The sequence below is a fragment of the Pedobacter sp. KH_004 genome (assembly GCF_057840755.1).
The window spans coordinates 633,297-748,639 of record NZ_CM174519.1 but is presented as its reverse complement, the minus strand read 5'-3'; the positions used below and the strand labels follow the sequence as shown (position 1 = coordinate 748,639).

The following is a 115,343-nucleotide window of genomic DNA, read 5'->3' as shown; positions in this document are numbered from 1 at the left end:
GTGGGTTACGGGTTAATATTTTGGGCAATTGGCTTCGGCGTACTTCATATTATTTATGGATTGGTGATGTATTTTAAATACGAGAAAGGCCAATAAAATGAAAAATCCAATAGCAGACCTTAATAAAATATTCGATAGCCGAATTCGGCTCGGCGTAATGTCGATGCTGATTGTTAACCATGAAATTAGCTTTAATGATTTGAAACAGATGCTAGAACTTACGGATGGAAACCTCGCCTCGCATCTAAATACCTTAGAACAAGCCCAATTTATTGCGGTACACAAAGGTTTTATAGGGCGTAAAACCAGCACTACTTATTCTATTACCGATTTAGGAAAGCAAGCTTTCAAGGCGCATTTAGATGCGCTTGAAAAAATGATTAACAAACTTTAAACTATTTTTTTTGCACGAACACTTTGAATTTCAAAGCACTTTTAAATCTAACATTCATGAATAGTCAAGCAGAGCCACAGATTGTCAATCAATGCAGACAACTAGCCATCATTTCCGCATCAATCGGAACTACAATTTTTCTTTTCTTTCTTCTTTTCAGGGGAGAAACCCCGATTTTGGGATTAGGGTATCTATTAATCGCGGCGTTAATTAAAGGCATTTTCTTCACAGTCCTTGCGATTTCATGCTATACCCACAAGCAATATTGGCGTAAAATAGTTGCCACGATGATTTTCATGCTGGCTAACATCCCACTGAGTATTTTTTATTGTTTCATGGCACTTAAATTATTTTAAATTATGAAAACGAAATCTAATTACATCCTACTCGCTACCCTTATTGGAGGGATATTATTCAACTTGATGTTTTGGTCAGAAAGATTGGCACTTAACCTACTCATGTACAGTGTATTTGTCTTGAGCATTACCTTTTTCAACAGCGAGGTTGCTAAAACAAAGAAATTTAAAATCTACGCAATGGCGCATTTACTTGCAGCAGTTATGGTGGTGGTTAACAATTCCGATTTATCGCTTGCTACATACTACATCAGTTTCTTATTATTTGTTGGTTTTTCCCATTACCAAAGCATCAGATCAGTTTGGGTAGCACTTATGGCCACAGCACTACAAATTATTGCCATCCCTGCAACCGCATTCAGGCGACTATATGATCTTCAAATCGGGAATTTCAAATTCAGACCATTGCTAAGACCATTAAAATATATCATTCTACCAATTATTATGGTATTTATTTTCATCGGCATCTACAGTGGAGCTAACGCAATTTTTGAAAAATATGCCTCCGAACTTGGAGATAGCATTGCAAAGATACTAACAGATGTATTTGGTTTTATTTTCAGCGACTTAAGCTTCGAGCGCTTCATTCATTTTGGTCTCGGCTTAGCCTTAACCGGTGGGTTACTCATCACCTTTTACGATCGTGTTTTCGAAAAGATTGAATTGAATCTGAATGAAGATCTGCATCGAAAGAAAAGTAGGAGCAGAATTAAAACCCTTTGGAATGAAGTTGCCCAAATATTTATGGGTAGAATGATTTCAAAAAAAATGGCGCTGAAAACCGAATACATTGTCGCGGTGATTTCTTTTGTTGCTTTGAACTTTTTATTACTGATGCTAAATGGAATCGATATTTGGTGGTTATGGCTTAGTAAAGGGAAGCAATTGGCCGAAACGAACTATGCCGCCGAATTACACGATGGCACAAACGCCCTCATCTTCAGTATTATTTTAGCAATGGCCATTATCGTTTACTTTTTTAGAGGGAACTTAAATTTTTATTCAAAAAGCAAAACGTTAAAAATTCTGGCATTTGCGTGGATGATCCAGAATTTTCTATTGATTATTTCTGTTTTCATCAGAGATGCGCATTATATAGAAGTTTATGGCCTTACTTACAAACGTATAGGCGTAATTGTATTTGCCACACTCTGCATAGTGGGCCTGAGCACTGTTTATTTAAAAATAGCCAAGCAAAAAACTTTCTTCTATTTACTAAAGATCAATGGAAATATTTGGTATCTCCTACTATTGGTTTTCACAATGGTGAATTGGGACATTGTTATTGTAAAATACAATTTAGCGAACAGAGAAACCATTGCATTCGATCCGGACTATTTACTTTCCTTATCTGATAAAACGCTTCCAACAATTGATCAGCATAGAAAAAAACTTGATTTAGCCGATGGAAATTTTGGAAGCCTTGCGCCTAAAGGTACAATTCTCATTGGTGCTACAAATGATCAACTTCAATTAAAACTTGATCAACGAATCGGTTTTTTTAAAGAGCGATACAAAAGGGTTAGTTGGCTTTCATTGAATTTGCAGGATTGGAATACAGCAAAATATTTTGGAACAGAAAGATGAAAAGGCATTGCAACATTATAATTATGTTTTTAGCTCTGGCATCATTAGCATGGTTTGCTTTAGCCAACTTTATAGAAAGTACAATTGAAATACATATTCATGAACCACATACAAAATAAACACTATGCAAATTCATTCATCACAATATTGGACTGATTATTTTACTAAAAACGCAGCTATTTCCCGGGTTGATTGGCAATTAAAACCAATGTTGACAGAACTGGAAAGGAGCAACATTTTGAATTCACTACAGGCCTGGCAATTAGGAGAAACTTCGGAAGGTGAACATTTACAACACGCAGCACAGAAATATGCCTCCGAAATTAATGACATCCACTACCCTAATGCTGTTAAATTATTTATTAAAGAAGAACAAAAACACGGGTACAACCTTGGGAAATATCTTGACCTAATTGAAGCGCCCAGAATTAAAAAAGATTGGGGCGATAGCTTATTTAGAAAAATGAGATATTATAACACAAATATGGAGCTGTGGACGATTGCTGTCATAACTGTTGAAAGCGCTGCGCAGATTTTTTATCAGGCATTGAAAGATGCGACAAACTGTACACTATTAAAACAAATTTGTACCGATATTTTAATTGATGAAGCAGCACACATTACTTTTCAAAAGGAAAGATTGTATATCATTTTTAGCAACAAAAATCCAATCTCCAAATTTCTCGCTAACCATGCCTACTCCTGCTTCTTTATATGCACAAGTCTGGTAGTATGGTTTGCGCATCAGAAATTGTTCAAAGCCGGCAAACTGAACTTCAATAAATATTTCTCAAAAATGAAAGTCAAGCTGAAGAAGGTTGCTGGAAAAAACACACTATATGGCTCTAGCTATGAAAATATCAACCATCAACCAAGGCCAAAAATTATTCAAACTGTACAATAGCTTTTATTAAGTAGATAAATGATTTCACTTGCAACATCTATTAAAAATTTATAAATTAATTAACACAAATAACATCATGAAAAATCAAGAAACAGTAAGCCCATTTAAGTTAAGAATCACAATTATTTTGAGCGTGATCGTATTTATTTTATGTATTCCCTTGATTGCAATGCAGTTTACCAACGAAGTAAATTGGACACTATCAGACTTTGTTGCCGCTGGCGTATTGCTATTAAGTACAGGTTTAGCCATCGAACTGGTGATTAGAAATATGAAAACTGGCACCTGCAGAACCATTGCTTTAGTAATAATTTTAATTGCGCTGTTTTTAATTTGGGCAGAAATGGCTGTCGGTATTTTTGGGTCGCCAATAGCTGGAAGTTAATTCCAGCTTGCATAAACCAGAAACTTTTCCATTTAATATAAAGTATTTGAATCCATCAACCTTATGAAAAACCTAACGCTTATCGCAGTCATCACCCTTAATTTATTAATATTATCCTGCTCAAATCAAGAAAAAACAATTTCTACAGAAGTAGATAATCCATCAGGAACCAGCGAAGAACCAAAAGCGTCAAAGGTAAAATATAGCTCTTCGATCATAATCGACGATAAGGATCTAATTATTTATCCATTACAGTTAAATGATGGCCCATCTGATAGCTATAAACGCGATGGAGGAATAAACTATTGTAATTTAGCATTTTATAATGTGATATCGGGCAAAAGTGAATTATTGACACGTGATAAACTGATAATCAATAGTTTTAATGTTGGCAACCCAGATAAAAACCCAAACCAATCCGCTTTACTAGCGAATAATTTTATCTATTACGAGGTTACCAATGCTGATTTTGATGGTGACAAAAAATTAACATCTGCAGACCCCAGAAAGTTATTTTTATCCAGCTTGGAAGGCAAAGCCTTCGTTCAAATTTCTCCGGAAAATTATTCTATACAAAACTGGAAACTCGATGAAAAGCATGATTTAATCTTAATGGAACTGATAAAGGATACAAATGGTGATAAGATTTTTGATGACAAAGATGAGCTGGAGTATTTCGTATACAACCTTGAAAGCAGAGCTCCGGCCAAACCTGTATTCGATAAAGCTTTTAAAAATGAGGTAAAAGAACTCGCTAAAAAGGTCTTATAAAATTTGCAAGCGACCCAATCCAAAAACGCTAGCCGCAGTTGGATAAATCTTATGAATGAGAAAATATTTTGATTTGTTTTTTAGAGTTGACAACTTTTGGAAAGAAAGCTGTATACTCTACAAGTTTAAAAAACTGCAGCATGGGCAAGACTACTTTTCCCGATTAACATAAAACGTTCATTTTCTACAAAAAAACGGAAATATCTATTTGTTTAAAGGGTTTGAAATTGTAGCTTTGGGCAAATTTTGTAGCAAATGAATATTCACGAATACCAGGGTAAACAAATATTAAAAAGTTTCGGTGTTAACGTTCAAGAAGGAATTGTTGCCGACACTCCAGAGCAAGCTGTTGAGGCTGCTAAGCAACTGAAAACGGATTATAACTCTGATTGGGTTGTAATTAAAGCGCAAATTCACGCAGGTGGTCGCGGTAAAGGAGGAGGCGTTAAATTAGCCAAAAACCTTGATGAAGTGAAACAACGTGCAACCGATATTCTTGGTATGCAATTGGTTACCCCTCAAACCGGACCAGAAGGTAAATTAGTGAGTAAGATTTTAGTCGCTCAGGATGTTTATTATCCAGGTGCTTCTGAAACCAAAGAATATTATATTTCAGTATTGTTAGACCGTGCAAAAGGTCGCAATATTATTATGTACAGTACTGAAGGAGGTATGGATATCGAAGAAGTTGCTGAGCATACTCCACACTTAATTTTTAAAGAAGAAATCGACCCTAAAGTTGGTCTACAAGGCTTCCAGGCTCGCAAAGTAGCTTTTAACTTAGGTTTAAGCGGCGCTGCACACAAAGAGATGGTTAAATTTGTAACTGCTTTATATAAAGCGTACGATACTACCGATTCATCGATGTTTGAAATTAACCCAGTGTTAAAAACTTCTGATGATAAAGTGATCGCGGTTGATGCTAAGGTTGATATTGACGAAAATGCATTATACCGTCACCCAGATTATGCAGCAATGCGTGATACGGCTGAAGAAGATCCGATGGAAGTTGAAGCAAGTGCTTCTAACCTAAACTTCGTTAACCTTGATGGTAACGTAGGTTGTATGGTTAACGGTGCTGGTTTGGCAATGGCGACAATGGATATTATTAAATTGGCTGGTGGTGAACCTGCTAACTTCTTAGACGTTGGTGGAACTGCAAATGCACAAACTGTTAAAGCGGCTTTTAACATCATTTTAAAAGACCCTAACGTTAAAGCGATTTTAATCAACATTTTCGGCGGTATTGTTCGTTGCGACCGTGTTGCGCAAGGGGTTATCGATGCTTATCAGGAAATCGGAAATATTCCTGTTCCAATTATCTGCCGTTTACAAGGTACAAACGCAGAAGAAGCTAAGAAATTAATTGATGAATCAGGACTTAAAGTTTACTCGGCAATCGCTTTAAAAGAAGCTGCAGATTTAGTAACTAAAGTTTTGGCTGAACAAGCGTAAAAAAGTTGAAAGTTGAGAGTTAAAAGTTGAAAGACTAAAACTCAAAGCTTGTTGAATAACAAAAAACCTTCCAGTTTGCACGAGGGCACTGAAAAAGTAGACTTAAAATGGTCTATAAAAAGATTAGCGGATGAGTAGGTCATAAGATCTCCATCCGCTTTTTTTTTTGAGTGTTTTTGTATTTTTTACTGATTCCAATTCATCAAGTTCTCTCGACGAATTTCAGCGTTTTATGACCCTTTTTGGCATGTTTTTTTGGTAATAATGGTCCCGCTTTAGAATTTCAGTATTCTTTTTAGATTTACCACGAATATGGCTAATGCGCCTTGCATTTTCATACTTTCAAGGCCATAGGAATTTGCTCTGTCATATCCATGAACATTTTTTAATTCACTATTTTTCGCCTCAATTTTGTATCTGTGTTTTGACTTTTCCCTGAAGTAATCGCTCTGTTGGAATATTTCCTGCTCTTTGTGCTCATCTGGTTTTATTACAACCAAGTACGTTCTGCTTTTGGCTTCTGCTTTGTAACAGCCATCCTTTAGCGGGCATACTTTGCATTTTTCTATATCGAAATAATAGGTCATTGCCTGATTTTTCCTGTCTACCTTTTTGCCCTGCACCCGTTTGTATATAGCCAGGTGCCCTGCAGGACATACAAACATATCAGCGTCTTTATTATAATCGAACTTTTTCCTCTTTCCTGGTGCCATGGGTAATAGCAGGGTTCATCCTGGCAACGATTTTAATCTTATTTCCGTTCAAATCCTTAAGCTTGAGGTTTTTCTTGCCGGCATAAGCTGCGTCACCTATGATGGTATCAACCTCCATTCCGTTTGACTGCGTCTGGTCCAATAATTTTGGCAGTTCAGAACCATCGCCCTTCTCAGCTGAGGTGACAACAGCGGCCGTTATAATACGTTCCTCTGTCATTGCCAAATGAGTTTTGTAACCAAAAAAACTGCTGTCAGCTGTTTTGTGGCCAACCTTGGCATCCATATCTTTGGATATTGCATAGTTCTCCCGGGTATCTTCCACTGTTTCCTTTAAGAGGTTTAGCTTCTCTTTCACAGCAGGAATCTCACTTAATGCTTCATCAGACTCGATAAGTTTTTGTAACTCCTTGCAGTATTCTATTTCTTTAAGGATATCATTTGAATCATTCTTCTCAGGCATCTGACCCTTGAGATCATCATCCATTAGATACACTGCCTTTCGAAGCAGTTTCGAGCGTTGCCTGAGTACTTCAATAGGTGAATATGGATTGGATCTGGAAAGTGAATGCGTCGCATCGACAATGATGGACCTGGATTTAATAATGCCTTTTTCAAGGGCCAGGGAAACGGTTTTACCAATTAGAAGGTTTAAAAGATCCATATCCTTAAGGCGAAGCTTTCGGAACTTGGTCAATGAGCTTGAATTGATCACATCTTCCTCTGGGGACATCTCCAGAAAATATTTGAAGGACATATCATAGCGAGAACGCTCTACCACATCGACATCTGAAACGGTGAATATAGTTTTCAAAAGCAGGTATTTAAACATGCGTACCGGACTCTCAGCATTACGCCCGTTGTCCGGGCAGTATTTATGTAGGAGCTCATCATATATAAAACCAAAATCTATAAGCTCATTAATCTTGCGCAGCAGGTTATCTTTGGGAACAATTAGATCATAAAGCCTGGAAAACTCGCTAAACTGGATTTTTTGTTGTTGAAGAAGCATCTTGAAAGCAGTAATAATACACCTTTAAAATACAAAAAAAAGGAGCAGAAAAACTAGTTTTCTACTCCTTTTTATCCTTTTCAATTAAGGGACTTTTTCAGTGCCCTCGTTTGCACTGAAAGGTTTTTTTTGTTTCCAAAATTGCCGTCATTGCGAAGCACGAAGCAATCTTAATTCACTTAATTATGGCGCTTTAAAATTGCTTCGTGCCTCGCAATCACGCGATAATTATTGATATTATGAACATTTGAAGATCAGGCCTCTGTGCGTATGGTTCCGAAAGCCCCGCTATCCGTTACAATCTTTTAAAAACTCATTGTTATGCTGAGGCACGAAGCATCTGTTTTATCGGTTGCAGATGCTTCGTGCCTCAGCATGACAGCATATTTGAAGCCTGTGACACCAAAAAGTATTTTGACTTCTATAGGGTCTAATAAGTAAAGCATTTTTACCTCGGTTACTTCTCTTGGCGAAACTCCAGAATATCTCCTGGCTGGCAATCCAGAACCTTGCAGATAGCTTCCAGGGTTTCCAACCGAACTGCCTTTGCTTTACCAGTTTTTAATATAGATAAATTAGACATCGTGATCCCAACGCGTTCACTTAATTCGGTAAGCGACATCTTGCGACGAGCAAGCATTACATCTAAATTTATAATAATTGGCATTTGGTTGTCTATATGGTTAAATCGTTTTCCTCTTTCAGCTTTCTTGAGTAAGAAAGTAAATCATATATTATCGCAAGCACCGCAAACAAGGAGAGTAACGTAAAATTGAAAGATAAATTTGTATCAAGAAAATATTTAAAATCATGACCCGACAATTCACTAACATACTGATTTATTAAAAACATAGATAAAAATTTCAAGGCAAAAAATATCATCGCACCAATTGCAACGCTCTGCCAAAGTCTAGTCTCGGTTATCGTTTCAAAAATCTCAGGCTTTTTGTAGTTTAAAGTTAAGATAACTCCGCCCACCATTAGGTAAAATAGTGTTGCTGCTCCCATTCCACCCAATCCATCTTCCGATAAAATTAGGGCTTGCATCAATGTTGGCTTAAATTCATACACACCAATATTACTATTTGTAAACTTGCCAGCGCCAATTATCTTAATCTCTTTTTTAGCATAAGGTTCGGCTAACTTTATGGCTATTGAGCCATCTCTATAATTCCCGACGGCAGTGAATATGCCACTAACAATGCTAATAATCGCAATAAGAATCAGGCTTATACCTGCTTGCCTGGAAATTTTAAAAGTATTAATTTTCATGAAATTAAATTTGAAGGGTTAATTTTTTTGCGGCAAATCAAATTTTAATTAACTACAAAAGCAAAAGCATTGTTGCAAGCTCATATAATTAGTAAAATGTTAAGAGCGTCATATATTTTCAATAATTTACTTATCAAACATAAAAAATCAATTATTACGAAGCAAAATATATTTATCGATTTAAAATAAATAATATATGTAAATCAATGATATTAAGATAGTGTTAGTAATTACTGACAAAAACTTTATTGGAATGATTTTTGTTATAAGTAAAACTATAAAAAAGGTGTGCAAACAGCAACATTTTCAGTATTTTATCCTTTCGGATTGCTATACAATTTCGTAACTTTGCACACTTCAACAATTAAAGAGCACACAAAACGTATAAATGAGACAACTCAAGATAACGCAATCCATTACCAACCGTGAAAGTCAGTCGTTAGATAAGTACCTACACGAAATTGGTAAAGTAGATTTAATAACAGCAGAGGAAGAGGTAATTTTAGCAAGAAAGATTCGTGAAGGCGATCAAGCTGCATTAGAGCGATTAACTAAGACCAATTTACGTTTCGTAGTATCTGTTGCAAAACAATATCAAAATCAAGGTTTAACTTTAGGTGATTTAATTAATGAAGGTAACTTAGGTTTGATTAAAGCGGCAAAACGTTTTGATGAAACTAAAGGTTTCAAGTTTATTTCTTACGCCGTTTGGTGGATCCGTCAATCGATTTTGCAAGCTATTGCAGAGCAAAGCCGTATTGTTCGTTTACCTTTAAACCAAGTTGGTTCATTAAGTAAAATCAGCAAGGCTTTCTCTAAACTAGAGCAAGAATATGAGCGTGAGCCATCGCCAGAAGAATTGGCAGATATTTTAGAAACTACTGTTGATAAAATTTCGGATACTTTAAGTAACTCTGGCCGTCATGTTTCCATGGATGCTCCGTTCGTTCAGGGTGAAGAAAATACATTGTTAGATGTATTGGAAAACCATGAGCCTAATACCGATAGTTCATTAATCAACGAATCCTTATCCGAAGAAATCAAACGTTCTTTATCTACTCTAACAGAAAGAGAAAGAGAAATCATTGTTTTATTCTTTGGTTTAGGTTCAAACCATCCTCTTTCATTAGAGGAGATCGGTGAAAAATTCAACTTAACCCGTGAGCGTGTTCGTCAGATTAAAGATAAGGCGCTACAACGCTTACGTCATACTTCAAGAAGTAAAATCTTAAAATCATACTTGGGATAAGATTAAAACATACCATATTGCTAAAGGGATTGATTAATTTCAATCCCTTTTTTTGTTCATGATAACTAAGTTTATCGTTATCATTTTATATATTTAGTCGTGTCTTTTAGTCTACTCAGAAAATCAACATTAATATATAAACCAATATTTCTCTGGAATATATTAGTGAGTTTATGCACCTCAGTGTTTTTTTATTTAAACGGCTTTGATGAACCCGGCATTTATTCATTTATGCTAATTATAAAAATAATAGGCTGGATATTCTCTGTTGCGATCTATTTCATGTTTTATCAAAATACTGCTTACTTTTTCAAAAACCAAGGGATTAGTTTCAAGAGAATTATGACCAATCTTATTTTCTATGATTTAGCACTTTTGTTAGCAACATTAATGATCTTACTGGTATGGCAGAACTTTTTGTAGATAGTGTTAACCATTGGTTTGCTGATAGGGAGATCTTGAGCAGTGTTTATCTGAATTGTCAAATTGGTGAAGTAGTAGGACTTTTAGGAAGAAACGGTTGCGGTAAATCAACACTCTTAAAAATCATTTTTGGAAGCGTTAAACCTAAGTTCAAATACTTAAGTATTAATGAGAAGATCTACAAAAAGGGGTTTTTATCTGGCCGTGTATCATACCTCCCTCAGGATAACTTTATTCCTAATCAAATTACTCTAGCAGCTGCAATTGATATATTTTGCAAAAACAATCGCGATGAGTTAATCAAAATAAACTTCGTTTTCAAAAACCTAAATACAAAATTCTATCATTTATCAGGAGGAGAAGCTAGATATCTGGAATGCCTTTTAATGATATATAGCGATAAACCATATGTATTACTAGATGAACCATTCTCGCAACTATCTCCATTATTGGTAGAAAATTTAAAAACACATATTAACCATTTAAAAAGCGAAAAAGGTTTTATTATAACTGATCATTATTACAGGTCTATCCTAGACGTTTCTGATCGTATTGTCCTACTTCACAATCATTGCAATTACACCATTCAAAAGGAAGAAGATTTGGTTTTACATGGTTATTTACCAGGATTTAACACATAAAAAAAGATCAGAATTGCTGATCTCGAATATTTATTAGACCTTACAACATCCTAATTAGGAGGAGTTAAATAACTTGCTATTACAACGATCGATGAAACCGAAAAATGAAAATTTATTGCTCTAAATGTGAATCGCTACGAAGCATCACATAAATTAAAACAACAAATGTTTAACTGTAAGTCCGTTATTTATGAGTTGCTTTAAAGAATCAATGCCAATTCTTAAATGGGTTTCGACATACTTCTCCGTTACAGCGCTATCGCTTTCTGCAGTTTTAACACCCTCAGGGATCATTGGCTGATCTGAAACCAATAGCAATGCTCCTGCTGGAATTTTATTTGCGAAGGCAGTAGTAAATACTGTTGCTGTTTCCATATCAACCGCCATCGCCCTTAATGTTTTAAGGTACTTTTTAAATTCTTTGTCGTGCTCCCAAACCCTTCTGTTTGTAGTATAACAAGTTCCGGTCCAGTAATCTCTGCCATGATCACGGATAGTTGTAGAGATTGCTTTCTGCAATGCGAACGCTGGCAATGCCGGCACTTCTGCAGGAAGATAATCGTTTGAGGTTCCTTCTCCCCTAATTGCTGCGATTGGCAAAATTAAATCGCCTAATTGGTTTTTCTTCTTTAATCCACCACACTTACCTAAAAACAAAACTGCTTTTGGTTTTATCGCTGTTAACAAATCCATCATAGTTGCTGCAAGCGGACTACCCATACCGAAGTTGATAATGGTAATTCCATTTGCGGTAACACTTTGCATAGGCTTATCCAAACCCATAATTGGGGCATTGTCGTTCCACTCCGAAAACATGCTCACATACTTACTGAAGTTGGTTAACAAAATGTAATCACCAAATTGATCTAGCGGTCGGCCGGTGTATCTTGGCAACCAATTTTTAACAATTTCATCTTTCGATTTTAAACCAGATTTAACAGGACTTTCAACCTCTTTAACCTTTTTGGCCTTCTCCACTATGGCTTCGTCTTTTTTTACGTCTTTTTCTTCATTCATATTTTAAGGCTTTGAGCAAAGCGCTTGGCGCTTAGCGTTAATAAATATTATATTAAAAAAAATCCCTCCCGATGCTCGGGAAGGATTTGAATTTTTATGCGGCTTGTAACTTCTTAAAGTCGGCCTTTTCAAATTTTTCTATCGCATAATCGAGCGTGATGTGCAACTCCTTGACATCCGTTTGCGTGGGCGTGTCGAACATGGCATCCAACATAATTGCTTCACAAATCGATCTCAAACCACGAGCGCCCAGTTTGTACTCCATTGCCTTGTCGACGACAAAATCCAAAACATCATCTTCAAAAACTAAGTTAACATCTTCGTAAGCAAAAAGCTTAACATATTGCTTAATTAATGAATTTTTAGGCGCTGTTAAAATATTACGTAGCGATTCTTTATCCAAAGGATTTAAATGCGAAAGAACTGGAATACGACCAATTAACTCTGGAATTAAACCAAAAGATTTTAAATCCTGAGGAGTGATATACTTGTAAAGATTTTTAAGATCTAAAACGGTCTCATCTTTCTTCACTTTATAACCAACAGCCTGCGTACGCAAACGATTTGCAATTTTACGTTCGATACCATCAAAAGCACCTCCGCAGATAAACAGAATGTTGTTGGTATTTACCGGAATCATTTTCTGATCGGGGTGTTTTCGTCCGCCCTGAGGTGGAACATTTACAACCGTACCTTCTAAAATTTTCAGTAATGCCTGCTGAACACCTTCGCCTGATACATCACGAGTGATTGAAGGATTATCACTTTTACGGGCAACCTTATCCACTTCATCAATATATACAATGCCACGTTCTGCGGCAGCCACATCATAATCAGCAGCCTGAAGTAAACGTGTCAAAATACTTTCTACATCCTCTCCTACGTAACCTGCTTCCGTTAAAACCGTTGCATCGCAAATACAAAATGGTACATGCAAAATTTTCGCAATGGTTTTAGCCAAAAGGGTTTTACCAGTACCTGTTTCACCTACCAGCATGATGTTCGATTTCTCAATCTCAATCTCGTCTTTATCAACTTTTTGATTTAAACGCTTATAATGGTTGTAAACTGCAACAGAAAGCACTTTCTTAGCATCATCCTGACCAATTACATATTGATCGAGATGCTGCTTTATTTCTAACGGTTTAAGTAAAGAAATGGCAGCCTGGATATTTTTAGTGTTTTTGGTTCCTAATTCCTGTGCAAGCAGTTGATTGGCCTGAGTAACGCACTTATCGCAGATAAATGCATCCATGCCTTCAATTAACATTAAAGTTTCATGCTTGCCAGAATGGCAGAATGAGCAACGGGATTCTTTATTTTGTTTCGCCATCTTTTTTTGAGTTTCTCGATAAAACTTCATCAACCATACCAAATCCTTTTGCCTCATCGGCAGTCATCCAGTAATCGCGATCTGAAGCTTTCTCCACCCAATCATAACTTTGGCCAGAGTGCTGTGAAATAATATCGTATAATTCTTTTTTCAATTTTAACATTTCTCTCAAGTTGATCTCCATATCAGATGCAACACCTTGTGCACCACCTGATGGCTGGTGAATCATTACTCTTGAGTGAGGTAATGCAGCACGCTTACCTTTAGCTCCTGCAACCAATAATACAGCACCCATTGATGCAGCCATACCGGTACAAATTGTAGCCACATCTGGCTGAATGTATTGCATGGTATCATAAATACCTAAACCTGCATATACCGAACCACCTGGTGAATTGATGTAAATCTGAATGTCTCTATCAGCATCTGTTGATTGCAAAAACAATAACTGAGCTTGAATAATATTGGCATTCTGATCGTAGATTGCATCACCTAAAAAGATAATACGATCCATCATCAACCTTGAAAAAACGTCCATTTGAGCTACGTTCAACTGACGTTCTTCAATAATGTAAGGCGTCATGTTCTGTGGGTTCATGTTCGCCTGTGCAATAAATTTATCTACGTGTAAACCGCCAATCCCCTGATGTTTAACGGCAAATTTTCTGAATTCTTGTGAATCTATGTTCATAATATTGTATTGCGTTTAGAGTTTGGCGTTGAGCGTTGATTAACGAATAGCCAAACCGGATTATAATTTTAACAAAAATTTTCTGAAGTTGGTTAATTTCCGTGCCAATTTATCTAATTCTTCTAGATAATAAAGCAGTTCAATGTCAGAAATATATTTTCTCCTTTCCAATACCACCAAAATATTAGCATTTTCAAACGCAGATGTATGCGCAATGTTCAGATAATGAGCAAATTCCTTGTTTGAAATGGAACCAGAACCCTCGGCAATATTATTGGATATGCTAAGAGCAGCCCCACTGAGCTGCTCTGCAAATCTGTATTTTTTATCAACTGACAATCGGTCAGCTATATCAAGTAATTTATCAGTTAGTTCGATAGACAACTGCCAAACTTCGAGCGATTGAAATTTAAATTGAGCCATCGCTAAATATAAACAATCGATCAATCATTTTTGAACGCCTACCGCTATTCGCCTAACGCTAGTCCTTCTTATCCAACTCTACAAATTTATCGTAATCAATTTCTTTTTGATCCAAGGTTACGATAGTTTTAATTTGTTCGAAAGTTTTAGCTGCTTTAACTTCTTCGAAAGTGCGGTTCGCATTTTCTTTGTCTTGTAAAAATTGAACAGCGTATTGCGCCAATTGATCTTCTGGAAGTGGGCTTGGGCTGTACATTCTAAATTGAGCATCTAACTTAGCTTTAGCCGCTGCAACAACATCTTCATATTTAATTTCGATACTGTTATCTTTGATGATTTTGTTTTCGATTAATGTCCATTTAAGGTTTTTCGCGAAATCATCATAACCTTCTGCTAATTCTTCGTCGGTTAATTTTTCGTTTGTAGCTTTTAACCAACGACGTAAGAAATCATCTGGTAAATCAAAAGCATGTTTTTGCAAAAGTGCTTCGTAGATATCGTTTGATAATTTACGTTCAGCATCTTGTGTAAACATACTTTCTACTTCTTCCTGAATTTTTGCTCTGAAGCCAGCTTCATCTGTTACTGTGCCTTCGCCAAATAATTTATCGAAAAACTCCTGATTTAAATCTGATTCTTCTAAACGGTTAACATTTTTTACTGTCAACTGGAAGTTCGATTTCAAATCTGCTGCGTCCTCTTCAGAAATATTTAGAGCTTTAGCAATCGCCGCTTTATCTTCAAATGTTTTTTGAACATCGATTGTTACTACATCATCCTTTTTTAAACCCACTAACGATTTAAGAACTTTTTTATCCGAGATTAAATCTAAACGGATAGTTGCAGTATTGGAGATGCCACCTTCGAAAATAGAACCATCTGCACCTAACTGAACTAATTCAGCATATAAAACGTCGCCTTCTTCAGCAACTTCCGGGTTTGTCATTTTACCATAGCTGCGACGGACGTTTTTGATACGGCTTTCTAATGTCTCCTGATCAGCTTTAACTACATACTGTGTAAATTTATCTTTAGAAGAAACATTAACATCAAACGCTGGCGCTAAACCCAATTCGTAATCGAACTCGAATTCATCGGTATTATCCCATTTAAAATCGCGTTCGTTATCCATTTGAGGCAATGGCTGACCTAAAATTTCTAATTTTTGCTCAGCAATATAGTTTGATAACGTATCATTTAATAAGTTATTGATCTCTTCCACTAAAATGCTTTTGCCATACATTTTTTTAATATGAGCAGCAGGAACCATTCCCTTACGGAAACCAGGTAGTTGTGCTTTTTTAGCCTGATCTTTAATAGCTTTTTCTACTTTCGGACTATAATCAGCAGGTGCGATTTTGATTTTTACAACAGCATTTAAGTTGCCGGTTTTTTCCTGTGTAATATTCATTTTTAGAGATATGAGTATTTAGAAGTGAGATGTGAGACAAGCTTAGTGTTCGCAAATCACCCCCGTTGTTATTAATCAATGTTTTTAAAAACAAAACCGTTCCGATGTTTAAATCGAAACGGCCTTTATCTTGTTGTGCGGAAGAAGGGACTCGAACCCCCACGCCGTGAAGCGCCAGATCCTAAGTCTGGTGCGGCTACCAATTACGCCACTTCCGCAGTTAGGATGTATTAAGGACTGCAAAGATAGAAACTAGATTGAATAATCAAAAGGTATGCACCAGTTTTTATCTATTATTTTTTATTAAAAAAGCTAAGTCGCTAATTCTGAACGACAAAAATTTCAAAATAATAATTAATTATTATCTTCAGCTTTGCTACTTCATCACCACTTCAGAAACTTCTATCAAATCTGGCCCACCCTCTATTGGGTAACCTGCGACTTTGGTACCTCTTAAAACTACTTGTTTATCGGCATAGGTATCGAGATTTAAACTACTGCTTCTAAGCGCATAAGGTTTGCCGCCATAACTAATGGTATGGGTTCCGTACTGATAAGTCGTCATCCCCAATTTGGTTATCCTGCCTTCGATGGAAATCGATTCCCCGGAAGACGCAGATCGCATGATCCCACATCCAGAAACCGCAGCAACAAAAAATGTGAGGTAAATAAATTTTTTCATAGGTGAAGATATTAAGTTTTATAAACAAAGGAACAGTGAAAGACTAATAAAGTTCTTTTTGAAACTCGAAAAAATATTGAACTGCCTTAACTAAACGGCTTCCATACCAACTGAACATTTCCCCATCAACCAACATCACCTTCGCATTTGGAATGGCATTCTGTATTTCTTCAATATGTTTTTCTTTAAAAGGATAGGGTTCTGATGAAAGTAGAATTAGTTCGCAATTAAGAGTTTTCAGTTTCTCCAATGTAATTTGTGGGTATCGATCTTGTTGAACAACATTAATCATTCCGTTGGTGAGCAGCACATCATCAATAAAAGTATTTTTGCCCGCAACCATAAAAGGTTTTCGCCAAATGAGATAGGCTACCTTTTTATCAATTTGGTTTTGAGCTGCTAACGTTTTCAAATCGTTAAAACCAGCTGAAATAAGGTGGTTAAGGTATGCAGCTTCAGGGTCACGGTCTACCAGTGCACCAATCTGCGAGATGGTTTTCATGGCATCATCTAAGGTAAAAATGTCGCTCATCCAAACTGGAAAATACTCCGCTAACTCTTCAATATCGCTTTGCGTGTTTTCTTCTTTATTTCCAATGATGAGATCGGGATTCAAATCTTTAATCAGATCGATATTAAGTTTCTTCGTACCGCCAACCTTCGTACGTCCGGCAAACTTTTCTATCGGATGGATGCAAAACTTGGTTAAGCCGATAATTTCCTGATCTAAACCCAAATCAAAAAGCAATTCTGTTTGTGAGGGAACAATAGAAACAATGCGTTTGGGCGGAAACTCGAGTGTAACCTCCCGTCCCATCTGATCGGTGAACGTTTTTTGCATCAAGCAAAGTTATAGTTTTAGGTTATAAGTTCTAAGTCGGAAGTAAAACTTAAAGCGTATAACCTAAAACTTAAAAACGTAGCACTTACAACTAAACTTGTACATCACCCTTAACAACGCCGTCGGCAATGTGCAAGATCCTATTCCCATATTCAGCATTTTTTTCAGAATGCGTTACCTGGATAATGGTGATCCCATCTTCTTTATTTAATTTTTGGAAAAGCTGCATAATTTCTTCTGCCTGTGCCGATTGCAAATTTCCGGTAGGTTCATCAGCCAGAATGATGCTCGGTTGAGCGGCTAAAGCCCTTGCAATACCAACCAGTTGTTGCTGGCCACCCGAAAGTTGGTTAGGAAATAAATCTTTTTTAGCTACGATATTAAACCGATCTAACAAGTTAGCAATCCTGCTGGCACGTTCAGCGCTTCCCACTTTTTTATAAAGCAGTGGTGCTTCTATGTTTTCGTAAACCGTCATCTCATCAATTAAATGATAAGCCTGAAACACAAAACCAATGTGATTTCGGTAAAGTTCAATCCGTTTACGTTCATTTAAACTGGTTACATTTTCGCCCATAAACTCGTAGGTGCCGTAAGTCGGCTCCTCCAGCATCCCTAAAATATTAAGAAGAGTTGATTTACCGGCACCGGATGGTCCCATTATAGACACAAATTCGCCTTGTTTAATTGTAGTGGTTACATGGCGAAGAATGTAACTTTTAACCCCTTTATTGGCGTAATATTTTTCTATATTTTTAAGTTCTATCATTTTTTTAGTATCGAGTATTTAGTATTAAGATATTGGCTTCACTTTGGTCTTTCCATTTTATTCTTTCCGCTTTTTGCTTTATTCATATTTAAGTGCAGTCACTGGATCCATAGTCGCTGCTCTCTTGGCCTGAATGCTTACCGTTAATATCGCTATTGTGATGGAAACCACTGTTGCCACTATGAAAGGTAAAACAGGCATATCAATCCGATAGGCAAACGCATCTAACCATTTTTTAATGAGAATATATGCAATTGGCCAGCTGATGACATTCGCAATGATCACCAATATTAAAAACGACCTATTTAACAGGTGGATAATTTCGTAGTTAGCAGCGCCTAAAACTTTCCTAACGGCAACTTCTTTTGTTCTTCTTTTCGCAACAAAGGTTGATAATGCAAACAAGCCTAACAAAGACAATGAAACCGAAATCGTGCTAAATAGTACAATCATGTTCATAAACCTGTTGTTCTCCTCTAACACCTTATTCAACGAATCATTCATGGTAACATACGACATTGGATAATTAGGATAAGCAACTTTCCATTCGGCCTCGATTTTACGGATAATCTTGGCGCTATTTTCACTATCAAAACGAACTAACACATTATTCGTCGTGGACATGCCACCCAAGTGGGTAACCTTATAAATAGTTGGCAGAACAGCCTTATCAAAGCCTTCGTTATGATAATCTTTTATGACGCCAACAATCTGGAAAGTGTATTTTTCCTTATTACTTTTCACATCATACAGTTTACCCACAGGGTTTTTATCAATTAATTTAGCAGCGCTTTCATTGATCACCACAGCGTTTACGGTATCTTGTTTGTATTCTTTTGCAAAAATCCGCCCCTGCATTATTTTAACTCCTAGTGCCTGCAAGGCATCCATGCTTACCGTAACTGTATTTAAGGCAATGTTATTATCCTTATAAGTGATTTCTTCGGGAATGTTGAAAGCATTACCCATTACCTGCGTGGTGGTAGCGATGTATTTTACACCTGGAATTTTTCGTAACCTTTCGGCAAATTTTTCTTCATAATTGGTTCTGATATTGATTAAGTTTCCCTTATCGAAACCTAAATCTTTATTGCTTACATATTTTGTTTGCTGATACATTACACCAATGGCAATGATAAAAGTGACCGAGATTACGAATTGAAAAACGACCAAAACGTTCCGGATTGCTGTTCCTTTTAAACCGTTGGCATAGTTGCCCTTTAAAACCGATACCGGATTGTAGTTTGATAAAACCCAAGATGGATAGAAACCAGCAAGCAGCGTTACAATGAAAAACAGCATAACCAGTTCGAAAATCATCAACAATAGTCTTGGGTTCTGCCAAAAACTTAAGGTTACATTGAAGTGTTGGTTAAATGCAGGCAATACTACCTCAACCAGAACAACGCATAGAAACAGTGCTACAACACTTTGCAAAGCAGACTCTAAAAGAAATTGTGTAAGTAGCTGATGTTTATTGGAACCTAAAACTTTTTTAACGCCAACCTCTTTAGCCCGATTAACAGATTGAGCGGTTGCTAAATTTACAAAATTGATTACCGAGACTAAAAGCAAAAAAATAGAGATGCCAACTACAGGTTTTAATTTATCTTTCCAGCTGAGTTGTATGGCGGGATTTGCATGTACCTCCGACAGCTGCAACGCTCTTAATCCAGGCGTTTTCCCATCTTTATAATAGTCATTGTAATTTATTTTTTGCTTAGCAAACGATGCTTTTTTAGCTTTGACATAGACTTGTTGCAGCGTCTTGTTTAAACTTACGCTATCCAAATCAACATACATTTTAGCGTAAACCTGGCAATAGTGCTTGGCGGTAATGTTATCTGGATCTTTATCTTTTTCACCAGTCCTAACGATGGCATTGAAGCCTACAGTTTGCGGTGTTTGTGGCTCTTTTACCACTCCTGTAACTGTTAATTGCTGACCAGGGTCATTTCTCCAGATCACCAGCTTTAGCGTTTTCCCTAAAACCTTGGTGGTGCCGAACAACTTCAGCGCAATACTTTCTTTTAATACAATTGATTTTGGCGATTTAAGGGCGGTTTCGGTATTACCCTGGATAAATTGATGATCGAACACGCTGAAAAAGCTGCTGTCAGCATCCTTAACTTTCTGTATCATTACCGGGTCTGCATGCTCAACTTTTACAGAATAGCCAGCGTTCCAATCCCACTCCTGATCTACTCTTGTAACGGCTATCGCCTGAGGGATATTTTCTTTAACCAAAGCTGCCATCCGACTATCTACAGCATCTTGCCAATGTTCTTTATTATCAGGTGTAAAGAAATCATGTTTCTCACGGATTTGATATACATTTTTTAAATCCGGCGACCAGGAATCGAAACTTTCTTCATGATTGATGTACAGCAACATCAACACAAAAGCTGTTAATCCAAGTGCTAATCCGCCTATATTTATGGCTGCATAAACTTTGTTTTTCCAAAGGTTCCGCCACGCGATTTTTAAGTTAAGTTTGAACATATTTCTAAAGGTTGAAGGATAAAAAGGTTGAAGGCTGGAGGGTTCCTGATGCTTTAACCCTTTACCTTAAAACCTTCCCTCCTTTATTCATATTTAAGTGCATCAATTGTGTTGGCTACCGCGGCTTTTCTGGCTTGAATGCTTACCGTGAGTATTGTAATAATGATGGAAACTATCGTTGCCATAGCGAAGGGAAAAACTGGCATATCTATCCGATAAGCAAAACCGTCTAACCATTTTTTCAAAATGATATAAGAAATTGGCCAGCTGATCAAATTTGCAGTGATAATCAATAATAAAAATGATCGGTTTAAAAGGCTTATAATTTCAATGTTAGATGCACCAAGCACTTTCCTAACTGCAATTTCTCTCGTTCTTCTTTTCGCTACAAAGGTAGATAGTGCAAATAAACCTAATAGAGAAAGTATAATCGAAATCGTACAGAAGAGGACTGTGATTTGCATCTGCTTGCGGGTTGTGTTCATTGCCATTTGAAAAGCATCTTCAACAGTGGTGTAAACCATAGGGAAGTTCGGATATGCTTTTTTCCATTCTGCCTCTATAGATCTGAGTGCTGGTTTATAGTGATCACTATCGAACCTAACCAATAGATTGTTAATTGAAGACATGCCATCCAAGTGAGTTACTCTGTAGACTGTTGGTAGCACAGTCTTATCAAAGCCTTCATTATTATAATCCTTAATCACACCTATGATCTGAAAAATATTTCCACCTTCTTTAAACTGTTTACCCACCAATTCTTTACCTATTAGCTTTGCAGCTGCCTCATTTATCACAGCTGTGTTAATGGTATCTTGTTTAAATTCTCGGGAAAAAATTCTCCCACTTACCAACTTTGCTCCCAATGCCGGCAAAGCATCCATTGTTACTGTAACTCGATTTAAATTATAATTTTTATTTTCAAAAGTAATCTCTGTTCCCGTATTAAAAGTGTTGCCCATTACCTGTGTTGTTGTAGCAACATATTTAACACCGGTAATTTTTTTAATCTGTATTGCAAATTGATTATCCTCATCAAATTCAGAAGAAATGTTAATGAGCTTATCTCTACTAAAACCCAAATCTTTATTTGCTACAAAACTCGTTTGTTGATACATCACACCAACTCCAATAATAAAAGCAATTGCAATAATAAATTGAACTACAACCAGCCCGTTTCGCAATAAAATCCCCTTGAAGCTGTTTTCGTAATTGCCTTTAAGTACCTTAACCGGATTATATTTTGATAAAATCCAGGCAGGATAAAAACCTGCAAGCAACGTTACCAAAACAAATAAACCAACTAATTGTAGGGCAACGGCTGAAAATTCTGCATTGTGCCAAAAGCTGATATTGATATTAAAATGGTTACTAAATGCAGGCAATAAAACTTCCACCAAAATAATACAGATAAAAAAGGCTGCTGAAGTTTGCAGGGCCGCCTCCAGCAAAAACTGAATAACCAATTGCCGTTTGTATGCACCTAATACTTTTTTAACGCCAACTTCTTTTGCCCTTTGCACCGATTGAGCGGTTGCCATGTTAACAAAGTTAATGATAGATACCAAGAGCAAAAATATGGAAAGAATAACAATAGGTTTCACATTATCCACCCAACTTCTATCAAAAGATGGAGTGGCATAAACCCGTTGTAAAGGAATAATTTTTAATCCTGGTGTTTTTTCGTTTTTATAGTAATCGGCATAAGTTATGTTTCTTTGCAAAAATGAAGCCTTTTTATAATCCACATAAACCTTATGCAAAGTTTGGTTTATTTGAGCTGTATCTAATTGCGTATTGGCTACAGTGTAGATTTCGCAATGCCTAAAATTATTGATTTGAATGGGATCTTTTTCGATATTTCCTGTATGTGTGATGGCACTAAAATCTACGCTTGATGGGGTTAAAGGGTCTTCTACTACACCTGTTACAGTCATTAAAGTGCCAGGATCTTGGGGCCAGGTTAATATCTTAATTTCTTTCCCGACAACACGCTCTGTACCAAATATTTTGATGGCAAGGCTTTTTTTAACAACAATAGTATTTGGCTTGTTGATTGCCGTTAATCTATCGCCTTGAATAAACTTATAAGGAAAAACCTTGAAAAACAATGAATCAGTATCTCGGATATGCTTGATCACAAATGGGTCTGAATTCGCCAACTTAATAGAGAAACCATCTCCCCAGTCTTGATCTACTTGGGTTACATATTTAAATTGAGGTATTTTATCACGAACCAAGTCAGCCATTCTAGAGTCGTTAACCTCCATCCAGTGTTGTTTATTGTCTGGTGCTGAATAATCATGATGCTCTCTGAGCTGATAAACATCCTCCAGACCCGGATCCCATTTATCGTAACTTATTTCACGGTTAATGTACAAAAGCATCAACACAAAAGCCGTTAATCCAAGTGCCAATCCGCCTATATTTATGGCTGCATAAACCTTGTTTTTCCAAAGGTTCCGCCACGCGATTTTTAAGTTAAGTTTGAACATATTTCTAAAGGTTGAAGGATAAAAAGGGTGAAGGGTGGAAGGTTCCGTATGCTTTCACCCTTCACCTTAAAACCTTCGCCTTCCCTCCTTTATTCATATTTAAGTGCATCAATTGTGTTGGCTACCGCGGCTTTATAAGAGCGAATGGAAACTGTTATTAAAGTTATAGCCATTGATATAATCATTGCCAAAACAAAGGGCCAAATGCTGATGTCGATTCGATAAGCAAAACCCGAAAGCCATTTTGAAACCAGTAAATAAGCCAACGGCCAGGCCACCAGGTTTGCGATAAAAACCATCAATAAAAATGATCCATTTAACATTTTTACTAATTCAACCGTCGAGGCTCCAAGTACCTTTCTAATGGCTACTTCTTTGGTTCGCTGAGTGGCTACGAAAGAAATTAGGCCGAATAATCCAATGAATGAAATGAATATGATGATGCATGCAAAAACCTTAAATAAGACCCCCATAACCCTTTCCGTCTCATAATACTGACTAATATCATCATCTACAAAAGAGGCTCTGTAAAAATTTTCTGGGAAGGTATTATTCCATATTTTTTCTATCTGAGGCATGATGGATAGTATACGTTTGCTATCCATTTTTACGGCTATATTTTGGTAGTTATCTTTAACTGTAGTAATGATAATTGGCGATATTGGGTCGTGCAGGCTCAAATTATTAAAATCTCTAACCACTCCCACTAAGGTTGCTTCTTTACCAAAAATTTTAATTTTTTTACCTAATGCATCATTAAAATTAACCACATTTAATTTTCTTAAAGTTGTTTCATTAACCACAACTTCTTTTATGGTATCGCTTTTAGAAAATGCTTTACCGGCAACAAATGTTAATCCGAAAGTTTTAAAGTAATTTTCATCAGCAATTTTTGCATTAGCCTGAAAATTGGCTTTTTCTGTACTATTATAGTTAAAATTAGTTTCGTTATTATTGCTGGATGATGGTGGATTTCTACAAAAACTCGTCGTTAATACACCGGGTATTTTGGAAATCCTTTCTTGTAAAATTTGATATTTAATCAAGGTTAAACTATCATTTCGAACATTTACGAGTGCAATTGCCGAAGGGTTAAAACCCAATGGTTTCTCTCTCATATAATTCATTTGTTTTAAAACTACGAGTGTACCAATAATTAACACTACAGTAATAGAAAACTGAACCACAACTAAAACCTTACGTAAGCTTAAGCCTCCGGCATTTGCAGTAATCTTATTTTTAATTGCCAAAGCTGGACTAAAACCAGACATCACCATTGCTGGATAAAACCCTGCTAAAAAACTTACGATAATGACTAGCCCAATCATAAACAAGAAAATGATGGGATGCTGAATCACACTGAAAGAAATATTTTCATGAAATAAATTTCTCATTCCTGGCATAGAAACTTCTGCTAAGACACAGGCTACAATCAAAGCAAATATGCTAATGGTTAATGTTTCGGTAAGAAATTGAAATACCAATTGCTTTCTTAAACTTCCCATTACTTTACGAACGCCTACTTCTTTGCTTCTGCTTACCGCTTGTGCAGTAGCAAGATTAATAAAGTTTATACAAGCCGTAAGCATCAAAAATGCGCCAATGATTCCTAAACCATAAAGCTCTTTTTTTGACATTGTTTTGCTTGAAAAATTTCCTAGGTTTTCATTGTAATGTATATCGCCCAAAGGTTGTGCACCAATTTCTTGTTTAGATATGTTATCTCTTTGGAAATATTTGTCAGAAAACTTTGATAAAGCACCTCGAACTTCATCAATTGATACACCATCCTTTAAAAGAAAATAACATTCATCATTTGAAGAAACATTGCCCCAATTATCGAATCTCTCATTGTTATGATTTCTAAAGGTTTGGTAAGAAACCACAATATTTAGCGGAAAAGAACTGTTTTGTGGCATCTCCTGTAAAATGCCCGTAACCGTAAAATCATCGCGATTTTGGTAATTAATGGTTTTACCTACGGCCTTATTCCAGTCGCCAAAAAGTTTGGTAGCCATGTCTTTCGATAAAACCACGGTATTAGGCTGACTTAATGATTCTACCGGACTTCCTTGTAACCATTCAAAACTCATGATTTGAAAGAATTGAGGCTCTGCATAAAAAACGTCTTCCAAAGTCTTAATTTTCTCCTTCCCGGCATTATCTTTTACTTTGATAATTCCACCATCTTGACAAATAGCTCCAACTTTTTCAATTTGATTTTTGAAATCATTACGAAACGCAGCCGGCGCTGGTTTAGGTACGCCTTGTGATTCTTCAAATCCATCGGCGGAAGTCCAATTAGTAGTTAAACGGTAAATTCGATCCTCGTTTTTAAAGCCCTCATCAAAACTCATTTGATAACGGATAAAAATAAAAATGAGAATACAACTGGCCATCCCAATGGATAAACCAAGAACATTGATGAAAGTATAACCCTTGTTTTTCCAAAGGTTTCGCCAGGCGATTTTTAAGTTGAGTTTGAACATGTTTTTAATTTGCTGGAGAATTTCAGTTTTGAAATGAAGCTTTCTGACCTGATGCTGCTTGTGCCAATTTTATACCACTATAAACAACAGGTTTCAATAAGTTGATTATCAGTAATTTACAATAAATCAGCAATATAAACTGTTCGATTCCGAACAAATGTTTGTTCAAAATCGAACGGACAGGTTATTCATATTTAAGTGCATCGACAGCATTTGCTTTTGCAACCTTTATCGATTGAATACTGACCGTCAAAACGGCAATCAGGAAAGAAACCGCAAAGGCCATTACAAAAGGCAATACCGATATATTGATCCGATACTCGAATGCCGACAACCATTTGTTTATGATGACATACGCTAAAGGGAATGCGATCAGATTGGCAATTGCTACTAACTTGACAAAATCTTTATTGAGTAGAGTAAGTATATGGCTTGTGCTAGCGCCCAATACCTTCCTGATGCTAATTTCCTTTTTACGCTGTTCTGCCATAAACAATGCTAATCCAAGTAAGCCTAAGCAAGAAATAAAAATTGCAAAACCTCCAAACCAATTAGAGAGCGTTCCTAAAAGCTTTTCAGAATTATATTTCTCTTCAAATGAATCACTTACAAATACCCGATCTATAGGATAATCGGGATTTATTGCTTTTACCATTGCATCGATTTTCGATAAAGAGGCACTTATATTTTCAGCTTCATTTAAGCGAATGAGAATTACACCTCCATCATCATGATAAGCTCTGTTGAAAATCATTGGCGCAACTTTTTGATAGGGTGATTCTGCGACAAAATCCTTCATTACACCAATAATGGTACATTTATATTCATCATAATCAATCACAGTTCCTACCGGGTTTTTAAGCGACATGATTTTGGCTGCAGCTTCATTAATTAAAACTTTATTGGAATCGCCAGGGAATTCGGCTTTAAATTCTCTTCCTGCTATCATCTCGGTACCGGTAGTTGCAATAAAATCGTAACCAATTCCACGTTGATTAAATAAAACTTTGTCGTTAGGATTTTTTCCAGGCCAATTGATATCTGAGGTGTTATTGCCCCCTTCATCAATATTCATACTCAACAAAGACACGCTGGTCGCAGCGCGAGATTTCAAAATCTGGGTTTTTAAAAGTTCAACTTTACTTGTTTGCCTTAAGTTACCTAACGCTGCCATTTGAACTAAATTCCCCTGACTATAACCTAATGGTTTATTTTTAATATAAGTTAACTGCTGATAAATTACCACTGTGCAAATAATTAAACATGCTGCAAATACGAATTGGGAAACGACAAGCACTTTTCTAACAGAAATGGCTGAACCCGTTTTTACGCCGAAACCTTTTAGCACCTTAACGGGATCGAAAGATGAGAGATAGAATGCAGGATAGCTGCCTGCAAGCAACCCCGTAACTAGCACCAGACCAACCAAGGTAAGCCAGTATCGCCAATCGTTGTATTGAATTATTAAGTTGATATTTAGGATGGAATTAAAATATGGAAGACTAATTTCTACTAAGATAAACGCAATTATTGTTCCGATGAGGGCCAGTAAAGTGCTTTCTAAAATAAACTGAGCAACAAGTGCTTTTCTGCTAGACCCAATTGCTTTACGGACACCAACTTCTTTTGCTCTTTTCTCGGACCGGGCGGTAGATAAATTCATAAAATTTACACAAGCTATCAGCAGGATACAGATGGCGAGCATGAAAAAAATTCGTAACTGGTCTATTTTTCCTCCCGCAGATTTACCGTTTTCAAACTCATTGTAAAGATGTAATTTGGAAAGGGGATGCAGAAAAAGTTCATTATTATCTAGCTTGCTATCATGAACTTTATATATGTTTTTAAGAGAAGCATTTAATTTCTCAAACAAATCACTATTTTGAAGTTCCACAATGGTTAAACAAAAGTTGCTTCCCCAGCCTTGCTCCTTGATCCATTTTTGTTTTTGTTCATTTAATTTCCAAGGCATCAAATAATCAAATTTGATGCTGGTGTTTTCTGGTAAATCAGCGATAACGGCTTCAACTTTTAGTCCATCCTCATTATCAAGTTTTACAATTTTACCAAGTGGATTTTGGTTTCCAAATAATTTATGCGCTAGTGATTGAGTAAGAATAACGCTATTTATATTATCAAGTGGAGAAAAAGCATTCCCACTTAAAAATTTGTAGTCGAGTATTTTGATAAATTCCGGATCGGCAAATAAACCTTTATTCTTGATTTTTTTATCATCGTAGCTGATTAGTTGCTCAAATGGGTAGGAAGATCTTGCTGCATTAACAACTGCAGGATATTTGGCTTTTAATTCTGGCGCTAACAATCCAGGCGTCCAGGCCCAGGTGTGCACTTTTCCATTGGCCGTCATATTGGTATGCGCTACGTAAGTCGTTTTGTAGTTTTCATACTGTTTATCGAAACTAAACTCGTAAAAAACGTACAGCAATAACAGCATACAGCTCGCCAATCCGATAGCTAATCCACCGATATTAATCAAGCTGAACCGCTTGTTTTTCCAAAGGTTTCGTAATGCGATTTTTAAGTTAAGTTTGAACATAATTGGTTACGGGTTATGTGTTACTTGTTGCGAGCTCAGACTTATAACTGGTAACCCGCAACTGTTAACTCGATTCTATTCGTATTTCAAAGCATCAACCGGATTAGCTTTTGCTGTTTTATATGCTTGAAAGCTCACCGTAATTAAAGCCATTAATAGTGTTGCTATTGCTGCCAAGGGAATAATCCACCAGGAAATCTCGGTATGGAATTCGAAATTCTTGAGCCATCTATTCATCGCCAGGTAACTTATTGGAACCGCAACAATAATGGCGACCACAATCATTTTGATGAATGAAAGAGAAAGCAATTGCATCAGATTAGCAACCGATGCGCCAAGCACTTTGCGTACGCCAAATTCTTTAGTACGTTGCTCGGCACTGTAGGCAACCAAACCGAATAAACCCAGGCAGGATACGAAAATCGCTAGTCCGCCGAACAGGTTGGAAAGAATACCTAAGGTTTTTTCTGACTTATATTTCTCCTGGTATAATGAATTTATAAAAGTAATCTCTGTTGGATAAGCAGGATTGAAAGCCTTCGTAATTCTACTGATGGTTTCGATGTTGCTTTGCAAATTATTGGCGCTATTTAAGCGAATCGTGATGGTGCCTGTTTGCGCAGGATTTAAGAAAACCACCTGTGGATTATTGGATTTGTATGGCGAATCCCAAACGTAATCGTCAAATACTCCGATGATATAAGCATTAGTGCCATAAAGATTTACCCTTTTGCCAATAGGATTTTTATAGCCAAACACTTTTACGGCCGAGGCACTTACCAGTAACGCACCGGTATCTGAGGCGAAGTTTTTAGAAAAATCTCTTCCCTCTAATAATTTAATTCCGTTGGTTTTGGTAAAATCGTAAGAGGTGGCTACCTGGTTAAACATCACCGTATTTTCGGGCTTTGTCATCCCATCCCATTTAATATCCATAAAATTCCGACCGCGGTGAGAAAGGCTAACGGATGATTGATACATCGATGTTACTGCACCAGACTTCAGCATTTCAGTTTTGAACAGTTCAAATTTACCTTTCAACTCACCATCCTGAGGAATTTCTACCAAGGCATTTACATCAAAGCCAACCGGCTTATTTTTGACGTATTGGATTTGGCGATAAATAACCAAAGTGGCAATAATCAATATAATGGCAAAACAAAACTGGCCTACCACCAATACTTGCCTTAAACTTATCGTTAGAAATCCTCTGGCCTTGACTTTCCTTTTTAGCGTTTGGATTGGATTAAAAGAAGATAGGTAGAACGCAGGATAACTGCCGGCAATTAAACCAGTTGCAATTACAATTGTCATTATACCTACCCAACTTGCGGTATTGAAATACGAAATTCCAAGATTTATATTGAGTAACTGATTAAATGCAGGCAGACAAAGTTCTATCAAAGCAATTGAAACTACTACAGCAACCAATGTGAGCACCATTGATTCGGTTAAAAACTGGAGAATTAACGAGGTACGATTCGCCCCAATGGTTTTCTTAATTCCAACTTCTTTAGCTCTTTTCTCTGATTTGGCAGTTGCCATGTTCATAAAATTGATACAGGCAATAAGCAATATCCCAAATGCTAACCCCATGAAAAGCCAGATTTGCTCAATATCTCCTCCAACTGGTTTCCCATTTTCAAATGTACCAAACAAGTGAAGTTTACTGGCTTGGTATAAAAAGTTTGGTTGCGATTGCTCTGTTTGTTCGGCGCTTTTTTTGACCAATTCGTCTACTTTACGATTTACCATATCAATATTGGCATCAGCGTTTAGGGTAACCATCGTTACGAAACTGTAATTTGTCCAGTTTAAATCTTTGGCGCTCTCATCAACGATTTCGTAAAACGACCAGGGCATTAAAAAATCGAACCTGTTCGAACTATTTTCTGGCAAATCTTTAATTACTCCGGTAATTGTTAAGTTTTCTTTGTCTTGAAAACGAACCGATTTATTCAGAACATCATTGGTTCCGAAGAGCGTTTTTGCCGTACTTTCTGTTAAAATTACTGAAAGTGGATTATTTAGCGCAGTTTTAGCATCCCCGTAAATAAACTCATAATCGTACATTTTGAGAATATCGGGCTCAGCAAATTTTGAATCTTTTTTATAACTATTTTGTCCATTTGCTATCAGGCTTTTTTTGCCATAGTCCATCCGTGCAACGTATTTCGCTTCGGGAAGTTTATCCTTCAGCAGCGGACCTAACGCAGTGGTTGAACCATAAAAAGTACCACCAATTTTCCCACCTTCACCCGGAACATTGGTCATCGCTATATAAACATTTTGCCAGTTTTTGGCTTGCTTATCAAAGTTCCATTCGTATGATACATAGAGCAGCAACATTAAACAAGCTGCAAGGCCAATAGCCAAACCGATTACATTAATGAAAGATGAAATTTTATTCTTCCAAAGGTTTCGCAAAGCGATTTTTAAATTTAATCTGAACATATTTGGGTTATGGGTTATGTGTTACCTGTTGCGAGCCCAGACTTATAACTGGTAACCCGCAACTGTTAACTCGATTTTATTCGTATTTCAAAGCATCAACAGGATTAGCCTTTACCGCTTTTTTAGCCTGAATGCTTACGGTAACTACCGTTAACAAAATGGTGATGGCAGCACTTAGCAAAAACGGCAGTATCGGTAAATCAATTCGGTAGGCAAAGGTTTCCAGCCATTTTTTAGTCAGGATATAAGCCACCGGCCAGGAAATTAAATTGGCTAAGAGCACCATGATAAAAAAAGAACTGTTAATCAACTTGAAAATCTGAACATCGCTTGCCCCTAAAATTTTTCGCACAGCGATTTCTTTGATTCTGCCGTTAGTGATGTATTTTGCAAAGGCAAACAAACCTAAAACGGCAATAAAGATGGTGAGCAAAGCCGCTGCAAAAAACACCGATTGCAGTTGCTCTTGCTTTTTAAATAGTTTGCCATAAAGCTCATCTAAAAATTCGTACCTGAAATCTTCACCATCTAGCGGATTAATCTGCGGCCATTGCGCCTTCAAAGCAGCCAGCGCATCGGTCATTTTATTTTCCTCTATCTTCAGAAGGATTTGTGTTTTGTAACTTCCACAGGGGTCCTTAATCGTATATATTGTAGGCTGTACCGTACTTTCGAAACCCTGGGTTTTAAAATCTTTAATTACGCCTACAATTTTATAATCGATATTACAGCCTTTGATGATCTGGCCAACAGGGTTTTTAAGACCATATTTTGCCACTGCGCTTTCGTTAATGATGGCAGAATTGGCAGTATCTGTTACAAAGGCATTTGAGAAAAAGCGGCCTTCTTTTAATTTTATATTCAGGGTTTCAAAATAGTCAAAATCTACGTTTACGAAATCGATGTTCGCCTTGGTCGCTTGATAGGCATAACTATTTATTCCATTCTGGCCGCCAGGGATGAAACTTGCAACCGTAGCAGATTTTACTCCTGGAATCCGCATTAACCTATCTCTTACTGGATTAAAACTGACAGAACCAAACTTGACTGGATTGTTAAAGAGCGTTAAGTTTTTGACATAAACAACCTGATTGGCATTAAATCCAACATCCTGCGTTCGCATGTATTTCAATTGTGAATTGATAGTTAATAAGCCGATAATAAAAATTACAGCAATACTAAATTGGAAGATCAGCAATCCGTTTCGCAACCAAGAGCTTTGTTTGCTGGCAGCAAAATTTCCCTTCAATACTAAAGCTGGTTTAAAGCCAGATAAAACCATAGAAGGATACGTGCCTGCAATCAGTGTGATGATGACTAAAATTAGTGGAAGCTCCCAAATTAATCCATTATCAATTTGCAAAACGGATAGATTAACCTGAAATAGATTATTAAATTGAGGTAACACTAATTCTGCTAAAATTAAAGCCAGTACGGTAGCGATAAAGCACTGGATAAATATTTCGGTAAGAAATTGTATGGTAAGCTGCGAACGGTAGGCACCCATTACTTTTTTAAGGCCAACTTCTTTGGCTCGTTTACTGGCCTGGGCAATACTCAGGTTGGTGAAATTGATACATGCAATCACAAGAATTAAAAATCCGAGTATGGAAAGCGCCATCAAGGTTTTGTAAGGCAGATCGTTTCCCGCTTTAGGGCGCAGGTGTAAGTTTGCCAGTGGATCTAAAAATATAGAGATGGTTTTTAATTCAGCTAACTCCTTTTTGGCATTAACTTTCAATAATTCGTATCGATATAACTCACTTATTTTTCTTTCAAGGTTTGCAACATCAACATGAGGTTTTAACTTCAGATAGATTGAATAGTCATTCATATCATAGTTATCATGCTCACCCAGTTCGGCTGCCAAAGAAACCCCATCAAAGTTAAAGTTAGAATGTTTTTTCCCGTCAATAGTGCCTGCTATAGTTCCCGTTATCCCCGAGTTGCTCGCTCCATAACCAACCATCTCGGGCTTATTATCTTTTTTATCAGGAAAAAGTGTTTTCATGCTTTCTTTACTCAGATAATTGAGTCTTTCTATATCTCCTGATGGTTTGGTCAGACCATTTTCTGGCACAATGTTTAGCATTTTCGCTGCATTATAGTCTACAGCCAGTATATTTTTGGTAAAAAGTGTGTTCTTTCCATTTTTGATAGTCAGTTCAAAAGAGCCTTCCTTTATTAAACCAACCGATTCTACTTCCGGATAAGTTTGTTTAATGGCTTTTGCAAATGGAGCCGCGATGTAATTCGTTTTAAACTCGGGATACGTTACCCCTACCACATAAATATTCTTATAGTTAGGATTTGATTTGTCGAAACTGGTTTCATAAGTAAAATACATGGCCACCAAAATAAACGCAGCCAAAGCAATAGCTAAACCACCAACGTTAATTGCTGTGATAGACTTGTTGCTCCACAGGTTTCGCAATGCGATTTTTAGGTTGAGTTTGAACATAAAGCCCCTCCTAAATCCTCCCCGGAAGGGAGGACTTTTGTTTGTGGTTAAAAAATTTTATTTCTACTAACATTATTTGTTCGGTTCAAACGGTATAAAACTTTGCAACTCCTCCCCTCCGGGGAGGTTGGGAGGGGCTAATTATTCATATTTAAGTGCATCGACAGGGTTAGCTTTTGCTACTTTTACCGATTGGATGCTTACTGTTAAAATGGCTATCAAAACAGACAATCCAATTGCAATCACAAACGGTATTGCTGAAATTGCAATTCTATATTCAAAAGCAGACAGCCACTTGTTAATAATAATGTACGCTAACGGAAAGGCTATTAAGTTCGCTATCGCCACTAGTTTTATAAAGTCTTTATTTAAAAGCGTAAGGATATTTGTAGTGCTGGCGCCCAGCACTTTACGAATGCTGATTTCCTTTTTGCGTTGCTCGGCCATGAAAAGAGCTAATCCTAATAGGCCTAAGCAAGAAATGAAAATAGCAAAACCTCCGAACCAGTTTGAAAGTGTACCTAGTAATTTTTCATCTTGAAATTTAACCTCGAAAGATTCATCTACAAATCTTCGTTTTACCGGATAATCGGGTTCAATTTGCTTAATTAAGCCATCAATGGTTTCTAACGAAGAACTGATATTTTGGTTAGGATTTAAACGAGCAAGGATCACCTGAACATCATCCATATAACTTGGATAAAAAATCATAGGTGCTACTTTTTGATAAGCGCTTTCAACCACAAAATCTTTCACCACACCAACATTTGTTTTTTCTACATCCCAAAATCTGATTTTAGCTCCAATAGGATTTTTTAGATTCATCATTTTAACGGCAGCCTCGTTAAGCATGATGTTGTTGCTATCTCTTTTCGATTCTGTTTCTACTGCTCTTCCGGCAACTAATTCCGTGCCTATGGTTGTAATAAAGTCACTGCCAATTCCTCGGTTATTAAACAAGATAGATTCTCCAGCTGTTTTGCCTTGCCAATGAACATCTGTTGTATTATTACCACTTTCAGTAATGTCTTTACTAAAAAAGGTTACTCCTGTTGCCGCACCAGACTTTAACATTTGGGTTTTAAGCAGTTCCAACTTGCTTCGGTTGCCCATTTTACCTTGAACCGCAATTTGGACAAGGTTTGATTTATCGTAACCTATTGGCTTATTTTTAACGTAGCTTAATTGCTGATAGATAACTGAAGTACAAACGATTAAACAAGCAGCGAATATAAATTGAACAACTACTAAAACTTTTCGGATAGAAACAGAGGAATCAGATTTAATTTTTAATCCTTTCAACACTTTTATCGGCTCAAAAGATGATAAATACAAAGCTGGGTAACTCCCCGCCATGAATCCCGTAAAAATCATTAAACCAAATAATGTACCCCAAAAAGTGAAGCTATTGTAATCGATTTCCAGGCTTGTATTCAACAGATTATTGAAATATGGCAAACTGACCTCTACTAAAATGAAAGCCAAAACACCTGCTAATACCGTTACAAAGACCGACTCTAGCAAGAATTGACCGATCAAAGATTTTCTCGTAGAACCGATAGCTTTACGAATTCCAACTTCTTTCGCTCTCCGCTCAGAACGGGCGGTAGATAAATTCATGAAGTTTACACAAGCAATCAAAAGAATACAAAAAGCCAATAATAAGAAAATTTTAAGTTGCTCAATTTTACCTCCGACCGATTTTCCATTTTGAAAATCATCGTACAAATGCCATTTGATTAGTGGAAATAAGAGTGCCTCGGCAGTGTTACCCTTCTGATTGCGTTTGTAAATGCCTTTCATATCAGCATTTGCATCAGCCAGAAACTTATTATTGTTAAGCTGAACAACGGTCAAACACATGTTGTTTCCCCAGTTAGGTTGACGTGCCCAGGGTTCTCGCTTTAAAAAAAGTGCCCAGGGAGCCAAGCACTCATAGGTGATGCTGCTATTTGCAGGTACGTCTTCAATTACAGCTTCAACCTTCAGCACATCCTGATTTTCAAGCTTAACGGTTTTATTAATCGGATCTTCGTTTCCGAAAAGTTTTTTTGCCAGAGATTCCGTTAACATGATGTTATTAACGTCTTTGAGCGCCCGTTCCGCATTTCCTTTAATAAATTTTAAATCGAAGATTTTTAAAAAATTTGGATCTGCAAAGTTCAGCTTTGCACTGATTTTCTTATCTCCCACCGAAAGTAATTTCGGACTTGGGTAACTGGAATGTGAGGTATATTTCACGCCAGGGATTTTTCCTGCAACCTCATCAGCCATAACATTTGGAGTCCATGCAAAACTAAAAATCTTCCCGTTCGCAGGTGCATTCTGATAGATTACGTAAGTCTTATCTGCATTGGCGTAGTGTTTGTCATAGCTCCACTCATACGCCACATATAAAAGCAAAATCATACAACTGGCTAATCCAATGGCCAATCCACCAACATTTATAACGGTGAATCCTTTATTTTTCCAAAGGTTTCGCAATGCGATTTTTAAGTTTATTTTGAACATTTTTTGAGTTTTACATCGTTAGTTTAAATTATAAGTACAGTACGTAGAACTTACCACGTTTGACTTTTAACCTTTAAGCGCCTTACCCGAATCTTCCCATCCAGGAAGATTCGGCTGGCCTATCATTAAACTAAAACTATTTTTAATTAATGGAGAGATTTGAGTATGAGTTCAGCCTTGTAACTGGTAACCCATAACTTTTAACTCATCTATATCAACTCCTCGTTTCGGCTTTTATTTATCTTTTCAGAAATCACATGGCCATCTTTCAAGTTGATGATTCTGTTTGAAAAACTAGCATCGTGACTCGAGTGCGTTACCATTACGATCGTTGTGCCGGTTTCGTTCAATTCACAAAGCAACTCCATCACTTCATTACCATGAGAACTATCCAGGTTACCTGTAGGCTCATCGGCTAAAACCAACTTCGGTTTGGTTACCAATGCCCTTGCTACCGCAACACGCTGCTGCTGACCACCCGAAAGCTGTTGTGGAAAGTGTCCGCTACGGTTTACGATATTCATTCTTTCGATGATTTCGTTAACCAACTTTTTACGTTCTCCGGCAGCTACTTTATTATAAATGAGTGGTAATTCGATGTTTTCGAAAACCGTTAATTCATCTATTAAATTGAAATTCTGGAAGACGAATCCCATGTTTCTTTTACGAAAATTAGAGCGCTCCCTATCATTTAAAGTCAAAAGTTCGGTATCGATGAACTTATAACTTCCGCTTTCTGGCTTATCCAATAAACCCATTACGTTCAACAGTGTCGATTTTCCGCAGCCAGATGGTCCCATAATCGAAACGAATTCGCCTGCTTTTACGTGAAGATTAATTCCGTTTAAAGCTGTAGTCTCTACTTCTTCAGTTTTATAAACTTTTTCTAAGTTTTCTATTTTTATCATAGCTTGTTAGTATCAAGTATTTAGTATCAAGATGTGAGGCTATTGTAGATTGGTTAAATATCCTATGAGCATCTTATTTTTTTAATCTTACTTATTGATCTCCACTTGATCGTATTGGTTAAACTGATCGTAAGATGAGGTGATCACTTCATCGCCTTTTTGTAAACCATCCAAAATTTCGTAGTATAGATAATTTTTTCTGCCGATTTTTACATTTTTCTTCGTCGCTTTACCATTGTGTACCACAAACACCCACGAACCACCTGTACTTTGAAAAAACTGACCTTGAGCCAATAGTAAAGATTTGCTGTTATCAGACAACGTTAACTTCGTTTGAAGTGATAAACCACGACGCAAACCTTCCGGTGCAGCACCCTTGAAAACCAATTCTACCTGAAACTGCCCGGCTGTAACCTCTGGAATTACTTTACTCACAGTTAAATTATATGTTTTTCCGTTAAATTCGCAGGTAGAAGTCTGCCCCTCCTTTACGCGGTTGATATAATATTCATCAACACCAGCTTGCAATTTATAACCTTGCAAAACATCAATTTTCCCAATCATTTCATTCGAGTTATATGATTTTCCGATAACAGGATCGTAAGATGATAATTTACCTGATACAGGCGCCTTGATCGTCATATTTTCTATATTTTTCCGAATCATTTCCAAACTTTCGTTCATCTGCCCCATCGAGTGGTCAATTTGCGAAAGCTGCATTCTTCTGCTTTGATTTTCTTGCTTTACCGCCTGGCGTACAATCTTAAGTTTTCCCTGATAGTATTCGTAGTCTTGACTAGACTTGTTAAACTCCTGAAGTGTAATCACTTTTTTAGCAAACAACGAACTATCCAAGCGATACTGACGAGCGGCAGTTCTTAAACTATTTTCAACATCCAAAACATCCTGATTTAAAACCCTTTGATTTTGCTCCAAATCTAATCTCGATTTTCTCAATTGATTAATTTGTTCAGTGGCAGCGGTTTGGCTCGAAGTATAACTCAACATGGCATTGGAATTCGAAATCCTCAATAAAGGTGTTCCTTTAACCACAGAAGCACCATTTTCAGTAAAAATTTCGGCAACTGTTCCACCCTCCGATGAACTTACAATTACCGAAGTTAACGGGACGACACTTGCATTTAATAACACTACATCTTCAAAATCACCGTACTCTACTTTGCTAATCGTTAGTTTTTCCGCATCTGCACTGTAGGTTTTCTTTAAAGATAAAGTATAGCCATAAATTACAACTGCTAAGAAAACAAGTGCCCCACCGATAATAATCAGGGTTTTAGTGCTAAATCTTTTCTTTTCAATTTTTTTGTCCATTGTTCGGTTGTACTGTGTGATCTCAGTTACGCCAAGCTTGTGCCAAACGTAATTAAGTAACATAAATAATTAAAAATCAATTACTTAAAGATTAATTAACATTTTAGATTGTTCATTATCGGACAGTTTATGTGCGAGAGCGGACAGTTTAGTTATTTTTGAGGATAGAACCTCACTCCCTTTATCCCCTCTTCTTACAGAGCAGAAAAAACGTAAGGCATATTTGGGTGTCGGTTCAAACAACTTTACTCTAATCCCTCTATTCAAGGAGAGGGACAGTAGCAAAATGTAAATGCTTCTTCCTTTAACAGGGTGAGGTTTTTTGAAATATACAATATAAGTAGGTTATAAAACTATCTAAACCACAATTTCTTGCGCTTGAATGAAAGTGGAAGGATAGAAAAAACAAATGCCATTACCTTTGAAAGGTGTGGTTTTTTATAAATTTAGATCCATGTTAAACGCTACAGTTTTAATCATCGATGATGATGATGACATTCTTTTAAGTGCTCGCTTGTTTCTGAAACAGCAAGTGAAGCAAGTTATTACCTGTAAATCACCGAAAGAAATCAATGTGCTTTTGAGCAAAAACGAGGTTGATATAATTTTGCTCGATATGAATTATCAAAAGGGTGCAAGCGATGGTCGTGAAGGTTTGTACTGGCTGGAACACATCCTGTCGATTGATAAAGATTATGTGGTTATATTAATGACTGCTTTTGGAAACGTTGAGCTTGCAGTTAAAGCGATTAAGAAAGGTGCCACAGATTTCATTCTTAAACCCTGGGAAAACGAAAAACTTTTTGCCACCATTTCCGCAGCATCAAAACTTCGCGAATCAACCAGAAAGGTTAAGAAACTAGAGAAAATCCACACTTCGCTACACAAAGATATGACACGGGGTTTTGAGCATATCGTTGGCGAGGCCGATGGAATTAAACAACTTCAAAACACATTGTTAAAGGTTGCGCCCACAGATGCCAACGTTTTGATTTTAGGCGAAAACGGCACAGGCAAACAGGTTTTTGCGTATGAAATCCATGGCAATTCGCAGCGTAAGAATCAGGTTTTCATGCATGTCGATTTAGGTTCATTAAACGAAAACCTTTTCGAAAGCGAACTATTTGGATATGCTAAAGGCGCTTTTACCGATGCAAAAGAGGATAAACCTGGTCGCTTTGAATTAGCAGATGGCGGAACCATATTTTTAGATGAAATTGGAAATCTCACCTTGCCCCTGCAAGCTAAATTATTAAGCGTTTTACAAAACCGAACCGTAATCCGCCTTGGCGAAAGTAAAGAACGTAAAGTAAATGTTCGTTTAATTACCGCCACCAATATGCCTTTGAATGAAATGGTTTCCAAAAATACTTTCAGACAAGATTTATTGTTCAGAATAAATACAGTAGAACTACTGTTACCACCACTACGAAAACGAGGAAGGGATATATTGCTTTTATCCAATCATTTTATGCAGGTTTTTAGCACAAAATACCATAAAGAAACCCGAAGTTTAAGCCATAAAGCGGAAGATGTTTTATTAAATTATAAATGGCCAGGAAATGTTCGGGAACTGCAGCATGTTTTGGAACGTGCAGTTATTATGAGTGATGGAAATGAAATTTCAGAAGCAGATTTGCAATTAAGTCCGCAGCGGTTTGCACAAAACACATCAATGCCGGATGAAATGGCGCTCGGCGAAATGGAAAGAATGATGGTACAAAAAGCTATTGACAAACACAAAGGGAATATATCAAAAGCAGCGGCAGAACTGGGTTTAACCAGAGCTGCTTTATACAGGAGAATTGAAAAATTCGGGATTTAATTTAAGGGAGCGTGTAGCAGGTGGAAAGGTTTATTTCGCAAACAAACCCTCAACCTCAAAAACCTCAACCTTTAACCTTAAAAGTATGTTCTACAAACGATTTACTTTTCGTCTAATTTCCAGGTTACTCCTCATTAATTTGCTGGGCTATCTCCTATTCTATCTAATCCAGAACACCCAGTTATGGTTTACGATTCTTGGAGTAGGCTTAATTTTATTGGGTTCGATAATTTCGCTGTACTATTACATAAACGAAATCCGTTCGGATATTAAACGTTTCATTTTAGCAGTCAAAACCCGCGACCATACGTTAAATTTCAAGAATAAAACCACAAAAGGCAGTTTCCCTGAGTTATATGAGTCTTTCAGTGAAATTCTGCAGGTGCACAAGCAAATCAGGATGGAACAAGAGGCGATGTTCCAGCTAATTAAAACCATTTTGGAACAAGTTCCGGTTGGGGTAATCGTAGTAAATAATACAAAAACCGCACAAGATAACGAAGAGATTGCCTTTTTCAATCAGGCGGCATCGAGTCTTTTGAGCGTTCCTGCTTACAAGTATTGGCATCGCCTTAAACAACATTTACCAGCTTTCGCCAATGAAATCGATCAGATTTCTTCGGGAGGAAAACGTTTTCTGGAACTAAAAATTCAGGAAAAATTAATCCAGCTATCTACAGAAGTTATTCCGTTAAATCTATACGAAAAAAATTACACCATCATCAGCTTCCAGAACATTAAGGATGAAATCGAACAAAAAGAAACTGAAGCCTGGAATCGATTAATCGGTGTGATTTCTCATGAAATATTAAACTCCATTACCCCGATCAGCTCGTTATCCGACACGATTAACAGCATGGTAACAGACAGAGAGAACTTGGATTTGGAGGAAATGGAAGACTTGAAAACTGCGTTACAAACCATCAAACGACGCTCTACCGGCTTGTTAGACTTTGTAAAAGATTACCGCTTGATTGCCGAATTACCAACACCAAATTTAGAATCGCACACTATAGGGGAAATTCTGAAACACATTAAAGTGTTGATGCAGCCCTTTGCAAAAGTTAAGAATGTGGTGCTTGAGGTGGAGCAAACTTCCTCAAAAATCACTGTTCAACTCGATTTAAAACTGATTGAACAAGTTCTAATTAACCTCATTACCAATGGCATTTATGCCGTTGAAGAAAATGAAAATCCACATGTTTCGATCAGTTATCGACTGGAAAATACGAAACTTTACATCGATGTAACCGATAACGGAAAAGGAATTGTACCGGAGGATTTGGAGAAAATTTTCGTTCCCTTTTATACCACCCGTAAAAATGGCTCGGGCATTGGTTTAACCATTAGCCGTAACATTATGAAAATGCACCGCGGCAGCATCGAAGTAGTTTCCACTCCAAACGAGCAAACAACTTTTTCATTAGTGTTTAATTACGTTTAGGTTTTTTAACCAAAGGATTTCAAAAATTGATGCAGATTAAAAATCAATTTTCCTTAGCTGTATTCGTGCTTTTATCTGTGATTGATATTTTTCCTTAAATCATTTCAATGTTTGTTTTCAAACAAAATTCAAACAAAAGATGTTTAAATGGCTTTTATTTATGTGGATACATCAAATACAAGCATGAAGACAGTTATAATATCGAACAGACTACCCGTTAAAATCATCGAAGAAAATAACGAGTACACCTTTATTCCGAGCGAGGGCGGCCTTGCTACCGGATTGGGAGACGTGTACAAATCAGGCAATTCCATTTGGGTTGGCTGGCCGGGAATCGATGTTCCTGAAGAAAGACAAGAAGAAGTTATTCAAAAATTAGGAGAACTCAATCTTTACCCTGTTTTCCTTACTCAAGAAGAAATCAATTTATATTACGAAGGCTTCTCTAATGAAGTTTTATGGCCGGTTTTCCATTACCTGGTTACTTATGCGCATTACGAGCAAAGTTACTGGGATTGCTACAAATCGGTGAACGACAAGTTTGCAAAGAGTGCCATGAAGGTGCTGAACAGAAGAGATAAAATATGGATTCAAGATTACCAATTACTTTTATTACCCGGAATTTTGAGAGAAAAATTACCCAATTCTACCATCGGATTCTTCCAACATATTCCCTTTCCTTCTTACGAAATATTCAGATTAATTCCCTGGCGTGAAGAATTACTTAACGGATTAATCGGCGCAGATTTAATAGGCTTCCATACTTATGATGATGTGCGCCATTTCATCAGCACTGCTACCCGCCTACTACCGGTAAATTCATCATCAAATGTGCTTAATAGTAACGAAAGGCAAATTGTTATAGAAGCCTTTCCGATGGGAATAGATTTTGAAAAATTTTCATCATTAAGCACGACAGAAGCTGTAAAACAAGAAATAAGAGATTTTAGCAATGGAAAAGAGGATATGAAAATAATCCTTTCCATTGATAGATTGGATTACAGTAAGGGCATACTGGAGCGCTTAAAAGCCCTTGAACTACTCTTGCAAGTACATCCCGAATACATCGGGAAAATTGAGCTATTTATGATTGTGGTTCCATCAAGAGATACGGTTCCTCAATACCATGAACTGCGGGAACAAATAGACCAATTTGTTGGAAATCTAAATGCCCGTTACCGATCAATGGACTGGATCCCAGTAAATTACTTCTACCGATCTTTCCCTATTGAGGTGTTATCGGCCTTATACGCATCAGCAGATATTTGCCTGGTTACGCCCATGCGTGACGGAATGAATTTAGTAAGCAAAGAATACGTGGCCAGTAGAAACGAGGACGATGGTGTACTGATTTTAAGTGAAATGGCTGGGGCATCAAAGGAGTTAACCGACGCACTAGTGGTTAATCCAAATAACCTGGGCGATATTATGGAGGCTATTGTCACGGCCTTAAAAATGCCTCAAGAAGAACAGCAAACCCGTATGAAAGCCATGCGGGCAATTGTAGAAAAATTCAATGTTAAACATTGGGTAAACAATTTTATTTTAAGATTAAACGAAGTGAAAGATTCTCAAAAATCATTGCAAACAAAACACGCAGTAAATTCAGTTAACGAAATCATAGCTGCGAAATATGCTGAAACTAAAAACCGGGTACTGTTCCTTGATTATGATGGTACACTGGTGGATTTTACTGGTAATATTGACGATGCGTCTCCTGATGATGAGCTTTATGATTTAATTGAGAACCTGACTTTGGATCCTGCCAACACAGTTGTCATCATTAGCGGAAGGCGAAATGAAACACTCGAAAAATGGTTCGGACATTTAAAAGTAGATATGATCGCAGAGCATGGGGCTTGGCAAAAAGCACAGGGCGATAAATGGAATTGTTTGCCACTGCTTACTGATCAATGGAAAGGCGAAATTCGGTCGCTTTTGGAGACCTATACCGACAGAACACCTGGATCTTTTATCGAAGAAAAAAGTTATTCATTAGTTTGGCATTATCGGAAAGCCGAAGAAGGATTGGGAGAATTGAGGGCAAATGAAATTGTAAGCCATATGAAAATCTTAGCTGCCGATAAAGGTCTGCAATTGATGCCAGGCAATAAGGTGATTGAATTCAAAAACATTGAAGTAAACAAAGGTAAAGCTGCATTAAATTGGCTTTACAATAAACAACCTGACTTTATTATAGCCCTTGGTGATGACCATACAGATGAGGATATATTCAGGGCCTTACCAAATGATGCGATTACCGTTAAAGTCGGCAATAATTTATCTGAAGCGAAGTATTATCTAAACGATTTCAAAGAAGTAAGACAATTGCTTTGGAGCCTGGTGAAAGAAGAGTTTGTAGAGAGAGATTAATTTAATTAATCCCATCCTTGCTGCATAGGCTGGAATATTAAATTGAATGCTTTAAATTTGCCAATCAGTGGGGGATGAAAAATAGCGAATTAATTTATTCCAAATAAAAATCCCGCAGATTAAATGATAACCGCTCCAAAATCAGCGAAATTCTTCTTATTCTGCGGGAATTTTTAACCGTTACAAAAATATCGGTCGATCTAATTTAATTGCAATGCGATAAGCCGCATTCATTAAACCAACATGGCTATAAGCCTGAGGAAAATTCCCCCACTGACTGCCGGTTTTTGCATCAACATCTTCACTGAACAACAACAAATGATTACAATATTTGATAATGTTTTCAAATTCCTTAATCGCTTCGTCTGTTCTGCCCACACAAGCCAAAGCTTCTACATACCAGAATGCACAGATTAAAAATGTTGTTTTTGGTTTGCCAAAATCATCTTCATGTAGGTAGCGGTAAAATAAACCATCTTCGGTTTTCAGCTCATTTTCTAAACCGATTAAATGATCTTTTGCACGGTCAGAAGCAGGATCTAAATAACCCATCATAATTAGTTGCAATGTACTGGCGTCCAGATGCGGACTACCAACTGCATTTGTGTAAACTTTTCTGCTTGGATCGTAACAAGACTCAATATGTGCGGCAGCTTTATCAATTAATACCTGTGCCCGATTTTCAAAATCAGCATTTCCAATAGTTTTCGCCATCTTTAAAGCTGCTTGTGCTCCGGCCCACTGAAACAAATTACTATAGCAATGGACATTTGCAATATTCCTGAATTCCCAAATACCTGCATCCTTTTCATCGATTGTTCTTTCAATCTTTGATAGCACACTTTCAATCCATTTAACAGAATCGCTGCGTTCTGAAAATACAAAACGATGATCAGTATAAAGCGGTAACATCGAAATTAAAACCTGACCATAAATATCATTTTGAATGTGTTCGTAAGCCTGGTTTCCAATCCGAATGGGCTGTTCTCCTTTATAACCTTCCAAATGATCTAAGGTATGCTCAGTGATCTGCCTTTCGCCGGCAATTCCGTATAATGGCTGGTATCGTTCATCCTCGGCGTGAGAAATATCAGACAAGTAATTAAAATATTTCTCCATTTCTTCAAAATGACCAATATGGTTTAGGGACGTAAGCACATAATGCGAATCTCTCAACCAGCAATACCGGTAATCCCAATTCCGGGTACTACCTGGCGATTCTGGTAAGCTTGTGGTACTCGCCGCTATAATTGCCCCAGTATCTTCGTACTGGTGAATTTTTAGAACTAAAGCCGATCGAATCACTAAAGGTTGGTAAAAACCTGCAATAGATGAATGTTTAATCCAAAGCCTCCAATAAGAAACGGTTTCGCGAAGGAAATTCTCTGCAGTACTTACAATGGGCGCTTCCAGGTTTTCGCCATAAGTCATGATAAGATACTTCGGCTCATTTAGTACGAAAGCTTTTTGATCTAAAATATAAGTTAAGGAAACGTTGGTGCTTAAGCGGATGTTTTCATCGCAACCATGATAATCAACATGGTTACTGCCCCTACTCGCCCGCATTTTATTCTTTCCATAATCGCAAACAGGCTGACATTTGATAGTTACCCTCGGATTACCTTGCAAGGGTTCGATTTTACGAATAAACATCAAAGGTTTGAAATACCTCTCATAAAGATGAAACCGTGGGGCGAAATCGGTAATTCGATATTTGCCGTCTTCAGCTGTAATTTCAGTTCTTAAAACATTGGTATTTTCAATATAATGTTGAGATGAAGTGAATTCACCTTGCGGTAAAATTGAAAATTCGCCTCCTTGGTTTTTATCTAATAAACTTCCAAATACAAATGGACTATCAAATCGAGGCCAGCATAGCCACGATATGTCTGTATTTTTATTTACATGTGCTAAAAAGGCACAATTTCCTATAATTCCAGTTTGATAAAGATGTTGTTCAGCCATACGCTCATTTTGTGTTTATTGATTAACAAGCTTAGGCCGAAAATGTTGGCAGGAATCTGGTTTTTCGAAGAAATCGCTACCTGTATCAGCGATTTGTTTCTTCTGTTCGAAATTTTTGGAGAAAGAACAATCTTTCAAAACGGTTATAAACAAAAAAACCAGTTCTGAAATTCAAAACTGGCTGAGTTAATCAAAATGACTATCATTAAATTACTGTTCCACTAGGCAAAACAGCACCTTTCTTCACTACCACGATTCCATCCTTTACAGCGTATAATTCGAAATCTCCATCTTCTAAATGGGGACCTCCATTAATTTTAACGTCATTGCCGATTCGGCAGTTTTTATCAATGATTGCATTGTTGATATAACACCTGTCGCCAATACCGATCAAAGAGTTTCCTTGTTCAGTTTCAGATTGGATTTCCTCAAGGGTTTGATATCTATCGCTACCCATTACATAAGTATTAGTTACAATGGTATCTCTGCCAATACGGGCCCTGATCCCTAAAACAGCGTGTTCAATTCTACTCGCCTGAACAATGCAACCTTCAGCAATAATGGCTTTTTCTAATGTTGTACCAGAAATCTTTGAAGGAGGCAACATCCTGGCTCTGGTGAAAATAGTATGGCTGCTGTCGAACATATTAAACTGAGGAATTTCATCAGTTAAACCTAAGTTTGCCTCGAAGAAAGAAGATATGTTACCAATATCTGTCCAGTAACCTTCGTATTGGTAGCTCAACACGCGACTTTCGTTTATTGCTCTAGGCAAAATTTCCTTACCAAAATCTTTCTCTTCTTCGTTCTCGTTTAAAATATTGATTAAATAATCACGATTGAAAACATAGATACCCATCGAAGCCAAAAAGTGACGTCCTTCTCCCTGCATTTCCGGACCAGTATCAGATACCCAAGCTTCCAAACCTGTTTTAGGCTTTTCAGTAAAGGAAGTGATCATGTTCTCTTCATCCGCCTTCAGAATACCAAAATCTGTTGCATCTTTTGCTGTTACCGGAATGGTTGCAATAGTAATTTCAGCCTGTGCTTCAATATGCTTCTCAATCATATCTTTGAAATCCATCTGGTACAATTGGTCGCCAGATAATATTAAGATATAATCGAACTCATGAGAGACGATATGGTGCATACATTGACGTACCGCATCAGCTGTTCCTTGGAACCAACCAGCATTTTGTACTGTTTGCTCCGCTGCAAGAATATCAACAAAAGCCGTACTGAAATGGCTAAAGTGATAGGTGTTTTTAATGTGTTTATTTAGGGATGCCGAATTAAACTGGGTCAGCACAAACATACGGTGGATGCCAGAATTAAGGCAATTAGAAATTGGGATGTCTACCAACCGATATTTCCCTGCAATTGGAACTGCAGGTTTTGAGCGTGTTTGTGTGAGTGGCGATAATCTAGAGCCCTGGCCACCGCCAAGGATAACGCCTAAAACTTTGTCAGTCATGTTTAAGCTTATTTAAGTATTTGGTATAATTCTATATAGTTCAGCGCTGCCCTATCCCAAGAATGATCAATTTTCATCATGGTTTTACGTACCGCCTTAAAAGTTTTTTTATCATTATAAAAGCCCACTGCTCTATCAATGGCATGGGTAACATCCCAAACGCTGGTTTGATCGTGGCAAAGACCAAAACCACCATCGCCAATATCTATAACCGTATCCTTCAACCCTCCCACTCTCCTTACTATTGGAACCGTTCCATATCTCAAAGCATACAACTGGTTTAAACCACAAGGCTCAACCCGCGATGGCATCAAAAGAAAATCTGCTCCGGCATACATTTCATGCGATACCTGTTCATTGTACCCAATATAAGCATTGTACTTGCCGCCAAATACATCTTTCAACTGGTTTAACCGCCCTTCAACCCAACTGTCGCCTGAACCTAAAACCAACACATTAATATTTTCGCCGTGTTGTTGCAATGCCGTGTAAAAAATATCAGGTAATAAATCTGCACCTTTTTCATCAACCAATCTTCCGATAAAGGTAAACAAGGGCTTTGATGCATCTAATTGAAAAACATCGCAGAGCGCCTTTTTGTTTGCTGCTTTTCCCGCTTCAACCGTTTTTAACTTGTAACTTTTTGATAGCATCGGGTCAGTTTCCGGATTCCAAACCTCGGTATCAATGCCATTTAAAATACCAACCGATTTCCATCGTTCCTGGCGCAACAAACTTTCCAAGCCTCTGGCATTGTCCATCATTTCATCCAAATAACTTGGCGAAACGGTAGTAACTCTCCAGGCACATTTAATGGCCGATGCTAAGGGGTTTATGGCGCCTTCCCAGCCCAGCAACCCACCTTTCCATAAATCGAAAGCTGGTAAATAGTACAATTTTTCCCAGCCAAATTGCCCTTGGTATTGTGCATTATGTATCGTTAAAACTGTAGATACTTGATTTAGTGAACTATATTTTAAGCAATTCGAAACCATAAAAGGAACCAGTCCGGTATGGTGATCGTGGCAGTGAATGATATCCGGGCGATGTTCCCATTGTGCCATCCAATCTAATGTTGCGATTTGAAAGGCGATAAAACGCTCGGTATCATCATCATAACCATAAACATTTGGTCTATCGGTTAATCCCTGAATATGAATGATATATAGATCAAAACCTAGTTTATTGGTTTTTTCTTTTAAAACGCGATAAGAAAAATGATTATTGCCATAGTTAGACCAGGCATCGTAAGCCACTTCAAATTCGCTTTCCCTTACAAACCTTGTTTCGTATGCGGGAACAACAACCTTGGCAATGTGGCCAATTTTATTTTGGTATTTCGGTAAAGCCCCAACAACATCTGCTAAACCTCCAACTTTAGCAACAGGGTAACACTCGGCACTGATATGTATAATTTCCATTAAATATTTGGTGTAGATAACTTCGTTAAGTTACCAATTGTTTTCTGATTTGAAAATAATTCAATATTAATTTTTGGCGAGAGACTTTAACTCAGATTTAGAAGATTCTCGCAGATTGAAATTAGATAATTCATTAATTGAATGATCATTTTTTGAAAGTGAAAGTTCATCACTTTTGGCTTGGTGCAACCCTGCTTTTCCTTACAATCGCTTTGTTGCTGTCATCCTGAGCCTGTCGAATGCCCAGCAAAAAAGATTTCCATTTCAATCACGCGTGTTCAGCGAAAGACTGTTTCTACCAAACTGCATCAAATTAACTGCTGCGAAAATCAGCGGGAGCTCCTTGAAACGAAAAACCGCTAAGCTTTCGCCAGCGGTTATTAACAACAAAACAAATATATAATTCTATTACCCTTAATATTCTTCAGCAATGATTTCGTAAAAATCTCTAATCGGTTGAAACTGCGGGTGTAATGACACCACATCACCGAAAACCAATAAAGCTGGCGCAGTAATCTTCTTATCTTGAACAACTTCCGCAATGGTATCCACTATGCCCACAGCAATTTTTTCATGTGTAGTAGAGCCATTCTGAATCACAGCCACAGGAAGCAAACCTTTGTTTTCAGTTTGAAAAATGGAAGCAATCTCTTCTACTTTTTCAATTCCGTTCAAAACTACAATCGTAGCCTTTGTTTTAGCTGCAATGTATAAATCTTCAGATATTTCTCCCTTTGAGTTTGTTCCTGTTACCGCCCAAAAGCTCTCACTTAAGTCTTTATAGATCATTGGAATTTTCTGCAGACTTGGCGCACCAGTCGCACTTGAGATACCAGGTATGATTTCAGTAGGAATGCTATATGATTCTGCAGCATCAATTTCCTCATAACCTTTAGCAAAGAAAAACGGATCGCCGCTTTTCAACCGAACCACATGACCATAGTTTAGTGCATAATCGATGATCAGCTTGTTCACTGCATCCTGCGAAAAATCTTCATCGTCGGTTCTTTTACCCACGTATACCTTAGGAATTCCCTCTGGGGCATAACACAGTAAAGCTTCGTTCACATTTGCATCATATAAAACAACATCAGCTGTTTTCAATGCTTTAACACCTTTCAAACTAAATAAATCCGGGTCGCCAGGACCAGCACCTATCAGTGTAATTTTTGGTTCAATGTTCGCTTTTTCTACTTTAATTAAAATCATGTCAGGAATTTTAGCTCGTGATTATTTCTTATTAATTTATCAAATATACAAAGTCTATAGAAATTGTCGTAATTTATTTAAAAATAATTTATATCACTCTATTTCTTCATTGCGAGGCACTAAGCAATCTTATTGCGATGGTTATGATTTAACCTGTAATAGTCTAAGGTTGCTTGGTCCCTCGCATTAAAAACTATTTTTAACTTTGTCATTCTGAGGAGGTAATTTATTTCATAAAAATCAATATAAATGACGTTAAGAACGGTCGTCATTGCGAGGCACGAAGCAATCTCCTTTAATAAAATAATACAACAAATGAGATTGCTTCAATCGATGAAAAATCGATTCCGCAATGACGGAAAGTTAAAACCGTCAATGGTAGTGCGACAAAGAATCTGCAACCCATTAGCATGCTTCATTTATGTTCACCATTAAACTGGAAAAACAATTCCTATAAGTTAAATAGTCATTCCAGTTCAAAGATTTCTCCGCTGCGCTCGAAATGACGGCGGGGATTGAAATTGACATATAAAAGTCTTAGCGGGACGCTAAGACTAGAATAAGCATATTAATAAAAAAACACTATTTACTTTTGCTTGAAATAATAATCGAGATCTGATGAAATACTTATTCGCGGTTTCCCCATAAAAAAGGTCTGTAAAGATTAGTTTGAAAACCCGCTTCTCCGAATTTGTATTTATAATTAAATAAAATTTTTGAACCTTCTATCTTATAAGTTCCGCTACCCCAGGTATCGCTTTTAAAATTACCATTCTCTAATAAAAGTAAATTATCACCTTTGCTTGGTCCCTCTGGAACAGCAAATGGAAATTCATAGGAATAAGAACCTGACACTATGTTTGTTGTGTAATAGTTATCATAACCAACTGATGCAATTACTACCAAAGAAAACATGATTAAAAGTCTTCGGAAGTTCATTTAAATGAAAAATTTACTTACAAGGCACTTCAGCAAAAGTAAACTTACCCGCCTCGTAATTAATAGGTTTGCCCTTAACAAAATAAGACCTACCTAAAGTGGTTTCAATTTGAGCAACCCCCATGATTAATTTCCCATCCTTCTTCAAAAAAGCCAAGGGATTTGTAAACGCTCTTGTAGTATCTGGGCCAGTGTTAAAACGATAATCAACCAACAAGGTATCACCATTAAATTTGCCATCTATTTTCCCATTGTTCTGAGGTTTATCGCCATACTTAATTAACAATGAGCCCGTAACTTTACCCGATGCCATTGTTTTTACAATCATAGCAGCGCTGTCTTTTTCAAACGCCGAAGCATAACATGTTTCATTAATTAGCGAATCTTTCTTTGCGGCTTCAGCTTTTTTATCTGATGAGTTACAAGCGTAAACAAATGGAAATAGAGTAACAACAACGTAAAAAATTTTGTTCTTCATCTTCTGAATTTTAAGGGTTAAACTGATTTATTAAATATAGGAATACGATGAAATGTTTTTGCTATTTCCACAAAAACATTCAACTTTATTTGACCCCAATGTAGTTCGATTTTAACATTTCCTTTATTATTTTATACCTATTGATTTCATTTATTGTAATTCCATAAGCGATCAGATACCTTCCATCAGGCCTAATGATGATATCACTTATTAAAGGATACTTAAGAACAAAAAATTTTGCAAAAAAACCATCACTGTCTCTAAAATTATTATAAAAAGCCTTATAAACACTGTCTGGATGCAGCTTTTTGTCGTAAATATTGAAGTAGCGAATATTTCCGAGCTTTTTCAAAAACTGATCGTGTGCCTTAAGGTGGTGATCATCTTTTGTCATTAACAGATATCCTTTTCTAATTTTATGTTCGATACCTGTATAGTAAGATACGATTAAGAGACTATTAGTGTCAATTTCTGATGTGGAATAAGTTTCAAGAAGTTTTCTTATCTGGCTTACATAGCTTATTGGTAATTTACCCTGCGCATAGCTCAATGATAATCTAACAAATGTTGCTGTATCAGTTTTATCATATCCCCATCCCACTTTATTCTTTAAAACAGATTTATTAAATTCACTGATACTAACGCTTTTTTGATTTTCGTCAATATAATACATCTTTTGTGCACACAACAAAGTTGGTTGAAGTAAACAGAGCCAACCAACTGCAATAAGGATCGTTGAAACTTTCATTCTACATCAAAATATTATGTTCCGGCGTAATAGCGGGCGGCAGGTCGGTTTCGTCAAGCATATCCCGCATATCAATTTCGATTGTTCTGGAGATATTCGTGATCGGAACATCGTTTGCATTACCTTCAAACGGATTAGAAGAGCTTTCTCCTACTACATCTAAAGAATTAAAAACCCAGGTTAGTAAAATGGCAAAAGGAATATTTAACCAAATTGAATAACCTTCAATCAAGGTACCATTACCCAGTTTATTAAAGTCGTTAAGCAAACCATAAGGAACCAAAAACACAAAAAGATTAAGCATATTGGTTGCAATGGACGAGAAATGCCTCGGGTAGGGAAAGTTTTTAATTCTTTCAGCTTTGCCTTGATTATCGTAAAAAATACTGATTGCGTTTTGCAAAGATTGTACTTGAAGATCGGATATATTTCCACTTGCAAATAACCTATTAATGTGGTTTGATTGTAGTGCCATCAATTGTGTCGCCTTATTTTTCTTTGTTAAAACGTAACTTAATTCATCAGCTGAAAGATATTTAGCTAAAACTTCTTCAAGCTTGTCTATTTTTTCTGCTATATGGTAATTTCTGGAGTATTCAACATTGCGGGGATCATCCATATTTTCCCATGCCCGTGGTTCTCTAAGTTGAAAACGCAATGCTGTTAGCCAGGCAAAGTGGCGGTAAAAAATCACTTTAACTTCAGTACTTTTATCTTTTGATGCTAAAAAATCGCGGATCATTACACCGAATGCCCTGCTGATATTAATAATGCCGCCATAAATTTGTCGTGCTTCCCATAATCTCGAAAAACTGGCGTTATTTTTAAAACCAATAATAAATGATACAGCTGTACCCAAAAGCGCAACCGGAACCCACGAAATAGAAAGAAAGGTAAAGTCACAAAAGTGATAAAGAATTGTTGGAATTACAGCAAGAATCGTTAAGCGATACAGATCTCTACGAGTCCATAAAATAAATTCGAAAAAGGTATAACTTTTTTCCGGCATGCATAATTTAGTCCTTAGTTTCTTGTGAATGTTTGTTTGAGGGATAAGCGAAGATAAAAAAATTTAAAAATTTTGATGATGCTCTGAGGATAAACTTCTAAATCGGGATTCGACCAAACGGAAATAAACCCGGTTGAAGTGAAAATCTTTTTTGTAGCAGCAACCTTAAATAAAGCTGTCATGCTGAGGCACGAAGCATCTGCAACCTATGAAGTAGCAGCTTCTCACCTCAGCACGACAAAAGCTTACAAAAAAATTGGAACGAAAAACGGGGCTATCGTTTCCGATGCCCCGCTGAAATTGCTTTCCTCTTATTAAGAGTTTCCATTATGATATTTGGTTATGGTTCTCCATAGTTTTGCCAAAAACATCCCCATTTCCATTGCACTTACTCAACAGCCGCTCTAAACATTAAAGCGCCAACTGTTAAATTCGTTCTGCTATCTACCAAAATAGCGGAACCATTTGCTCGGTTATCATCATATAAATCGAAAGCCAAAGCATCAGCTGTTTTAACGATTACCCGACCGATATCATTTAATTTAAACTCTTCTGCGGAATGTTTTTCTAGCGTGTTGATATCTACCTTATGCAAAATTTCGCTGATTTTACACTTCGTTACTTTGCTGTTATGCTGAATTAAATACGTGATTGATGTATCTAGGGCCCGTCCATCCATCCAGCATAGGTCGGCCTCAATTAATTTCGATTCTTGTGGCAAAGCTGACGCATTCACAATGGTATCTCCACGACTAATATCTACATCATCTTTTAAGTGAATAATAACCGACTGACCGGCGTGTGCCGCATCTGGGGTTTGATCGAAGAATTCAATCTTCTCAACAATAGAACTGGCACCCGAAGGTAAAACTGTAACTTTATCATTTAGATTAAAAGTTCCGCTCAGCACACGCCCGGCGTAACCGCGGTAGTCGTGAAGCGCTTCCGTTTGCGGGCGAATAACCCATTGCACAGGCATACGAGCTAAAGTAGATTTCTCCAGGCTATCGGTATCAACTTTTTCCAAAAAATTCAGCAAACTTTCGCCTTCGTACCAATCCATCCGTTCAGAATTCTGAACGATGTTATCCCCTTTCAGCGCACTAACCGGAATGTAATTCACATCAATTAACTTTAGTTGCTGTGCTAATACTTTGTATTTATCGATGATAGAATTGTAAACATCTTCACTATAATCAACCATATCCATTTTGTTTATACAAACTACAATGTGTTTGATACCCAATAAAGAAACCAGGTAAGAATGGCGGATGGTTTGTTCAACAACGCCATTTCTGGCATCAATTAAAATGATGGCGAGATTAGCTGTTGAAGCACCGGTAACCATGTTTCTGGTGTATTGAATATGGCCAGGCGTATCAGCGATGATAAATTTGCGTTTATCAGTTTGAAAATATTTGTAAGCTACATCAATGGTAATTCCCTGTTCACGTTCTGCCCTTAAACCATCAGTTAAAATGGCTAAATCTATTGTTCCATCGTCGTTTTTACGGTTAGAGCTTTGTAAGGCCTCCAACTGATCAGCTAAAATAGAATCTGTATCGTATAACAAACGGCCGATTAGGGTACTTTTACCATCATCTACACTGCCTGCTGTGAAAAATTTTAATATGTTCATGTTTTTAGTATTAAGATATTAGTATCTAGTATCAAGACGAATTTCAGTATATCAATTCCATACCTAGTATCAAGATATTGGTATCAAGTCTCAAGACAAATCACCTAATGCCATTTCTCCAGTCATAATGGATCGTCAAAAGTTTAGTTTTTAGTTGGCATCCAGTCTTGATACTTGATACTAACTACTAAGTACTCCCTAAAAATACCCTCCTTTTTTCCTATCCTCCATTGCGGCTTCCGAAACTTTATCATCCATACGGGCTCCACGTTCGGAGATTTTTGAAGCACTGATTTCAGTGATAATATCATCGATCAAAATGGCTTCAGACTCGACAGCAGCGGTGCAAGACATATCGCCAACGGTACGGAAACGTACTTGTTTACGAAAAACGATATCTTCGTCATCCATATTTAAAAACGGAGAAGCGGCCATTAACTGCCCGTTTCTGGTGATCACTTCACGCTCATGGGAAAAATAAATGCTTGGCAATTCGATGTTTTCTCTTCGAATGTAGTTCCAAACATCAAGTTCGGTCCAGTTACTGATTGGGAATACACGCACATTTTCCCCCTTGTGGATTTTACCATTGTAAATATTCCATAGTTCAGGGCGTTGGCGTTTTGGGTCCCATTGACCGAACTCATCGCGAACAGAAAAGATACGTTCTTTGGCCCTGGCTTTTTCCTCATCTCTCCGAGCCCCGCCAATGCAGGCATCAAATTCATATTTTGCAATCGTATCTAACAAGGTTACGGTTTGCAAAGCATTTCTGCTGGCATTTTTACCTTTTTGTTCTACTACTTTTCCCTGGTCGATTGATTCCTGAACAGAACCAACAATTAACCTTTCACCAATCCTTTCAATCATCTGATCACGATAGTCGATCGTTTCCTGAAAGTTATGTCCCGTATCAATGTGCACTAAAGGGAAAGGAAATTTTCCAGGGCGAAAAGCCTTTTCTGCCAAGCGAACCAAAGTAATCGAGTCTTTACCGCCGGAAAATAATAATGCCGGTTTCTCAAATTGCCCTGCAACTTCACGTAAGATGTGAATCGCCTCGGCCTCTAGTTCATCTAAGTAATCAAAATTATATGTACTCATTTATAAATGTTTGAATTTTGAATAAGAGAATGAGTGACTGTTATGTTCTACATCCTAATCTCTTTTCAAATGTTATATTCTTTTGTTGTTGTTATAATGTTTGAAAGTTGGAATGTTTTAAAGTTGAATTATATAGTTCCATACATTTCTGTTTCTATAACCTCACCCTATCAATGTTGGGGCTTTGGCTTATTTTGTGCCTTTCCTCTCCTTGAAGAGACGGAACAAAGTCCTTTCGTTAAACCATCACGATTTACCCTCGTCCGTTAACTCCCTCCCCTCAAGGAGAGGGATGTGCTGAAGTGCTTACGAGCAGTTTCTTTCATAGGGTAAGGTTTTTTTGCAATCGTCTTAATCACCCTCAACCTTTTTACCCTCAACCCCCACAGCTTCCGTAGCATGCAAGCCACATTCCTTTTTACTTTGGTCTTCCCACCACCATCTTCCGGCTCTAAAATCTTCACCAGGTTGTACTGCTCTTGTACAAGGGGCACAGCCAATGCTTGGAAAACCTTTATCGTGTAGAGTATTGTAAACGATATTATTTTCTTTAATAAAAGTTTTTACATCTTCCAAAGTCCAGTCGAAAATGGGGTGGAATTTGATCAATTGATTGCCTTCATCCCATTCTAAATCGTGCATATCTTCACGGTTAGCGCTCTGCTCAGCCCTAATCCCGGTCACCCAAATTTCGTTTCCTGTTAACGCTCTTTTCAGTGGTTCAATTTTACGGATATAACAGCATTCTTTTCTATTCTCTACCGATTCGTAAAAACTGTTTGGACCTTTTGTATTTACCATATCCTGCAACAATTCATTTTTAGGATAATAAGCGTGAATGGGTTTGTTATAAACTTCTAAAGTACGGTTCCAAACATAATAGGTTTCTGGAAATAGGCGACCCGTTTCTAGTGTGAACACTTTTATAGGAATATCATTGGCAAAAATTAAATGCGTTATGGCTTGGTCTTCCCAACCAAAACTGGTTGAAAAAATAATTCGATCTGCATATTTATTGGCCAAATACCGCAATTTCTCAATTGTACTTAAGCCTGTAAGTTCCGCCTTTAATTGCTCTACTCCCATCACTAAATTAATTTTAAAATAAACAAGATCACACTACGCAAACTTACTATCATTACGATGATACCAACCGCTACCATGATCGTTTTCGCAGAAATTTTGTTTGAGACTCTTGCCGCTATTGGCGATGCGATTGCGCTGCCAATAATCAATCCTAAAACGGCTTCCCAGTGTTTGCCCCCTAACATCGTAAAAAAAGTTAAAGAACTTAAGGTTGCAATAAAAAATCTGCTGATTTTTACCGTTCCTAATGAAAATAAGGGATGACGGCCACCGGCAATAAGACTTGAAAGCACTATAGAGCCCCATCCGCCACCAAAAGCAGCATCGATAAAACCACCCACAAAACCTAAAAATCCAATCTTTTTTATCTTTTGATCGGCTTTTTTTCTTTTAATATTGAATGCCTTCATCAAAATTATACCGCCTAAAAATAAGGTATAAACGGCAACTACAGGTTTCACATAAGCACTGTAATGCTCTAATGATGATAAAATGTATGCGCCTAAAACTGCACCAATCACCGCGGGAATGATGAGTATTTTGAACAATTTCCAGTTTACATTTCCCATGCGGTAGTGCATCCATCCGGCAATTCCATTACTCATCACCTCAGAAATATGAATGGCCATACTGGCTGATGCCGGCGGTAAACCCATGGCCAAAGAAAATGAAGCCGTGGTGACCCCATAAGACATCCCAATGGCACCATCAATTAAAGCGAATACAAAGCCTGCGCCTAAGAACCAATAAAATAATGGATCAATATTCAGCAGGAAAGTCTGAAATTCTGGTTCGGTATTCCATAGCGTTAACCCGATAGAACCAATTAATAAAATTGCAGCAGTCCAAATCAGCCACTTAATATTGCGCTCTGCAAAGCTTTTTCGTGGATTGATTAAACTCTGTGTAACCTTATTCAGCTTCTTCACTTTCGACGAAAAATCGCCGTTAAGTGTTTGCCGCAAAGCACTCATATTTTGTAAAGTTTCATCCAGCTCTGCCGGAATTCCCTCGTTCAATATTTGCTTTAACCGTTTGGCAATCGTTGGTGATTTGCCGTTTGTAGAAATCGCAATCTTTAAATCGCCTTTCTGAACGATTGAACCCAGATAAAAATCACATAACTCAGGTTTATCAGCTACATTAATAAGCAAGCCTTTCTCGTGTGTTACTATCCTAATTTCTTCGTTTAAAATATTGTTGTTTGTTGCCGCGAAAACGATGTCGATATTTTCCAAATCAGAAACATCAAAGCTTTTTTGTTTCACTTTGATTTGTGGATAATCCGCGATAAGCGCATAAACCTCAGCAGAAACAATTTCGGCTACAATGGTAATTTTAGCCTGGCGACTGTTATTTACAATTGCTGTTAATTTCTCGAGTCCAATATTGCCCGCACCAATTAATAATGTACGTAGCTTATTCAGTTTAATAAAAACTGGAAAAAGCTGATTACCTTTTTCCTCATCAGGAAAAGGCAACGCATTATCAGGTTGGTTAGGCAATACTTGCATATTGTTTTACTAAATTTTTAAATGAAGGATGTAAAGAAACTACCTCACCAAAAATTAAAAGTGCAGGCGCCTTAATATTTTCCTGTTGCACTAAGCTTTCGATGGTTTCTACTCTTCCAACAACTAGTTTTTCATCTTCAGATGATCCGTTTTGAACCACCGCTGCCGGCAAGTGTTGCCTGCCTGCTGCTTTGAAAATTTCTACAATTTTAGCTAGCTTTTTCAAGCCCATTAATACCAAAACTGTCGCATTTGATTCTGCTGCCTGATAGATATCGTTCGAAACCTCTCCAGAGGTAGTTGTTCCTGTAATTACCCAAAAACTTTCGCTCAATCCGCGGTGTGTAACCGGAATTTGCTGCAAACCCGGAACCCCGATCGAACTCGAGATGCCAGGAATAACATCTACAGGAATGCTGTAAGAGGCTGCGTAATCCAATTCCTCGTAACCTCTGCCGAAAACGAAAGGGTCGCCGCCTTTTAGTCGAACTACATGGCCGTAATTTAAGGCGTAATCAATCATCAGTTTATTGATGGTTTCCTGCGGATACGAATGCTCTCCAGAACGTTTCCCCACGTATACTTTAATCGCATCAGCTGGTGCATGTTCTAGTAAGGCTTCATTCGTTAAAGCATCGTATAAAACAACATCTGCAGCCTGCAAAGCTTTAACTCCTTTTAAGGTTAACAAATCCGGATCGCCCGGACCAGCGCCTAAAAGCGTAATTTTTGATTCTTTATGTTGATTATTCATATCGTTTAAATTATTGATTTTTGAATGAGTGATTTAGTGAATGTTTTACAAGCGATTTTGCTACTTGCATACAATCATTCTCTCATTCAATCATTCTCTCATTCCTTACTTTACTGCTACTGCTCTTTTTTCCTTAATCTGGTTTAAAAAAGCATCAGCTTCATTGAAGTATTTCTCGGCAAACGCTGCTGTCGGCTCATTTTTATTGATTTGTAAAACCAAATCTGAAAAGTTGGTCGATAAATTAAATTCACCGGTTTCCACATAGTGATTATCGAACTCTCTGATTACGCCAACCTGCGTGCTACTGTTTACGCCCTTATCTAAAAGCAGCGATTTTGCTGCGCTTACGAAAGTGCTGTAAGTATGATAGATCGCGTCAGCGTAAGCGCCTTTTTCTAAATTTTGCTTTGCCCAAGCAAATTTTTCATCAGCCTCTAAAAGTAGAGTGGCTACTAAATCAATCACTACGCCAGCACATTCGCCAACACCGATGGCAGTTACAAATTGTTCTACGTGGCCCCAATCCACAAATTCTTCTTGCTGAAGATTGGTTAAATCTGCCAATGGTTTTAAAAGTTGATAGAAATGGTCTTTTCCTTTTCTATCATAATATTGGTGGAAGTTTTCGTTCTCTTCGTTATTTGCTTTAAAATCATTCAAAATGAAATGCAAAACGCTGGTCGCTCTTTTCGATGGCACTTTAATCACACGTTCTGCCACACGGCCAATACCATTACCAACTGTTCCACCGCCGAGCATTACCTGTACCGCTGGAACTACTTTCCCCTCGGCTTTTACCGAACTACCGTGGAAACCAATTTCTGCTAAACCATGCTGTCCGCAAGAGTTCATACAGCCGCTGATCTTGATATTGATGTTTTTCTCGTAAATAAATTCAGGAAAATCGGTGTAAATCACGTCTTCCAAAACCTCTGCTAAAGTCATGGAATTAGAGATACCCAAATTACAGGTGTCGGTGCCTGGGCAAGTGGTAATATCCGCCAGACTATCAAAACCAGCTGTTGTGAAACCAATTTTATTTAATGCTGAATATAATGATGGCAAGGCATCTTCGCGAACAAATTTCAGAAGCAAACCCTGATTTTGAGTGATGCGAATTTCATCAGCGACATAAGGCTTAATGGCATCAACAAAAGCACGGGCTTTATCAGTCTTGATATCGCCAACCTGCACTTTCACATAAACAGCATAAAAACCATCTTGCTTTTGACGAACAACATTAGTTGCAGACCAGTGTTTATAATGCGTTTCGTTAAGAATTTCAACCGCCGGATATTCTTGTTCTAATGGTAACGCTGGTTGTTGAACGACATCTCTATCAATTTTAAAAGTTTTTACTTTGTTCGCGATTCGCTCTTCAGCTACAAGACGTAGCACTTCTTCTAAGCCCAACTTCTGAACTAAATATTTTAAACGGGCTTTATTTCTATTTGTGCGTTCCCCGTAACGATCAAAAACACGCAAAACCGATTCTGCAAACGGAATAAGCTGGTCTTCGTGCAAAAACTCATGAATGGGACTAGCTAAAAATGGTTGTGCACCAAGGCCACCAGCAAACAGCACCTTAAAACCAAGTTCGCCATTTTCGTTAATTTTTGGGATAAAACCTAAATCATGAATATAACTAAAAGCCGTATCCTTATCGCTGGAAGAGAAAGAAATTTTAATCTTTCTGCCCATCTCCTGACAAATTGGGTTACGCAAAAAATACTTGAAAACTGCATGCGCATAAGGCGAAACATCAAAGGGTTCGTCTATATCAATGCCAGCATTTGGTGAAGCCGTTACGTTACGAACGGTATTTCCGCAAGCCTCACGAAGCGTAATGTCATCTTGCTCGAGCTTTGCCCAAAGTTCCGGCGTTCTATCCAAACTCACATAATGCAATTGAATATCCTGACGGGTGGTCAAGTGTAAATTGCCACTCCCATATTCATCGGCGATATCCGCAATACGCAACAACTGCTTAAAAGTTACCTTTCCAAACGGGAGTTTAATCCTGATCATTTGTACACCAGGCTGTCTTTGTCCGTAAACACCACGGGCTAAACGTAAACTTCTAAATTTCTCATCGTGAATGGTTCCATCTCGAAAAGCTTTAATCTTGTTCTCTAAATCGATAATGTCCTGCTCGACAATCGGATTTTCGAGTTCTGTTCTGAAACTTTGCATATTGTGTTGTTAGCTTTATTCAAAAAATGCCTCTCTTATAATTGAGAAGCATCAAATATTTTATACCTATAAATTATCCAAATACCTTCCCCTACTGCGTTTTACAACAATAGTGCATCGACATTTTACAAATTTGGATAGATATAAAATTGAAGTTCATCTTCCAAATATATAAAGTATATAGGAATAGTAGTAATTTTTCTTCAAAAAGTTTTTGTTGTGAATAATAGAAGTACAGTTAGCTGCAAATCACGCCGAGAAAAATAAGAGTTGATTGAAGAAAAAATCGTCTACACTGTGAGGTGTTTTAACAATGTGATGATATGAACAGCAAACGTTATAGGATTGCTTCGTTCCTCGCAATGGCGAACAAACAAAATACACAATAAGCAATTACAACCGTGATTTCTTGCCTTGGCAGGAAGACGACGAGCGAAGAAATCTTAGTGATACCTAACTAATAACGACAAAAAATATACGAAACGTAACGGTTTAAATACTATCGATACCCAACTTCAACGTATCTTCCCTACCAATTACATCAGCAATGCTGGTTTCACTGAGCACCTTAAGTGTAGCATCTCTTACATCGATAAATGCACTTCGAATACCACAGGTTTTTTCGTCAACGCATTCATCACATTTGTGGTAAAAATTTAAGCTGGCACAAGGGACCATAGCAATTGGGCCATCAGTAACACGCATTACCTGTACCAAAAGAATTTCTTCAGGCTTTTTATTTAAACTGTAGCCACCACCAGCACCCTTCTTACTGTATAAGAAGCCGGCGTTACGCAAATCTAACAGAATTTGTTCTAAGAACTTTTTAGGAATATGCTCCTCCTCAGCAATCTTTGAGATTTGCATAGGTGGTTTTTCTACATTTTTGCCAAGCGCAACAAGTGCTTTAATGGCGTATTTAGTCTTTTTTGATAGCATATATCCTACAAAGCTAATAAATTAAGTACAATTATGAAATATGCAAATATGAGTTCAGTGAGCATCACTCATTGCCATATATTTAAAAGATGATGTAAATAATTATATCTTTAGAAATTAAATTGCGTTAGTGCTTAAAGTTATCAAAACCTTAGATGTTAGCCAGCATAAAATTAGCACATAATAGAAACTGTTTGCTGTTTTATGTCTTTGTTTATTTTCGATCTCGCTGATCAATATCGCCGCAAACTTTTTCCTTGGTCTGGTTTGGTTTCTTAATTTATATATTTTTTTAGGGTCCTTCGTCCATTTAGCTTTTTTTATTACGCCATAAAAGATCAAGTTAGCGAGGCTGGACGATTTTGGTATTTTATTTACAATATTGCATCTATCGCTCCAGCCTGGTTTTTAAACGAAGGAATAAAGGGCTCTACCCCATTGTTTTTCGTATTCTATTTGAGTATTGCGATGCTATCTCTTTCGTTGCGATATAGATTGATATTTGTTGTCTTCTTTTTTATCATCACTGCACTATGCGTGGTGTTAGAAACTTTTTTCCCTCACCTGCTCATTCCATATCCAAGTGATGATGCCAGGAATATGGATATCATTCTGGCTTTTATAGACATATCTGTCATGATGATTGTGATGCTCACGATCTATAAAAAAGTCGCAGATTATGATCGCTTTCTGATGGTAAAAAGTAAGCTCAGGCTAGAAAACTCACAGAAGGAATTAATTATTGCCAAAGAAAATGCAGAGGCTGCCACAGTTGCCAAATCAAGTTTCCTGGCCAATATGAGCCACAAGATCAGAACTCCGCTAAATGGTATTACCGGAGCTTCAGAACTTTTGAAACTCACCAATCTTAATCACGAACAGAGCGAGTTACTCAACACCTTGCAAGCGAGTAACAGCATCATGATCGATATCGTTAACGACCTGCTTGACATCTCAAAAATTGAAGCTAATAAGATGGATATTCACAATCTGCCATTCGATATTAGAAACTGTATTATAAACGTTGAAAACATCATCCGTCCCTTTTTATTAAAAAAGATTTGGAGTTTAGTATCGAAATCGACTGCAAAGTACCTGAATTATTGATTGCTGATGAAATTAAATATAAGCAAATCGTTATCAACCTATTGAGTAATGCTGCAAAATTTACCGAACATGGCTACGTTAAACTGAGTTTGAAATATGCAGAACAAAATGGCTTAAAACAGCTCATTACTGTAATTAAAGATACCGGAATTGGTATTGACAAGGATGGGATGACTAAGCTCTTTCTTCCATTTTCGCAAATAAATCCCTCTGCAACCCGGCAGTTTGGCGGTGCAGGTTTAGGACTTTTAATCTGTAGGAAACTAGCCGAAATGATGGGTGGAAAAATTTGGGTTAGTAGTGAAATAGGTGCCGGTTCGGCCTTTACCTTTGAAATACCGACAAATTCCTATCAGGAAGTTCCACCAGCCAAACATAAAAAGAGAACAGTCAAAATCACAAACATGGTTCCCATTGCTGGAATGAATATTTTGATAGCTGAGGATAATGTCTTCAACCAGGTTATTACCTCGAAAATGCTCGAAAAATCTGGCTATAAACACATTATCGCAAACGATGGTTTGGAAGCTGTCAAAATGGTAAAAGAAACGCATTTTAATATCATTTTGATGGACATGCAAATGCCAAATATGGATGGAGTTTCTGCATCTAAAGAAATATTAAAATATTATGATGAAAATAATATTGTCCCACCAATAATTATTGGCTGTAGTGCCAATGCCATGCAAGAGGATATTGAAAAATGCTTAGCGGCTGGGATGAAAGATTTCTTAGCAAAACCTTTCACTTTAGATGATCTCCGCATGGTCATGATCAAGTGGACCAAAATTGAAGAACGCATTTAATCAAACAACCGTAAAAATAGTTCCAATTTGAAACTTAAGTAGCTAACTCCACGTTTAAAATCTATTTTTACATCCATACTTCATTTTTTTTATGAAACGAAAGATTAATTTCTTACCCATACTTGCCATAGTTGTTCTATTTTTTGCGCTTAATTCTTATGTGCTTTCAGGTTTTGGCACGCTGAATCAATCTTCCTTACTTGCTCCATTTTTTTGGGTATTCATTATTGGATTAGCAGTTGCCCTGTTTTTCGCGATTACGCAAATGCGGACAAATGGAATGGGTAAATTTTTCCAAATCATTACGCATGCATTTTTAATCGTGTTTACCGCGGAAGTAGTTTTTGCTTTTTTTCTACTCATTGGAGATTTATTTAGGTTGGTTCTTTCGATATCCTCAAACTTTCAACCAGATGGATTTCAGGTGTTGGGGCGAAGCATTTATTGGGTAGATTTTGCCTTTGTGATGTTCTGCCTTACCGTTCTATTGTTCGTTTTTGGGATTACGAGAGGCAAATATGCCTACAGGGTGATCAAACACAGTCTTTATTTCGATGATTTACCGGACAGTTTTGATGGATTCACCATTACGCAAATTTCCGACATTCATGCGGGAAGCTTTACTAAACCAAAGCAAGTACAAAAAGGTATCGACTTGATTAATGCGCAAAAAAGTGACCTGTTTGTTTTCACCGGCGATTTAGTAAATAATGCTGCTTCGGAAATCGCACCCTATATTGGCCATTTTTCGCAAATAAAAGCGCCATTCGGCCAATTTTCCGTGTTGGGCAATCATGATTATGGAGACTATATCAAATGGCCATCAGAAGCGGATAAGATTAAAAATTTACAGCAATTAAAAAGCTATCATGCCGAACTTGGATTTAAACTACTATTAGATGAACATGTAGAGTTAACCAAAAATGGGGAGAAAATTATTCTTGCAGGGATCGAAAACTGGGGGCTTGGATTTGGGGAACGTGGCGATTTAGCTAAGGCTTTAGCTGGCACAAATGTGGACGATTTTAAGGTGTTGCTTTCTCATGATCCATCGCACTGGGACGCACAGGTGAAAAATAATCCATCAAAAATTCAGCTGGCATTGGCTGGCCATACTCACGGGATGCAATTCGGTATTGAAGCGTTTGGCATTAAATGGAGCCCGGTTAAATATCGTTATAAACATTGGGGAGGCATAAAATTTGAAAACGGACGATATTTAAATGTGAACAGGGGCTTTGGCTTTTTAGGTTTTTCGGGCAGAATTGGAATCTGGCCGGAGATCACCGTGATTGAGCTTAAAAAGAGCGCAAATAAGTGAAATCACTTATCATACGCATATATTTAGCCGTTTAATATTATCTTGTTATAAAATTATAAAGCACATGAAGTTATTACTTTTCTTCCTTTTCACGTTTTCAATGTCCGAAACACCAACTATAGAAAAAGACAGAGAAAGATGGAAGCCTTATTACTCCGATATCAAACCTCAAAAAAATGCTGAAAACTGGTTTCTACCGTTTGATGTAAATGATCGTAAAAAGATTAGCAACATCAAGATCATTAGCATTTTCGGCGATCATCGGGATAGTTATTACAAAGGTCATATTCATACTGCTATTGATATTAATCCGGTAAAACCTACAACAAAATTAATTCCGGTTTATGCCATGGCCAATGGCGTAGTTTGTTCCGTTCATTTAGGCGAAAACCAAAAAACGGTGGTGGTTAGACATACTTTGAAAGACGGAAAAACCATGTTTACCAGCTATAAACACTTAAAAGAAGTTTATGTGAGCAACGGGCAACAGGTAGATGAAAAAACCAAATTAGCTCGATTATTTACAAAAGACGAAAGCAAAAAGTATGGTGGCGACTACCATCATCTTCATTTAGAAATACGCAAAAAGTTTGATGATTACGGGTGCGCAAGCTGGCTTACGTTTAATAATACACAACTAAATGATCGCTTTTATAATCCCCAGGTATTTATAAAACAATACGTAAAATAAACAGGCTGAATGCGAGGATAAAGCTGATGATTGATCAATGCTGAAGGATTTGAAATTCTACTAACTCCTAATCATCTCCGGATTATTAAATGGAAAATCGTGAAAAGATTGAAAAATCTGTTCAACACCTTCAATCGAAATGGATCAGCAATACATGGTCACTATATCTTGTAAGTCAAATTAGTAGCAAGTCAAACAAATGCTGCTTTATTTAGTTTACCTTTAGGCGCTGAAAATTATAAAGCAATATATGACCGTTTATCCTTTACCAAACAACGAGCCTGAGAGATTAAATGCTCTAGGATCTTATAATATTTTAGGAAGTGGTCAGGAACAAGATTTCGATGATTTGACAAAGCTGGCAGCCGAAATTTGTCAAACGCCAATTGCTTTGGTTACCATTTTGGATGACAAGACGCAGTGGTTTAAATCAAACTTCGGAACAGAACTCACTCAAACTTCGAGAGAAGTTGCTTTTTGTTCTCATTCTATTGCTGGCAATGGCGATATCATGATCGTTAATAATGCATTGACGGATGCCCGCTTTGCGCAAAATCCTTTGGTTACCGGACATCCGGAAATTATTTTTTATGCTGGCGTACCACTAATTAACCCCGAGGGTTTTGCTTTGGGAACCTTGTGCGTGATCGATCATCAGGAAAAAGGATTAACTGATAGTCAGATTGCTGCACTAAAAATTCTTGCCAAACAGGCGCAGCACCAGTTAGAATTAAGAAGGAAGGTTAAAGAGTTGGAGCTTGCCAACGCCGCTTTAAGTGAAGCGAATCTTTTTATAGAAAAGTTTGCACAGCGGGTAGCTCACGACATTAAGAATCCCTTATCCAGCATTATTTTATCTGCAGAATCTTTAAGGAAGAAATTCGATACACAGGGCGATGAAAAAGCAGTGAGACTAATTCAAATTGCCTTGCGCTCTGCCAGGAATTTGGTGACCTATGTTGATGACATGCTTGATTATTCGAAAGCACCATCAACCTTGTTAGCTAGGCAAGAAGATGTTGATTTTCGTTATCTTTTGGAGAACTTAATTCCGATGTTGAATGTGCCTCAAGATTTCGAGATTACCATGCCTGAAAGAGTAAGCATCAAAACTTCTAAAATTGCGATGGAACAAATTATGCTCAATTTATTAAGCAATGCCATTCGCTATAACGATAAAAATAAGCCACAAATCCAGGTTTCTTGTTGTTTAGAAGATGATCAATATGTATTGTCTGTGAAAGATAATGGCAGAGGAATTTCACCGGAGAACCTGCAAAATATCTTCCGAGAAGGCTTCACGGCCCAAGGTAATGATCGCTTCAACCGAAAAGGCAATGGCTTTGGGCTAGATGCAGTAAGTAGCCTGGTAGCCAAACTGCAGGGCAGCATTAAAGTTGACTCGATACTGGAGCAAGGAACCACCATTTTTATCTCGCTTCCTGCTTAAATTAATCTTTTTCAATATCCTTTTTTACCAAAAGTGATAATGGAAAGTCCTAGCTTTTTTAAGCCCAGACTTTCACCTAATCATATTTAATAGCAGTAACCTATAATTTTTTTGAGCCTAGTGCTTTATCAACTAAAATTCCATTTACCATTTTTAAATTAAATGTTAGTTTACGTTGGGCTATCGATCGACTAAAAAAAATCAAGATGGAAATACACAAAAAAAGCCGCCTCAAAATTTGAGACGGCCTTAACCTGTTGAATTTACTTTGTTGGTTAGTAACCATTGTTACCGAATTCGGCAGCATTAGTAATGGCATCTAAAAAGTATTGTGGAATCGGCCTAACCGTATGTTTTTTCGGATCGAAGTTAGGGGGAATAATAGGGTTGGTTTGCTGAAAGTAAGCAGTTGATAAGTTTCCGGTTCTTTTCAAATCAATCCAACGGGTATGCTCACCTGCCAACTCTCTGCCGCGTTCTTTTAAAATGTAAGCCACATTCATTTCTGCCGGTGTAGCCAGCATTTCGCTTTCACGCCCAGTAACCGCAGCACGTTTACGAATTACATTTACATAGTTAGACGCTTTCAAAACATCGTTATTTGCTAATATAGCGGCCTCTGCAGCAATTAAATAAACTTCACTTAAACGAATAATTGGGAAATCTCCCATCCAATATTGGTTGGTATAAGCAAAATATTTTCCTGAGAATTTTTTCAAGGCCGGAAAAATATTAATCAAGCTTGGTTCATTAGGGTAGGCAGCTGGGAGTTTATAGTTATTGGTTGCTGGATCAAAAAGATCAGAAGGATCCACTACCAAAGCTGGAATCTTCTTTTTAACGTCACTTGCAATCGTCCAATTGGGAGTAAAAACAGCAAGGCCTGCATCGTTGGTCATATTTTTCTCTTCTTCAAAAGTATTCCCCGAAGGAAGAAAATAATCTGGACCACTATAAGCCGCTCTCGTACTCAAAATAGTTTTACCCAAAATCGACTGATCTTTTTGATAACTGGTGATCATTTGCTGTGTAATTACCTTATCTACACTCGCATAAAACTTGTAAGTGAAAGTATTCGCAAATCTGGTATCTGGCGTATTTTCCCTTGGGTCGAAAATATTGGTGAGCAAATATTTGGTTGGTTTATATTGTTTTGAGTTGGAACGACCATACAAAACAGTGGTCTCAATAGTTCCCCATTCGGCACCACGCCCGCCTAAATCTGGCAAGTAATATTGTCGTGTTCTTCCTCTGTTATATCCTTCCGGATTGAGTCCAGATGTAGCATCTATGGCTTCTATAAACAAAAACTCAGTATTGGCTTTATTATTTTTGTTATCAAAAGCTTTTGCGAAGCCAGAGCGATTGGCATCACTGGTATACAATGCACAGTTATATTTTGCAGGGTTATTAATTAGCTCTTCTGCAGTTTCTAACGCCAGCTTTGCATATTGTTCCTTTTCACCCAGGCGGGTACGCTGTAAATAAACTTTGGCAAGCATAGCATAAGCTGCTTTTTTAGATACGCGTCCTCGCAAACTTTGCGTAACGGGCAGGTTTTCTGTAGCAACCTTTAAATCCGAGATAATTAAATCGTAAAAAGCTTTTTCATCAGTTCTTTTAGGTGTCAAATCTATACCACTCAAAGCAGAGGAAGTGGTTGGCATAGCCACCCCACCAAACTGTTCAACAAGATTAAAATAAGCCCATGCCCGCATAAAATGAGCTTCAGCCACCTTGGCATTTAGCTCTGCCGGACTTGAATAACCACTTACTTTAGTACTATAATCAATTGCGGTGTTACATAAGTTAATGGTAGAATATAAGCCTCCCCAAATTGTTCTTAGGGTTCCGGTTTGTGTATTCAAGTTATTGTCGTAGAGTAAAAAACCACTATCGTTTGCCCCATAATTAACCCAGAGATCAGTACCCATTTCGGATGGACCTATAAAATCAACCTTTCCATAGAAATAGTACATGTCTGTGTAGCACGAGTTAACCAGACCTTCATAACCAGGTTTATTTGTGTACGCTGTTTCGAGTGTGGTACCCCCTGGATTATATTCTTCAATATATTTTTTGCAAGATGTACTGGTAAGTGCAATTAACAAAACTGCTCCCAACGAAATTTTATGTAGATTTTTCATTATTGAAAATTTTAAAATTAAAATGAAGCGTTTAAGCCAAAAACAATTTGTTTATACAAAGGAAAACTATCATTTCCTCCCGTTTCGGGATCTATGTTTTTAAGCAAGGCGCTCTTTGCAAAAATCAGAGTGTTATAAGCCGTTCCGTAAACTCTCAATCTGCTCAAACCAACTTTCTTAATAAATTTATCAGGCAAGGCATATCCTAAGGTGATGTTTTTAACCTTGAAGTATGAACCATCTACATAAGATAAAGCTGATTGATAAAGTGTATTGATATTATTGGTTGTACCACCAATGGTTGGTTGAGGATAATCGTTGGTTGGGTTAGTCGGTGTCCAATAGTTATAAAATGCTGGTTGTGTGATGCTGTTATAATAACCCAACAATTGTGCGTCAATCATTTGTCCGTAACGCATTACCATAAATACCGTTAAATCGAAGCCCTTGTAGGCAAACGTATTCTGGAAACCAATATTAAAATCGGGAATGTTTCTTCCAACAATCATTCTATCGTTTGCAGAGTATGGGTGAACACCATTATCCGATACCCCATTAGCATCTAAGCGGGGAACGGTTTGCAGTTTAATATCACCCGGGCGGGCGCCATACTTTGCAGCTTCCGTTTCTTCTCCCAGCTGCCAGATACCAATTTTTTTGTAACCATAAAGAATGCTTTGTGGCAAAGCATCGCCAACAAATAAGCGGTTGGTAATTAAATTACTTACCGAGCCAGAAGTACCTAAATCAATTTTTGTTAACTCTTCCGTGGCCCTGGTAAATGTTAAGGTACTGTTCCATTTAAAGTTTTTGGTATCGATGTTTCTGCTGTTGATCGTTAGTTCGACGCCATCATTTTTAGTTTCACCTATGTTTGCAAAAACATAATACTGCGTTTTTGCATCATAACCACCAGCAGTTGGCGGCATGTTTTGAGCAAACAAAACGCCTTTTGATTTAGTTTTGAACCATTCGCTGCTCACATCCAGGCGGCCGTTAAATAATGTAAAATCTAAACCCAGATTGAAATTATAAGAGCGCTCCCAAGTAAGGTTCGGACTCCCTAATGCCCTATTTAATACATAGATAGGAAGTGCTGATGATCCACCAAGTGATAGGTTATAATCGTTAGTTCTTGCAGCTACCAAAGTGCTGTTTTGATAGGGTTGAATGCTTGGATTTCCCGCTACTCCATAACCTGCTCTTAGCTTTAAATTGCTTAACCAGTCTTTGGTAGATTCCATAAATTTCTCATCGCTAATTCTCCAGGCGACAGAAGCCGAAGGAAATGAAGACCATTTATCAATCAACTGGGAAACACCATCCCAACGATTTGATAACTGCAACAAATATTTTCCTTTGAAATTGTAATTGATCCTTCCGGCAAAGGAAAGGCGATTACTTTGACGGTAGCCGGTACCTCTACCTGTTATGGTAGTTGCCGCACCTAAATTATAGTAGAGATATTCATCAAAATCAAGTCCGTTTCCAGATAGCGTAGAGGTTTCAGTTCTGTTATCGGCCATAGATGTAATGCCTGTGAAGGTGAACTGATGATCCTTATTGATCGCGTAATTATAAGTAACGATATTCTCCCAAAGGTAGCCGTAATTCAGGTTTGTTGCATAACTGGCTTCTTTAACGTTTCTATTTTCTGACGCTAAATTGTAAGAGTTTTCATTTGCAAACGTACCCCTCCGGTCAGAAGAAAGTGTTACCCCAAGATTGGAACGAATGGTTAAATTCTCTGTCGGTTTAAATTCTACATATGGGTTAAGCTGTAAGAAAAGATTTTTGTTATTGTTAACAAAAACGCCTGGTGCATAATTAGCTATCGGACTTACCAATGAAACGTTTGTTAACGGGAATAAGTTTACACTTCCATCGGCGGTGTATGCTGTACCTAAAGGATAAATCCCGAAAGCTTTATTAATTCTGCTATTGGTTTGATCGCCGTTACGAAGATTGGCTGTAACTTGTACGCCGGCTTTGAAAAACTTCGAAAAAGCAACATCAACCCCCGAACGGGCATTTAAAATGGTAGACTGATCGCCTTTGTAAATCCCTTTTTCGCCAATGTAGCCCAATGACAGATAAGCCTGTGTTTTCTCACTTCCACCCCTCACTGAAATGTGGTGATTTTGTTGTGAACCTGTTTGCAGCGTTTCATCAACCCAATTTACCCACTGGCCTTCGTTAATGGCCGTTATCCCTGCGGCAGGAATACCCGCATCTGCAAGATTATTAGGAAACCGCCCATTGCCGGCAAAATATCGATCTCTAACATACTGTACATAGGCGTCGCCGGTTAATGGCTCTGGATATTTTGCAAAACCATTTACACCATAATAACTGTCAATGTCAACCTGAACTTTCCCCGCTTTTGCTTTTTTTGTCGTAATAATGATCACGCCGTTTGCTCCTGCCACACCATAAATAGCGGTAGAGGATGCATCCTTCAACACGTCAATCGTTTCAATATCGTTAGGATTTAAACTATTAATGTTCCCTATAATCCCATCGATAACATAAAGGGGATCAGACGATGCCCCGGGCAAGGCCCCAGCTACCTGTGCAATTGAGCGGTTACCCCTCAATAAAATAGTAGGTGTAGAACCGGCACTTCCACTTGTACGCTGGATATCCAGACCTGCAATCCTTCCCTGCATAGCCTCTACTGCATTGCTAACTGGACTAATCGTAATATCTTCACTTTTAATGCTGGATACTGCACCTGTTAAATCTTTCTTCTTAACTGTACCGTAACCCACTACTACAACATCCTCGAGATTAGCGATATCCTCGCTCATCACGATTTTAACCTCTGTCTTTCCATTTACCGGAAATTCAGTCGACTTAAAGCCTACCAAACTTAAAACCAAGGTTTCATTTCCGGACTCGAGGTTTAGCGTAAACCTTCCGTCTGCATCGGTAGCAACCGCGGCACCGCCTCCCTTAACTTTTACCACTACGCCAGGTAGTGGTCCGCCTTTAGCATCCACAACGGTTCCTCTTACCGGAACCACTTTAGTTAGTTTACTTTTTGAGATGGATACCAATGGTTTTGGCGATGCTACCGCAAAAGACAGAATAGGTAGCGCAACCATTCCTCCTATTACACCGAGAATACCGAGTGTCTTAAACAAAGGATTGTTATGTAAATTTTTGCTCATGGATTTATATTGGTTAGTTGTAAAAAGTTCAATAAAATGTCATAAACGTCAAAAATACGGTTATGAATTTGATCTGGAATATTCGCATCACTTTTTTTACAAATGAGATTGATATTCTCTAATAAATTTTATCTAACCACAAATTTAGAGAGGACTCCTAAATTTTAACTGTACAATACTATCGATGAATTATAAAATATTATCTAATATCTATCAATACTTCAGCAATAGATTTTTGCAAAATTTCCACAGCATTTTCCATCTCTTGTTCATTCAAACTGCCAAATCCCAGGCGGGTAGCAATTAAATTTTTATTTTGATACAACGTTGTTTTAGGCAGAAACAATCCGTTATCCAGGCATTTTTTTTGGAACTTTATTAAACTAAAACTGGGCAGCCATTCTATCCAAACCGCCAAGCCTTGGTTAGGAACCTGAAAATTGATCAATCCTTCCAGTTTAAGATGAAGCAGCTCAACAAAATAATCCCTCCGCTCCTTGTATATTTTTTTATTTTTCTTCGCCAGGCGATGAACTTCTCCTTCTTCAATCCATTCGGTAAGTACCTGTTCTTTTATCACGTCAACACCGGATGCTAATATGCGTTGATGTTTTTCTAATTCAGCGATGAAATCTGGCGGTGCCGACACAAATCCATAACCAAAACCTGCCGGAAGAGACTTTGCAAACGAGCCAATATAAACCACACTTTTATAAGTATCAATGGCGGCTAACGGAAGCACAGTATTGTTATCAAAATGAAATTCGAAATCGTAATCATCTTCAATGATGATAAAACCGTATTCTTTAGCCAGCTCCAATATTTCTATCCTTCGCTTTGCGCTTAAAGAAATTGTTGTAGGATAGAGATTTACGGAGGTGAGGTAAAGTACTCGTATTTGATGTGCTTTGCATATTTCACGAAGATTGATCACATTAATCCCCTCCTCATCTATTGAAACGGAAATAATTTGAGCTCCGCTATCTAAAATACTCATATTGGAAAAGTAATAGCCTGGTGAAGCAACAACAACCTTATCGCCAGCATTTATCAACAATTTCAGTATAAGAAATAGGCTTATTTCATGATTTGTGGTGGTGAGGAGATTTAATGGTGCTATTTTTAATCCTCGGGTTAGGTTTAGGTAATTGCAAAACTGCGCTTTAAAATTCAGATGCGCTTGTGTTTGCAGTTGTTCCCAAACCCCTTTATTTCTGTTTCTCTTTAATTTTGAAACATACAACCGGGCCAGTACATCTGTGTGCACAAGCCTGGCGTCGGGCAAACCATCATTAAATTGAAGGGACAAGTCACTCCCCTCAACTGGATTATCAAGAATATTTGATTTCTTAAATTCAAAATGGACAGGGACCGGTAGCTCATTTTGCAAAGAACGAATCCCATCTTTCTTAACAACCTGCTTCTGACTCGATAGTATAAAGGTGCCCTTACTCGCCGAAATTTTTATAAACCCTTGCGATTCTAAATCATCGAAAGCTTTGATGAGCGTATTTCTATTAACACCCAATATTTTACACAAAATCCTGCTGCCAGGCAATTTCGTTCCCTCCGGAAGAAATCCGAGCTGTATAGCTTTAATAAACTCAAAAACGATTTGTAAATAAATAGCTGTTGCGCTTTTCGAATCGAGCTGAATAAAACTTTTAAAAGGAATTTGAACCGGACTATCCATTTTATTTAAACTGGTATACTTTAGTGGTACGGCAAGATACTACTTTTGGAAAAAAATTAGCCAAGTGAAAAGACTTTATTTTGCGTTACTGCTACTCTTCAGTGCAGAGTTATATGCACAACAAAAACAAGATACTGTAATTAAAATTGATGATGTGGTCATTAATGAGAATGGTTTTAAAACCCCTATCTCAAAACAAAACAGAAATGTTTACGTAATCGATCAAACCATGATTGCTAAATTGCCCGGCCGCAGCATCCAGGAACTGCTACAATATGCTAATGGTGTAGATTTAAGGCAACGCGGACCTTTTGGCGGTCAGGCAGATATTAGTATTGATGGTGGGAGTTTTGAACAAACCGTTGTGTTATTAAACGGAACCAAAATTATTGATAGCCAAACGGCACATAACATGCTTAACCTGCCGATTCCGGTAGAAGCAATTGAAAGAATAGAGATTATTAGAGGCCCTGCCGCCAGAATCTACGGCATAAACAGCCTAACAGGAGCGATTAATATCATCACCAAGAAGCCAACACATTCTGGTATGCTGGCAGATGTACATGCCGGATCAAACTTCGAAAAAAATACGGAAGGCACTGGAAAAACTTTTTATAACAACCGAGTTCAGTTGGGTGGCGTATTGAGCAAAGCGAAGCAACAACATTCGCTCTTTGGCGGTTACGATAAAAGCAATGGCTATCGTTTCAACACGCAATTTGAAAACACGAAATTGCTGTATCAGGGAAATTTCCAGATTGATGCTGCTAATGAAATTATTGCCGCGGCAGGTTATACCGAAAATGAATTTGGCGCAAACGGTTTTTATGCCGCTCCAGGCGATAGAAACTCGACAGAAAAGGTTCAAACTACGTTAGCATCAATCCAATTTAAACATATTTTATCTACCCGATGGACTTTGCTGCCTCGCTTAAGCTACCGGTACAATTTTGATGATTACCGTTATTTTGGCAATGTAAATCCGAATGCTGGAGTAAGTAAACATGCTACCAATTCATTTGCAGCAGAAGTAACCAGCACATACAAAACCAATACCGGCGAACTGGGTTTCGGTGCCGAAGTGAGAAGCGAAAATATCAACTCGTCAAATATTGGAAATCACCGCCGTGAAAATGCAGGCTTTTATACACATTATCGCACCAGTTTCTTCGAAAAACTGGATGTAAATGCCGGTGCCTACGTTAACTACAATTCTTCTTATAAGTGGCAAATTTATCCAGGGATAGATGCGAGTTATGCCATTGGTAACGCACTCAAAATAATTGGCAATCTCGGCACCAGTCAGCGGATTCCTTCTTTTACCGATTTATACCTTAACCAACGACCAGGAAACATTGGCAACCCCGATGTACAACCCGAAAATGCGTTTCAAAGCGAATTGGGATTCAAATTTCTGAAGCGCAATTTCACTTTCAACTCCAGCTTTTTTTATAGGGACATAGATAAATTTATAGATTGGACAAGACTCGTAGCTACCGAACCATTTCAGGCCAATAATGTGGGCACAATGGTTACCAGAGGGATTAACTTCCGCTCTAATTATCATTTAGCTTTACATGACCAGTCGAACTTTAATTTTAATTTGGCCTACTCTTTTTTAGATTCGAAGTTCAAAAACATGGCGCAAGTGCTGGCTTCAAAATACCAATTGTCGGCGCTAAAGCATCAGGTTACCAATACCGTAGATTTCAAGTATCATCACTTTTCTGTGCTTTTGGCAACGCGGTTTAACCAGCGGATAACCGGGCCATCTTATTGGATTAATGATTTCAGATTGAGTCAATCCATTAATAAATTTACCATTTACATGGATGCACAAAATATTTTTGACACCCAGTATTTCGAAATCGGAGCCATTCCCCTTCCATCCCGTTGGGTAAGTTTAGGGGTAAAATTTGTAACGCTGTAAATACGATAAGCATTTAAAAAACTTATTCGTAATTTTGCAGCAATGATTTTTTATAAAACTGATGAACAAGTGGAACTGATGCAAATCAGTGCACTTTTAGTAAGCGAAACCCTTTCCGAAATCGCTAAAATATTACGTCCTGGATTACAGACCATTGAAATTGATAAACTTGCCAATCAATTTATACTTGATCATGGCGCTGTACCTTCATTTTACAACTATAGCGGTTTCCCACATCATATTATTACTTCAGTTAATGATGTAGTGGTGCATGGTTTCCCAGGCACAGAAACCCTAAAAGACGGTGATATTATTTCAGTTGACGTAGGTGTGATCAAAAACGAATACCATGGCGATCATGCTTACACTTTTGTAATTGGTGAAGCAAGTCAGGACATCCTGGATTTGGTAAGAACAACTAAGGAATCGCTCTTTATTGGTATTAACGAAGCCGTGGTAGGTAAACGTTTGGGTGATATCGGTTACGCCATTCAAAATCACAATGAGAAGCAAGGTTATGGTGTAGTGAGAGATTTCGTTGGCCACGGGTTGGGCAAAAGCATGCACGAAGATCCTCAAGTGCCTAATTATGGCAAACGTGGTTCGGGTTTAATGCTTAAAGAAAATTTGGTTATGGCCATTGAGCCGATGATTAATATGGGCAAAAAAGATGTTTACATCGAAAAAGATGGCTGGACCGTGAGAACTAAAGATGGTAAACCTTCCGTTCATTTTGAGCATGATGTCTGCGTGAAGAAAGGCAAAGCTTTAATCCTTTCAGATTATGCGCCAATTGAGGCTGCCGAGAAAGCAAATATTAATTTGAATACAAACTACCAAAGCATTTCAGCTGTTTAAAACGCAGTAAATATTTTAAGTTGTGGTGGTTCCAAGCTGGGAACCACCACAACTTAAAATCGGCTTCTTAATTTTCCCTACTTTCCAAGTTAAAGATCTGATTATCTGCACTCGCCCATTCATTATCTTGGTGCGTAACCATGATTACAGTAATTTTTTGCTCCTCAAATATCAGTTTCAGCCTTTCCATCATCCGGTTTTTGAGAGCAGCATCAAGTGCAGAAAAAGGTTCATCCATCAACAATAATTTAGGCTTGGTAGATAGCGCTCGCAAAATAGCAAGGCGCTGTTGTTGGCCACCTGAAAGTTGTTTTGGATACCGATGTTTAAGTTGATCTAACTCACCCATTTCCAGCAATTTGCTTATATAATCTAAATCCGTTGTGCCATAGCTCAGGTGCTGTTCAACCGTCATGTTCGGGAAAAGTGCATAGTCTTGAAAAACGAAGCCAACCTGGCGCTCCTGCACTTTTTTATTGTATTTCGTTTCACTATCGAACCAAATGGTATTGTCGAACTTAATTGTCCCTTTATCGGGCAAGACAAGCCCGGCAATAATTTTTAACAAGGTTGATTTTCCAGCTCCCGAAGGACCTAAAACCCTGGTGACTGAATTTGATTGGAAAGCAGTTTTCGCATGAAGTGCCAAACTGCCCGAACCACTACCCATTTTTTTTTCAATATCTATGTCTATCATTCGAAGGGGCTTTTAACTGCATTTCTATTGATGATAAAAACGCCTACTACGATGATGAAAGTGATGGCAAATAAAATAAGAGCATAAGCGTTGGCTGATGCATAATCCATGGTTTCCACTGCATCGTAAATCGCTATCGAGGCTACTTTCGTTTGCCCGGGGATGTTTCCACCTATCATTAATACCACCCCAAACTCTCCAAGTGTATGTGCAAAAGTCAATACTACAGCCGTAAAAATAGAAGCTTTAATGTTAGGCAGAAGCACCTTAAAAAAGGTTTGCATTTTAGATTTACCCATGATGTAAGAAGCCTCTGCCATACATTTAGGCAGGTGAGAGAAAGCAGCTTTTATCGGACTGACCATAAAAGGGAGACTATAAATAATGGAAGCAATAATCAAACCTTGGAAGGAAAAGACCAGTTGTAAATCAAAATGCGTTTGTAACCATTCGCCAAAAGCATTACTAGGGCTAAAAGCCAAAAGCAAATAGAAACCAAGCACCGATGGTGGCAATACTAAAGGCATGGTAATCAGCGCTTCGGCAATAAGTTTTAAAATAGTTTGCTTCCGCGATAGCCAATATGCAATAGGAACCCCAATAAAAAGCAGCAAAATGGTGGTAATGGCAGCCAACTTCAAACTTAGCCAAATCGGTTCCAGATCCATTATTTTTTACTGTTAATTTGGGAGATGATAACCATTGTTTTTAATAATTTTTCTGGCCGATGCCGACGAAAGATATTCATAAAATTTTAATGCATTATTTATTCCTGATTTTTTTGCATGCGACAGCAAAATAACCGCTTGTTCAATATTATTATAACTCTTTTGATCGATCCTCGCCCATTTTAGCTTAGCACTAAACCCTTTTTCATACAGAAAGGATTCAGTTGTAAAACCTAAACCCACAATGCCATTTTGAAGGTAGGTGTTCACTTGCGAGATACTTTCTCCAAATACCAGTTTATGTTTTATTTTGTTCTCTAAATTATAAAATTTTAGCGATTGCCGGGCGGCATAACCATATGGTGCAGTTTTTGGGTTGGCAATAGCAATTTTTTTTACCGCATCCATCGATACCAGCTTTTGCCAATCTTTTAGATCGCCTTGCACATTTCCACATATAATGAGACTGCCTAATGCATAAAGTTTTGGTTTTTGAATTCCATAACCTGCTGCAAAAAGTTTAGCGGGAAATTCTGTATCTGCAGAAAGAAAGATATCGTAAGGTGCCCCATTCATAATTTGAGTAGTTAGCTTGCCAGATGCCCCAGAAACCACTTCTGTGTTGATGCCTGTTTGTTTCTTAAAATCCGCCTGTAACTTTTTAATCACCGCTTGGGCATTTGCAGCTACTGCAATGCGAAGGGTTTGAGCATAGATTTGTGCATTAAACAGCAATAATATGCCGATGCAAGCCATCATTTTATTGGCAACTGACTTAATTTTGATCATTTCGCAAACTCAATTTTTATACTCGTAACTTGCTTTATACATCTCGCCGCCCGCTTATCGTGTTCTACAATAATTCGAAATGGACCTTCAGTAGAAAGAAGCGGCTCATTGTCTACAGTATCTGCCAAAATAATCTTTTCATCTGTAAAATCTGCATCCAATTCGGCCAAAGAAAATACGACCTGATAACCATCAATCGCTTCAATAATCACATATTTTGTTAAGTTTTCCCTTCGTAAATCTTTACCGAGTGTGGCCCCACCTTTAGCCAAAACAGTAGAAAGTAGCACGCCAGAATATTCATAATTTGTGCTATCACCATCTTTCCGTGAAACTTTAACCCTGGGCATTTTCGCCAAATCGGCTAAGGTTAGCGTGTAAGGTTTAGTAAGCACGCCACTTATCTTTACCACATCGGTAGTTTGGGCGAAGGTTTGTCCAAAAGAGTAGATCAACAAAAATGAAAGAATTATTTTAGGGATGATATTGGGTTTCATAAATTCAATAGGTATGCTGATAATCTAAGTGGGCAAATATAATTTATAACAATTGGTTTTGGATTTGTTTAATTCAACTTTCGATATTCTTTGGGCGAATGGCCTAAAGGTTGTAAGATTGCTGTTGGTAGAAGAACATAATTTTTACGATTATCAAATGCCAAGGATTACTGATATTCCGCCGATTGAAGTTTACATTATGGAAAATGATGAAGATGCTGGTGATATTGGCGAGCCAGGTTTACCCCCCATTTGCTCCGGCATTAACCGAGGCCATTTTCGATTTAACAGGAAAAAGGATAAGAAAATTACCGTTCGATGTGGCTAGTATTTAATTTTTATGCCAATCTTGCGGTTTGGTTCGAATAAAATCCCTGTATGAAAGAAATTGTTGATATTCTGGCTGCTTACCAAAAAGCCATCGCCGAAAATAAAAAGTCGGCCTTGGCAACGGTTGTAAAAGTAGAAGGTTCATCGTATAGGCGCCCAGGCGCCCGAATGTTGGTAACCGATGATGGATTTTTAACTGGTGCCATTAGTGGTGGTTGTTTAGAAGGCGATGCGCTCAGAAAAGCACTTTCGGCCATTCACCAGCAGGAAAATAAATTGGTCACCTACGATACCACCGACGAAGATGATGCAAAATTCGGTGTTCAGCTGGGCTGCAATGGCATTGTTCATATTCTTTTCGAGCCCATTTTGCCCGAAGACAAAGCAAACCCGATTGAGATGTTAAAAGCAGCAAATAGCCGACGGGAAAACTGCGTTGTTACAACTTTGTTCTCATTAGAGAGCAAAAATCAGCCCGGCTCAATCATGTTATTCAGGGAGAAAGATAGCCTGGAAAAAATAACTGATGCCATTATAGGTTCCATTAAAAATGATGCCTTTGATGTATTAAAGCTGGGGCTATCAAGGTTTGAAAGTTACCCCATTGATGGGCAGGATTTTGATGCTTTTCTGGAATTTATCCCTCCTCCTATTCAGTTAATTATTGCCGGCGCAGGAAACGATGCACAACCGCTTGCTGAGATGGCAAACATTTTGGGTTGGGAAATTACCGTTGTTGATGGCAGGCAAACACACGCTTCGCAACAAAGGTTTCTGAATGTGAAACAGGTTTTAGTAGCCAAGCCAGAAGCCCTTTTACCACAAGTAGAAATAGACGGGCAAACGGCTTTTGTGTTGATGACCCATAATTACAATTACGATACGGCACTTTTAAACTTGCTCTTACAAACGAATGTGCCTTATATTGGAACCTTAGGACCGAAGAAAAAATTGATCAGAATGTTGGAAGAACTGAATCAACCGGCACAGGAAAGTAAAATAAATGGGCCAATTGGCCTGGATATTGGAGCGGAAACTGCTGAAGAAATTGCGATTTCTATTATTGCAGAAATCAAGGCCACCTTTTCAGGCGCATCTGCAGGGATGCTGAAAGACAAGAAAAATCCAATTCACGTTTACGACAACAAAAGCAGTTAATGAGCACCGCAATGATCATTTTGGCCGCAGGAAATTCCAGCAGATTGGGAAAGCCGAAACAGCTTTTAACCTACCAGGGCCAAACTTTAATTGATATTACAATTGCAGCATCGGTAAAAACGAAGTTTCATCCGATCGTGGTCGTATTGGGTGCTTATGCCGAAGAAATAATGCAACGCTCTGCAGTAGCTGATGTTTATTATGCTGTAAATGAGCGCTGGGAAAATGGCATGTCATCGAGCATTTCTTTCGGCTTACAAACCGCGTTAGCTATCGAACCTAAAATTGAAAATGCTATCTTTACAGTAGCAGATCAGGCACATATTAAGGAGGAAATATTCGAACAGTTAAATTCTGTTCATCAATCGACATTAAAAAACATAGTTACTTGTACCTATGCTGAAACAACTGGCACGCCAACATTGTTCAACAAGAAATACTTTGAAAAATTGCTAAATTTAACAGGTGAAACTGGCGCTAAGCAATTACTAAAAACGCATGGCGATGACACCGTTAACATTCCATTTGAGTTGGGAAAGATTGATATTGATACTGAAGCAGATTACAATAATTTAATTAGCAATAAATGATAGCAGATTCGTTTGGAAGGGTGCATGATTATTTGCGAATATCGTTAACCGATAATTGCAATTTCCGCTGCTTTTATTGTATGCCAGAGGAGGATTATGATTTTACTCCAGCATCGCGTTTAATGAAACCTGCTGAGGTACTCGCTTTGGCAGAACTTTTCGTAGCGCAAGGGGTAAAAAAAATCCGTTTAACCGGTGGCGAACCACTCGTTCGTAAAGATGCTGCAGAAATTATAAAAGGCTTAGGCAAACTTCCGGTAGAATTGGTCATGACTACTAACGGAACCCGCATTGCGGAAATGTTGCCTGTTTTAATCGAAGCGGGGATTAAAACCATTAATATCAGTCTCGATACTTTACAGCCTGAAAAGTTTTTCATGATCACCAGGCGTGATGTTTTTCACCAGGTGAGAAGTAATATCGAACTATTATTACAGCATAAAATCGCCGTAAAAATAAATATGGTGGTGATGAAAGGTCTTAATGATGGTGAGATAAATGATTTTATCAAATGGACAAAACACAACCCTATTCAGATCAGATTTATCGAGTTTATGCCTTTTTCAGGTAATAAATGGACAAGCAACAAAATGTTTTCGCTACAGGAAATATTGCATGTTGTAGAAGAAGATTTTACCGTGTTGCCTGTAGAATCTGCGCCTCATGATACGGCCAAACACTTTATGATTCCTGGTCATGAAGGGTCATTCGCCATTATTAGTACCATGACCGCTCCTTTTTGCAGCACCTGTAACCGCATGCGCTTAACCGCTGATGGCAAACTGAAAAATTGCTTATTCTCTGATGGGGAAACTGATTTGCTAACGCCGTTAAGAAACAATGAGGATGTACTTCCTTTAATCTTTGCCTCCATTTGGAGCAAGAAAAAGGAATTGGGCGGACAGCTGATTACCCATTTTGAAAACCTGGATGCCGACGCGATAAAAAACCGAAGCATGATAACCATTGGTGGATAAATGATAAGTGTTGAAGAGGCTAGAAAGCTAATTGGAGACCATATTTCTCCACTTAAACCAGTTTTAAAACCATTGCAGGAAGCTGCTGACCATATCCTTTCGGAAGATATCACTGCCGCATTCGATATTCCTGCTTTTCGTCAATCTTCTATGGATGGTTACGCTATCATTTTCGACGATGTGCATGAAGAGTTGAATTTGATTGGCGAGATGGCTGCCGGAACTGCTCAAAAATTAACCATATCCAAAGGTCAAACCAGTAGAATATTTACAGGCGCACCATTGCCGGAAGGTGCAGATACGGTGGTAATGCAGGAAAAAACCAGTAAAAAAGATGACCGCATTACATTCGATGATGAGAGGCTGGTAAGGGGTGCAAACGTGAGGCAAATTGGTTCAGAGATCCGTACTGGCGAGCTGGCTATGGCAAAAGGTGATTTACTTGGCCCGGCGGCATTGGCCTTTTTAGCTGGCATTGGAGTAAGCGAAGTAATGGTTTATCCCAAGCCAAGTGTGGCCATAATCCTTACAGGCAACGAATTGCAGCAGCCAGGCTTACCCTTACAATTCGGACAGGTATACGAATCAAATTCTTATTCGCTTGCCGCCGCTTTAAAGAACGAAGGCATTTTTAATGTCGAGATTTTAAAAGCTGAAGATTCTTTAGAAACATTGACAGCTGTTTTGAAAGAAGCTTTAGTAAGAAATGACGTGGTTTTGCTCACTGGTGGTGTAAGTGTTGGCGATTACGACTTTGTGCTTCAAGCTGCGGCGAATTGTGGCGTAAATCAAATTTTCCATAAAGTAAAACAGAAACCTGGAAAGCCACTATTCTTTGGAAAAAAGGAAGACAAAGTTATTTTTGGCCTTCCAGGAAATCCATCTTCCGTATTAAACTGTTATTATAATTATGTGGTTCCTGCGTTAAACCAGCTTTCAAATAAAGCAAACAGTATAAGATCAATTCAGGCGGAATTAACACATCCCTATCAAAAACCACCGGGATTAACCCATTTTTTAAAGGGAAATTACAAAGATGGAAAAGCTACACCGCTTGGCGCTCAAGAATCTTACCGATTGAGTTCTTTTGCCCAGGCAAATTGCCTGATTCAATTGAATGAAGGGCAAGAAAATTTCGTTGCAGGAGAAACTATAAATGTGATTTTGATTTAGGATTTGATTTAAAATGGAGATAGAAATCATCAGCTTTGGAAAAATATCAGAATTCATCAGCAATCAAAAAATGACCATTGATTGTGGAACGACTGATGAGTTGAAGACACACCTGGAAAATATTTTTCCGCAGCTTGCGGGAATGAAATACAAATTAGCGCTGAATAAAAATCTCGTTCAGCAGAATAGTGAGATCAAAAACAGCGACAGCATTGCAATTATGCCACCATTTTCAGGAGGATAAAATGAATACGGAACGATACCAAAGGCAAATTATTCTAGGTGGATTCGGTATTGAATCTCAGCAGCGCTTAACCGAAGCGAAAGTTTTGGTTATCGGTGCCGGCGGTTTGGGTTGCCCTGCGCTACAGTATCTTGTAGCTGCGGGTGTTGGCTGTATTGGCATTGCCGATCATGATGTGGTGGAACTTTCCAATCTGCAAAGGCAAGTCCTTTTCGGGATGGATGATATTGGATTACCGAAAGCGGAAGTTGCGGCAAAACGGCTTCAGCAGATGAACCCAGAAACCGAGTTAATCCTCCATCCTAATTTGGTTAACAGAACAAACGTTATCGAAATCATTTCTGGCTATCATCTCATTTTCGACGGAACAGATAATTTCGAATCGAGATACTTGATTAACGATGCTTGTGTCTTGCTTACAAAACCATTGGTTTTTGCTGCCGTTTCTGGCTTTGAAGGGCAAATTGCTATTTTCAATGTGGCCAACGAGTTTGGTATTAGCACCAATTATCGCGATTTATTTCCTGTTCAACCGGGAGCCAATGAAGTTCCTAACTGCGCCGAGAATGGTGTTTTAGGTGTTCTACCAGGAATTATTGGAACGATGGCGGCAGGAGAAATTATTAAATTACTTACGAAGATTGGCAAACCGCTAATTAACAAATTACTCCATTATAACCTGCTCAGTCAGGAGCAATATGAGATCAATATCAGTTCTTCAGATGAATATCAAAAAGTAACAACACAAGCCGATTTAATGAATAATAATATTGAGAATCCGATACAAAGTTACATCGAGATTGATGCTGAAAGGATGATGGAGCTGAGTAAAAAAGATTCTACCCTAATTATCGATGTTCGGGAGCGGCATGAATTCCCGAGACTAAATGCCAACACTTTCCAACAAATTCCCATGTCGGAATTTGATAGATTTGCCTCCTCGACCATCAAGGCAGATCACATTGTTCTTTTTTGCCAACATGGCATCAGAAGTGTTGCAGCAGCAGAAAAACTGCATCAAAAATATGGTGATACAAAAAGAATATACAGTTTAAAAGGCGGTATCGCTAAGTGGAGAAACCATTTTTTAACTTTTTAGTATGAGCGAAAAGAAAATCAAAAATATATTTGTCGACGGCCCGGTTTCACCAGAATTTATAGCCAAGAGCATCGCCAACCACAATACCAAAACCGAAATTGGTGGACATAGTATTTTCATGGGACAAGTGAGAAAGGATGAGATTGACGGAAAAATCGTTTCAGCAATTGAATATACTGCATTTGAAGACCTGGCATTAAATAAGATGCACGAAATCAGGGAGGAAATTTTTGACAAATATCCCCTGAGTTGCATGCACATTCACCACAGTTTAGGCACAGTCGAAGCTGGTGAAATTTGTCTATTCGTATTCACCTCTTCGAAACACCGTAAACCTGCTATCGAAGCCTGCAACGAACTGGTAGAAAGAATTAAATCAGAACTTCCCATCTGGGGAAAAGAAATATTTGCTGATGCAAGTCATCAGTGGAAAGAAAATATTTAAAAAATGGTCAACATCACAAAGAAATCAAATACCTTAAGAAAAGCGATTGCAAGTGCAACAGTTCGAGTTTCCAAACAAGAAACCATCGATGCTGTGGTGCAAAGAAAAGTACCTAAAGGTGATGTGTTCGAATTCGCCAGAGCAGCCGGTCTATTTGGTGTAAAACGCACTAGTGATGTCATTCCAGATTGCCATCCACTTCCTGTTGAATATACTTCCATTACTTTTGAGATTAAAGAGATGGAAATTGAGATTTTGGTTGAGGTGCATACCATTTACAAAACTGGTGTTGAAGTCGAAGCCATGCATGGTGCTTCAGTTACGGCGCTAACGATGTATGATATGCTGAAGCCCATTGATAAAGGCATCGAAATTCAAAACATCAAGTTACTTGATAAATCTGGTGGAAAATCAGATTTGAAAAACAAAAAATTCGCTGAGCTTAAAGCTGCTGTGGTCGTTTGTTCTGATTCGATTTTTCAAAAGCAAAATGAAGATTTATCGGGTAAAGCAATAATTTCCAGGTTGGAACAGTTTGGAATAGAAACCTTAAAGTACGATGTTGTGCCCGATGATGTGGATGCAATTAGAAAGGTGGCTACTGAACTTTCTAATGAACAGCATCAGTTATTGATTTTCACAGGTGGTACGGGTTTATCGCCACGTGATGTTACACCCGAGGCTATTACGCCACTTTTAGATCGCGAAATTGAGGGCATTATGGAAACCGCCAGGCGCTACGGACAAGAGCGAATGCCTTATGCCATGCTTTCACGCGGTGTTGCTGGCTTTATTGGAGATACGCTGGTACTGACTTTGCCAGGATCGAAAAACGGAGTTGAAGAAACAATAGATGCACTTTTCCCACAAATACTACACTTATTTAAAGTTAATAAGGGGCAAAAACACTAATGAACGACAGGTTTTTATCCTTCGCCTTTAAAAAATTCAATTGCTTCTTTAATATTTCCATCGGTTAGCAAATCATCGAAACGGTCTTGCTTTGAAACCGTAATATCGGGAACAATATTTGGATGATAAACGCCATTTCTATCACTGTAATAAGAAGTTGTTAAGGCCATTGTCGCATCAAATGGAAGCGGCCAGTAAATATTAGCGGTTGTGGCACCGTAGGTAGCTTCTCCTATAAATTTAGTATTTGGCCTCCCTTTAAATGCAAACGCTGTTACCTCTCCAGAGCTGGCCGTGAAGACGCCTGTCAAAACAGCTACCTTTGATTGATCTAACAATGCTCCGTTTGGTCTAATGTATGACATCTTCTTATTTCCAAATAGATAATTGCCCGCTCTTAATTCATCTACACTTTGGAGTTTCTTATTCACATCCATTACGCCCCAAATTTTATTATCTCCCAGAAAATCATACAAAGCCAAAAGCATTGGCATAGAATTTCCGCCGGTATTGAAACGTAAATCAACTATCCAACCTTCAATTTTATTATTGTTTTTAATAGCGGCTATCTGGTCATACATCGGCTGAGAAATTTTGTGAATGTTTTCGGCGCTCAAATCGAAAAAAACCATTGCAGGCATTAGAATGTAGCCATATTTTTCTCCAATCACTTTTGCCTCAAAGGCAGGCTTACTATCGTACTTTTTCTTCCATTGCTCGCTGTAAGCATCTTTCGAAACTATTTTACCTTTTGCGGCATACTTTTGTTTTTTGTAATAAACATTACAATGAGTTGCTCCAATTTGCTTAAATAGAAGCGGTAGTTCATTTAATGATTGATTAAAATTGCCGTAAGAGGTTAACTTTTTGTTTGTTTCAGATTCAACTGCTGACCAATTTACGCTTCCCTTATGTAAGTATTTCTTTTTTAAGGCTGAAAAAACTTCCTTATAAAATATCGCAATACTATCCTGGCTTGTCTTTTTCTGAGCCTTTAAATTAAGAGAAGCGCTTAAAACAAATACAAGCAACAAAATTCTTTTCATCAATTCTTATTCAAAAGATTAATCAGTGTTCAGCTATTTTAAAACGATCAACGCAAAACCGCAGAACTTTATGAATCAGACGATTTTTTTAAAAGAATGGTTGCAAGTTGTCTTCTGGAAAGCTTTTCAATCGTATAATACAATGATCAACAACAAGCTATCTCACTTCGAAAGAATAGCTACCGGCTGAAATATTGATGTTATTAGCAATCAGCTTTCCATTTAAGTATACTTTTTTCCCATTTGTAACGGGAATTTCAACATTAGCTGTAGCATTCGCCGGAACCTTAACATCGTACTTAACACCCTTGGCATTCCGCTTCCATGAAGATAAAATGGTACCGTAAGGGCTCTCGTGACTGGCCGTAAAATGATCTAAACCTGTAACAAAATGTGGTCGTAGAAGAATGTTTTTAAACCCAGGGTTTTGTTCATCAATTTTGATTCCGCCGATCCCTTTAAAGAACCAGGCACCTATTTCACCAAACATCATATGGTTATCAGAAATATCTCTTGTGGCTTTCATATCCCAGTTTTCGAGCAAGGTAGTCGCACCGTTTACAATCCACCAACCCCAGCCCGGGTAAGTATCCTGCGAGGCCAGCTTGTAAGCCGTTTCGGCTTGTCCATTGTCGCTTAGCGCATTTAAAACCGCTTTGGCCCCTAAAACGCCAACATCTATGTGCATACCATCTGCAGCTACTCTTTTCGCCAAATTTTCGGCAACCCGCTGGCGATCGGTATCAGCTACTATATTCCATTGCAAAGCCATGCTCAATTCTGTTTGCACTCCCGAACCGTAAATTCCCGTTTCCGAATTGAAGTACTTATCATTGATGGCTTTTTTTATTTTTGCCGCCAATGCGCTATAAGTTAAATAATCGTTCTGGTGATGAAACAGTTTTGCCGTTTTCGCTAAAATATCAGCATCCACATAAAAATAAACCGATGAGGTGTACTCCAGGTTCGATGTAGATTTTACAGGTACCCAATCTCCCCTGCCAAAACTTGTTAAACCATCCTTACTTGTGCTGTTGATGTAATTTACGTACTGTTTGATGTTTTTATAATTATCTGCAAGCGCTTTAGTATCGCCATAAAACTGGTAAATATTCCAGGGAATGATGGCAATGGTGCTGGTCCAATCGGTCCCATTTGCGGTGCCGTAACCCCATCCGCCTGTTGGAATGATATCTGGTAAAACACCGTTTGGCTGCTGCTCATCGCGGTGGTCACCCATCCATTTCTCATAAACCGTTACGGCATCGAAATTGTACAGGCCAGTTTCTACAGCAAAGTGCCCGTCGCCCGTCCATCCGTTCTTTTCCCGTTGAGGACAATCCGTTGGAAAGCCAAATAAATTTGATAAATAGGAGTTGTTTGTTGCCCACCAAATTTTATCAATTAATGGATTTGATGATGAAATTTTGCCTATCGCAGGTACATCGCTGTGCATAAAATAACCCACTAAACTTTTTTCTTCCAACTTAATAACCTTGCTTGAGGTAACCTCAACATACCTAAAACCTTTGTAGTTAAACAAGGGCATAAACTCTTCTTCGCCACTGCCTTTTAAAATAAAAATATCAGTCTGAAAGGGGTCTTTATCATCTTTAGGGCGATAATAAACATCGATGTTAGATAAGTCTGCATGCCCATTCGAATCCAACCTTTCTGCATGTTTTAACCGAATTACTGTTCCTTCTGATCCTGAGACTTTTAGTTTTGATACGCCGGCGATGTTTCTTCCCAAATCAAAAAGATAGGTAGTATCATTAAATTTGCGCAGTTTTTTTGTCGTTATTTCCTCTACGTTCCGAATGGGATGCATGCTTTGTGCAACAATGTTTCGGGAAGGAGAAGCCCTTAAAGTGATACCTTTCCATTTCGAATCATCAAAATCTACGGTGTTCCAGCCTTTTTGTTCAAGGCGGGCATCGTAATGTTCGGCGGTGTAAATATTGTTCGATATAATGGGGCTCAAACTCGTTTTCCAATCATTACCCGAGGTTACGATATCAGTTGAACCATCGGTGTAAGTAATCCGAAGATCGAGGCAAAAAGTCGGCCGTGCTCTCCACGGTGCTTTATCAAAATTCCAAACCGCTAATGCCTGATGATTGTACCAGCCATTCCCTAGCAACACACCAACCGCATTTTTTCCCTGTTTAAGCTGTGCTGTAACATCATAAGTTACATATAAATTTCTTCTATCAAAACGGGTATACATGGGATCTAAACGATGATTACCTACCTTTTTGCCATTTAAGTATAGCTCATACAAACCCGATGCAACAATATACGCCCTTGCTGATTTAATTTGTTTACCGGAATTAAAAACTTTTCTGAAATATGGTGCCGGTCGGGTATCAATGTCATTTCTGTCGCTAATCCAAGTGCCTCGCCAGTTTTCCATCCCCATCATACCTGTTTCAAAACTTGAAATGCTTGAGGAAATCAGTTTATTATCTTTGTCAGCTACCAAAACCCTCCAGTAATACTTTGTAAACGGCCGCAAAGCCCTACCCTTGTAAACCGCTAAGCTGCTGCCTGAGGATATTTTACCCGAATCCCAGTTAACATTAAGCTTCCCCGTTAGGTTAAGGGAGTCGGTGCCCACAATAACTTGATAGCTTAATTGCAAAGCGCCTCTTCTATCGTCATTCATCTTCCACGATAGCCTTGGCTCTGGATTATCAATACCAATGGGCCGCACCAAATGATCACATTGAAGACCAATTATTTCTGCTGCAGCAACAACTTGTATTGTCAGCGTGAATATGAACGAAAGGAGAATTAATGTGCTTATGGATTTATTCATCGTTTTGATGCTGCTATTTGATACCTGATTAGTTTGATTTGGTTAATAAAAGCTTGATGGAAAATATAGGCTCGAGAGCAAATAAAATCACATCAATCGTTTTAGCAATGGCTCGAATATAAAAATATTAAACTCAATTATCTTCCAACTATCGATAATAACGATTGTCTCTTTTTTGTTTCAATATCAAAACAAGATTTAATAATTCTTTATGCGAATCCATTACCGAGCAATGCATAATAAAAAAGTAAGCTTACAAAGACAAAATAAAACAACCCAAAAACGAGGACTGGAACTTTATTTTTGACCCCGAAAATCCAGACGAAGGCAGGCAAAAGTTGTAAAGCGTGTAAGCCAAAAAAATGTGCTATTCTTAAATCTCCATGCTTTATGCTCCAGTTAAAAAACCAAATTCCCTGCCCACCATCGGGAACGCCAACGGTATGCGCCATCCGTTGACCGATAAAGCCACCCTGAAAAGCAAAAAAAATAGAGATAAGTAACCCTAATCTAATGGCCCAAATCATAGTTTCGGGTAATGCTGATGATAACGGTTTAAAAAACCGGATCGATAAAGCGAGCGAAAATATCGTTTGTAAAATGATAACAACCCCCATCAACGCATATAATATGATATTATAGGTGCCTGTCTGATTGAAGTGAGATAGCTCGCCCCTCGCCGCCTGAGTGGCAACACACAGCATCTCGAAGCTCATTGCAAAAACAGTAAACTTGACAAAATATTTTTTAATCTTCTCTCCCTCGATGTAACCCAGCAATACCACCCAGGTAAGCGAATAAATGGCTATGGAAAGCGCAAACTTAAGTGGCTTGATCCATAAATTGATGCCCAGCACTACCCGGTTTTCAAAGGGCAATAGTACCAGGAAAAACAGGGCCAACAACAGGTGAATAACACCACAATAAAATAATAACTGAGTAGCACTTTGGCGATGCCTGATTAAATTCAACAATGTTTTCATTGGGGCAAAATTGCTCAAAAGAAAAGCATTCAAAAATAACCTAGGTTACTTATTTCTGTTCACCGTTTTAAATTTTCCTGCCCGCGATATTTCTCCTTATTCGACTTAAACTTTGAGGGTGTATGCCCAGGTAGGTGGCCACATGTTGGATTTGTATTCTTTTCAATATTTTCGGGTAGGCTTTAATAAGATTAAGATATCGCTGTTCTGCAGACAAATTGGCGAGATCATACCGGGAGCGCCCAATACTGATAAAAAGCTTTTCGGCAATCAATCTTCCAAAGCGCTCGAACCTGGCGCCCAGCGAATAAAGCTCCTGCATATCGTCATAGCTGAGGCAATAAATTTCAGTATCTTCCAGGGCCTGGATAAAACTGGCCGAAGGTTGCCGCGTCAAAAAGCTTTCATAGTCACCAAGCCACTCGCCTTCAAAAGCAAACCAATGGCTTTGTTCGCCTTTTTCAGTGACGGTGAAATATCGCAATCCGCCACGATTGATAATAACCATAGACTTGCAAATATCTCCGGTACTGAGGATAAATTCATTCTTCCTTATATTTCGCCGTTTGAGGCGTTTCATAAACAGAAGGAGTTCCTCCTGATCAAAATCAACCAGTTCAGTTAAAGCACTGATGACATTTTCGTCCATAAACCGCAGCTACGTTTTGCGTAAAGATAAAATGTATTTATGATAGATCATCAATCGGAACTCCTTAATAAAGCGGATGGATTTACAATCTCAAATTAGCAGTTATCAAAACTTTTAAACGGATGACCTCCCAATGTCCTGACGCTACTTACCAGGCTTTCTGCTGTTGAGAACTAACTGAGCGACGAGTCCATTTTGTTTATACCTTCGCCTTTTATTTTAAATGATCTAATTAACGCATCCCAATAGACATTTAAAAAACAATGAAATTTAAAAACATCCCAATCTATTACGGATTTGTTGCAATCCTGCTGCTATCCGCGTGTTCGAAAAAAACCAACATTACAGACGAGCCAACCCTCCCATCCAAACCACCTACAACCTATTCCATTACCGAAACTTTCGAATCTGGTACTAAAGGTGCCTACGCATTAGACAGTGTTCAGCTTTTAACAGGGAAATGGACTATGAGTGATGCCCTGATCGGCAACCTTGCCGCCGATGCCAAAAACGGCGCAAAATCGGTGAGGTTGAGAACGGGTTACCTCTCCATGAACTTTGACATCGCAGGCGCTAAAATGATTTATGTTTCTCATGCCAAATACGGTACAGATGCCAACTCCATCTGGCAACTTTTGGCCTCAACAGACGGTGGCAAAACCTACGCCCAGATGGGTGCAGATATTGCCGAAACCAGCACTACTTTGGTAACCGATTCGTTCAAAGTAAGTACCACCGGTAAAATTCGTTTTCAGATTAAAAAAGCCGGTACCACAAGAATCAATATTGATGACATTATTTTTAAAGGCACTGGCGATCCAGGTATTACGGTAGGTGCACCTGATACTGATCCTGCAGATAACGGAAACTCCACTACCCCAACCCCTGGAAGAGGAACACCAGAAGCTGGTGCCGATGCCCCACCTGCTGGAGGCGATAATTCCAACTTATTATTTGGTAATCCTTCAGGCGCCCTCGCTTCAGTTGTCTCCGCAGAGAATTATCTGATTGATCAAAAATATTATGTAGAAAGTTATAGCATGACCCGCGGTATTCCGAACTGGGTAAGCTGGCATTTAGATCCAAATAACTTTAATGGAACGGCAAGCAGAAAAGATGATTTCGCTTCATACACCGGACTCCCAACAAATTGGTACCAGGTACAAAGCAATAGCTATTCTGGCTCTGGTTTCGATAGAGGGCACAATTGCCCGAGCGGTGACCGCACCAGTTCCAGCACTGCCAACTCCGCAACTTTTTTAATGACCAACATGATCCCGCAAGCACCAAACAACAACCAGAAAACCTGGGAATCGTTTGAAAGTTACCTTCGTGGCCAGGCATTAAATGGTTATGAAGTTTATGTGATTATGGGAAGCTATGGCACCGGTGGCATTGGTTCGGCAAGCGCATCGGTAGTCAATACCATCAACAGCGGAAAAGTAACTGTTCCTGCAAACGTGTGGAAAGTGGCTGTACTTTTGAAAACAGGTGATAACGATTTAAGTCGTGTAACTTCTTCAACCAGGGTAATCGCCATCAATACACCCAACATCAACAGCACCAGTGCAAGCTGGAAAGATTACATTGTATCCGTAAGAGAAATCGAAGTTGCTACAGGCTACAATTTGCTTTCCAACTTACCGCAAAACATCCAGGATGTAGTGGAAAAGGTGAAAGATCCGGGTAACTAGTACATAAAAATTTTTTTCTAACTGAAGAGGCTGTCTCATAAATCAGTTTATCTTTTAATCTTGTCACGTTGAGCATGTCGAAACGCCTCAAAAAGCACATTTCGCAAGCCCTTGGACAGGCTCAGGATGACATTTTTTATTTATGATACAGCCTCTTTCACTGTGAAGCCTGAATAGTGATTAATAAATACTTGCCTGATCATCCATCACTATTTGTATAAAGTGATTAATATTTACCTTAAGGAATAAATAGTTGAAGCTATCCCTTCATCAGCCGATGAAAACGCTGGCTAAGACACATTACTCACTCATCATAAAATTCGCAATCCTTGCGAAGATAAGATCGTGGATGCTAGAACCGTCGACGCGGTAAAATTCACCCATTCTTTTTTGTATGTAACCTTTAAAAGATTGATTAATCATAATTCGATATAATCCTTCTTCACCTTTAACACCACTAATCACGACCACTTCACTCCCGATTTTTAATTCTTTTAACGTTGTTGCTGCCTTGAAATTCATAAGGCAAAAATTACTAAATTATTTAGCATAAAGAAAAGTGTTTATCAACATAGTTTAGAAAATAATAAACCTATAGGGGTTAGAAAGTTGGTTCACAATAAATCTCTTTGCTTCGAAATTTCTTATCTTTAACTCCACAGCTATGAAAAAATTAAGTTTACTGTTTCTCTTCTATTTGCTCTTAGCGCTCCGAACTATCGTTGTGCACACTCAAAAGCCTTATCGCTTGAAGATGCCATCGACCAACTGCAATGCTATCAATTCAAGTTTCTTTGTATCATTTTAACCTTTGGGCCGCAAAAATTTAAACATGAAATATGTATTAATTTTAATCCTAACATTTTCGTTCAAATCTCAAGCACAAAAACTTGAGATTTTGTTGATTGGGGTATCTCATAACTACAGCAAATATCCCAAACAGGATTTTTCAAATATCTACCTGAAAATAGAAAAATTTCAACCGGCAGCATTTTTTGGTGAATTCCTCAGTAAGGAAGATGAACAGAATGTGATGGATTATTGGTGCAAAAAAGACAACCTTAACAGGCTGAAAATACTTCGTCAAAATAGAAGCATAGATACGGCGGAGCTCCCTAAAAAGATCGACAGCTTAAACGCAATTATCAAACTCAATCCGGAAGACTTTAAGTCGAGAACCGACCTAGCTCATGCATATTACCTGAACCAAGATGTAGCTAACGGCCATTACCAATATTGGAACGTACTTAACGGCCTACAACAGCCTGAAAACTCACCACTTCAGGAATATGTTAATAAGCTATTGAGCCCAGAGCAGGATACTACCGGACGAAGCATGAGGCGTTTGAAAACCTCGGAATATGCAATGATTGCATTTCCAATGATGCTAAAGTTGAAGATAACCGAGCTTAAAGCAATGGATTGTCAGGATTTTGACTTGAATTGGAATGCCTCATGGGCAGCATCTGATGCGAAGTTCAGTACATTTAGAAAGGATACTGCAAAGTTGTTCCGACAGGAATTGAAATCTTATCTGGCAGATATTAACAAAGGCTTTGAACGTTATAATGAGATAGAGAAGTCATCCCGAACGGTAACCGAATGGCTCAACACTGAAGAGGCTTCAAAAATTTCTGCATCGGGTGACTTCTATTATTCTGAAATGTACAATATGAAAGGTTTTCCGAAAGAAGAAATGCTTTCAAAAATACATTGGTGGTTGATGAGAAATCAGGGAATGTGCAATAATGTCGTCAGGCGCTCAAACGCATTGGGTGTTAAAAAAGTGGTAGTATTTGCAGGTGCAAACCATAGAAAATACATGCAGGATATTTTCAGCCGCATGCCCGGGGTAAGAGTTCAAAATATTAATGAGTTTAAATGATAAACAAGAAAATTGAATATAGCAAACACAAAATAATAACATACCTGAGATCACCCAAACGGGCGAGGATTAAAACCCTTACAATAAACAAGTACGATACTATGGAAAATAAAAGTGATGATATACGAGGGGCGATAAAAATTTTCATTGCGAAACGCTTCAATTTGCACATTGATAAGGCCAATGAAAGTGAAGTGGTGGATTCGATTTCAAGGAACTCCATCTTTGTAGGTGGCCCGCTCTGGACACTTATCTTTGCGATCATTATCGCATCCGTAGGACTGAATGTGAATTCCACAGCAGTGATTATTGGTGCAATGTTGATTTCTCCGCTCATGGGTCCAATAATGGGTATAGGCCTTGGGATTGCAACTAATGACTTTGACCTCGTTAAAAAGGGAGGAAGAAACTTACTTATTGCCACTATCATTAGCATTATTACTTCAACCATATATTTTTATATTACCCCGCTACACGAGGCGCAGAGCGAACTGCTAGCCAGAACCACTCCTTCTATTTGGGATGTATTCATTGCTTTTACAGGAGGTCTTGCAGGAATTATAGCCGCCACAAGGAGAGAAAAAAGTAATGTAATACCGGGCGTAGCTATAGCAACAGCGCTGATGCCGCCACTTTGTACAGCTGGCTACGGCCTGGCAATGGGAAATTGGCTTTATTTTTTTGGTGCGCTTTATCTGTTTTTTATCAATAGTATATTTATCTGTATCTCTACTTATCTTATTGTAAGGTTTTTAAAGTTCGACAAAAAACATTTTGAAGACCCCGGGGTAGAGAAAAAAGTATCGAGATATATCCTTATCAGTGTTCTTGTCACTATCATTCCAAGCATTTATCTCGCTTATGGCATTGTCCAGAAAAGTATTTTTGAAAGCAATGCGCAGACTTTCATCCGTGAACAGTTCAATTTCAAAACAACACAGGTGATTAACCGAAACCTTCGTTACTCAAAGGGCGAAAAAGAGATAGACTTGTTGTTAATTGGCGCCGAACTTCCACAGGAGCTCGTAGATAAAATAAAAGGTAATCTTACAAACTATAAGCTGGAAGGAACGAACTTAAAAATAAGACAGGGACTTAACGCCCGGCAAGAAATTGATTTTTCACAAATAAAGGCGAGTATAATGGAAGATGTTTTTAAAAAAGAACAACAACCAGGTAAAACTGTCAAAATTGATAAATTTTCTCAGCCGTTGCCCGAGATTAGGGCTGAATTGATTCCCCTTTTTCCAGAAATCAAAAGCTACGTGCTTTCTCATGTTATAATCAACCGGTTGGATACGCCAGTCAAAGATACACTAACACTGTTTAGCGCCGAAGTATCGAAAATGCCTACAGCTACAAACCAGCTTCGCATACGTTCTTGGCTGAAAGAAAGACTGAAGGTAGATACTGTTAAAACGATATTTGAACCGAAATAAAATATACTGTTGTGATTCATTTATCATTTGATCCTTTGTCTTTTTAAATATTTATTAAAATCTATTGTAAAGTTATTTGTCTAAATAAGATTTACAATTCCATTACGGCGGTGATATCTCTCAGGTGAAACATTGGCCCATCAAAACTTATGGGCCAATGTTCATTCACGGATGATTGATAAACTATTTCCCCATGGATTTATCGTTAAGCAAAATTGAGATTTCCACGTTAAGTTTCTTTTGTAATATTTCACCTTCAAATCCGATGGTTCTAAACTGCAACTTTCCAGCCTGATCTATTACCGCAATCGTTGGTATCACCGTAAAACCTACCTTTTCGCCAATATTCTTATCGTTATTAAAGTAAACAGGAAACTGGTACTGTGGGTTTTGCTTCACCCATTTTCGGGCATCTTCAATAGAATTATTTGATCCACTGTTTACCACCATAAACATCACGTTGGGGTTATTTTTATACTTTTGATAAACGTTATGGAAGTAGGGCATTTCTTGCATGCAGGGAACACACCAAGTAGCCCAAAAATCAAGAATAACAATCTTTCCACTCATCATTTCTGGAGTAACTGGCTTGCCTTCCAGGGTTACCAATCCGGTTAATTCTGGTCCAGGTTTATTCATCATCAGCGTTTTTGTCTTCGCGGTAAGCTGAGCGATTTCAAGTTGTTCCAATTCCTGTACCTTTGCCTTAAATGCATTTTCAGCGCCATTGTGTTTTAAAAAGTATACCTTAGCATCTTTTAAAACTACTGAGTCTGTAGGGTTCTTTACCAGTAACGTCCATAGCGTTTTGAAGGCCAGCTCATTTTCACCAAGTGCTGCAAATACACTTGAGCTGTTGATTAATGCTTCTCTTCCATCAGAGGTTTTTATTGCTTTATCTGCCAGCATTTTAGCTGAATCGGTATTTTTAAGGTGAAGATAATTTAAAGCTTTTAGCGAATATAGCGCTGATTTCGCTTCCGCTACAGCTTGTTTCCTAACGCTATCAGGAACATAGGAAGGAATGTAGCCAAATTCGGGAAAGTATCTAATAATACCTACCGGCCACTCCCCGGCATTTGACAGCGCTTTATCTGCGTAGCTAATGGCTACTTCGGACGCTATTTTACTGGATGTTAGTTTTGATGAAATATTCTTGAAAGTTTCAGGCGTGTAAGGAGAGGATTTAGCATATAGTTTTGAAGCATGATAGAGCGATTTTGCTACGTTCTTTGTTGAGGCATAATATTCAAAAAGCATTTTATGAATACTTTCTGATCCTTCCTCACCAAGCTCATCGCTTTTTTTCAACAAAGCTTCTAATTTGGCCACTCTGATTTTGGGATCTTTCTCTTTTGCAATGATGTTAGCTCGAAGATCTTTTGATAGATCGGCCTCTGGAAAACGTTCCATAATCACTCTTCGAACCGAATCCAATCTGGTTTTTTCTCCGATCATCAGATAGCCCATCGTTACCAGATTAACATTTCCTGGAAGAGTAGGATTTTCTTCCAATTTAGCAGCGATAATTTCACGGGCTTGCTGCCTGAATCTTAATTTGTCTTCAGATTGCGTTGCCATTGCCATTTTTACGACAAGCTGGGCGACTTTAGCTTCATAGTTATCCGGATTATTGATAAGCTCCTGCTTTAACAAGGATAATTTGTTCGCCTGTAGATCTGGAGACTTGGGCATTTGCGCTGAAAGGCTGTAAGACTCATGTAGCAAGCTATTTTTAATCCGCTTATCGTTACCATCGTAAACGGGTAGCGTATATTGTTTATCTGCTGCTGGCTTTTGTACCTGTTCTCCACTCTGCAAATAAAATGTAGCAAATGTGGCAAACCTTCCTGCAGTAAAGCGGGCGACCCACACATTGCCTTCCCGTTTCATTGGCATTTTCCATGGAAGATCGTAAAAAGTAGAATAAGTAAAAACAAGGGTTAAGGAAGGGGCGTCAGCTGAAATCTTTGAATCTGGAAGCCCAGGCTCATAGGTAATCGTAACTAAATCTCCACGCTTTATTTTGGCAGGCTTTATCGACAAGGATTGACCCTGTGACTGCAAGGTTGCAGCCAACAGAATTAAAAAGGCAAGAATTGAATTTTTCATAGTAATAAGATCTTAATTATAGCCAGGATTTTGAACCATATTTGGATTGGTACGCATTGGCTCATTTGGAATTGGGAACAAAATAGCTGTTGATTTCCAGGTGGTTTTGCTTTGCGATAATACATCATCTGCACGGGTTTTACTTGCATCGCCTGATAAGCTTTTCCATCTTTTTAAATCTAACCAGCGGTGTCCCCATTCAGAAAATAGCTCTACCCTTCTTTCCTGTTCTACTTGTGCCATGGCTGCCCCTTGTGATGAGGCAGTTGTTAAAGGCGCTAAGCCTGCCCGGTCGCGGATGACGTTGAGGTCATCTTTTCCTTCGGATAATTTGTTGAGCTGAACTCTTGCCTCAGCACGGATTAAATAAGCCTCGGCAAAACGGAGTACCATAGAATATTCTGTCGCAGCAGCGCCCGCTGCACCAACCCTCACTTTATATTTGAATGGATAACGATGAACTACCGTTGGTGCGGCAGCGGTTGAATATTCTCCAACCCAGTTTGTAAAGCGTTTATCCCCGGCTTCAAATGCATTTTCTAACCCTAAAGCCCCTTTTGTAAGCCGGTAAAAAGGTGCACCTGTAGAAATCAAGGTATTGCCTTCCCAGGTATTTCTTCCTCCAAGTGTGTTCACCACCTGGAGCTGCCAAACGGCCTCGTTGCTGTTTTTCAAAAAGGATTTACTCATGTGGGCTACATTATTAGGGTCAGCATTTTTTAAAAGAGAATACTGCGAAGTAGTTGCAATTACCTCACTGGCCTCAGTTTCTGCTGATGCATTATTCCCCACATAGAGGTATACCCTTGAAAGTAAAAGTGTAGCAGCAGTTTTGTTCGGGCGGATCCGTTCACCGTTGCCAGGATAAGCCAGTATCAAGAGTTCTTTAGCTTCTTTCAGATCCTGAATAATAGCTGCATAAACTTCTGTCTTGAGCGTTCTTGCCTTACTGGTATTATTTAAAACATCAGTATTTAAAATTAACGGTACATCGCCAAAAAAGTTAACCAGATAGAAGTGGCAAAAAGCCCTGATAAACTTGGCCTCCCCTAATAACTGAGTCTTAACCGCAGGGCTTAAAGTAGTAGAAGCATTAACGCCTTCTATAACGGCATTTGCACGGTAGATAAAATTGTATGGCGAGGACCACATTAAACCCACATAAGTATTACCAGGAGTAACTGCGTTATTTTTAAATTCATCAAAATTTGCAAGTGCCGAAGAATATATAAACTCATCGGCAGCCATTGCATTAGTGAAACTGGTAAGTACGTTGGCAAACTGATAATTGAAAGCATTCATATCACTGTAGATTCCAACCATAGCTGATGTTGCGGTGGCATCGGTAGTAAAAACACTACCGGTGACCAACTGATCTTTTGGATCTTCTATGTCAACATATTTTTTGCAGGATGAAGCTGAACTCAGAACTGCAATGAACAAAATATAATAGATAATTTTCATTTGATTTGAATTTAAGGGTTAGAATGATACCTGTAAACCTGCTGTATAGATACTTAACGGTGGAAGCGAGTAGCCTTTTGTCTCAGGATCAAATCCATCATATCCGGTAATCGTAAATAAATTCTGAGCCTGAAGATATAGGCTAATGTTATTAAACTTCCAGCTTTTCAGCATCTCTGAGAAATTGTATTTGAGCGAAACATTCTTCAATCTAATAAACGAAGCATCTACCCAGTTTGCATTCGAAAGGCGATAGTTATTCTGGTATGCGGTGTAAATAGCTTTACCTGCGGTTGCACTTGCTCCCGGCACCGAAGTTTGGTTCCCAGGGGTCGTCCACCGGTCTAAAGCACTAATATCTTTATTTCTTAGCGGATAACCATTGGAATAGCTCAGATAACCATAATTTAAACCAGGCCCTTCCTGTTTTACGAACTGAACAAAAAACTCAAAGCTGAAATGCTTGTAAGTAAAACTGTTTTGCATACCACCATAAAATTTCGGCATACTGTTTCCAATCACAACCAAATCTGCAGGATCTGAGATGGCCTTATCTCCATTCAAATCGCGGAATTCGGGGACTCCTGTGGCAGCATTAACACCCAGAAAATCAAACCCCTTTACAATGGCAATAGGTTGCCCGATAACGAAACGGTTGGCATTTGCCGAGTTTACCAGATTTGGATATTCCAGCAATTTAGTACGGGCGAAAGTGATGTTAAATGAGCTATTCCATGAAAAATGCTCCTTTCGTATATTAACGGAACTCAGTTCAATCTCAAGTCCTTTATTTTCTACCAAAGCGGGAAGATTCGCCTGGTATTGCGTAAACCCAGATTGAGAAGAAAGCGTACTTCCAATCAATTGATTATTAGATCGGTTTCTATAAAAGTTTGTTGTTAAAAGTAATCTTTCATTAAGAAATCCTAGATCCAGGCCTGCCTCAAGCTTTCTGTTTACTTCCCAACTGTAATCCGGATTTGGAAAACGGCTTGGCGTTATACCACCTATTCCACCATAAGGGTAGCTGGTAGGCGACCAGCTGTCGAGAAACTGATAATCTCCGATTTGATCATTCCCTACGGTTCCGAAGCTCCCTCTAATTTTACCAAAGCTTAAAAACGAAACGTTATCCTTAATAAAGGATTCATTGCTAAACAACCAGGCAGCCCCTAAAGCACCAAAATTCCCAAATCGGTTATTAGGACCGAACTTTGAAGAACCATCTCTACGAAATGTTCCATTAACAATATATTTCTCGTCCCAATTATAAGTTAAACGACTGAAAATTGATGTATAGCGGTATTTGGTATAGCTGTAAGTTCGGGGCGTTATTAGCGTTGCCGCTTTGATATTATCGAGCTGCTGATCACTTACGTAACCACTCCCCACAAGCGATTGTGTTTCCCTCAAGCTATGCTGCCAGGTTCCTCCAACTAAGGCAGAGAGTTTGCCTTTACCCAAGTTTAAATTATAATTCAATTGCGGTTCTACAATATAGGAATTGAGCTTTCCATCGCCATAATTTGCTGAACTGCCACTATAAGTTAGCGGATTAAAGCCCAACTTCGGAAAAGTTTGTGTTTGATCCATGTTCATCTTATTAAAACCTGCACTAATTTTTGCATTCAGGCCTTTTATAAGTTCATAGCTCAATGTAGTATTCCCAAAAATATTAGTGGTATTGGTAATATTGGTCCGCTCGAAATAGGCCATAGGATTTTGTTCATTTCCAACCCAGTAATAATTTCCTTGTAGATCGTAAATAGGAAAATTAGGCGCCAAATTGAAGAAACTTGTCACATCGCTCGGTAAATTATTGTTTTCATCCAGTGTATATTTCAAAGAACTTGTAAACTGAAACTTTTTATCCAGTGAGCTATGGTTCAATGAAAGGTTTAAAGCTCCCCTTTTATAACCAAGATCACCAGGAAGGACTGTTTTTTCATCTCTGAAAGTTCCGCTAATCAAATAATTTGTTTGCTGATCGCCCCCTCTAAAACCTAATTGTAATTCGGTTAAGTTTGCTGATTCTCCGATTAATTGATCTTGCCAGTTTTGATCCAAATTCTGATCCCAAAGCAGTAAATCCGGCGCCTGGGTTTCAGTTGGAGTAACCGCGTCATTAGCGTAAGCTTCACGTCTCATTTTGAGATACTCAGCGCCATTAAGCATTTTTACCCTTTTATTAATCGAAGAAACACCGGTATATACATTTGCATTAAATTCAGGCTTACCAGACCTTCCTCGCTTTGTGGTAATCAGTATCACGCCGTTAGCACCTCGAGACCCATAAATAGCAGTTGCATCTGCATCCTTTAAGATATCAATCTGTTCAATATCGGCCGGGTTAATACTACTTAAAGGACTTTGAGTGCCATTGGCAGCGTTTAGGGTCGATAAGGTTTCTGAGATAAACGGTACACCATCAACGATGTAAAGTGGATCATTCCCAGAGGATATAGAATTTTGGCCTCTTAGTCTTACGGTATAACCTGAACCCGGATAACCCGTTATCGCTGAAATATCAAGTCCGGCAACTCTGCCCTGCAGGGCTGCTAATGGGTCAGTAACCGGTTGATTGGCAATCTGTGCCGCAGTTACAGAGGTCACTGATCCAGTGTTTGCCCTTTTTGTTGTGGTACCATAACCAATAACTACAACTGCATCCAGTGTTCCAACATCAGGTTTTAAGGTAACAACAATTGCTTTCCCGCTAATTACCTGAATCTCCGAACTTGCATATCCTATATAGCTGAATACCAAAACATCATCATTGGAAGCCTGAATCCTAAAGGCTCCATTCCCATCAGTAATGGTTTGTATGGGCTTACCCTTAACCTTTACCGAAACGCCTGGCATCTCTACTCCTTTTTCATCTTTAACAACGCCCAATACTTCTATTCTGGAAGTGATATTTCCCTTTTGAGCGATATTGGGTCTGGAAATAATAATGCTATTGTTAACTACTTTATATTGCAGGCCATTATATTCAAATAGTTCATCAAGTAGTTGTTTGATCGATCTGGTTTTTGCTTTCAAAACCGGCACATTTAACCCTGCAATTACCTCTTTGCGGTAGGCGAAACGAAAATCAGTTTGTGCCTCAATGGTGGAAAATGCGTCCTTTATGCTTGCTGAAGGAAAGCCCGAGGAAATTTTAATTTCCTGGAGATCTTGCGCCAGGACAGGCGTTGCAAATAAGCTCCCAACAGTCAAAATGGAAATCAGTATTAACACTGCATTTACTTTCATAAAAAATCTCAGTTTTTTAATAATAGGTTGGTAATAAGTCAATAGTGGTTGACTTGCAAAAGGTGTATATTTATAATACATTGCAAAAGTTTTAAGTTGTGGTTTGATATAATTTAGAACATTTGTAAGCCCCGGTAGCCGCCGGGGTTTACTGCTTATCATAAACTAATCTAGGTTGGGGTTAAATTTTTCTTCATTTACTTGTTTGGTTGGTTTAATAGTTGATAATTAATTCTCGCAGCCAGCGCCGTCTATAGTAAGCAGGTTTCCTTTCAAGCTGAAAGTTGCGCCTGTTATATTCGATAATACATATGTAACTTGGCTAAGATCATTACGATTAAGGAAAGCCGCTGTAAACTGGCATCTTTTAACCTTTTCGTTTTTAAATAATACGGTAACTTTAAATCGGCTTGCAAGCATTCCTGCGGCCTGCTCAAGTGTAACATCGTCCATAATCAAATCTTTCAACTTCCAACTGACCACCTTTTGCGCATCGATACGAGTCTTGGCCGCAGTAAGTTTAGTTGTACTCCAGATCAATTGTTGATTAGGCGTAAGAACTGCCAGTGTTTTGCTCTCATTTCGCACCATCACCTTGCCACGGGCAACGGTTACAGTGATGGCCTTAGCATCTGGATATGCTGATATATTAAATGCTGTACCTAAAACTTTGGTTGTAATTGCGCCGGTATGAATTAAGAATGGATGTGCCTCGTCATGAGCTACATCGAAAAATGCCTCACCAATCAATGTGACTTCTCTGCTGTTTTTTCCTTCAAAGCTGCCACTGTATTCAAGAGTGCTGTTTGTGTTTAGATGCACCGATGTACCATCAGGCAACTTTAGCCATTTGCGCCCACTTGGTTTTGTTTCAGCAACTTTAGCACTTTGTTGTTCAGTTTTCTTATTACCGATATTCAACCGCTGGAAGGTTTGATAACTGATAAAAGAAACGAGTAGCATTGCCGCAGCATAACTAATCCATTTGAATAAATAAGGCTTCTTTTGGTTAATACGAGATTTTATTCTCCGATAAAGTTCCTCTTCATTTTGAAGCTCAATTCCCGTTGCATTATTTTCAAAACCAGCCTCTAATTCTTTTAATGCTGCCTGCCATTCCTGCTCATATTCATCTGAGGCCGATAAAGCTAGTACCCTATCTATCTCCTGCCATGTAGCACGGTTTTGCAAATACTTTAGAAAAAGCTCCTTGATCGAATGTTCCAATTTGTTTGTGTTTAATAGTATAACACCTAACAAGCTTGGTACATTTACTCTTGATGAAAATAAATTATTTGAAAAGAAATTATGACTTAAATACCAGCAGTAAAAGCAGGGCACCGTTCCGGAGCAGATAGGTTTTTATCGATTTAATTGCCCTCACCATCTGACTATTAATGGTACTATCCGAAATGCCAAGTTTTCCTGCTGCTTGTTTATAGGAAAAGCCCTCAATATGACAGAGCTGATAAATCCGCTTACGCTGAGGCGGCAAGGCCGAAATGGCATGATCCAGAAACTCCTTAGTCTGTTTACGCTGGGTATATGCCAATCCATCTTCACATGTATCGTATGCATGACTGGCAATTTCATCGGTAAGCCATTGTTCTCTTCCAGCTTTACGTATAACATTCAGAGCAAGGTTACGGGCAATGGTATAAAGGAAGGCATTGAGAGATGTATCGTCTTCAAGCGTGGGAGCGCTCTTCCAGAGTTTTACAAAAACCTCCTGAACAACATCCTCTGCAACTACCGGCGATTTGAGAATGTTCAAGGTGAAAGCGTATATTTTTTTCACATAGAGCTTGTAGATTGCTGAAAAGGCTTCCTCATTGCCCTGCTTCAAAGCAATCAACAATTCTTCCTCCGTCGCCTTAACTACATGCATAGTCTACAAAATTAATAGAATAAAATTAAATTCATAAAATATCTCCTTCGTGTTAAACAACTTAAAAGAAAAACCCTATCGCTAGATATAAGAACAAATTTGATATCTGAATAGGAGTTTTAAGTAAATAAATAACAATTTCCACATTTCAATCAATTAAAAAAGCCAAACAGATAACATTGCATTAATATCCTGGTAATACGTCGCAGGCATCTTTGTACCGACAAGCACCTGGTGGAAAATTCTTTAAAAAATTGGCACATAAAGCACCAGAACAATCATTCTGGCGACTTAGCAATGCTCTATAAACGCTGGTCGATCTTGCTTCGCGGTTACGCCGAATACTATCTCAACGATTCCGAAGAAGCCAGCAGCATTGTCAACGATGTGTTTTTACAACTCAGTAGCCAGAAAAACGATATCGAAAATATAAAGGGCTATCTGTTTAAGGCGGTAAAAAACGCCGCACTCAATCAAATCTCCAGCAATAAAAGAAAAAAAATTCAATACCTCGAGAGCCAGGATTTAGCGGTTCTTTCTGATCTTTCGCAACCCGCAGTATTTCCACCTTCCGAATCTGCACAAATGAACTTTCTACAAGAAACCATTTCGCAGTTACCACAAAAGCGTCAACTGGTTTTTCGGATGCACAGGATAGAGGGTTTTAGTTACGCAGAAATTGCAGAACTCCTGCAGATTTCGCACCGTACCGTAGAGGATCATCTGGCAAAGAGCATGAAATTTATCCACGAGCATGCTAAACATTTTTTTAACGAACAGTTAACAGAAGCTTAATCTAGCCAGCCCGTATTTTCTGCTTTCAAATCTGTCCTTCATCATGAGCACCTACAAACGACCATGAAAGACGAAATTTGGAATAACATCATCAAAAGATTTACAGATACAGAAACGATTAATTCCCGGCAGGCATTAAATAGCTGGCTTGAAGAAGATCCTGAACACCAAAATACCTTTAACGAAGTGGAAAAAATCTGGAAAATGAGTGGGCAACTCATGCCAGAAGAGAGTGAAGCACTAACTCAATTTGAGTCGAAACATTCCAGCACTGCTCCGAAATTAACATCACGTTCTTTTTGGCAATATGGTTTGGCAGCTGCCAGCATTGGTGCCTTATTGGTGATAGGAAGCTTGTTCTACAAAAAAAGTATTATTCCACAAACCTCAACATACATTACTCAAACCGCAGCGGCAGGAAAGCTATTGGAAATTAATCTTCCAGACGGATCAAAGGTAAATCTAAATGCGGGTAGCTCGATTCGGTACAAGAAAGATATGTTAAAAGATTCTACAAGGATTATTCAGCTATCTGGCGAGGCTTTCTTTGATGTGAAACATCAACCAACCAAACCTTTTGTGGTAGAAAGCCGTAAAATTAAAACGGTTGTATATGGCACAAGTTTCAACATTAGGGCATACCAAAATGAAAAGCAGATACAAATCGGGGTAAAAACAGGTAAAGTCGGCGTATTGAAGAGCGTCTCACCAACTTCTGCTCCTATCTTTCTCCTACCTGATCATCAGATTTCTTTCGACAACCAAACGGGACAATTTGCTGCGATAACAAATAATCACGATGTAGATGCTTGGCGAAGTGGTAGGCTTATTTTCGATCAAACCCCAGTAATGGAGGCATTGGAAACCATAGCCAGAAGGTTCAATGTAAACTTTGACACCAAAGGTTATCAACAAAGTTCTTGTAAGCTCAATGCTACATTCGAGAATAAGGATTTAAAAACAATTCTCAAAACGATACAAACTGTAATGAACATCAATATCAAACAAATCGATAAAACTATTTATGTAAAAGGAGGAAACGCATGTAACGGAAACTAAAAAGCCGATCCCAAGATAGGAAACGGCCTTAATAGGATCGATCAATGGCCACGAACCGTCGATTGATCTGGAAATATGAATAAATACGAACATTTAAACACACCCAAATTTATGAAAAATTTTAATGGGGCTAGCCGCTCTGTGAAAATAATTATGCGAATAAGCTTGATTTACGCTTTTACCTCTATCCTCTTTATCAACCTGTTACAGGCTTCTTCGGCCAATGGACAAACCGGATTGGATAGAAAAATAAACCTTGAACTGAAAAACGTTTCATTAAAAGTTGCCTTTAAAGAAATTGAGCATAAAACAGGCGTAAGCTTTGTTTACGTTAATTCTGCTATTACCGAAAACAGAGTAACTGTTAGCGATCGCCAGAAAACTGCCAGAAAAATTCTTGAATCACTACTGCAAAAAAATTCACTAATCATGATTGAAGAAAATGGATTGGTGATGATTAAAAGCAAACCTCAAATGCGGAAGATTGCAAAACCCGGATCTATTGTGGGTTATATTAAGGATAAGGAGAACGATAAAACTCTACCTTATGCAACTGTGGTATTAAAAGGCGCCAACAGAAAATTTATCACCGATGTAAATGGTTATTTTATTATCGACAATGTACCGGTAGGTAAAGCAGTGCTGGCCGTAAATTATATTGGCTATTCGCCAAGTGAATATACGGTAAGTATTGAAGATGGAAAAATCACCAACGTTGAGCTAAAAATTTCGGGATTGAATAACGACATGAAAGGCATCACCATCAATGGAATCAGACGTGGAGAGGCGGTTGCATTAAGTAGCATGCGAAATGCAGATAACATTAAATATGTACTTTCTGAAGAACAAATTGAACGTTTTCCGGATGCAACAGTTGGCGAGGCGATGCAAAGAGTTCCTGGAATTGCCATGGATTACAGTTACGGATTACCACGCAACATCATCATCCGAGGACTTGATCAATCTATGGGGTCGGTAACGCTGAATGGCAACAGATTGCCTTCCACTTCTACAAGTTCCAGAGAAATAGATTTAAATGGAATTTTGTCTTCTACGGTAGAAGCCATTGAAGTGAACAAAACGCTTACCCCAGATCTGGATGCTGACGGTACATCAGGCTCGGTAAATATTATTTCTAAAACACCAAAACAGGGTCAGGAACAACTTCAGGTAAAAGGTTCATTCGGTCATAATTTCTTGTTAGATAAGCAAAACATCGATGGTTCCATCACCTACGGAAAGCGAAATAATAAATGGGCATACATTGCCGGGGTTAATTACAGCAAGAGCTTTAGAGGCGAAGATCGCGTTCAAAAAGATTATGATACTTATGAAATTAATGGACAGGAAAAGGTTTTGTTATCTAATTTAGAACTTGAAGGTTCTGATTTAAGACGTGAAAACCTGGGTTTGCAAGCAGAGCTCGATTTTTTCCCTACGGAGAAAAGCCAGATTTACCTGCGAGGATCTTTCAATAAGTTTTATGAACTTCAAACCAGAGGGACGAAAAGTTACAGCATTGGCGATTACACCGATATTAACCATGTAACTGGCGTAAATATTGGTTCGAGTGGTTCGCCGAGAAATTACAACCGCGATTTGACAAGTTTCTCATTAGGCTATAAAACCGATTTCAACAACTGGAAAGCGAACGTAGACTTTACTTACTCCACCGGTTTATACGATCAACCGCTATATTTTGATGGTTATTTCAGCAATACAGGTCTTTCAGCTGCGTTGGATGTATCAAATCCTAGAGCCCCTCAGTTTGATTTTGGAAATGTAGATGCCAACAATGCCGCAAATTATAAAACAAACTATTACACCAACCGACATCAGATTGCCCATGACAAGGATGGTCAGGCATCTGCAAACTTGCAACGCACTTTCGATTTGAGTGAAAAAAATAAATTGATGGTCAAGTTTGGAGGACGCTACAAGTATAAAGAAGACGACCACACCAGAGATTATTATCAATATACTTTAAAAACAGGGACACTATCGCTTTCCAACTTCCTCGGAAACTATGAGCGTGAGAAATATTTCGATGGCAATTACAACCTTTCGGGAGCAATTGCTGATGGTTATCTGGTAGAAGAATATTACCAAAACAACAAATCACTTTTTGTAGATAACACGACCTATATCCGTCAAAACACCGACCCAGATACTTACAATGGTAGCGAAACATTGGCCGCGGGTTACGGGATGGGAAAGCTAACCTTAAACAAGTTTGATATTATTGGTGGTTTGCGTTACGAACGGACTGGTTTCAATTACAATGGAAATATCGTAAATTTTGATAACACCGGTAATTATGTGAGTACCAATAAGGTGAACACCAAATCATCTTTTGCTGGATTTTTCCCGAGTTTAAATCTAAAATATGCTTTGGATTCGAGAACCAATTTTAGGGCTGCAGTAACCAGATCACTTTCCCGTCCTGGTTATTACGATCTTGTACCTTGGCAGGAAGTGGAACCTCGAAGAAAACGGATGAAAATCGGTAATCCGAATCTTGATCAAGCGACATCCACAAATGTTGATTTCTTATTTGAGCATTATCTAAAATCCCTAGGTCTAATTTCGGGTGGTGTATTTTACAAAAACATAGAAAACTATATTTTCGAAAGTATTTACACCCAGGTTGGCGGGCAGTTTAACGGCTATCAGGTAACACAAACTGTTAATGGCGCTAATGCGCATGTTTACGGCTATGAAATTGCCTGGCAGCAACAGCTTACCTTTTTACCGGGTTTCTTAAATGGCTTTGGTATCTACGGTAACTTTACTCAAATTCAATCTAAGTTTACTGTTCCTGGAATAGTTAGCGAAAGAACGGTTAGACTCCCATCTATGCGCCCGAAGGTTGGAAACGCTTCTTTGTCTTATGAGAAATATGGTTTCTCTGGTCGTATTTCTGTGAATTTCTACGATACTTTTATCTCCGAACTGGCAGAGGTGCAAGCAAATGATTTGATGGAAAAAGGCAGAGTACAGTTAGACTTTTCAGCATCACAAAAGATCAGCAAAAAGTTCTCCATCTTCATGGGAATCAGCAACATAAATAACGCCCAAATCATACTCGATTATGGTGATGGACGCCCGAACGACCACAAATATTATTCATCATGGGCCAACCTAGGCTTCAAATACACTCCTTTCCAATAATGAAAATGAAAAAAATTCTCTTATCCATAAGCCTTTTACTCTCTGCCGTTATTTACAACCAGGTAAAGGCGCAAAATTTTAACGCAGGCTCTTTTCCCGATCGAATCATCCTCACCTGGTCTGGCGATCCTAAAACCACTCAGTCGGTTACCTGGAGAACAGATAGCACGGTAAGTGTAGGCTACGGGCAGATTTTGCTAGAAAGCAGTTCGCCAAAATTAGAAAAGCCGGATGCGAAGGAATATCAAGCAGTCACTTCCACTCTAAAAGGCAAAGAATACCAATCGGCAAATTATCACAGCATCACTTTTAGCGATTTGCAACCAGATCGTTTATACACCTATCGGGTTGGAGATGGTAAAAATTGGAGTGAATGGTTTCAGTTTAAAACTGCACCAGCTACAGAAAAGCCCTTTTCTTTTATTTACCTTGGCGATGCACAGAACGATATCCGTTCAAAATGGTCGAGAGTAATTAGAAAGGCCTTTGCCACACATGGTGATGCCCGTTTTATTGTTCATGCCGGAGATTTGATCAACAGATCAAACAACGATAATGAATGGGGCGAGTGGCACTTTGGTGGAGGTTTTATCAATGGAATGATTCCGAGTATTCCATCATCGGGAAACCACGAATATTTTAGAGATGAGCACCGTACATTAACTTTAGATCCGCATTGGCGGGCACAATACACACTGCCAGAAAACGGTCCTGCGCAGTTAAAAGAATCGGTGTATTATATTGATTATTCGAATGTGAGGGTAATCTCGCTCAATTCACAAATGATTGTGCTGGATTCTACCTCATTAAAATTGCAAGCAAAGTGGCTTGAGGAAGTCTTGAAAAACAATCCCAAAAAATGGACTATGATTACTTATCACCACCCAATTTATTCTACGGCAAAAGGGCGAGATAATAAGGAATTCAGAGAATTGTTTAAGCCGCTCTTTGATAAATACCATGTCGATTTATTGTTGCAAGGACATGATCATACCTATAGTCGTGGTCAAAACCTGCCTTTCGGAACTTCGGGCAAAGTAGGCGGACCGATGTATGTGGTTTCAGTAGCTGGACCTAAGATGTACAAGGTGGATGTTAACCCAAAATGGATGGATGTTTTTGCAGAAGATACGCAGCTCTTCCAAATCATTTCTGTAAATGGTGACGATTTGAACTATACGGCTTACAAAGCATCTGGAGAAGTGTTTGATCAGTTTAAGCTGAAAAAAACTTCTAAAAACAAAGCAGCGGAATTTACAGATCTGAGAAAGAACAAATAATAAAAAAACTAAATAAAAATGGCCCGGATCTTTATCTGTGGCCATTTTTAAATTTGACTGGAGCGTTGTAATGTTGCGTTATTTAATTTGAACACCGTTAATACGAAGCTTCGTCCAGGTTCCTGGAAACCCCTGCCCCTTAATATAACTGACCACAAAGGGATGTCCTTTCAAATTCGGATGATAAATGGAATCGAATGAAAAGCGCATTTCGGAATCTGTTTTTTCGGTAACGGTAACTTGTTGGTCGGTATCAGTACCCGACTTTATGGTAAAAAACACATCCCCAATTTTTGCATTGAAGTCGGCCCGTATAACCCTTAAGTCTGGATATTTTGGATCACTAGCGATAAGTTTACCTTGCTCATCAATACGCAAATAAGAAATGCTGATCCCATCTCCTCCAATTAAGGAGAAAAATTTGTAGAACAGCTTCCCATTGATTAGCGTGCTATCTTGAATTTCCGTGTAGTTTTCTTTGTTGGCATACCAAAGGTTTCCCACCTGCATTGGAAGAAAAGAATCTACTGGTTTGGTCTGAATGAAACCACGATCTTTTTTACAACTGAGAAAAATAGTTGAAACGAAGATCAATAATAAAAGACTGTTTTTTAGAGCGATATTTTTCATTGTTTTTTGGTTTGGTATTTTATCATCAAAACGAGAACAGATGTGTTTATGCTACACCTAAATAAATAAATATTTCATTGATTTTGCAGGGCTAGCAGAATCTTCAGATTGTATCATTTCTAAATCTTCATTTATATAGATCGAGTATTAAAAATGCATCCATGAAACCGTCGATCAAAGAAAAAATGATCCAAACCAAATCCAGTTATTGCTGTTCAGCTAACACCAATATTATCTTATGAAACAACCGATACAATACGCATTACTTTTCCTTATACTGATTACGCTATTCACCTCATGCAAAAAAAGAAGCCGTGAGGATCTCCCCGATTCTGCACCATTTGACATCTATGCCGCAGGAAGAGAGGGATATGTGGCTAAATACTGGAAAAACGGCAATGCCATAACTTTGGGAAGAGGCTCAGGCTTATCTGATGCAAATGCAATGGTGGTATCCGGATCGGATGTGCATATAGCAGGATACGAAATTAATGCAGCTGGAAAATATGTATCAAAATACTTGAAAAATGGAACAGCAATATCACTCACCGATGGCACTAGAGACGCTTATGCCAATGATATTTTTATACAAGGAAACGATGTCTACATTGCCGGTCAGGAAATCGCCAATGGGCGAACAACCTATCAGGCCAAATACTGGAAGAATGGAACGCCGGTAGTGCTTACCGAGGAAAACCTAACAGGCTATTGCATCGGGTATTACCATTGTAGGCAGTGACGTTTATGTGATAGGCGAAAGACGAAATCTTGATTGGCTGACTCCCATTACCTGCTACTGGAAGAACGGACAATTAACCGATCTTTCTGATCGAACAAGAACAGCCGGCGATCAGGCCTTAACACGATCTGGGAACGATCTTTATATGGCATGGTCTGAAAGCTATAATAGTTCAGGGCAGTCTCAAACTCGCTACAGCAAAAACCTGGGGGCACCAGTTCTTATCAATGATGGTTCTGCCGATGTAAGAGGTACTGCTATTGCAGTGAGTGGAAGTGATGTTTACATTGCTGCCTCAGCTATCGGGAGTAATGCCATAGTTGCCAAATACTGGAAAAACGGGGTGCCAGTTGCGCTGTCTAATGGTCCTCAAAGTGCCTTTGGTCAATCGATAGCCGTGGTAGGATCAGATGTTTACGTCGCTGGTTACAGTGATGCTGGAGCATCCGGAACTGCACAATATTGGAAAAACGGCAGTGTGGTCACGCTGACCAATGGAAACCAGGCTGCCCTTATCCGAAAGATTGTGGTTGTAAAAAAATAAACTTGGCGGTAAGGCCAAGCGATTCAAAAATAAAATTGTCTTAAGTAATAAAATCTTAAAAAGGTTAAAAGCAATCATTGACTTCACAAATAATAATGTTTAGCCAAAATCCACTCATTATTCTACTCCCCTATTCTTAAGTATTGAAATGTAACGTTACTTCATATTCGGTTTGATCAGCAACGGATCAAGTGTATGCAAGCTCGATAATTGTTTTGAGGGTTTTTTTAATCTCTTCCTGACCGGATGGCTCTTGAAGGTTGATACCACAAAAAGGATTTTCCTGCATATTACTATGAAGTGTAAGATAATACACTCCACCCATCAATATCGCATAAATTGCCCGGAAATTCTTATGGCTATCACTGAAGGTTTTATCGAAGATCTCACGCAGCAGCTGATCACCAATATTCTCTCGCTTTGAGTCTAATTCCTTTAAAACAGATGACTTTTCGCTTAGCCCCCAGGTAATGATCCGTCTCATTTCCTCGCTACTCATTAGGCTATTGAACTGGTTTTCCAGAACCTGATAGGCAAATGCTTTCCCATCATCTACTTTACTTTCTTCAACAATCTCACTAATTTCCTCCGGACTAATTTTCCAATAGTCCTTATTATTGAGGTATTCTTTCACCAAGCCCTCCAATCCACCGAAATAATCATAAATCAATCTTCTGTCTACCTTTGCCTTCTCCGCAACCCTACTAATGCTCACTCCCGAAAAACCATCCCTTTTCAAAATTTCTCCAAGCGCATCGACCAAATTTTTCTTGGTACGTTCCTTGTTCCTGACTGGGCCATCCGTTACTTTTCTTGCCATTTGAATAAACTTTGCTGCAATTTGCATTTTTTTCGTGGCACCGTCAAAGCTTCTACCTATAAAACGAAAGGCTGTTTCATTTCTGTCTAATGATAATCTAAAGCTTAAAAGCTGAGTATTTGTTGAACCAAACTAAAAAGATCACAAGAATAAATTATT

Annotated in this window: 92 protein-coding genes, 1 tRNA gene and 1 pseudogene (1 of these 94 only partly in view); 39 read left to right on the top strand and 55 right to left on the bottom strand. The window is 38.2% G+C overall.

Translation table 11 applies throughout. The features are described from left to right. The 8 genes from AC3ITD_RS03425 to sucC all read left to right on the top strand — a co-directional run. A protein-coding gene (locus AC3ITD_RS03425) for a hypothetical protein (protein ID WP_489364011.1) crosses the window boundary here: on the top strand, positions 1-96 show its 3' portion. It extends 540 nt beyond the left edge of the window; the window shows 96 of its 636 coding nt (coding positions 541-636); its start codon lies beyond the left edge, outside the window; it ends in the stop codon at positions 94-96. Between the two features lies 1 nt (position 97). Then, on the top strand, positions 98-394 hold the full coding sequence (locus AC3ITD_RS03420) for a winged helix-turn-helix domain-containing protein (protein ID WP_265797630.1): 297 nt from the start codon (positions 98-100) through the stop codon (positions 392-394). Between the two features lie 56 nt (positions 395-450). Continuing rightward, the gene (locus AC3ITD_RS03415) at positions 451-750 is read left to right on the top strand and encodes a hypothetical protein (protein WP_489364009.1); all 300 of its coding nucleotides are present in this window, start codon (positions 451-453) and stop codon (positions 748-750) included. Between the two features lie 3 nt (positions 751-753). After that, a complete protein-coding gene (locus tag AC3ITD_RS03410) occupies positions 754-2,337 on the top strand; it encodes a DUF4153 domain-containing protein (protein WP_489364007.1) in 1,584 nt (527 codons plus the stop codon). A 124-nt stretch (positions 2,338-2,461) separates the two neighbouring features. Continuing rightward, positions 2,462-3,241: a ferritin-like domain-containing protein gene (locus AC3ITD_RS03405; protein ID WP_489364005.1), complete on the top strand. Its 780-nt coding sequence runs from the start codon at positions 2,462-2,464 to the stop codon at positions 3,239-3,241. Positions 3,242-3,317: 76 nt separating this feature from the next. Further along, the gene (locus tag AC3ITD_RS03400; RefSeq protein ID WP_489364003.1) at positions 3,318-3,626 is read left to right on the top strand and encodes a hypothetical protein; all 309 of its coding nucleotides are present in this window, start codon (positions 3,318-3,320) and stop codon (positions 3,624-3,626) included. Between the two features lie 63 nt (positions 3,627-3,689). Continuing rightward, positions 3,690-4,397, top strand: a complete 708-nt coding sequence (locus AC3ITD_RS03395) for a hypothetical protein (protein WP_489364001.1) — start codon at positions 3,690-3,692, stop codon at positions 4,395-4,397. Between the two features lie 255 nt (positions 4,398-4,652). Then, the gene (sucC, locus tag AC3ITD_RS03390; RefSeq protein WP_463483238.1) at positions 4,653-5,852 is read left to right on the top strand and encodes an ADP-forming succinate--CoA ligase subunit beta; all 1,200 of its coding nucleotides are present in this window, start codon (positions 4,653-4,655) and stop codon (positions 5,850-5,852) included. A gap of 275 nt (positions 5,853-6,127) precedes the next feature. Here the strand turns inward: sucC and AC3ITD_RS03385 are convergent. The 3 genes and pseudogenes from AC3ITD_RS03385 to AC3ITD_RS03375 form a co-directional block, all read right to left on the bottom strand. Next, a pseudogene (locus AC3ITD_RS03385) lies at positions 6,128-7,577 on the bottom strand (IS1182 family transposase). Between the two features lie 457 nt (positions 7,578-8,034). Next, positions 8,035-8,244 carry a helix-turn-helix domain-containing protein gene (locus AC3ITD_RS03380; RefSeq protein WP_265797637.1) on the bottom strand — a complete coding sequence of 70 codons (210 nt, stop codon included), beginning with the start codon at positions 8,242-8,244 and terminating at the stop codon, positions 8,035-8,037. 8 nt (positions 8,245-8,252) lie between these two features. Further along, positions 8,253-8,849, bottom strand: a complete 597-nt coding sequence (locus AC3ITD_RS03375; RefSeq protein ID WP_489363998.1) for a DUF2975 domain-containing protein — start codon at positions 8,847-8,849, stop codon at positions 8,253-8,255. Between the two features lie 388 nt (positions 8,850-9,237). On the opposite strand from AC3ITD_RS03375, the gene AC3ITD_RS03370 reads away from it, so the two are divergent. Together AC3ITD_RS03370 and AC3ITD_RS03365 are read left to right on the top strand one after the other, a co-directional pair. Continuing rightward, entirely contained in the window at positions 9,238-10,098 is an 861-nt protein-coding gene (locus AC3ITD_RS03370; RefSeq protein ID WP_010601359.1) for a sigma-70 family RNA polymerase sigma factor, read from the top strand. Between the two features lie 404 nt (positions 10,099-10,502). Further along, on the top strand, positions 10,503-11,162 hold the full coding sequence (locus AC3ITD_RS03365; protein ID WP_489363994.1) for an ATP-binding cassette domain-containing protein: 660 nt from the start codon (positions 10,503-10,505) through the stop codon (positions 11,160-11,162). A gap of 153 nt (positions 11,163-11,315) precedes the next feature. Here the strand turns inward: AC3ITD_RS03365 and AC3ITD_RS03360 are convergent, their stop codons facing one another. The 18 genes from AC3ITD_RS03360 to AC3ITD_RS03275 form a co-directional block, all read right to left on the bottom strand. Continuing rightward, entirely contained in the window at positions 11,316-12,179 is an 864-nt protein-coding gene (locus tag AC3ITD_RS03360) for an AMP nucleosidase (protein WP_265797650.1), read from the bottom strand. Between the two features lie 94 nt (positions 12,180-12,273). Next, on the bottom strand, positions 12,274-13,512 hold the full coding sequence (gene clpX, locus AC3ITD_RS03355) for an ATP-dependent Clp protease ATP-binding subunit ClpX (protein WP_056849710.1): 1,239 nt from the start codon (positions 13,510-13,512) through the stop codon (positions 12,274-12,276). Beyond that, a complete protein-coding gene (clpP, locus tag AC3ITD_RS03350) occupies positions 13,496-14,203 on the bottom strand; it encodes an ATP-dependent Clp endopeptidase proteolytic subunit ClpP (RefSeq protein WP_056849709.1) in 708 nt (235 codons plus the stop codon). Before clpP ends, clpX begins: the two co-directional genes overlap by 17 nt. Positions 14,204-14,263: 60 nt before the next feature. Then, complete coding sequence (locus AC3ITD_RS03345) at positions 14,264-14,626, bottom strand: four helix bundle protein (RefSeq protein WP_489363991.1); 363 nt, start codon at positions 14,624-14,626, stop codon at positions 14,264-14,266. A gap of 58 nt (positions 14,627-14,684) precedes the next feature. Then, positions 14,685-16,037, bottom strand: a complete 1,353-nt coding sequence (gene tig / locus AC3ITD_RS03340; protein ID WP_489363990.1) for a trigger factor — start codon at positions 16,035-16,037, stop codon at positions 14,685-14,687. 136 nt (positions 16,038-16,173) lie between these two features. Further along, positions 16,174-16,255 (bottom strand) — tRNA-Leu (locus AC3ITD_RS03335). Between the two features lie 158 nt (positions 16,256-16,413). Then, entirely contained in the window at positions 16,414-16,719 is a 306-nt protein-coding gene (locus tag AC3ITD_RS03330) for a hypothetical protein (protein ID WP_489363988.1), read from the bottom strand. A 43-nt stretch (positions 16,720-16,762) separates the two neighbouring features. Continuing rightward, positions 16,763-17,560: an ABC transporter substrate-binding protein gene (locus tag AC3ITD_RS03325; protein ID WP_265797658.1), complete on the bottom strand. Its 798-nt coding sequence runs from the start codon at positions 17,558-17,560 to the stop codon at positions 16,763-16,765. Between the two features lie 91 nt (positions 17,561-17,651). After that, complete coding sequence (locus tag AC3ITD_RS03320; protein WP_056849704.1) at positions 17,652-18,329, bottom strand: ABC transporter ATP-binding protein; 678 nt, start codon at positions 18,327-18,329, stop codon at positions 17,652-17,654. A 78-nt stretch (positions 18,330-18,407) separates the two neighbouring features. After that, positions 18,408-20,831 carry an ABC transporter permease gene (locus AC3ITD_RS03315; RefSeq protein WP_489363985.1) on the bottom strand — a complete coding sequence of 808 codons (2,424 nt, stop codon included), beginning with the start codon at positions 20,829-20,831 and terminating at the stop codon, positions 18,408-18,410. An 83-nt stretch (positions 20,832-20,914) separates the two neighbouring features. Continuing rightward, positions 20,915-23,326, bottom strand: coding sequence for an ABC transporter permease (locus tag AC3ITD_RS03310; RefSeq protein ID WP_489363983.1), 2,412 nt, complete (start codon positions 23,324-23,326; stop codon positions 20,915-20,917). An 89-nt stretch (positions 23,327-23,415) separates the two neighbouring features. Continuing rightward, positions 23,416-25,815, bottom strand: a complete 2,400-nt coding sequence (locus AC3ITD_RS03305) for an ABC transporter permease (protein WP_489363981.1) — start codon at positions 25,813-25,815, stop codon at positions 23,416-23,418. Positions 25,816-25,999: 184 nt separating this feature from the next. Then, the gene (locus tag AC3ITD_RS03300; protein WP_489363979.1) at positions 26,000-28,372 is read right to left on the bottom strand and encodes an ABC transporter permease; all 2,373 of its coding nucleotides are present in this window, start codon (positions 28,370-28,372) and stop codon (positions 26,000-26,002) included. A gap of 75 nt (positions 28,373-28,447) precedes the next feature. Next, on the bottom strand, positions 28,448-30,826 hold the full coding sequence (locus AC3ITD_RS03295; protein ID WP_265797663.1) for an ABC transporter permease: 2,379 nt from the start codon (positions 30,824-30,826) through the stop codon (positions 28,448-28,450). A gap of 76 nt (positions 30,827-30,902) precedes the next feature. Continuing rightward, the gene (locus AC3ITD_RS03290; protein WP_489363976.1) at positions 30,903-33,287 is read right to left on the bottom strand and encodes an ABC transporter permease; all 2,385 of its coding nucleotides are present in this window, start codon (positions 33,285-33,287) and stop codon (positions 30,903-30,905) included. 141 nt (positions 33,288-33,428) lie between these two features. After that, positions 33,429-35,798 (bottom strand): ABC transporter permease, encoded by a 2,370-nt coding sequence (locus AC3ITD_RS03285; protein WP_489363974.1) that lies wholly within the window; start codon positions 35,796-35,798, stop codon positions 33,429-33,431. 209 nt (positions 35,799-36,007) lie between these two features. Then, positions 36,008-36,706, bottom strand: coding sequence for an ABC transporter ATP-binding protein (locus AC3ITD_RS03280; protein WP_489363972.1), 699 nt, complete (start codon positions 36,704-36,706; stop codon positions 36,008-36,010). A gap of 87 nt (positions 36,707-36,793) precedes the next feature. Continuing rightward, positions 36,794-38,101: an efflux RND transporter periplasmic adaptor subunit gene (locus AC3ITD_RS03275; protein ID WP_489363970.1), complete on the bottom strand. Its 1,308-nt coding sequence runs from the start codon at positions 38,099-38,101 to the stop codon at positions 36,794-36,796. A gap of 391 nt (positions 38,102-38,492) precedes the next feature. Between AC3ITD_RS03275 and AC3ITD_RS03270 the strand changes: the two genes are divergently transcribed. The 3 genes from AC3ITD_RS03270 to AC3ITD_RS03260 all read left to right on the top strand — a co-directional run bounded on the left by AC3ITD_RS03270 (position 38,493) and on the right by AC3ITD_RS03260 (position 43,680). Beyond that, positions 38,493-39,863, top strand: a complete 1,371-nt coding sequence (locus tag AC3ITD_RS03270) for a sigma-54-dependent transcriptional regulator (RefSeq protein WP_489363968.1) — start codon at positions 38,493-38,495, stop codon at positions 39,861-39,863. Next, complete coding sequence (locus AC3ITD_RS03265; RefSeq protein ID WP_489363966.1) at positions 39,844-41,307, top strand: sensor histidine kinase; 1,464 nt, start codon at positions 39,844-39,846, stop codon at positions 41,305-41,307. The genes AC3ITD_RS03270 and AC3ITD_RS03265 overlap by 20 nt, the downstream gene beginning before the upstream one ends. Before the next feature lie 183 nt (positions 41,308-41,490). Further along, positions 41,491-43,680 carry a bifunctional alpha,alpha-trehalose-phosphate synthase (UDP-forming)/trehalose-phosphatase gene (locus AC3ITD_RS03260; protein WP_489363964.1) on the top strand — a complete coding sequence of 730 codons (2,190 nt, stop codon included), beginning with the start codon at positions 41,491-41,493 and terminating at the stop codon, positions 43,678-43,680. Positions 43,681-43,860: 180 nt separating this feature from the next. Here AC3ITD_RS03260 and AC3ITD_RS03255 read toward each other — a convergent pair whose 3' ends face one another. The 8 genes from AC3ITD_RS03255 to AC3ITD_RS03220 form a co-directional block, all read right to left on the bottom strand. Beyond that, positions 43,861-45,645 carry a glycoside hydrolase family 15 protein gene (locus AC3ITD_RS03255; RefSeq protein ID WP_489363962.1) on the bottom strand — a complete coding sequence of 595 codons (1,785 nt, stop codon included), beginning with the start codon at positions 45,643-45,645 and terminating at the stop codon, positions 43,861-43,863. 205 nt (positions 45,646-45,850) lie between these two features. Next, positions 45,851-47,119 (bottom strand): glucose-1-phosphate adenylyltransferase, encoded by a 1,269-nt coding sequence (locus tag AC3ITD_RS03250; protein ID WP_265797672.1) that lies wholly within the window; start codon positions 47,117-47,119, stop codon positions 45,851-45,853. A gap of 8 nt (positions 47,120-47,127) precedes the next feature. Then, positions 47,128-48,540, bottom strand: a complete 1,413-nt coding sequence (locus AC3ITD_RS03245) for a glycogen synthase (RefSeq protein WP_265797673.1) — start codon at positions 48,538-48,540, stop codon at positions 47,128-47,130. A gap of 414 nt (positions 48,541-48,954) precedes the next feature. Continuing rightward, a complete protein-coding gene (gene cobA / locus AC3ITD_RS03240) occupies positions 48,955-49,749 on the bottom strand; it encodes a uroporphyrinogen-III C-methyltransferase (RefSeq protein ID WP_489363959.1) in 795 nt (264 codons plus the stop codon). Between the two features lie 627 nt (positions 49,750-50,376). After that, positions 50,377-50,688, bottom strand: a complete 312-nt coding sequence (locus tag AC3ITD_RS03235; RefSeq protein WP_489363957.1) for a hypothetical protein — start codon at positions 50,686-50,688, stop codon at positions 50,377-50,379. 13 nt (positions 50,689-50,701) lie between these two features. Then, positions 50,702-51,166 carry a hypothetical protein gene (locus AC3ITD_RS03230; protein ID WP_489363956.1) on the bottom strand — a complete coding sequence of 155 codons (465 nt, stop codon included), beginning with the start codon at positions 51,164-51,166 and terminating at the stop codon, positions 50,702-50,704. Between the two features lie 85 nt (positions 51,167-51,251). Further along, positions 51,252-51,914 (bottom strand): hypothetical protein, encoded by a 663-nt coding sequence (locus AC3ITD_RS03225; RefSeq protein ID WP_489363954.1) that lies wholly within the window; start codon positions 51,912-51,914, stop codon positions 51,252-51,254. A 1-nt stretch (position 51,915) separates the two neighbouring features. Further along, positions 51,916-52,923 (bottom strand): bestrophin family protein, encoded by a 1,008-nt coding sequence (locus AC3ITD_RS03220; protein ID WP_489363952.1) that lies wholly within the window; start codon positions 52,921-52,923, stop codon positions 51,916-51,918. 180 nt (positions 52,924-53,103) lie between these two features. On the opposite strand from AC3ITD_RS03220, the gene AC3ITD_RS03215 reads away from it, so the two are divergent. Then, complete coding sequence (locus tag AC3ITD_RS03215) at positions 53,104-53,241, top strand: hypothetical protein (protein WP_489363950.1); 138 nt, start codon at positions 53,104-53,106, stop codon at positions 53,239-53,241. Positions 53,242-53,311: 70 nt separating this feature from the next. Here the strand turns inward: AC3ITD_RS03215 and AC3ITD_RS03210 are convergent, their stop codons facing one another. The 7 genes from AC3ITD_RS03210 to AC3ITD_RS03180 all read right to left on the bottom strand — a co-directional run bounded on the left by AC3ITD_RS03210 (position 53,312) and on the right by AC3ITD_RS03180 (position 62,155). Continuing rightward, positions 53,312-54,562 carry a sulfate adenylyltransferase subunit 1 gene (locus AC3ITD_RS03210; protein ID WP_489363948.1) on the bottom strand — a complete coding sequence of 417 codons (1,251 nt, stop codon included), beginning with the start codon at positions 54,560-54,562 and terminating at the stop codon, positions 53,312-53,314. 198 nt (positions 54,563-54,760) lie between these two features. After that, positions 54,761-55,666, bottom strand: coding sequence for a sulfate adenylyltransferase subunit CysD (gene cysD, locus AC3ITD_RS03205; RefSeq protein WP_056849683.1), 906 nt, complete (start codon positions 55,664-55,666; stop codon positions 54,761-54,763). 351 nt (positions 55,667-56,017) lie between these two features. Then, entirely contained in the window at positions 56,018-56,752 is a 735-nt protein-coding gene (locus AC3ITD_RS03200) for a phosphoadenylyl-sulfate reductase (RefSeq protein ID WP_489363945.1), read from the bottom strand. 2 nt (positions 56,753-56,754) lie between these two features. Next, positions 56,755-58,266 (bottom strand): TSUP family transporter, encoded by a 1,512-nt coding sequence (locus tag AC3ITD_RS03195; protein ID WP_489363943.1) that lies wholly within the window; start codon positions 58,264-58,266, stop codon positions 56,755-56,757. Beyond that, on the bottom strand, positions 58,250-59,020 hold the full coding sequence (gene cobA, locus AC3ITD_RS03190) for a uroporphyrinogen-III C-methyltransferase (RefSeq protein WP_489363941.1): 771 nt from the start codon (positions 59,018-59,020) through the stop codon (positions 58,250-58,252). Before cobA (AC3ITD_RS03190) ends, AC3ITD_RS03195 begins: the two co-directional genes overlap by 17 nt. A 105-nt stretch (positions 59,021-59,125) precedes the next feature. Further along, positions 59,126-61,216: a HEPN domain-containing protein gene (locus AC3ITD_RS03185; protein ID WP_489363939.1), complete on the bottom strand. Its 2,091-nt coding sequence runs from the start codon at positions 61,214-61,216 to the stop codon at positions 59,126-59,128. A gap of 492 nt (positions 61,217-61,708) precedes the next feature. After that, positions 61,709-62,155, bottom strand: coding sequence for an RrF2 family transcriptional regulator (locus AC3ITD_RS03180; RefSeq protein ID WP_056849678.1), 447 nt, complete (start codon positions 62,153-62,155; stop codon positions 61,709-61,711). Between the two features lie 438 nt (positions 62,156-62,593). Between AC3ITD_RS03180 and AC3ITD_RS03175 the strand changes: the two genes are divergently transcribed. From AC3ITD_RS03175 to AC3ITD_RS03155, 5 genes are all read left to right on the top strand, one after another. Continuing rightward, complete coding sequence (locus AC3ITD_RS03175; RefSeq protein ID WP_489363936.1) at positions 62,594-63,262, top strand: histidine kinase dimerization/phospho-acceptor domain-containing protein; 669 nt, start codon at positions 62,594-62,596, stop codon at positions 63,260-63,262. Beyond that, entirely contained in the window at positions 63,217-64,068 is an 852-nt protein-coding gene (locus tag AC3ITD_RS03170) for an ATP-binding protein (protein ID WP_489363934.1), read from the top strand. Before AC3ITD_RS03175 ends, AC3ITD_RS03170 begins: the two co-directional genes overlap by 46 nt. 91 nt (positions 64,069-64,159) lie before the next feature. After that, positions 64,160-65,389: a metallophosphoesterase gene (locus AC3ITD_RS03165; protein WP_489363932.1), complete on the top strand. Its 1,230-nt coding sequence runs from the start codon at positions 64,160-64,162 to the stop codon at positions 65,387-65,389. A 64-nt stretch (positions 65,390-65,453) separates the two neighbouring features. Then, the gene (locus AC3ITD_RS03160) at positions 65,454-66,080 is read left to right on the top strand and encodes a M23 family metallopeptidase (RefSeq protein ID WP_489363930.1); all 627 of its coding nucleotides are present in this window, start codon (positions 65,454-65,456) and stop codon (positions 66,078-66,080) included. A 250-nt stretch (positions 66,081-66,330) separates the two neighbouring features. Beyond that, positions 66,331-67,530 (top strand): GAF domain-containing sensor histidine kinase, encoded by a 1,200-nt coding sequence (locus AC3ITD_RS03155; RefSeq protein ID WP_489363928.1) that lies wholly within the window; start codon positions 66,331-66,333, stop codon positions 67,528-67,530. Between the two features lie 275 nt (positions 67,531-67,805). On the opposite strand, the gene AC3ITD_RS03150 is transcribed toward AC3ITD_RS03155, so the two are convergent. The 3 genes from AC3ITD_RS03150 to AC3ITD_RS03140 form a co-directional block, all read right to left on the bottom strand. Then, positions 67,806-69,677, bottom strand: coding sequence for a RagB/SusD family nutrient uptake outer membrane protein (locus AC3ITD_RS03150; protein ID WP_489363926.1), 1,872 nt, complete (start codon positions 69,675-69,677; stop codon positions 67,806-67,808). 17 nt (positions 69,678-69,694) lie between these two features. After that, a complete protein-coding gene (locus AC3ITD_RS03145) occupies positions 69,695-72,850 on the bottom strand; it encodes a SusC/RagA family TonB-linked outer membrane protein (RefSeq protein ID WP_489363924.1) in 3,156 nt (1,051 codons plus the stop codon). Between the two features lie 199 nt (positions 72,851-73,049). Next, positions 73,050-74,543 (bottom strand): aminotransferase-like domain-containing protein, encoded by a 1,494-nt coding sequence (locus tag AC3ITD_RS03140; RefSeq protein WP_489363922.1) that lies wholly within the window; start codon positions 74,541-74,543, stop codon positions 73,050-73,052. A gap of 64 nt (positions 74,544-74,607) precedes the next feature. Here AC3ITD_RS03140 and AC3ITD_RS03135 point away from each other — a divergent pair, with 64 nt between their 5' ends. Beyond that, positions 74,608-76,473, top strand: a complete 1,866-nt coding sequence (locus tag AC3ITD_RS03135; RefSeq protein WP_489363920.1) for a TonB-dependent receptor plug domain-containing protein — start codon at positions 74,608-74,610, stop codon at positions 76,471-76,473. A 42-nt stretch (positions 76,474-76,515) separates the two neighbouring features. Next, entirely contained in the window at positions 76,516-77,331 is an 816-nt protein-coding gene (gene map / locus AC3ITD_RS03130) for a type I methionyl aminopeptidase (RefSeq protein ID WP_489363918.1), read from the top strand. Between the two features lie 67 nt (positions 77,332-77,398). On the opposite strand, the gene AC3ITD_RS03125 is transcribed toward map, so the two are convergent. Genes AC3ITD_RS03125 through AC3ITD_RS03110 form a run of 4 tightly spaced genes read right to left on the bottom strand, consistent with a single transcriptional unit; the run spans position 77,399 to position 79,982 of the window. Further along, positions 77,399-78,028, bottom strand: a complete 630-nt coding sequence (locus AC3ITD_RS03125; protein ID WP_489363916.1) for a sulfate/molybdate ABC transporter ATP-binding protein — start codon at positions 78,026-78,028, stop codon at positions 77,399-77,401. Then, a complete protein-coding gene (gene modB / locus AC3ITD_RS03120; protein WP_489363914.1) occupies positions 78,025-78,696 on the bottom strand; it encodes a molybdate ABC transporter permease subunit in 672 nt (223 codons plus the stop codon). The genes AC3ITD_RS03125 and modB overlap by 4 nt, the downstream gene beginning before the upstream one ends. Positions 78,697-78,708: 12 nt before the next feature. After that, positions 78,709-79,485, bottom strand: a complete 777-nt coding sequence (modA, locus tag AC3ITD_RS03115) for a molybdate ABC transporter substrate-binding protein (RefSeq protein WP_489363912.1) — start codon at positions 79,483-79,485, stop codon at positions 78,709-78,711. Beyond that, positions 79,482-79,982, bottom strand: a complete 501-nt coding sequence (locus AC3ITD_RS03110) for a molybdopterin-dependent oxidoreductase (RefSeq protein ID WP_489363910.1) — start codon at positions 79,980-79,982, stop codon at positions 79,482-79,484. Before AC3ITD_RS03110 ends, modA begins: the two co-directional genes overlap by 4 nt. Before the next feature lie 58 nt (positions 79,983-80,040). Here AC3ITD_RS03110 and AC3ITD_RS03105 point away from each other — a divergent pair, with 58 nt between their 5' ends. Genes AC3ITD_RS03105 through moaCB form a run of 9 tightly spaced genes read left to right on the top strand, consistent with a single transcriptional unit; the run spans position 80,041 to position 86,910 of the window. After that, complete coding sequence (locus tag AC3ITD_RS03105) at positions 80,041-80,310, top strand: hypothetical protein (protein ID WP_489363908.1); 270 nt, start codon at positions 80,041-80,043, stop codon at positions 80,308-80,310. A 50-nt stretch (positions 80,311-80,360) separates the two neighbouring features. Further along, positions 80,361-81,470 carry an XdhC family protein gene (locus tag AC3ITD_RS03100; RefSeq protein ID WP_489363906.1) on the top strand — a complete coding sequence of 370 codons (1,110 nt, stop codon included), beginning with the start codon at positions 80,361-80,363 and terminating at the stop codon, positions 81,468-81,470. Continuing rightward, the gene (locus AC3ITD_RS03095) at positions 81,470-82,060 is read left to right on the top strand and encodes a nucleotidyltransferase family protein (RefSeq protein ID WP_489363904.1); all 591 of its coding nucleotides are present in this window, start codon (positions 81,470-81,472) and stop codon (positions 82,058-82,060) included. Before AC3ITD_RS03100 ends, AC3ITD_RS03095 begins: the two co-directional genes overlap by 1 nt. After that, positions 82,057-83,037, top strand: a complete 981-nt coding sequence (gene moaA / locus AC3ITD_RS03090) for a GTP 3',8-cyclase MoaA (protein WP_489363902.1) — start codon at positions 82,057-82,059, stop codon at positions 83,035-83,037. The genes AC3ITD_RS03095 and moaA overlap by 4 nt, the downstream gene beginning before the upstream one ends. Further along, on the top strand, positions 83,038-84,210 hold the full coding sequence (locus tag AC3ITD_RS03085; RefSeq protein WP_489363900.1) for a molybdopterin molybdotransferase MoeA: 1,173 nt from the start codon (positions 83,038-83,040) through the stop codon (positions 84,208-84,210). It abuts the gene before it with no gap. A gap of 13 nt (positions 84,211-84,223) precedes the next feature. Continuing rightward, positions 84,224-84,454 (top strand): MoaD/ThiS family protein, encoded by a 231-nt coding sequence (locus tag AC3ITD_RS03080; protein WP_489363898.1) that lies wholly within the window; start codon positions 84,224-84,226, stop codon positions 84,452-84,454. A gap of 1 nt (position 84,455) precedes the next feature. After that, a complete protein-coding gene (locus AC3ITD_RS03075) occupies positions 84,456-85,553 on the top strand; it encodes a ThiF family adenylyltransferase (protein ID WP_489363896.1) in 1,098 nt (365 codons plus the stop codon). Between the two features lies 1 nt (position 85,554). Further along, the gene (locus AC3ITD_RS03070; RefSeq protein ID WP_489363893.1) at positions 85,555-85,998 is read left to right on the top strand and encodes a molybdenum cofactor biosynthesis protein MoaE; all 444 of its coding nucleotides are present in this window, start codon (positions 85,555-85,557) and stop codon (positions 85,996-85,998) included. Between the two features lie 3 nt (positions 85,999-86,001). Then, positions 86,002-86,910, top strand: coding sequence for a bifunctional molybdenum cofactor biosynthesis protein MoaC/MoaB (gene moaCB, locus AC3ITD_RS03065; RefSeq protein ID WP_489363891.1), 909 nt, complete (start codon positions 86,002-86,004; stop codon positions 86,908-86,910). A gap of 14 nt (positions 86,911-86,924) precedes the next feature. Here the strand turns inward: moaCB and AC3ITD_RS03060 are convergent, their stop codons facing one another. The 4 genes from AC3ITD_RS03060 to AC3ITD_RS03045 all read right to left on the bottom strand — a co-directional run bounded on the left by AC3ITD_RS03060 (position 86,925) and on the right by AC3ITD_RS03045 (position 92,409). After that, positions 86,925-87,956, bottom strand: coding sequence for a S41 family peptidase (locus AC3ITD_RS03060; RefSeq protein ID WP_489363889.1), 1,032 nt, complete (start codon positions 87,954-87,956; stop codon positions 86,925-86,927). A 157-nt stretch (positions 87,957-88,113) separates the two neighbouring features. Then, a complete protein-coding gene (locus AC3ITD_RS03055; RefSeq protein WP_489363887.1) occupies positions 88,114-90,777 on the bottom strand; it encodes a glycoside hydrolase family 78 protein in 2,664 nt (887 codons plus the stop codon). A gap of 209 nt (positions 90,778-90,986) precedes the next feature. Beyond that, positions 90,987-91,760 (bottom strand): hypothetical protein, encoded by a 774-nt coding sequence (locus AC3ITD_RS03050; RefSeq protein ID WP_489363885.1) that lies wholly within the window; start codon positions 91,758-91,760, stop codon positions 90,987-90,989. Positions 91,761-91,827: 67 nt separating this feature from the next. Continuing rightward, positions 91,828-92,409 (bottom strand): Crp/Fnr family transcriptional regulator, encoded by a 582-nt coding sequence (locus AC3ITD_RS03045; RefSeq protein WP_489363883.1) that lies wholly within the window; start codon positions 92,407-92,409, stop codon positions 91,828-91,830. Between the two features lie 263 nt (positions 92,410-92,672). Here AC3ITD_RS03045 and AC3ITD_RS03040 point away from each other — a divergent pair, with 263 nt between their 5' ends. Then, entirely contained in the window at positions 92,673-94,103 is a 1,431-nt protein-coding gene (locus AC3ITD_RS03040) for a DNA/RNA non-specific endonuclease (protein WP_489363881.1), read from the top strand. A gap of 300 nt (positions 94,104-94,403) precedes the next feature. Here AC3ITD_RS03040 and AC3ITD_RS03035 read toward each other — a convergent pair whose 3' ends face one another. Further along, on the bottom strand, positions 94,404-94,625 hold the full coding sequence (locus AC3ITD_RS03035; protein ID WP_056849651.1) for a hypothetical protein: 222 nt from the start codon (positions 94,623-94,625) through the stop codon (positions 94,404-94,406). A gap of 310 nt (positions 94,626-94,935) precedes the next feature. On the opposite strand from AC3ITD_RS03035, the gene AC3ITD_RS03030 reads away from it, so the two are divergent. Beyond that, the gene (locus AC3ITD_RS03030) at positions 94,936-95,988 is read left to right on the top strand and encodes a DUF5694 domain-containing protein (protein WP_489363879.1); all 1,053 of its coding nucleotides are present in this window, start codon (positions 94,936-94,938) and stop codon (positions 95,986-95,988) included. 101 nt (positions 95,989-96,089) lie between these two features. Next, positions 96,090-97,427, top strand: a complete 1,338-nt coding sequence (locus AC3ITD_RS03025; protein WP_489363877.1) for a TIGR00341 family protein — start codon at positions 96,090-96,092, stop codon at positions 97,425-97,427. Between the two features lie 183 nt (positions 97,428-97,610). Here AC3ITD_RS03025 and AC3ITD_RS03020 read toward each other — a convergent pair whose 3' ends face one another. The 5 genes from AC3ITD_RS03020 to AC3ITD_RS03000 all read right to left on the bottom strand — a co-directional run bounded on the left by AC3ITD_RS03020 (position 97,611) and on the right by AC3ITD_RS03000 (position 106,146). After that, complete coding sequence (locus AC3ITD_RS03020; protein WP_489363875.1) at positions 97,611-99,539, bottom strand: TlpA family protein disulfide reductase; 1,929 nt, start codon at positions 99,537-99,539, stop codon at positions 97,611-97,613. Between the two features lie 12 nt (positions 99,540-99,551). Next, positions 99,552-101,003 (bottom strand): RagB/SusD family nutrient uptake outer membrane protein, encoded by a 1,452-nt coding sequence (locus AC3ITD_RS03015; protein WP_265797723.1) that lies wholly within the window; start codon positions 101,001-101,003, stop codon positions 99,552-99,554. A gap of 18 nt (positions 101,004-101,021) precedes the next feature. Then, positions 101,022-104,258: a TonB-dependent receptor gene (locus AC3ITD_RS03010; RefSeq protein ID WP_489363872.1), complete on the bottom strand. Its 3,237-nt coding sequence runs from the start codon at positions 104,256-104,258 to the stop codon at positions 101,022-101,024. A 228-nt stretch (positions 104,259-104,486) separates the two neighbouring features. Next, a complete protein-coding gene (locus AC3ITD_RS03005; protein ID WP_489363870.1) occupies positions 104,487-105,485 on the bottom strand; it encodes a FecR family protein in 999 nt (332 codons plus the stop codon). 79 nt (positions 105,486-105,564) lie between these two features. Continuing rightward, positions 105,565-106,146 carry an RNA polymerase sigma factor gene (locus tag AC3ITD_RS03000; RefSeq protein ID WP_489363868.1) on the bottom strand — a complete coding sequence of 194 codons (582 nt, stop codon included), beginning with the start codon at positions 106,144-106,146 and terminating at the stop codon, positions 105,565-105,567. A gap of 234 nt (positions 106,147-106,380) precedes the next feature. On the opposite strand from AC3ITD_RS03000, the gene AC3ITD_RS02995 reads away from it, so the two are divergent. The 4 genes from AC3ITD_RS02995 to AC3ITD_RS02980 all read left to right on the top strand — a co-directional run bounded on the left by AC3ITD_RS02995 (position 106,381) and on the right by AC3ITD_RS02980 (position 112,451). Next, complete coding sequence (locus AC3ITD_RS02995; RefSeq protein WP_489363866.1) at positions 106,381-106,941, top strand: sigma-70 family RNA polymerase sigma factor; 561 nt, start codon at positions 106,381-106,383, stop codon at positions 106,939-106,941. Positions 106,942-107,004: 63 nt separating this feature from the next. Continuing rightward, positions 107,005-108,000: a FecR family protein gene (locus AC3ITD_RS02990; protein WP_489363864.1), complete on the top strand. Its 996-nt coding sequence runs from the start codon at positions 107,005-107,007 to the stop codon at positions 107,998-108,000. A gap of 111 nt (positions 108,001-108,111) precedes the next feature. Continuing rightward, on the top strand, positions 108,112-111,171 hold the full coding sequence (locus AC3ITD_RS02985; protein WP_489363862.1) for a TonB-dependent receptor: 3,060 nt from the start codon (positions 108,112-108,114) through the stop codon (positions 111,169-111,171). Positions 111,172-111,176: 5 nt separating this feature from the next. Continuing rightward, on the top strand, positions 111,177-112,451 hold the full coding sequence (locus AC3ITD_RS02980; RefSeq protein ID WP_489363860.1) for a purple acid phosphatase family protein: 1,275 nt from the start codon (positions 111,177-111,179) through the stop codon (positions 112,449-112,451). A 78-nt stretch (positions 112,452-112,529) separates the two neighbouring features. On the opposite strand, the gene AC3ITD_RS02975 is transcribed toward AC3ITD_RS02980, so the two are convergent. Further along, positions 112,530-113,081 (bottom strand): hypothetical protein, encoded by a 552-nt coding sequence (locus AC3ITD_RS02975; protein WP_489363858.1) that lies wholly within the window; start codon positions 113,079-113,081, stop codon positions 112,530-112,532. Between the two features lie 238 nt (positions 113,082-113,319). Between AC3ITD_RS02975 and AC3ITD_RS02970 the strand changes: the two genes are divergently transcribed. Continuing rightward, positions 113,320-113,820: a hypothetical protein gene (locus AC3ITD_RS02970; protein ID WP_489363856.1), complete on the top strand. Its 501-nt coding sequence runs from the start codon at positions 113,320-113,322 to the stop codon at positions 113,818-113,820. Between the two features lie 7 nt (positions 113,821-113,827). Beyond that, positions 113,828-114,364, top strand: a complete 537-nt coding sequence (locus AC3ITD_RS02965; protein ID WP_489363854.1) for a hypothetical protein — start codon at positions 113,828-113,830, stop codon at positions 114,362-114,364. Positions 114,365-114,551: 187 nt separating this feature from the next. Here the strand turns inward: AC3ITD_RS02965 and AC3ITD_RS02960 are convergent, their stop codons facing one another. Then, positions 114,552-115,211, bottom strand: coding sequence for a TetR/AcrR family transcriptional regulator (locus AC3ITD_RS02960; RefSeq protein ID WP_489363852.1), 660 nt, complete (start codon positions 115,209-115,211; stop codon positions 114,552-114,554). Positions 115,212-115,343 lie beyond the last annotated feature (132 nt).

Coding starts and splice junctions, on each gene's coding strand:
- AC3ITD_RS03420 (WP_265797630.1), top strand. CDS start 98: ATGAAAAATCCAATAGCAGACCTTAATAAAATATTCGATAGCCGAATT.
- AC3ITD_RS03415 (WP_489364009.1), top strand. CDS start 451: ATGAATAGTCAAGCAGAGCCACAGATTGTCAATCAATGCAGACAACTA.
- AC3ITD_RS03410 (WP_489364007.1), top strand. CDS start 754: ATGAAAACGAAATCTAATTACATCCTACTCGCTACCCTTATTGGAGGG.
- AC3ITD_RS03405 (WP_489364005.1), top strand. CDS start 2,462: ATGCAAATTCATTCATCACAATATTGGACTGATTATTTTACTAAAAAC.
- AC3ITD_RS03400 (WP_489364003.1), top strand. CDS start 3,318: ATGAAAAATCAAGAAACAGTAAGCCCATTTAAGTTAAGAATCACAATT.
- AC3ITD_RS03395 (WP_489364001.1), top strand. CDS start 3,690: ATGAAAAACCTAACGCTTATCGCAGTCATCACCCTTAATTTATTAATA.
- sucC (WP_463483238.1), top strand. CDS start 4,653: ATGAATATTCACGAATACCAGGGTAAACAAATATTAAAAAGTTTCGGT.
- AC3ITD_RS03380 (WP_265797637.1), bottom strand. CDS start 8,244: ATGCCAATTATTATAAATTTAGATGTAATGCTTGCTCGTCGCAAGATG.
- AC3ITD_RS03375 (WP_489363998.1), bottom strand. CDS start 8,849: ATGAAAATTAATACTTTTAAAATTTCCAGGCAAGCAGGTATAAGCCTG.
- AC3ITD_RS03370 (WP_010601359.1), top strand. CDS start 9,238: ATGAGACAACTCAAGATAACGCAATCCATTACCAACCGTGAAAGTCAG.
- AC3ITD_RS03365 (WP_489363994.1), top strand. CDS start 10,503: ATGGCAGAACTTTTTGTAGATAGTGTTAACCATTGGTTTGCTGATAGG.
- AC3ITD_RS03360 (WP_265797650.1), bottom strand. CDS start 12,179: ATGAATGAAGAAAAAGACGTAAAAAAAGACGAAGCCATAGTGGAGAAG.
- clpX (WP_056849710.1), bottom strand. CDS start 13,512: ATGGCGAAACAAAATAAAGAATCCCGTTGCTCATTCTGCCATTCTGGC.
- clpP (WP_056849709.1), bottom strand. CDS start 14,203: ATGAACATAGATTCACAAGAATTCAGAAAATTTGCCGTTAAACATCAG.
- AC3ITD_RS03345 (WP_489363991.1), bottom strand. CDS start 14,626: ATGGCTCAATTTAAATTTCAATCGCTCGAAGTTTGGCAGTTGTCTATC.
- tig (WP_489363990.1), bottom strand. CDS start 16,037: ATGAATATTACACAGGAAAAAACCGGCAACTTAAATGCTGTTGTAAAA.
- AC3ITD_RS03330 (WP_489363988.1), bottom strand. CDS start 16,719: ATGAAAAAATTTATTTACCTCACATTTTTTGTTGCTGCGGTTTCTGGA.
- AC3ITD_RS03325 (WP_265797658.1), bottom strand. CDS start 17,560: ATGCAAAAAACGTTCACCGATCAGATGGGACGGGAGGTTACACTCGAG.
- AC3ITD_RS03320 (WP_056849704.1), bottom strand. CDS start 18,329: ATGATAGAACTTAAAAATATAGAAAAATATTACGCCAATAAAGGGGTT.
- AC3ITD_RS03315 (WP_489363985.1), bottom strand. CDS start 20,831: ATGTTCAAACTTAACTTAAAAATCGCGTGGCGGAACCTTTGGAAAAAC.
- AC3ITD_RS03310 (WP_489363983.1), bottom strand. CDS start 23,326: ATGTTCAAACTTAACTTAAAAATCGCGTGGCGGAACCTTTGGAAAAAC.
- AC3ITD_RS03305 (WP_489363981.1), bottom strand. CDS start 25,815: ATGTTCAAACTCAACTTAAAAATCGCCTGGCGAAACCTTTGGAAAAAC.
- AC3ITD_RS03300 (WP_489363979.1), bottom strand. CDS start 28,372: ATGTTCAAACTTAACTTAAAAATCGCATTACGAAACCTTTGGAAAAAC.
- AC3ITD_RS03295 (WP_265797663.1), bottom strand. CDS start 30,826: ATGTTCAGATTAAATTTAAAAATCGCTTTGCGAAACCTTTGGAAGAAT.
- AC3ITD_RS03290 (WP_489363976.1), bottom strand. CDS start 33,287: ATGTTCAAACTCAACCTAAAAATCGCATTGCGAAACCTGTGGAGCAAC.
- AC3ITD_RS03285 (WP_489363974.1), bottom strand. CDS start 35,798: ATGTTCAAAATAAACTTAAAAATCGCATTGCGAAACCTTTGGAAAAAT.
- AC3ITD_RS03280 (WP_489363972.1), bottom strand. CDS start 36,706: ATGATAAAAATAGAAAACTTAGAAAAAGTTTATAAAACTGAAGAAGTA.
- AC3ITD_RS03275 (WP_489363970.1), bottom strand. CDS start 38,101: ATGTTACTTAATTACGTTTGGCACAAGCTTGGCGTAACTGAGATCACA.
- AC3ITD_RS03270 (WP_489363968.1), top strand. CDS start 38,493: ATGTTAAACGCTACAGTTTTAATCATCGATGATGATGATGACATTCTT.
- AC3ITD_RS03260 (WP_489363964.1), top strand. CDS start 41,491: ATGAAGACAGTTATAATATCGAACAGACTACCCGTTAAAATCATCGAA.
- AC3ITD_RS03255 (WP_489363962.1), bottom strand. CDS start 45,645: ATGGCTGAACAACATCTTTATCAAACTGGAATTATAGGAAATTGTGCC.
- AC3ITD_RS03250 (WP_265797672.1), bottom strand. CDS start 47,119: ATGACTGACAAAGTTTTAGGCGTTATCCTTGGCGGTGGCCAGGGCTCT.
- AC3ITD_RS03245 (WP_265797673.1), bottom strand. CDS start 48,540: ATGGAAATTATACATATCAGTGCCGAGTGTTACCCTGTTGCTAAAGTT.
- cobA (WP_489363959.1), bottom strand. CDS start 49,749: ATGATTTTAATTAAAGTAGAAAAAGCGAACATTGAACCAAAAATTACA.
- AC3ITD_RS03235 (WP_489363957.1), bottom strand. CDS start 50,688: ATGAACTTCCGAAGACTTTTAATCATGTTTTCTTTGGTAGTAATTGCA.
- AC3ITD_RS03230 (WP_489363956.1), bottom strand. CDS start 51,166: ATGAAGAACAAAATTTTTTACGTTGTTGTTACTCTATTTCCATTTGTT.
- AC3ITD_RS03225 (WP_489363954.1), bottom strand. CDS start 51,914: ATGAAAGTTTCAACGATCCTTATTGCAGTTGGTTGGCTCTGTTTACTT.
- AC3ITD_RS03220 (WP_489363952.1), bottom strand. CDS start 52,923: ATGCCGGAAAAAAGTTATACCTTTTTCGAATTTATTTTATGGACTCGT.
- AC3ITD_RS03215 (WP_489363950.1), top strand. CDS start 53,104: ATGCTGAGGCACGAAGCATCTGCAACCTATGAAGTAGCAGCTTCTCAC.
- AC3ITD_RS03210 (WP_489363948.1), bottom strand. CDS start 54,562: ATGAACATATTAAAATTTTTCACAGCAGGCAGTGTAGATGATGGTAAA.
- cysD (WP_056849683.1), bottom strand. CDS start 55,666: ATGAGTACATATAATTTTGATTACTTAGATGAACTAGAGGCCGAGGCG.
- AC3ITD_RS03200 (WP_489363945.1), bottom strand. CDS start 56,752: ATGGGAGTAGAGCAATTAAAGGCGGAACTTACAGGCTTAAGTACAATT.
- AC3ITD_RS03195 (WP_489363943.1), bottom strand. CDS start 58,266: ATGCAAGTATTGCCTAACCAACCTGATAATGCGTTGCCTTTTCCTGAT.
- cobA (WP_489363941.1), bottom strand. CDS start 59,020: ATGAATAATCAACATAAAGAATCAAAAATTACGCTTTTAGGCGCTGGT.
- AC3ITD_RS03185 (WP_489363939.1), bottom strand. CDS start 61,216: ATGCAAAGTTTCAGAACAGAACTCGAAAATCCGATTGTCGAGCAGGAC.
- AC3ITD_RS03180 (WP_056849678.1), bottom strand. CDS start 62,155: ATGCTATCAAAAAAGACTAAATACGCCATTAAAGCACTTGTTGCGCTT.
- AC3ITD_RS03165 (WP_489363932.1), top strand. CDS start 64,160: ATGAAACGAAAGATTAATTTCTTACCCATACTTGCCATAGTTGTTCTA.
- AC3ITD_RS03160 (WP_489363930.1), top strand. CDS start 65,454: ATGAAGTTATTACTTTTCTTCCTTTTCACGTTTTCAATGTCCGAAACA.
- AC3ITD_RS03155 (WP_489363928.1), top strand. CDS start 66,331: ATGACCGTTTATCCTTTACCAAACAACGAGCCTGAGAGATTAAATGCT.
- AC3ITD_RS03150 (WP_489363926.1), bottom strand. CDS start 69,677: ATGAAAAATCTACATAAAATTTCGTTGGGAGCAGTTTTGTTAATTGCA.
- AC3ITD_RS03145 (WP_489363924.1), bottom strand. CDS start 72,850: ATGAGCAAAAATTTACATAACAATCCTTTGTTTAAGACACTCGGTATT.
- AC3ITD_RS03140 (WP_489363922.1), bottom strand. CDS start 74,543: ATGGATAGTCCGGTTCAAATTCCTTTTAAAAGTTTTATTCAGCTCGAT.
- map (WP_489363918.1), top strand. CDS start 76,516: ATGATTTTTTATAAAACTGATGAACAAGTGGAACTGATGCAAATCAGT.
- AC3ITD_RS03125 (WP_489363916.1), bottom strand. CDS start 78,028: ATGATAGACATAGATATTGAAAAAAAAATGGGTAGTGGTTCGGGCAGT.
- modB (WP_489363914.1), bottom strand. CDS start 78,696: ATGGATCTGGAACCGATTTGGCTAAGTTTGAAGTTGGCTGCCATTACC.
- modA (WP_489363912.1), bottom strand. CDS start 79,485: ATGATCAAAATTAAGTCAGTTGCCAATAAAATGATGGCTTGCATCGGC.
- AC3ITD_RS03110 (WP_489363910.1), bottom strand. CDS start 79,982: ATGAAACCCAATATCATCCCTAAAATAATTCTTTCATTTTTGTTGATC.
- AC3ITD_RS03100 (WP_489363906.1), top strand. CDS start 80,361: ATGAAAGAAATTGTTGATATTCTGGCTGCTTACCAAAAAGCCATCGCC.
- AC3ITD_RS03095 (WP_489363904.1), top strand. CDS start 81,470: ATGAGCACCGCAATGATCATTTTGGCCGCAGGAAATTCCAGCAGATTG.
- moaA (WP_489363902.1), top strand. CDS start 82,057: ATGATAGCAGATTCGTTTGGAAGGGTGCATGATTATTTGCGAATATCG.
- AC3ITD_RS03085 (WP_489363900.1), top strand. CDS start 83,038: ATGATAAGTGTTGAAGAGGCTAGAAAGCTAATTGGAGACCATATTTCT.
- AC3ITD_RS03080 (WP_489363898.1), top strand. CDS start 84,224: ATGGAGATAGAAATCATCAGCTTTGGAAAAATATCAGAATTCATCAGC.
- AC3ITD_RS03075 (WP_489363896.1), top strand. CDS start 84,456: ATGAATACGGAACGATACCAAAGGCAAATTATTCTAGGTGGATTCGGT.
- AC3ITD_RS03070 (WP_489363893.1), top strand. CDS start 85,555: ATGAGCGAAAAGAAAATCAAAAATATATTTGTCGACGGCCCGGTTTCA.
- moaCB (WP_489363891.1), top strand. CDS start 86,002: ATGGTCAACATCACAAAGAAATCAAATACCTTAAGAAAAGCGATTGCA.
- AC3ITD_RS03060 (WP_489363889.1), bottom strand. CDS start 87,956: ATGAAAAGAATTTTGTTGCTTGTATTTGTTTTAAGCGCTTCTCTTAAT.
- AC3ITD_RS03055 (WP_489363887.1), bottom strand. CDS start 90,777: ATGAATAAATCCATAAGCACATTAATTCTCCTTTCGTTCATATTCACG.
- AC3ITD_RS03050 (WP_489363885.1), bottom strand. CDS start 91,760: ATGAAAACATTGTTGAATTTAATCAGGCATCGCCAAAGTGCTACTCAG.
- AC3ITD_RS03045 (WP_489363883.1), bottom strand. CDS start 92,409: ATGGACGAAAATGTCATCAGTGCTTTAACTGAACTGGTTGATTTTGAT.
- AC3ITD_RS03040 (WP_489363881.1), top strand. CDS start 92,673: ATGAAATTTAAAAACATCCCAATCTATTACGGATTTGTTGCAATCCTG.
- AC3ITD_RS03035 (WP_056849651.1), bottom strand. CDS start 94,625: ATGAATTTCAAGGCAGCAACAACGTTAAAAGAATTAAAAATCGGGAGT.
- AC3ITD_RS03030 (WP_489363879.1), top strand. CDS start 94,936: ATGAAATATGTATTAATTTTAATCCTAACATTTTCGTTCAAATCTCAA.
- AC3ITD_RS03025 (WP_489363877.1), top strand. CDS start 96,090: ATGGAAAATAAAAGTGATGATATACGAGGGGCGATAAAAATTTTCATT.
- AC3ITD_RS03020 (WP_489363875.1), bottom strand. CDS start 99,539: ATGAAAAATTCAATTCTTGCCTTTTTAATTCTGTTGGCTGCAACCTTG.
- AC3ITD_RS03015 (WP_265797723.1), bottom strand. CDS start 101,003: ATGAAAATTATCTATTATATTTTGTTCATTGCAGTTCTGAGTTCAGCT.
- AC3ITD_RS03010 (WP_489363872.1), bottom strand. CDS start 104,258: ATGAAAGTAAATGCAGTGTTAATACTGATTTCCATTTTGACTGTTGGG.
- AC3ITD_RS03000 (WP_489363868.1), bottom strand. CDS start 106,146: ATGCATGTAGTTAAGGCGACGGAGGAAGAATTGTTGATTGCTTTGAAG.
- AC3ITD_RS02990 (WP_489363864.1), top strand. CDS start 107,005: ATGAAAGACGAAATTTGGAATAACATCATCAAAAGATTTACAGATACA.
- AC3ITD_RS02985 (WP_489363862.1), top strand. CDS start 108,112: ATGAAAAATTTTAATGGGGCTAGCCGCTCTGTGAAAATAATTATGCGA.
- AC3ITD_RS02980 (WP_489363860.1), top strand. CDS start 111,177: ATGAAAAAAATTCTCTTATCCATAAGCCTTTTACTCTCTGCCGTTATT.
- AC3ITD_RS02975 (WP_489363858.1), bottom strand. CDS start 113,081: ATGAAAAATATCGCTCTAAAAAACAGTCTTTTATTATTGATCTTCGTT.
- AC3ITD_RS02970 (WP_489363856.1), top strand. CDS start 113,320: ATGAAACAACCGATACAATACGCATTACTTTTCCTTATACTGATTACG.
- AC3ITD_RS02960 (WP_489363852.1), bottom strand. CDS start 115,211: ATGCAAATTGCAGCAAAGTTTATTCAAATGGCAAGAAAAGTAACGGAT.